General features: G+C 74.7%; 97 protein-coding genes, 2 tRNA genes, 1 pseudogene and 1 riboswitch (2 of these 101 cut by a window edge). Of the genes and pseudogenes, 56 read left to right on the top strand and 44 right to left on the bottom strand.

Annotated features, from left to right (window positions below):
* A protein-coding gene (locus J1G43_RS14720; RefSeq protein WP_207340551.1) for a TraR/DksA C4-type zinc finger protein crosses the window boundary here: on the bottom strand, positions 1–237 show its 5' portion. The gene continues 102 nt to the left of window position 1, outside the view; the window shows 237 of its 339 coding nt (coding positions 1–237); its start codon is at positions 235–237; the stop codon falls past the left edge of the window.
* Positions 238–271: 34 nt separating this feature from the next.
* Positions 272–2,014 (bottom strand): hypothetical protein, encoded by a 1,743-nt coding sequence (locus tag J1G43_RS14715; RefSeq protein WP_207378731.1) that lies wholly within the window; start codon positions 2,012–2,014, stop codon positions 272–274.
* Positions 2,015–2,203: 189 nt separating this feature from the next.
* Between J1G43_RS14715 and J1G43_RS14710 the strand changes: the two genes are divergently transcribed.
* The 4 genes from J1G43_RS14710 to J1G43_RS14695 all read left to right on the top strand — a co-directional run bounded on the left by J1G43_RS14710 (position 2,204) and on the right by J1G43_RS14695 (position 7,598).
* Positions 2,204–2,587 carry a cold-shock protein gene (locus J1G43_RS14710; protein WP_207340553.1) on the top strand — a complete coding sequence of 128 codons (384 nt, stop codon included), beginning with the start codon at positions 2,204–2,206 and terminating at the stop codon, positions 2,585–2,587.
* 2 nt (positions 2,588–2,589) lie between these two features.
* Positions 2,590–3,723, top strand: a complete 1,134-nt coding sequence (locus J1G43_RS14705) for a DUF3027 domain-containing protein (protein ID WP_207378730.1) — start codon at positions 2,590–2,592, stop codon at positions 3,721–3,723.
* Positions 3,720–6,767: a sacsin N-terminal ATP-binding-like domain-containing protein gene (locus J1G43_RS14700; RefSeq protein WP_207378729.1), complete on the top strand. Its 3,048-nt coding sequence runs from the start codon at positions 3,720–3,722 to the stop codon at positions 6,765–6,767. The genes J1G43_RS14705 and J1G43_RS14700 overlap by 4 nt, the downstream gene beginning before the upstream one ends.
* 66 nt (positions 6,768–6,833) lie before the next feature.
* The gene (locus tag J1G43_RS14695; RefSeq protein WP_207378728.1) at positions 6,834–7,598 is read left to right on the top strand and encodes a CAP domain-containing protein; all 765 of its coding nucleotides are present in this window, start codon (positions 6,834–6,836) and stop codon (positions 7,596–7,598) included.
* Positions 7,599–7,660: 62 nt separating this feature from the next.
* Here J1G43_RS14695 and J1G43_RS14690 read toward each other — a convergent pair whose 3' ends face one another.
* The 3 genes from J1G43_RS14690 to J1G43_RS19150 all read right to left on the bottom strand — a co-directional run bounded on the left by J1G43_RS14690 (position 7,661) and on the right by J1G43_RS19150 (position 9,589).
* Positions 7,661–7,978 carry a DUF2530 domain-containing protein gene (locus tag J1G43_RS14690; protein ID WP_207378727.1) on the bottom strand — a complete coding sequence of 106 codons (318 nt, stop codon included), beginning with the start codon at positions 7,976–7,978 and terminating at the stop codon, positions 7,661–7,663.
* Positions 7,979–8,036: 58 nt separating this feature from the next.
* The gene (locus J1G43_RS14685) at positions 8,037–8,528 is read right to left on the bottom strand and encodes a hypothetical protein (protein WP_207340827.1); all 492 of its coding nucleotides are present in this window, start codon (positions 8,526–8,528) and stop codon (positions 8,037–8,039) included.
* A 107-nt stretch (positions 8,529–8,635) separates the two neighbouring features.
* The gene (locus tag J1G43_RS19150) at positions 8,636–9,589 is read right to left on the bottom strand and encodes a hypothetical protein (protein WP_242635797.1); all 954 of its coding nucleotides are present in this window, start codon (positions 9,587–9,589) and stop codon (positions 8,636–8,638) included.
* Between the two features lie 141 nt (positions 9,590–9,730).
* On the opposite strand from J1G43_RS19150, the gene J1G43_RS19145 reads away from it, so the two are divergent.
* From J1G43_RS19145 to J1G43_RS14650, 7 genes are all read left to right on the top strand, one after another.
* Entirely contained in the window at positions 9,731–10,801 is a 1,071-nt protein-coding gene (locus J1G43_RS19145) for an LCP family protein (protein WP_307859619.1), read from the top strand.
* Complete coding sequence (locus J1G43_RS14675; protein ID WP_207378725.1) at positions 10,798–11,778, top strand: LCP family protein; 981 nt, start codon at positions 10,798–10,800, stop codon at positions 11,776–11,778. The genes J1G43_RS19145 and J1G43_RS14675 overlap by 4 nt, the downstream gene beginning before the upstream one ends.
* A 153-nt stretch (positions 11,779–11,931) precedes the next feature.
* Positions 11,932–13,818, top strand: a complete 1,887-nt coding sequence (locus tag J1G43_RS14670; RefSeq protein ID WP_307859618.1) for a glycosyltransferase — start codon at positions 11,932–11,934, stop codon at positions 13,816–13,818.
* An 11-nt stretch (positions 13,819–13,829) separates the two neighbouring features.
* Positions 13,830–15,101 carry a UDP-N-acetyl-D-mannosamine dehydrogenase gene (gene wecC / locus J1G43_RS14665; RefSeq protein ID WP_207378724.1) on the top strand — a complete coding sequence of 424 codons (1,272 nt, stop codon included), beginning with the start codon at positions 13,830–13,832 and terminating at the stop codon, positions 15,099–15,101.
* A gap of 70 nt (positions 15,102–15,171) precedes the next feature.
* A complete protein-coding gene (locus J1G43_RS14660) occupies positions 15,172–17,934 on the top strand; it encodes a heparinase II/III family protein (protein ID WP_207378723.1) in 2,763 nt (920 codons plus the stop codon).
* 1 nt (position 17,935) lies between these two features.
* On the top strand, positions 17,936–19,078 hold the full coding sequence (locus J1G43_RS19685; RefSeq protein WP_207378722.1) for a glycosyltransferase family 4 protein: 1,143 nt from the start codon (positions 17,936–17,938) through the stop codon (positions 19,076–19,078).
* Positions 19,079–19,088: 10 nt separating this feature from the next.
* Positions 19,089–20,774 (top strand): glycosyltransferase 61 family protein, encoded by a 1,686-nt coding sequence (locus tag J1G43_RS14650; protein WP_207378721.1) that lies wholly within the window; start codon positions 19,089–19,091, stop codon positions 20,772–20,774.
* Between the two features lie 24 nt (positions 20,775–20,798).
* On the opposite strand, the gene J1G43_RS14645 is transcribed toward J1G43_RS14650, so the two are convergent.
* The 7 genes from J1G43_RS14645 to J1G43_RS14615 are packed head-to-tail and all read right to left on the bottom strand — an operon-like array spanning position 20,799 to position 29,593.
* Complete coding sequence (locus J1G43_RS14645) at positions 20,799–22,802, bottom strand: glycosyltransferase (protein WP_207378720.1); 2,004 nt, start codon at positions 22,800–22,802, stop codon at positions 20,799–20,801.
* Positions 22,799–23,581: a DUF6270 domain-containing protein gene (locus J1G43_RS14640; RefSeq protein ID WP_307859617.1), complete on the bottom strand. Its 783-nt coding sequence runs from the start codon at positions 23,579–23,581 to the stop codon at positions 22,799–22,801. The genes J1G43_RS14645 and J1G43_RS14640 overlap by 4 nt, the downstream gene beginning before the upstream one ends.
* Positions 23,578–24,723: a non-hydrolyzing UDP-N-acetylglucosamine 2-epimerase gene (gene wecB, locus J1G43_RS14635; RefSeq protein ID WP_207378718.1), complete on the bottom strand. Its 1,146-nt coding sequence runs from the start codon at positions 24,721–24,723 to the stop codon at positions 23,578–23,580. The genes J1G43_RS14640 and wecB overlap by 4 nt, the downstream gene beginning before the upstream one ends.
* 26 nt (positions 24,724–24,749) lie before the next feature.
* The gene (locus tag J1G43_RS14630) at positions 24,750–25,685 is read right to left on the bottom strand and encodes an ABC transporter ATP-binding protein (RefSeq protein ID WP_207378717.1); all 936 of its coding nucleotides are present in this window, start codon (positions 25,683–25,685) and stop codon (positions 24,750–24,752) included.
* Complete coding sequence (locus J1G43_RS14625; protein WP_207378716.1) at positions 25,672–26,661, bottom strand: ABC transporter permease; 990 nt, start codon at positions 26,659–26,661, stop codon at positions 25,672–25,674. The genes J1G43_RS14630 and J1G43_RS14625 overlap by 14 nt, the downstream gene beginning before the upstream one ends.
* On the bottom strand, positions 26,658–28,367 hold the full coding sequence (locus J1G43_RS14620; RefSeq protein ID WP_207378715.1) for a glycosyltransferase family 4 protein: 1,710 nt from the start codon (positions 28,365–28,367) through the stop codon (positions 26,658–26,660). Before J1G43_RS14620 ends, J1G43_RS14625 begins: the two co-directional genes overlap by 4 nt.
* Entirely contained in the window at positions 28,364–29,593 is a 1,230-nt protein-coding gene (locus J1G43_RS14615; protein ID WP_207340570.1) for a glycosyltransferase family 4 protein, read from the bottom strand. Before J1G43_RS14615 ends, J1G43_RS14620 begins: the two co-directional genes overlap by 4 nt.
* Before the next feature lie 237 nt (positions 29,594–29,830).
* Here J1G43_RS14615 and J1G43_RS14610 point away from each other — a divergent pair, with 237 nt between their 5' ends.
* A complete protein-coding gene (locus tag J1G43_RS14610; RefSeq protein WP_207340571.1) occupies positions 29,831–31,321 on the top strand; it encodes an NCS2 family permease in 1,491 nt (496 codons plus the stop codon).
* A gap of 5 nt (positions 31,322–31,326) precedes the next feature.
* Here the strand turns inward: J1G43_RS14610 and J1G43_RS14605 are convergent, their stop codons facing one another.
* Both J1G43_RS14605 and J1G43_RS14600 read right to left on the bottom strand, forming a co-directional pair.
* Positions 31,327–31,830, bottom strand: coding sequence for a VanZ family protein (locus J1G43_RS14605; protein ID WP_307859616.1), 504 nt, complete (start codon positions 31,828–31,830; stop codon positions 31,327–31,329).
* Positions 31,827–33,125, bottom strand: a complete 1,299-nt coding sequence (locus J1G43_RS14600) for a hypothetical protein (RefSeq protein ID WP_207340572.1) — start codon at positions 33,123–33,125, stop codon at positions 31,827–31,829. The genes J1G43_RS14605 and J1G43_RS14600 overlap by 4 nt, the downstream gene beginning before the upstream one ends.
* Before the next feature lie 102 nt (positions 33,126–33,227).
* On the opposite strand from J1G43_RS14600, the gene J1G43_RS14595 reads away from it, so the two are divergent.
* From J1G43_RS14595 to J1G43_RS14570, 6 genes are all read left to right on the top strand, one after another.
* Positions 33,228–33,704: a MarR family winged helix-turn-helix transcriptional regulator gene (locus J1G43_RS14595; protein WP_249670794.1), complete on the top strand. Its 477-nt coding sequence runs from the start codon at positions 33,228–33,230 to the stop codon at positions 33,702–33,704.
* Positions 33,701–35,101 (top strand): MFS transporter, encoded by a 1,401-nt coding sequence (locus J1G43_RS14590; RefSeq protein WP_207371353.1) that lies wholly within the window; start codon positions 33,701–33,703, stop codon positions 35,099–35,101. The genes J1G43_RS14595 and J1G43_RS14590 overlap by 4 nt, the downstream gene beginning before the upstream one ends.
* Before the next feature lie 94 nt (positions 35,102–35,195).
* Complete coding sequence (locus J1G43_RS19680; RefSeq protein WP_207378714.1) at positions 35,196–37,076, top strand: DUF4012 domain-containing protein; 1,881 nt, start codon at positions 35,196–35,198, stop codon at positions 37,074–37,076.
* A gap of 161 nt (positions 37,077–37,237) precedes the next feature.
* On the top strand, positions 37,238–37,708 hold the full coding sequence (locus tag J1G43_RS14580; RefSeq protein WP_207340575.1) for an SRPBCC domain-containing protein: 471 nt from the start codon (positions 37,238–37,240) through the stop codon (positions 37,706–37,708).
* Positions 37,705–38,040: a helix-turn-helix transcriptional regulator gene (locus tag J1G43_RS14575; RefSeq protein ID WP_207340576.1), complete on the top strand. Its 336-nt coding sequence runs from the start codon at positions 37,705–37,707 to the stop codon at positions 38,038–38,040. The genes J1G43_RS14580 and J1G43_RS14575 overlap by 4 nt, the downstream gene beginning before the upstream one ends.
* Positions 38,041–38,191: 151 nt before the next feature.
* Positions 38,192–38,896, top strand: coding sequence for an LPXTG cell wall anchor domain-containing protein (locus tag J1G43_RS14570; protein WP_207378713.1), 705 nt, complete (start codon positions 38,192–38,194; stop codon positions 38,894–38,896).
* Between the two features lie 96 nt (positions 38,897–38,992).
* Here J1G43_RS14570 and serC read toward each other — a convergent pair whose 3' ends face one another.
* Positions 38,993–40,129 (bottom strand): phosphoserine transaminase, encoded by a 1,137-nt coding sequence (gene serC, locus J1G43_RS14565; RefSeq protein ID WP_307859615.1) that lies wholly within the window; start codon positions 40,127–40,129, stop codon positions 38,993–38,995.
* A gap of 126 nt (positions 40,130–40,255) precedes the next feature.
* Between serC and J1G43_RS14560 the strand changes: the two genes are divergently transcribed.
* From J1G43_RS14560 to J1G43_RS14540, 5 genes are all read left to right on the top strand, one after another.
* Positions 40,256–40,945: a metal-dependent transcriptional regulator gene (locus J1G43_RS14560; RefSeq protein ID WP_207340578.1), complete on the top strand. Its 690-nt coding sequence runs from the start codon at positions 40,256–40,258 to the stop codon at positions 40,943–40,945.
* Between the two features lie 298 nt (positions 40,946–41,243).
* Positions 41,244–41,468: riboswitch (cyclic di-AMP (ydaO/yuaA leader) on the top strand.
* 3 nt (positions 41,469–41,471) lie between these two features.
* The gene (locus tag J1G43_RS14555; RefSeq protein WP_207340579.1) at positions 41,472–42,254 is read left to right on the top strand and encodes a C40 family peptidase; all 783 of its coding nucleotides are present in this window, start codon (positions 41,472–41,474) and stop codon (positions 42,252–42,254) included.
* Positions 42,255–42,459: 205 nt separating this feature from the next.
* On the top strand, positions 42,460–42,999 hold the full coding sequence (locus tag J1G43_RS14550; protein ID WP_207800810.1) for an HNH endonuclease: 540 nt from the start codon (positions 42,460–42,462) through the stop codon (positions 42,997–42,999).
* A gap of 189 nt (positions 43,000–43,188) precedes the next feature.
* Positions 43,189–44,121 carry a universal stress protein gene (locus J1G43_RS14545; protein ID WP_207340581.1) on the top strand — a complete coding sequence of 311 codons (933 nt, stop codon included), beginning with the start codon at positions 43,189–43,191 and terminating at the stop codon, positions 44,119–44,121.
* 162 nt (positions 44,122–44,283) lie between these two features.
* Positions 44,284–45,744: a hypothetical protein gene (locus tag J1G43_RS14540; RefSeq protein ID WP_207340582.1), complete on the top strand. Its 1,461-nt coding sequence runs from the start codon at positions 44,284–44,286 to the stop codon at positions 45,742–45,744.
* A 22-nt stretch (positions 45,745–45,766) separates the two neighbouring features.
* Here the strand turns inward: J1G43_RS14540 and rocD are convergent, their stop codons facing one another.
* The 3 genes from rocD to J1G43_RS14525 all read right to left on the bottom strand — a co-directional run bounded on the left by rocD (position 45,767) and on the right by J1G43_RS14525 (position 48,437).
* Positions 45,767–46,993 carry an ornithine--oxo-acid transaminase gene (rocD, locus tag J1G43_RS14535; RefSeq protein ID WP_207378712.1) on the bottom strand — a complete coding sequence of 409 codons (1,227 nt, stop codon included), beginning with the start codon at positions 46,991–46,993 and terminating at the stop codon, positions 45,767–45,769.
* Positions 46,990–47,817 carry a dimethylargininase gene (ddaH, locus tag J1G43_RS14530; RefSeq protein WP_207340584.1) on the bottom strand — a complete coding sequence of 276 codons (828 nt, stop codon included), beginning with the start codon at positions 47,815–47,817 and terminating at the stop codon, positions 46,990–46,992. The genes rocD and ddaH overlap by 4 nt, the downstream gene beginning before the upstream one ends.
* 131 nt (positions 47,818–47,948) lie before the next feature.
* Positions 47,949–48,437 carry an SRPBCC family protein gene (locus tag J1G43_RS14525; RefSeq protein ID WP_207340585.1) on the bottom strand — a complete coding sequence of 163 codons (489 nt, stop codon included), beginning with the start codon at positions 48,435–48,437 and terminating at the stop codon, positions 47,949–47,951.
* A 33-nt stretch (positions 48,438–48,470) separates the two neighbouring features.
* Here J1G43_RS14525 and J1G43_RS14520 point away from each other — a divergent pair, with 33 nt between their 5' ends.
* Positions 48,471–49,463, top strand: coding sequence for an aldo/keto reductase (locus tag J1G43_RS14520; RefSeq protein ID WP_207378711.1), 993 nt, complete (start codon positions 48,471–48,473; stop codon positions 49,461–49,463).
* A gap of 106 nt (positions 49,464–49,569) precedes the next feature.
* On the opposite strand, the gene J1G43_RS14515 is transcribed toward J1G43_RS14520, so the two are convergent.
* Positions 49,570–50,388: a hypothetical protein gene (locus J1G43_RS14515; protein ID WP_207340587.1), complete on the bottom strand. Its 819-nt coding sequence runs from the start codon at positions 50,386–50,388 to the stop codon at positions 49,570–49,572.
* A gap of 3 nt (positions 50,389–50,391) precedes the next feature.
* Positions 50,392–50,931, bottom strand: coding sequence for an OsmC family protein (locus J1G43_RS14510; RefSeq protein WP_242635796.1), 540 nt, complete (start codon positions 50,929–50,931; stop codon positions 50,392–50,394).
* A 213-nt stretch (positions 50,932–51,144) separates the two neighbouring features.
* Between J1G43_RS14510 and J1G43_RS14505 the strand changes: the two genes are divergently transcribed.
* Positions 51,145–51,552: a transferase gene (locus tag J1G43_RS14505; protein ID WP_242635795.1), complete on the top strand. Its 408-nt coding sequence runs from the start codon at positions 51,145–51,147 to the stop codon at positions 51,550–51,552.
* A 134-nt stretch (positions 51,553–51,686) separates the two neighbouring features.
* Positions 51,687–52,358, top strand: a complete 672-nt coding sequence (locus J1G43_RS14500; protein ID WP_207340589.1) for an AIM24 family protein — start codon at positions 51,687–51,689, stop codon at positions 52,356–52,358.
* 85 nt (positions 52,359–52,443) lie between these two features.
* Here J1G43_RS14500 and J1G43_RS19130 read toward each other — a convergent pair whose 3' ends face one another.
* Together J1G43_RS19130 and J1G43_RS14485 are read right to left on the bottom strand one after the other, a co-directional pair.
* The gene (locus tag J1G43_RS19130) at positions 52,444–52,827 is read right to left on the bottom strand and encodes a DivIVA domain-containing protein (RefSeq protein WP_242635794.1); all 384 of its coding nucleotides are present in this window, start codon (positions 52,825–52,827) and stop codon (positions 52,444–52,446) included.
* A 124-nt stretch (positions 52,828–52,951) separates the two neighbouring features.
* Positions 52,952–54,778, bottom strand: coding sequence for a BCCT family transporter (locus tag J1G43_RS14485; protein WP_307859614.1), 1,827 nt, complete (start codon positions 54,776–54,778; stop codon positions 52,952–52,954).
* 301 nt (positions 54,779–55,079) lie between these two features.
* Here J1G43_RS14485 and J1G43_RS14480 point away from each other — a divergent pair, with 301 nt between their 5' ends.
* From J1G43_RS14480 to J1G43_RS14455, 6 genes are all read left to right on the top strand, one after another.
* On the top strand, positions 55,080–56,321 hold the full coding sequence (locus J1G43_RS14480) for an alpha-amylase family protein (protein WP_307859613.1): 1,242 nt from the start codon (positions 55,080–55,082) through the stop codon (positions 56,319–56,321).
* 86 nt (positions 56,322–56,407) lie between these two features.
* Positions 56,408–56,671, top strand: a complete 264-nt coding sequence (locus J1G43_RS14475) for a hypothetical protein (RefSeq protein WP_207342376.1) — start codon at positions 56,408–56,410, stop codon at positions 56,669–56,671.
* Positions 56,672–56,925: 254 nt separating this feature from the next.
* The gene (locus J1G43_RS14470) at positions 56,926–59,808 is read left to right on the top strand and encodes a hypothetical protein (RefSeq protein ID WP_207378709.1); all 2,883 of its coding nucleotides are present in this window, start codon (positions 56,926–56,928) and stop codon (positions 59,806–59,808) included.
* Between the two features lie 27 nt (positions 59,809–59,835).
* The gene (locus J1G43_RS14465; RefSeq protein ID WP_207378708.1) at positions 59,836–60,921 is read left to right on the top strand and encodes a hypothetical protein; all 1,086 of its coding nucleotides are present in this window, start codon (positions 59,836–59,838) and stop codon (positions 60,919–60,921) included.
* Between the two features lie 186 nt (positions 60,922–61,107).
* Positions 61,108–61,180, top strand: a tRNA-Arg gene (locus J1G43_RS14460).
* 170 nt (positions 61,181–61,350) lie between these two features.
* The gene (locus tag J1G43_RS14455; protein WP_207378707.1) at positions 61,351–61,623 is read left to right on the top strand and encodes a hypothetical protein; all 273 of its coding nucleotides are present in this window, start codon (positions 61,351–61,353) and stop codon (positions 61,621–61,623) included.
* Positions 61,624–61,862: 239 nt separating this feature from the next.
* Here J1G43_RS14455 and J1G43_RS14450 read toward each other — a convergent pair whose 3' ends face one another.
* Positions 61,863–62,393, bottom strand: coding sequence for a barstar family protein (locus tag J1G43_RS14450; protein ID WP_207342372.1), 531 nt, complete (start codon positions 62,391–62,393; stop codon positions 61,863–61,865).
* 160 nt (positions 62,394–62,553) lie between these two features.
* Here J1G43_RS14450 and J1G43_RS14445 point away from each other — a divergent pair, with 160 nt between their 5' ends.
* From J1G43_RS14445 to J1G43_RS14410, 8 genes are all read left to right on the top strand, one after another.
* Positions 62,554–63,873, top strand: a complete 1,320-nt coding sequence (locus tag J1G43_RS14445; RefSeq protein ID WP_307859612.1) for a DUF1524 domain-containing protein — start codon at positions 62,554–62,556, stop codon at positions 63,871–63,873.
* 308 nt (positions 63,874–64,181) lie between these two features.
* Complete coding sequence (locus J1G43_RS14440) at positions 64,182–66,119, top strand: endo-1,4-beta-xylanase (RefSeq protein ID WP_207378706.1); 1,938 nt, start codon at positions 64,182–64,184, stop codon at positions 66,117–66,119.
* 507 nt (positions 66,120–66,626) lie between these two features.
* On the top strand, positions 66,627–68,795 hold the full coding sequence (locus tag J1G43_RS14435) for a DEAD/DEAH box helicase (protein ID WP_207378705.1): 2,169 nt from the start codon (positions 66,627–66,629) through the stop codon (positions 68,793–68,795).
* Between the two features lie 202 nt (positions 68,796–68,997).
* Positions 68,998–69,540, top strand: a complete 543-nt coding sequence (locus J1G43_RS14430; RefSeq protein WP_207378704.1) for a MarR family winged helix-turn-helix transcriptional regulator — start codon at positions 68,998–69,000, stop codon at positions 69,538–69,540.
* Between the two features lie 21 nt (positions 69,541–69,561).
* Positions 69,562–70,119: a DUF4334 domain-containing protein gene (locus J1G43_RS14425; protein ID WP_207378703.1), complete on the top strand. Its 558-nt coding sequence runs from the start codon at positions 69,562–69,564 to the stop codon at positions 70,117–70,119.
* 194 nt (positions 70,120–70,313) lie between these two features.
* A complete protein-coding gene (locus tag J1G43_RS14420) occupies positions 70,314–71,429 on the top strand; it encodes an acyl-CoA desaturase (protein ID WP_242635793.1) in 1,116 nt (371 codons plus the stop codon).
* Between the two features lie 439 nt (positions 71,430–71,868).
* Positions 71,869–72,459, top strand: coding sequence for a GNAT family N-acetyltransferase (locus J1G43_RS14415; RefSeq protein ID WP_307859611.1), 591 nt, complete (start codon positions 71,869–71,871; stop codon positions 72,457–72,459).
* A 245-nt stretch (positions 72,460–72,704) separates the two neighbouring features.
* The gene (locus J1G43_RS14410) at positions 72,705–73,121 is read left to right on the top strand and encodes a PIN domain-containing protein (RefSeq protein ID WP_207371369.1); all 417 of its coding nucleotides are present in this window, start codon (positions 72,705–72,707) and stop codon (positions 73,119–73,121) included.
* A 72-nt stretch (positions 73,122–73,193) separates the two neighbouring features.
* Here the strand turns inward: J1G43_RS14410 and J1G43_RS14405 are convergent, their stop codons facing one another.
* On the bottom strand, positions 73,194–74,996 hold the full coding sequence (locus J1G43_RS14405) for a thiamine pyrophosphate-requiring protein (protein ID WP_207342364.1): 1,803 nt from the start codon (positions 74,994–74,996) through the stop codon (positions 73,194–73,196).
* Positions 74,997–75,127: 131 nt separating this feature from the next.
* Here J1G43_RS14405 and J1G43_RS14400 point away from each other — a divergent pair, with 131 nt between their 5' ends.
* Positions 75,128–76,003 carry a L,D-transpeptidase gene (locus J1G43_RS14400; protein ID WP_207342363.1) on the top strand — a complete coding sequence of 292 codons (876 nt, stop codon included), beginning with the start codon at positions 75,128–75,130 and terminating at the stop codon, positions 76,001–76,003.
* A 42-nt stretch (positions 76,004–76,045) separates the two neighbouring features.
* Here the strand turns inward: J1G43_RS14400 and J1G43_RS14395 are convergent, their stop codons facing one another.
* The 5 genes from J1G43_RS14395 to J1G43_RS14375 form a co-directional block, all read right to left on the bottom strand.
* Positions 76,046–76,603 carry a DUF427 domain-containing protein gene (locus J1G43_RS14395; protein ID WP_207342362.1) on the bottom strand — a complete coding sequence of 186 codons (558 nt, stop codon included), beginning with the start codon at positions 76,601–76,603 and terminating at the stop codon, positions 76,046–76,048.
* A gap of 62 nt (positions 76,604–76,665) precedes the next feature.
* Entirely contained in the window at positions 76,666–77,880 is a 1,215-nt protein-coding gene (locus tag J1G43_RS14390) for an RNA polymerase sigma factor (protein WP_207342361.1), read from the bottom strand.
* Entirely contained in the window at positions 77,877–78,254 is a 378-nt protein-coding gene (locus J1G43_RS14385) for a YciI family protein (protein WP_207342389.1), read from the bottom strand. Before J1G43_RS14385 ends, J1G43_RS14390 begins: the two co-directional genes overlap by 4 nt.
* 118 nt (positions 78,255–78,372) lie before the next feature.
* A complete protein-coding gene (locus tag J1G43_RS14380; protein ID WP_207342388.1) occupies positions 78,373–79,803 on the bottom strand; it encodes an FAD-dependent monooxygenase in 1,431 nt (476 codons plus the stop codon).
* Positions 79,804–80,167: 364 nt separating this feature from the next.
* Positions 80,168–80,836, bottom strand: coding sequence for a nuclease-related domain-containing protein (locus J1G43_RS14375; RefSeq protein ID WP_242635792.1), 669 nt, complete (start codon positions 80,834–80,836; stop codon positions 80,168–80,170).
* A 385-nt stretch (positions 80,837–81,221) separates the two neighbouring features.
* Here J1G43_RS14375 and J1G43_RS14370 point away from each other — a divergent pair, with 385 nt between their 5' ends.
* Positions 81,222–82,922 (top strand): CocE/NonD family hydrolase, encoded by a 1,701-nt coding sequence (locus J1G43_RS14370; RefSeq protein WP_207371370.1) that lies wholly within the window; start codon positions 81,222–81,224, stop codon positions 82,920–82,922.
* Here J1G43_RS14370 and J1G43_RS14365 read toward each other — a convergent pair.
* The 3 genes from J1G43_RS14365 to J1G43_RS14355 all read right to left on the bottom strand — a co-directional run bounded on the left by J1G43_RS14365 (position 82,919) and on the right by J1G43_RS14355 (position 87,053).
* Positions 82,919–84,769, bottom strand: a complete 1,851-nt coding sequence (locus J1G43_RS14365) for a glycoside hydrolase family 15 protein (protein WP_207371371.1) — start codon at positions 84,767–84,769, stop codon at positions 82,919–82,921. The two genes, J1G43_RS14370 and J1G43_RS14365, sit on opposite strands and share 4 nt — an antisense overlap.
* 130 nt (positions 84,770–84,899) lie before the next feature.
* On the bottom strand, positions 84,900–86,768 hold the full coding sequence (locus J1G43_RS14360; RefSeq protein WP_207371372.1) for a glycoside hydrolase family 15 protein: 1,869 nt from the start codon (positions 86,766–86,768) through the stop codon (positions 84,900–84,902).
* A gap of 120 nt (positions 86,769–86,888) precedes the next feature.
* Positions 86,889–87,053, bottom strand: coding sequence for a hypothetical protein (locus tag J1G43_RS14355; RefSeq protein ID WP_207342357.1), 165 nt, complete (start codon positions 87,051–87,053; stop codon positions 86,889–86,891).
* Between the two features lie 211 nt (positions 87,054–87,264).
* Between J1G43_RS14355 and J1G43_RS19430 the strand changes: the two genes are divergently transcribed.
* Positions 87,265–87,396 (top strand): hypothetical protein, encoded by a 132-nt coding sequence (locus tag J1G43_RS19430; RefSeq protein WP_256439602.1) that lies wholly within the window; start codon positions 87,265–87,267, stop codon positions 87,394–87,396.
* 34 nt (positions 87,397–87,430) lie between these two features.
* Complete coding sequence (locus J1G43_RS14350; protein WP_278186659.1) at positions 87,431–89,020, top strand: DNA polymerase ligase N-terminal domain-containing protein; 1,590 nt, start codon at positions 87,431–87,433, stop codon at positions 89,018–89,020.
* Positions 89,021–89,095: 75 nt separating this feature from the next.
* On the opposite strand, the gene J1G43_RS14345 is transcribed toward J1G43_RS14350, so the two are convergent.
* Positions 89,096–90,253 (bottom strand): YihY/virulence factor BrkB family protein, encoded by a 1,158-nt coding sequence (locus tag J1G43_RS14345; protein WP_207342355.1) that lies wholly within the window; start codon positions 90,251–90,253, stop codon positions 89,096–89,098.
* A gap of 218 nt (positions 90,254–90,471) precedes the next feature.
* Between J1G43_RS14345 and J1G43_RS14340 the strand changes: the two genes are divergently transcribed.
* Positions 90,472–92,136, top strand: coding sequence for a beta-xylosidase (locus tag J1G43_RS14340; RefSeq protein ID WP_207371374.1), 1,665 nt, complete (start codon positions 90,472–90,474; stop codon positions 92,134–92,136).
* 75 nt (positions 92,137–92,211) lie between these two features.
* Here J1G43_RS14340 and J1G43_RS14335 read toward each other — a convergent pair whose 3' ends face one another.
* The 4 genes from J1G43_RS14335 to J1G43_RS14320 all read right to left on the bottom strand — a co-directional run bounded on the left by J1G43_RS14335 (position 92,212) and on the right by J1G43_RS14320 (position 96,037).
* Positions 92,212–93,495 carry a histidine kinase gene (locus J1G43_RS14335; protein ID WP_307859610.1) on the bottom strand — a complete coding sequence of 428 codons (1,284 nt, stop codon included), beginning with the start codon at positions 93,493–93,495 and terminating at the stop codon, positions 92,212–92,214.
* Between the two features lie 2 nt (positions 93,496–93,497).
* A complete protein-coding gene (locus tag J1G43_RS14330; protein ID WP_207342353.1) occupies positions 93,498–94,193 on the bottom strand; it encodes a response regulator transcription factor in 696 nt (231 codons plus the stop codon).
* Positions 94,194–94,299: 106 nt separating this feature from the next.
* On the bottom strand, positions 94,300–95,574 hold the full coding sequence (locus J1G43_RS19675; RefSeq protein ID WP_249670801.1) for a sensor histidine kinase: 1,275 nt from the start codon (positions 95,572–95,574) through the stop codon (positions 94,300–94,302).
* Between the two features lie 73 nt (positions 95,575–95,647).
* Positions 95,648–96,037 carry a hypothetical protein gene (locus J1G43_RS14320; protein WP_207342352.1) on the bottom strand — a complete coding sequence of 130 codons (390 nt, stop codon included), beginning with the start codon at positions 96,035–96,037 and terminating at the stop codon, positions 95,648–95,650.
* Positions 96,038–96,185: 148 nt separating this feature from the next.
* Between J1G43_RS14320 and J1G43_RS19670 the strand changes: the two genes are divergently transcribed.
* From J1G43_RS19670 to J1G43_RS19420, 3 genes are all read left to right on the top strand, one after another.
* Positions 96,186–97,127, top strand: coding sequence for a CPBP family intramembrane glutamic endopeptidase (locus J1G43_RS19670; protein ID WP_207342351.1), 942 nt, complete (start codon positions 96,186–96,188; stop codon positions 97,125–97,127).
* A gap of 53 nt (positions 97,128–97,180) precedes the next feature.
* Positions 97,181–98,476 carry a helix-turn-helix transcriptional regulator gene (locus tag J1G43_RS14310; RefSeq protein WP_207378701.1) on the top strand — a complete coding sequence of 432 codons (1,296 nt, stop codon included), beginning with the start codon at positions 97,181–97,183 and terminating at the stop codon, positions 98,474–98,476.
* Between the two features lie 165 nt (positions 98,477–98,641).
* Positions 98,642–98,764 (top strand): hypothetical protein, encoded by a 123-nt coding sequence (locus J1G43_RS19420; protein WP_256439603.1) that lies wholly within the window; start codon positions 98,642–98,644, stop codon positions 98,762–98,764.
* Between the two features lie 85 nt (positions 98,765–98,849).
* On the opposite strand, the gene J1G43_RS14305 is transcribed toward J1G43_RS19420, so the two are convergent.
* Positions 98,850–99,074, bottom strand: coding sequence for a hypothetical protein (locus tag J1G43_RS14305; RefSeq protein ID WP_089800740.1), 225 nt, complete (start codon positions 99,072–99,074; stop codon positions 98,850–98,852).
* 116 nt (positions 99,075–99,190) lie between these two features.
* The gene (locus tag J1G43_RS14300; RefSeq protein ID WP_207378700.1) at positions 99,191–100,492 is read right to left on the bottom strand and encodes an MFS transporter; all 1,302 of its coding nucleotides are present in this window, start codon (positions 100,490–100,492) and stop codon (positions 99,191–99,193) included.
* 411 nt (positions 100,493–100,903) lie between these two features.
* On the opposite strand from J1G43_RS14300, the gene J1G43_RS19665 reads away from it, so the two are divergent.
* Entirely contained in the window at positions 100,904–105,355 is a 4,452-nt protein-coding gene (locus J1G43_RS19665) for a hypothetical protein (protein WP_207371376.1), read from the top strand.
* An 83-nt stretch (positions 105,356–105,438) separates the two neighbouring features.
* Positions 105,439–105,777, top strand: a complete 339-nt coding sequence (locus tag J1G43_RS14290; RefSeq protein ID WP_207378699.1) for a hypothetical protein — start codon at positions 105,439–105,441, stop codon at positions 105,775–105,777.
* Positions 105,778–105,954: 177 nt separating this feature from the next.
* Here the strand turns inward: J1G43_RS14290 and mscL are convergent, their stop codons facing one another.
* Positions 105,955–106,512, bottom strand: a complete 558-nt coding sequence (gene mscL / locus J1G43_RS14285; protein ID WP_307859609.1) for a large conductance mechanosensitive channel protein MscL — start codon at positions 106,510–106,512, stop codon at positions 105,955–105,957.
* Between the two features lie 99 nt (positions 106,513–106,611).
* A complete protein-coding gene (locus tag J1G43_RS14280; protein WP_207378698.1) occupies positions 106,612–107,298 on the bottom strand; it encodes an SAF domain-containing protein in 687 nt (228 codons plus the stop codon).
* 117 nt (positions 107,299–107,415) lie between these two features.
* Here J1G43_RS14280 and J1G43_RS19660 point away from each other — a divergent pair, with 117 nt between their 5' ends.
* On the top strand, positions 107,416–107,715 hold the full coding sequence (locus J1G43_RS19660; protein WP_307859622.1) for a hypothetical protein: 300 nt from the start codon (positions 107,416–107,418) through the stop codon (positions 107,713–107,715).
* A gap of 62 nt (positions 107,716–107,777) precedes the next feature.
* Here J1G43_RS19660 and J1G43_RS19655 read toward each other — a convergent pair.
* Positions 107,778–108,002: pseudogene (locus J1G43_RS19655) on the bottom strand (FmdB family zinc ribbon protein); the annotation flags it as partial.
* Between the two features lie 111 nt (positions 108,003–108,113).
* Between J1G43_RS19655 and J1G43_RS14270 the strand changes: the two are divergent.
* Positions 108,114–110,699, top strand: coding sequence for a penicillin acylase family protein (locus J1G43_RS14270; RefSeq protein ID WP_207378696.1), 2,586 nt, complete (start codon positions 108,114–108,116; stop codon positions 110,697–110,699).
* Positions 110,700–110,730: 31 nt separating this feature from the next.
* Here the strand turns inward: J1G43_RS14270 and J1G43_RS14265 are convergent, their stop codons facing one another.
* A complete protein-coding gene (locus tag J1G43_RS14265) occupies positions 110,731–111,423 on the bottom strand; it encodes a 5-formyltetrahydrofolate cyclo-ligase (RefSeq protein WP_207378695.1) in 693 nt (230 codons plus the stop codon).
* A 122-nt stretch (positions 111,424–111,545) separates the two neighbouring features.
* Between J1G43_RS14265 and glp the strand changes: the two genes are divergently transcribed.
* From glp to J1G43_RS14245, 4 genes are all read left to right on the top strand, one after another.
* Positions 111,546–112,790, top strand: coding sequence for a gephyrin-like molybdotransferase Glp (gene glp, locus J1G43_RS14260; protein ID WP_207342341.1), 1,245 nt, complete (start codon positions 111,546–111,548; stop codon positions 112,788–112,790).
* A gap of 4 nt (positions 112,791–112,794) precedes the next feature.
* On the top strand, positions 112,795–113,406 hold the full coding sequence (locus J1G43_RS14255) for a GNAT family N-acetyltransferase (RefSeq protein ID WP_207342340.1): 612 nt from the start codon (positions 112,795–112,797) through the stop codon (positions 113,404–113,406).
* Between the two features lie 80 nt (positions 113,407–113,486).
* A complete protein-coding gene (locus tag J1G43_RS14250; RefSeq protein ID WP_207378694.1) occupies positions 113,487–114,656 on the top strand; it encodes a hypothetical protein in 1,170 nt (389 codons plus the stop codon).
* Positions 114,657–114,777: 121 nt separating this feature from the next.
* Positions 114,778–114,850, top strand: a tRNA-Ala gene (locus J1G43_RS14245).
* 57 nt (positions 114,851–114,907) lie between these two features.
* Here the strand turns inward: J1G43_RS14245 and J1G43_RS14240 are convergent.
* On the bottom strand, positions 114,908–115,343 hold the 3' end of the coding sequence (locus J1G43_RS14240; RefSeq protein WP_207378693.1) for a glycoside hydrolase family 6 protein. 650 nt of this gene lie beyond the right edge of the window; the window shows 436 of its 1,086 coding nt (coding positions 651–1,086); its start codon lies beyond the right edge, outside the window; its stop codon occupies positions 114,908–114,910.

Raw genomic sequence — 115,343 nt, 5'->3', positions numbered from 1 at the left:
CAGCCGGCCCAGGGCTGCGTCGACCTCCGCGAGGCGGCGGTGCGCACCGTCGGCGAGCGCCTCCAGCTGGGCGCGCTCGAACGCGATCGTCGCGCCCTCCGGGTCGTGCTCGTCGTCCACGTTGGCGCCGCGGGCGGCGTCGACGACGTCCTGGTGGGCGTCACCCAGCCCCGACAGTCGTGCGACGGCGTCGCGCCGCAGCTCCAGCAGCAGCGCGCGCGCCCGGTCGTGGTCCACGCCCCCGGTCTACCAGCCGGTCCTGACACGCACGTCAGGCGCCGTCCACGACGTCCGACGCCTCACCGACGCGCACACCGACGGCGGTGGCCGGCGGCAGGGCGTCCCCGGGGCCGGCGACGGGTGCGCCGTCCGGGTCGCCGTAGGGCGCCGGACCGGGCGTCGTCGCCGTGCCGCCCGGGGTGGTGGTGAGCCCGGCACGCACCTGGGCGTGCGACTCCTGGGCGCTGTGCCGGTGGCGCGCGATCTCGGCCGTGACGCTCTCGACGCGGGCCAGCAGGCGGTCGGCCTCCCGCCGGACGGCGGCGACGGCGCGCGCGGCACGCTCCGCCTCGTTCCGCCGGCCGACGGCGTGAAGCATGCCGCGCGCACCGACGGTGATCGTGAGCGCGAACGCGCTCACGACCAGCAGCCACTGCGCGTCGCCGCGGGTCATCGCGGTCATGACCCACAGCAGCGCCGTACCGGCCGCCAGGCCGGCCGTCAGCCGGAGGCTGCGGGGCGTGACCGGCTGCGGCGGGGTGGACGCGCGGGCCAGGGCCTGCGCGGTGCCCTCGACCTCGGCCCGGCCCGCGCGGGCGCGCAGCGTCAGGCCGGCGGCCGTCGCCTCGAGCACCTCCGGCGCGGGGACCTCGGCGGTGGCGAGCAGCCGGTCGGCGGCCCGCAGGACCCACGGCGCGCACGCGGCCCGGGCCACGTCGCCCACCGGGTCCCGACGCTCGAGCGCGTCGGCGCGCAGCAGCGCGAGCAGGTCGTCGGTGGCGGCGTCCCACGGCGGGCCGGGGGCCTCCTGCCCGGTCACGACGGCCTCCAGCTCGGCCACCCGGGCCATGAGGTGCGACTCCTGCTCCGCGCCCTCGTCGATCAGCGCGCGCAGCACGTCGACCAGCTCGGTCACGAGGGGGTCGGGTCCCGGGTCGTCCGCGGGGGCGTCCCCGGCGGCGTCCGTGCCGGCGGCGGCGGGCGGCGGGGTCATGAGCTCCTGCAGCCGGCCCAGCCCGTCGGCCCCCCGCCGCACCTCCGCGACCTCGGGGGCGCTGGCGACGCTCGACCCGCGGTAGGGCACGCCCTTGAGCTGCTCGGTCCACGCCGCGACCGCCTCCTCGGCCGTCGCGTCCGGGACGTCCGCGACGGCAGCCGTCAGCCGCTCGACCAGCGCGGTCCGGGCGGCGGGCCCCAGCCGGCCCTCGGCGGCGGCCAGCCACAGCACGCGCTGGGCCCGGGTCACCGGGCGGGTGGCGTCGAGGGTGCCCAGGGCGTCGGGTGCCCACCGGGCCACCAGATCGGCGCGCCCGCAGGCGGCGCCGGCCACCGTGAGGAACGTGGCGGTGCGGCGCAGGTCGATCGCGGCGGCGCGCTGAGCGGCGCCCTCGTCGTCGGGGCCGAGGGCGGCCACCGCGTCCGCGAGCCAGTAGCCCGGCGCGGCGGGCGCGCCGCTGACGTCCAGGACGGGTCCGTCGCCGCCGGCCGGGGTGCCGAGCGCGACGAGCCGGGCGCGCGCCGCCTGCCGCACCAGTGCCGGGCCGGCCACCAACGAGAGCTGGTCGCGCAGCGAGCTCAGCTCGACGAACGCGTCGAAGGCCTCGGACAGCCTGGTCAGCCGCGTCTCGATCGACCCGCGCAGCGACGCCAGGTCGCTGCGCAGGGCCGACGCCGTGCGGTTCTGCACCTGCAGCGAGCGGTGGAGACTCTCGAGCTCGCCCGTGAGCTCGCTGATCCGGCGGGACTGGGCGTGGTCGGACTCCTGGGTCCAGAGGCCGAAGGGGCTGTCCGTCATGTCGTGCTCCTCCCGTTCGGCGGTGACCCTAGCGACCGCGGGCGTGCCCGTGCTGCGGGTTCACCCGCACGAGCGCACGTCACGGGGGGTCCGGGGCGGTCCGCGGAGCGTGAACCCGGGCCCGGCCCGGTAGCCTGGTGACGGTCTGCGGGAGTGCTCGCGGATGTGTCCGGCGCTGAAGGAGCGGAAGTGCCCACCGGCAAGGTCAAGTGGTTCGACACCGAGCGTGGATTCGGCTTCATCGCAGGCGACGACGGCGGTGAGGTCTTCCTGCACGCCTCCGCGCTGCCCGTGGGGGTCACGGCCCCCAAGCCGGGCACCAAGGTCGAGTTCGGCGTGGCCGACGGCCGTCGCGGACCGCAGGCCCTGTCCGTGACCGTCCTGGACCCGGTGCCCTCGGTGGTCAAGGCGAAGCGCCCCCCGGCGGACGAGATGGCCGTGGTGGTCGAGGACCTCATCAAGGTGCTCGACAAGGTCGGCAACGACCTGCGCCGCGGCCGCTACCCCGAGGGTCAGCGTGCCGCGCAGTTCGCCACGCTGCTGCGTGGCGTGGCCGACAAGCTCGAGGCCTGAGCGTGGCAGCCGTCAAGGACGCCGTGCTGGAGCGCGCCGTCGACCTCGCGCGCCAGGTCGCGGTCGAGATCGCGGAGGAGCCCCAGGACGTCGGCGAGTACCTCGGTGCCGTGCGGGAGGCGGAGCGGCTGGTGTCCCACCGGTTCGCCTGCACCGCGCGCGGGTACCGCGGCTGGGCCTGGACCGTCACGGTCGCGCGGGTGCCGCGCGGGCGGACGGCCACGGTCTGCGAGGCGGAGCTGCTGCCCGGCGACGACGCGGTCCTGGCGCGCCCGTGGCTGCCGTGGTCCGAGCGGCTGCGCCCGGGTGACATCGGCCCGGGCGACGTGCTGCCCTTCCGTCCCGACGACCCGCGTCTGGAGCCCGGCTTCACGCCCACGGGCGACCCCGAGGTCGACGAGGTCGCGATCGACGAGCTGGCGCTGGCCCGCGTGCGGGTGCTGTCGCCGCTGGGCATCTCCGAGGCCGCCGAGCGCTGGTACCGCGGGTCGCGCGGCCCGGCGACGCCCGGGTCGGTCGCGTCGGCCGGCGCGTGCGGGTCGTGCGGGTTCCTCGTCCCGCTGCAGGGGTCGCTGGGCACGCTGTTCGCGGTGTGCGCCAACGAGTGGTCGCCGGACGACGGCAAGGTCGTCAGCCTGGACCACGGCTGCGGCGCCCACTCGCAGACCGACGTGGACCCCGCGCCCACCGAGTGGCCCGCGGCGGACCCGCTGCTCGACGAGAACGCGGTCGACGTGCTCGAGCTGCCCGCCCGCCGGCGGCCGTCCGCGGCCGTCGACACCGCCGCGGACGCGCCCGAGCCCGTCGCCGAGGCCGAGCCCGTCGCCGAGGCCGAGCCGGTCGCGGAGGCCGAGCCGGTGATCGAGGCCGAGCCGGCAGCGGAGAGCGAGCCGGTCGCCGGGAACGACGGTGCTGCCGAGGCCGAGCCTGTCGCCGTCCTCGACGAGGTCGTCGTCACCGAGGTCCTCCCCGACGCCGAGGTCGCCCCCGACACCGAGGTCGCCCCCGACACCGAGGTCGCCCCCGACACCGAGGTCCTCCCCGACACCGAGGTCGCCCCGGACACCGAGGTCGCCCCCGACACCGAGGTCGCCCCGGACATCGACGCCGACGCGCGACCCGCCGACGGGTCGTGACCGTCGACGTCTTCGGTACCGACGCCCTGCGCGGCGCGGTGCTGGAGGCGTGGCGGGCGTCCCCGACGCGGTTGCGGGAGGACGCGAACACCGAGGAGGACCACGCCCGCGGGTACTACCGCGACCGGGTGCTGGTCGAGCTCGCGCAGAACGCCGCGGACGCAGCGACGCGGGCGGGCGTCGCGGGGCGGTTGCTGCTGCGCGTGGCGACGACGGACGAGGGCACGGCCGTGCTGGTGGCCGCGAACACCGGCGCACCCCTGGACGCGGCGGGGGTCGCGTCGATGGCGTCGTTGCGGGCGTCGGCCAAGCGGGACGCCGGCGCGGGCACGGTCGGGCGCTTCGGTGTCGGCTTCGCGGCTGTGCGGGCCGTCGCGGACGAGGTGACGGTCTGCTCGACGTCCGGTGCGGTGCGGTTCTCGCTCGCGGACACGCGGGAGGCCGTCGGGCGGACGGCCGCGCAGGAGGCCGCGCAGGGCCGGGCCGCGCTGGCGGACGAGGTGCGTCGCCGTGACGGGTCCCTGCCGGCGCTGCGCCTGCCGTGGCCGACCGAGGGCCGCCCGCCGTCGGGGTACGACACCGCGGTGGTCCTCGAGCTGCGGGACGCGCCCGCCCTGGACGAGGTGCGGTCCCTGCTGGCCGACGTGGACGACCTGCTGCTGCTGGCGCTGCCGGGGCTCGTGGAGGTCCTGGTCGACGTCGAGGGGGAGCGGCCGCGCCGCCTGGCCGACGTGCACGACCGCTGGGACGTCCTGACGGCGGGGGGCGAGGTGCCGCTGGGCGTCGTCGCGGACCGTCCGGTCGAGCAGCGCACGGCACGCGCGTGGCGGGTGACGTGGGCGCTGCCCCGCGTCCCCGAGGACGCGCCGGGCGGCACGGTGCCGCGGGTGGTGCACGCGCCCACGCCCACCGACGAGCCGTGCTCCCTGCCGGCGGTGCTGGTGGCGACGCTGCCGCTGGACCCGTCGCGCCGCCACGTGGTGCCCGGGCCGCTGACGGACGAGGTGCTGGCCCGCGCGGGCGAGGCGTACGCCGAGCTGGTGGGCCGGCTGGCGGCCGCCGGGCAGGACGCGGCGGCGCTGGTGCCCACGGGCTTGGCCGCGGGTGCGATCGACGCGGCGCTGCGCGAGCACGCGCTGGCGGCACTGGTCCGCACGCCGCTGCTGGTGCCCGCGTCGCCGGACGACGACCTGGTGCCGCCGCTGCGGGCGACGGTGGTGCGGGACCTGTCGGACGGCCCTGCCGTCACGGCGCTCGGTGCCGTGGTCGCAGGGCTGGTGCGGGTGCCGCCGTCCGGGACGGCGGCGCTGCGCGCGCTGGGCGTCGAGGAGCGCACGCTGGCCGAGGTGGTCGACGAGCTGCCGACCGGCGGTGACGTCGACTGGACCGCCCTGTACGACGCGCTCGACGCGGCGGCGCAGGACGCGACCGCGCGCGAGGGTCTGGCGGCGCTGCCGGTGCCGCTGGTCGACGGGCGCGTGGTGCGCGGGCCGCGGGGCGTCGTGCTGCTGGACGACGACGTGGCGGGGCTGGCGCCGGCGACGCTCGACGCGCTGCGGTCGTGGGGCCTGCGCGTCGCGGACCCGGCGGTGGTGCGTCCGCTGCTGGCGCGGCTGGGTGCGCAGCGCCTCGACGCGGCCGGGCTGCTGGCGCACCCGGCGCTGAGAGCGGCGGTGCTGGGGCAGGCGGACGACGACGACCTGGAGCACGCGGACGAGGTGACCGCCGCGGTGCTGGACGTGGTCGCGGCGGCCGGCGCGGTGCCGCCGGACGCGGCGGTGTGGCTGGGGCTGCTGACGCTCGACGCGGCGGACGGCGAGCCGGCGCCCGCGCACGGCCTGGTGCTGCCGGGCGGCGCGGCGGCGCGGCTGCTGGACGACCGGGTGCTCGCGCCCGTGGCCGCGGACGCGGTGGAGCGGTGGGGCCGGGACGTCCTGGCGGCCGTGGGCGTGCGGGACGACCTGGTGGTGACGACCGTGCCGGACGTCGTCGCGGGCGTGGCGGACGACGACGGCGACGACCCGGCGGCGCTGGCTGCGGCCTCGCTGGACGGCTGGGAGCAGTACGTGGCCGACCTGGCCGACGTGCTGGGGCCGGGCACGTACTGCGGCGACGTGGCGGCCGTCGCCGACCTGGACGCCGTGGACGACGCGTGCTGGCCGGCGCTGCTGGCCCACGTGGCCGGCACCCCGGCGCTGCGGGCGGCGCTGGTGACGCCGGTGCGCGGCGAGGGTGCGGCGGCCACCGGCCCGTCGTACACGGCGTGGTGGTTGCGCACGCGGGCCGACCTGCCGGTGCCGGAGGTGTTCGCCCTGCCGGGTGCGCGCGGCCTGCCCGCGGCGCTGGTGCCGCCGGCGCCTGACCTGCTGCACGGGCTGGACGCGACGGTGCTGCGGGCCCTGGGCGGGATCGGGTCGCTGGCCGAGGTGCCGCCGGACCGGTGGGCGGTGCTGCTGGAGCGGCTGGGGCCGGTGGGCACGCGGGTGCCGCTGGACGTCGCGGGGCACGTGTGGCGGGCGTGGGCCCGCGGTGCGGGGCCGCAGGAGCCCCCGGCGACGGTCGTCGCGCTGGTGGGGCCGGGCGTCGCGCAGGTGGTGGACGACGCCGCGGTGGCCGACGATCCCCGGTGGTGGCAGCGCGCGACGTCCGACGTCCCCGTGGTGCCCGTGCCGGGAGCCGACGGGAGTGACGCCGGTGCCGCCCGGACGGTCGCGGACCTGCTGGACCTGCCGCTCGCGTCGGACGGCACGGACGCCGACGTCGGCGGCGGCGACCCGGAGGAGGTGCCGGACGCGCTGCTCGCGCTGCTGCCCGACGCCCCCACGGTGTGGTGGCGGCACGACGACCTGCGCGTCGGCGGCGAGCCCGTGGACTGGTGGGTGCAGGGTGCGGGCGCCGACGCCCGGATGCACGCCGTGCACGTGGCGGGCCTGGCGGCCGCGCTGGCGTGGGCGACGGGCCGGTGGGCGTCCCGTGGTGCCGTGGCGGCGCTGCTGGGGGACCCGGACGACGGCGACGCGGCCCTCGACCTCGTGATCGGGTGAAACGCCCGAAGCAGGAGCAACTACCAGCAACTACCGATTCAGGTCACTAGCGGGTAACGTCCGGGTGTGCCCGCCGTCCACCGCCGCGACATCCGCCGCTGGCAGGACCGCCGGGCGCGCCGACGTCGCCGGGTGCGTCTGGTCGGGAGTGCGGGGACCCTCGTCGTCGCGATGGCCGTGCTCCTGTCCGCCGCACCCGGCGCGAACGCCCCCACCCGCGAGGTCGTCACGGCGCAGCCGGGCGACGGGCTCGCCTCCCGGGTGCAGGACGTCGCGTCGCGCGGCGGTGAGCGGACGGCCGACCCCGCCCCCGCCGAGCCGTCGCCCCTGACCAGCTCCGCCGTGCCGCAGACGGCGCCCGCACCCGCGGACGGGGCCGCGGACGTGCCACCGGCGCCGCCCGCACCGCCCGCCTCACCCTCCCCGCAGCCGCAGGCCGCCGCACAGCCACCCGCGGCACCCGCCGACGCCGCGGGTGCCCTCGCGGCGGAGATCGTCACGCTCACCTCGGCCGAGCGGACCGCCGCCGGGCTGCCGGCACTGGCCACCTCGGCGTGCGCCACCGAGCAGGCCGCCGCCCGTGCCGCGCTGCTGGTGGCGCAGGGGCGGTTCGAGCACGACCCGCTGGGCCCGGTGCTCGAGGCGTGCGCGGCGGGCACGGTGGGGGAGAACCTGTCGCTCGGCTACCCGACGGCCCAGGGCGCGGTCGCGGGGTGGATGGCGTCGCCGGGGCACCGCGAGAACATCCTGCGCCCCGCGTACACGCAGATCGGCGTGGGGTGCGCGGCGGGGGCGCGCGGGTGGCTGTGCGCCCAGGTGTTCCTGGGCTGAGGTCACGTCAGGGTGCTGCGTCAGGGCGGTTGCGTCAGGAGCGCTGCGTCGGCGTTCCTGCGTCAGCGGTCGGTGGGTGCGCCGTCCGTGGGCGGCGCGGTCGCCTCGGCGCTCGGGCGGATCATCGCGCCGGTGCCGTCGGCGGACAGCCGCCCGTTGCGCCGTGCCCACTGCACCCCGACGATCCCCAGCAGCACTCCGGCGGCGCACACGAACACCCACGAGGTGGGCACCACGTCCAGCAGCGACAGCACACCGGTGATGACCAGGGCGCCGGCCCACACGACCGTGCCCGCCCCCATCACCCGGGCCAGATCGACGTCGATCGGCGGCGGGGGTGTGCGCTGCGGGCGCAGCAGCGTCTTGACGATCGGGGGCACCGTTCGATGGTAGACCGCGGCAGGTCCGTGGCCGGCGACCCGGCGGTCGGCGCGCTGGTCAGCACCCCCGCTGCAGTGCGGCCTTGACGAACCCGCCCGCCTGCCAGGCGTAGCGCATGACCCACCGGTCCAGCCCGATGTCCTCCCGTCGGCCGACCACCTGCACGCCGTCCTCGACGCACCGTCCCACCACCCACCGGGCGCGCAGGACGTTCGGTGCGGCGGTGATGACGGTGGCGGTCCGCCAGCCGCGCGCGGACATCTCGGCGCGCAGCGTCCTGGCCTCGCCGCGCGTCGTGTACGGGTCGGGGCGGTGGCACACGACGGCGACCGGTGCCGTCTGCGAGCAGAGGGGAACGGCCGCCGGGTCGTCGGCGAAGAGCAGGATCGCGCCCGCCCGGCCGTCGGCCACGAGCTCGCGCGCCCAGTCCACCCGCCATGCCTGCGGCGGCCCGAGGACGACCACGACGTCCGCGGTGCCCGGGGGGTCCTGGGGCGGGGCGACGAGCACCGGCACGCCGGCCAGGGCGACACCGAGCGCGGCCGTCACGACCGTCGTCGCGGCCCGGCGGAGCCGTCGCAGAGCGGTCGCCCGCCGGGGCCCGTCGGTGCTCGGCGCGTCGGGCGTCCGCGGTGGTGCCGCGCTGGGGTGGGTGGTCACTCGCCGGCGGACGGGACGCCCGGATCGCCGGTGCCGGGGTCCTGGCCGCCGGTCCCCGGGTCCTGGCCGCCGGTCCCCGGGTCGGTCCCCGGGGTGGGCTCGGACGGAGTCTCGGGGCCCGGGGTCTGCGGGGGCGGCTCGACCGGAGCGCTCGGCTCCGGGCTGTGTGTCGCCGGGGGCTGCGGAGCACCCGGCGTGCCCGCAGCGGGGTCCGAACCGCCCTCGACGGTCGGCGCGCCCTCGGGGCCGGACGCCGGCCGCCCGCCGCCGGTGGCGACGTCGGGTGCCGGGGGCTCCTGCGCCGGTTCGGTGGGTGTCGCGGTCTGGGCGCTACGGACGGTGGCCGTGACGGCGACCAGCGCGAGACGTGCAGTGCGCAACGACCGGGTCATCGAGCCCGCGCGCTCGCGTGGCGTGCCCGCCGCCTCGCCCGTCGCGCGGGTGGCGGCGTCGATCGCGGTCCGCAGGCGCCCGCGCTGCGCCTCGTCCACCAGGCCCTCGGACGACGCCCACACCTGCTCGGCCTCCGCGACCGCGGCGGACGTCGCCTCCCGCTCCTGCGCGAGGCTCTCGACGGCGGCCAGGACCGCGGCGGAGGTGCCCGGTGCGTCCGCGGTCGTCGAGGCCGGCGTGGGCGCCGCGGGGGACTGCTGGGTGCGGTTCGCGGACCAGGCGGCGGTGACCCCGGCGATGGCGAGGCTGCAGGCCAGCGCGCCGACCACGGCGGCGGAGCGGCGTCCCGGCAGGCGTCGCACGGAGCGGCCCGGACCCCCGGTGGAGGCACGGCCGGTCTGCGTCTGCGCGGCGTCCGCGTCACGCGTGGACCGTTGGGTGACCCCGGGCCAGGCGAACCGGTAGTCGCCGACGGGGACGCCGACCGACGGAGTGGTCCGCGGGGTCCCGTCCGTCGTGCCCGGCGGTCGGGCGCCGGCGTCGGGGGGCGTCTCCATAGCCGCTCACGCTACAAGCGGACCCTCGGGCGGCCACGCGACGAGCGGGTGAACCGGCGGGCCCGGAGGCGGGTGATTCCCGGTCCGTGCGCCCCTGACCGGCCGAGACGTCCCCGGACGACCGACCTATCCTCGGTCACCGTGTCCCCCTCCTCGCACGCGCGTGCTGCCGACCGTCCTCGCAACCGCCGGGCGCTCGTGCTCGTGCTCGTCCTCGTGCTCGCGCTCGGTGGGGGTGCCTTCGCGGCCACCTGGGGGGTGCAGAAGTGGCTCGCCGGGCAGGTCGAGCGCGTGGGCGACCCGTTCGCGGAGCTCCCCGCGCGCCCCGCGCCCCCGGCGGCCGCGCCCGACGAGGGGGAGGCCGAGACGCTCGACGGTGCGATGAACATCCTGGTGCTCGGCTCGGACTCGCGGATCTCGGCCGGGGACCCCGGCCAGTGGCAGGCGGGGGCCCAGCGCACGGACACGATCATGCTCGTCCACCTGCCGGCGTCCCGTGACGCGGCGTACCTGATGTCGTTCCCGCGCGACTCGTGGGTCGACGTCCCCGGCCGTGGGCAGGCGAAGATCAACGCCGCCTTCTCGTACGGCGGGCCCGCTCTCCTCATCCAGACGATCGAGCAGCTGACGAACGTGCGCATCGACCACTTCGTCGTGACGGACTTCGAGTCGTTCGTGCGGATCACCGACGCGCTCGGCGGGGTGCGGATGACGCTCACGAACGACCTGAAGGTCGGCGGCACGGTGGTGCCGGCCGGCAAGCAGCAGCTGCTCACCGGTGAGCAGGCGCTGCGGTTCGTCCGGGAGCGCAAGACCCTGGCCCGCGGCGACTTCGACCGCGTGCAGCGGCAGCAGGCGTGGATGCGGGCCATCGTGGCGAAGATGCGCAACGACGGGACGCTGCACAACCCGGTCACGTCGGCCCGGTTCCTGGACGTGGTCAGCCGGTCCGTGGCGACGGACGACGGCCTGGACGAGCGGGTCATGCGGGACCTGCAGGACCGCGCCAAGAACCTCGGCTCGACCGACATGACGTTCTTCACGGTGCCGTTCGAGGGGACGGGGCGCAGCCCCGACGGTGCGCAGAGCATCGTCGTGCTCGACCGCGAGGCGCTCGACCCGCTGATGGCCGCGGTGGCCTCCGACACCCTGGGCGCCTACCTCGAGGGCAACGCGGGGTCCCTCGACGTGCTGCCGCCGGTCGTCGAGTGAGGCGCCTGCGCGCGCTGATGGCGGTGGTGGTGTCGCTGGGCCTGGTGGCGTGCACCGGCCCGGCACCGGAGCCGACGACGCCCGCGCCGACGGTGGCGGCGCGCAGCACCCCCGCGCCGACGCCGACGCCGACGCCGACGCCGAGCCCGACGCCAGCGGACCCGCTGCCGGCCGGTCCGCTGAACGTGCTGCTCATCGGGACGGACTCCCGGGACCCGGCGTCCCTGGGTGGCAACGCCGACACGGTGCTGCTCGTGCACCTGCCGGCGGACCGTGCGCAGGTGTACCTCATCTCGTTCACGCGGGACATGTGGGTCCCCATCCCGGGTGTCGGCGAGGGCAAGCTCAACGCCGCCTTCGCGCGGGGCGGCACCCCGACGCTCGTGGAGACGGTGTCGGGTCTGCTGGGCGGGGCGCCGATCGACGCCACGGTCCAGACCAACTTCGCGGGCTTCATCGCGCTGACGCGTGCGCTGGGCGGGTTCGAGGTCGACAACCGCCACCACTCCACGGTGACCGTGCAGAGCACGGGTCGCGTCGTCGACTTCCCCGAGGGGCGGATCACCCTGAGCGGCACCGACGGGCTGATCTACGTGCGCGAGCGCAAGCGGCTGCCGCTGGGCGACCTCGACCGCACCGAACGCCAGCGGGCGGCGCTGGTGGGCATGCTCGCCAGGGTCGGCGAGCTGGCCGACGACCCGGTCGCCCTGGCCACCCTCCTGCCGCACGTCGTGGGCAACGTGAAGGTCACCGGGGTGCTGGAGGCGCAGGACGTGGCAGGGCTGGTCCCGTTGGCGCGCACGTTCGGCCGCGACGACGTGGTCGGGCTCATGGCCCCCATCACGGGGTTCGGCAGCCGGGGTGGGGCGTCGGTCAACGTGGTCGACGACGCGCGGATGGCCGAGCTCGGGGCGGCGGTGCGCGCCGACGACGTGGGTGGCTACGTTGCGCGGCACGGGACGGACTACGCGCCCTGAGCAAAATCCCCCGGGCGGTATCGCCGGATGTGCCCGGATACGCCCGGACGGCGCCGCTGCCAGCGGTCGTGACCTCCGCGGATCTGTGATTACAGTCGGCCGGTCTGGCGGAGTGAAACGACTCACACGCGAGGACCTCAGCAGGGAGACCAGGTGGACGTCGATGCGTGGCGCCGTGCCGTGTGGCACCTGCGGCACGGTGGGCCCACCGCCCTGCGCACGCACCGCCGACGTGTCCGCGCCGGGGGAGCCCGGCCCGGTGTGCGGGCGGTCGCGCGGCCCGACGGCCGCCTGACGTTCCCCGCGTGGCACCTGCCGCCGGCGCCCGTGCGCCGCGACGCCCTGCGGGTGGCGGTCGTCCTCGACGACTTCTCGCGGCTGGCCCTGCGCTACGAGTGGCAGCAGGTCGAGGTGACGCCGGACGACTGGCGTCGGCGCCTGGAGGCCGAGCCGGTCGACCTGCTGTTCGTCGAGTCGGCGTGGGCGGGCAACGGCGGGGCGTGGCGCTACCACCTCACCGGCCCCCACGGCCCGCGGCGGGCGTTCGTCGAGCTGGTGGCCTGGTGCCGTGAGCAGGGCATCGCGACGGTCTTCTGGAACAAGGAGGACCCGGTCCACCACGAGGACTTCCTCGAGGCCGCGCGGCTGTTCGACCACGTCTGGACGACCGACGTCGCGACCGTCGACCGGTACCGCGCGGCGCTGGGCCACGACCGCGTCGGCGTGCTGCCGTTCGCCGCGCAGAGCGCGATCCACAACCCGGTGCGGCCGGGCCCCGGCCGCCACGAGCGGGACGTCGCGTTCGCCGGCATGTGGTTCGCCCACCGGCACGCCGAGCGTCGCGAGCAGCTGCAGATGCTGCTGGGTGCCGCGCTGCGCGCGTCCGACCGCATGGACACCGGGCTGGAGATCTTCTCCCGCCAGCTGGGCGGCGACGAGCGCTACCAGTTCCCCGCGCCGTTCGACGCGCGCGTCGTCGGCTCCCTGGACTACCCGGCGATGCTCAGCGCGTACCGGGCGCACAAGGTCTTCCTCAACGTCAACACCGTCGTCACGTCGCCGAGCATGTGCGCGCGCCGGATCTTCGAGATCACGGCCTCGGGCACCCCGGTGGTGTCGACGCCGAGCCCGGCCATCGACGCGCTCTTCCCGCGCGACGAGGTGGTGCAGGTCGCCGACGGGGACGAGGCCGAGGTGATGCTGCGCGCGCTGGTGCGCAACGCCGAGGTGCGCGACCGCATGGTGCACCGCGGGCAGCGGCGCATCTGGGCCGGGCACACGTACGCGCACCGCGTCGACGACGTGCTGCGCGCCGCAGGGCTGGGGGAGCACACGGTGACGGGCGCGCGGCCGACGGTGACCGCGCTCGTCTCGTCCAACCGCCCCGGGCAGCTCGCGCACGTCCTGGCGACGCTCGGTGCGCAGGTGGACGTCGACGTGCAGCTCGCGTTCCTGGCGCACGGGTGGGACGTGGACGCCGACGGGCTGGCCCGCGCGGCGGCGGAGGCAGGGATCGCCTCGAGCGTGGTGCTGCGGGCGGACGACGACGTGCCGCTGGGGGAGTGCCTCAACCGGCTCGTCGCCGTGGCGGACGCCCCCGTGGTCGCCAAGGTCGACGACGACGACGTCTACGGTCCGCACTACCTGGCCGACCAGGTGCACGCGCTGGAGTACAGCGGTGCCGGCGTCGTCGGCAAGCAGGCGCACTACGTGCAGCTGCGCGGCGCCGGGCTGCTCGCCCTGCGGTTCCCCGAGCGCGAGCACACGTTCACCGACTTCGTCATGGGGCCGACGATCGTCGCCCGCCGTGACGTGGCACGCGCCGTGCCCTTCCCCGCCGTGCCGCGGGGCGAGGACACCGGGTTCCTGGCCGGCGTCGTCGACGCCGGCACGTCCGTGTACGCCACGGACCGCTTCAACTTCGTCCAGGTGCGCAGCGGCGACCCCGCCGCGCACACGTGGGCGGTCAGCGACGCCGAGCTCCTGGCCGGCGCCGACGTTCAGGTGGTCGGGCAGGCGCTCGACCACGCGATGGTGTGAGGGGTGGGGGCATGTCTCCGATCGGGAGCAGCACGAGTCCGGTGGTCGCGGTCATCGGCCTGGGGTACATCGGGCTGCCGACGGCGGCGATCCTGGCGACGCACGGTGCCGAGGTCATCGGTGTCGACGTGAACCAGGCGACCGTCGACGCGGTGAACCGCGGTGAGGTGCCGTTCGTCGAGCCCGACCTGGAGATCTCCGTCGCCGGTGCCGTCTCCCAGGGCCGGCTCCGCGCGGACGTGAAGACGCCGCCGGCCGACGTCTTCGTCGTCGCCGTGCCCACGCCGTTCGCGGACGACCACGCCGCCGACCTGTCCTACATCGAGGCCGCCGCCGACGCGCTGGCCCCGCAGCTGCAGGGCGGCGAGCTCGTGATCCTCGAGTCCACGTCGCCCCCGGGCGCCACGCAGCACATGGCGGACCGCATCCTCGCCGCCCGCCCCGACCTCAGCCTGCACGGCCGCGCCGGCCGGCCGGTCGTGCACTTCGCACACTGCCCCGAGCGTGTGCTCCCCGGGCGCGTCATGGTCGAGCTGGTGACCAATGACCGCATCGTCGGCGGCCTGACGCGCGTCGCGGCGGAGAAGGCGCGAGACCTCTACGCGACCTTCTGCAAGGGCGAGATCATGCTGACCGACGCCAAGACGGCGGAGATGGCCAAGCTGGTCGAGAACTCGTTCCGCGACGTCAACATCGCCTTCGCCAACGAGCTGTCGATGATCTCCGACAAGCTCGCGATCGACGTGTGGGAGCTCATCGAGCTGGCCAACCACCACCCTCGCGTCAACATCCTGCAGCCCGGCCCCGGCGTCGGCGGCCACTGCATCGCCGTCGACCCGTGGTTCATCGTGTCCTCCGCGCCCGACGAGGCCCGCCTCATCCGCACCGCACGCGAGGTCAACGACGACAAGCCGGAGCGCGTGATCAGCAAGGTGGTCCAGAAGGCCGAGCGGTTCCGTGCACCGCGCATCGCCGCCCTCGGGCTGGCGTTCAAGCCGGACATCGACGACCTGCGCGAGTCGCCCGCCCGCCGGATCGTGGCCGAGCTGGCCAAGCGGCTGCCCGAGGCGCAGATCGACGTGGTCGAGCCGCACATCGACGCGCTGCCGAACGAGTTGTCCCTGCTGGACCACGTCGACCTCGTCACCCTCGAGAAGGCCGTCGACGCGGCGGACATCGTGCTGATGCTGGTGGACCACACGACGTTCCGAACGGCGGATCCACGGGGACTCGGACTGAGCGAGAAGGTCGTCATCGACACGCGTGGTGTCTGGCACGCGTGACGCACCTCGTGCCGAAAACCGTCAGTAGCGCCGAGCAGTCGCTCTCAGCCCGTCGTGGGAAGGACCCCTGGTGCCCGGTTGGCTGACCGACGTGGCGCGTCAGCTTCTTGACGCGCGTCTCGCCGTGCCGCTGGACGAACTAGTCAGAGTGGCCGGCGTCCACGAGGAGCTGGGCACCGCCGATGGGCGGCAGCTCGTGAGCATGCTGCGAGATCAGGGATACCTCGAGCGCGCCCTCGAGCTCGCCGTCGTGCTCGCGCGACGCACCGGCGACGAGGAACGCGACCCCGCAGCGGCGCGCGTTCGCGGCCAGCTGCGCTTCCTCCGTGGTGAGGTTAGTCAGGGAGTGATCCCGCCGGACAGCACGTTCGAGCCTGAGGCCGGGCGGGTGCTCCACGTGGCGGGGGCAAGCCTCCCCTTCGTCGACTCGAGCTATACCCAGCGCACTCACGCACTCGCCCTCCGCGGTGCCGAGCTGGGACTCCAGGCACGTGTCGTCAGCCAGATGGGCGTCGGCGGTGCCTCTGGCTACAGAGTCGACGTCCTGGACGGTGTCGAATACCACCGCATCCCTGGTCCTGCTCGCGGATCTTCTGCCGCCGACGACTGGTTCGCGCTCTATGTGAAGCGGCTGGCCGCAGTCGTGCGCAAGGTGAGGCCGGTCGCGCTGGTCCCTTCCTCCGACTTCGTCAACGGGCTCGCCGCGCTCGCCGTTGCGCGTGCCTACGGGCTGACACTCGTGTACGACGTGCGCGGCGCATGGGAGGACTCGTGGCTGCGCCGGCAGCGCGAGGTGTACGGGTGGACGGAGGACCTGGTTCCAGGTACGTGGGGAATGCCCGACCTGTGGAGCCTGCGCCGCAGCCGCGAGGCGGAGGTCCTGTGCGCCGCGGATACCGTCATCGCGAACTCGGACGAGACGGCACAGCACGCCATTGAGCTAGGGGCACGCGTGGACGCGGTGTTCGTCGTCGCCGATGGGGTGGATGCCGGGTACAGGTACGTTGACGCCCTCGAGTGGGCTGGCGCGCTCGAGCGCGGCACCGCGCAGCTCGCACGGCTCGGCGAGCGTCGACCTGCAGCTGACGAACTCCGAAGGTTGCTGTGCGCCGCGCCACCGCGACCGCTCGATCGGACGAGCACCACCGGTGTCGCAGGCTCCGCCCAGGCGATTCGGGACCGCGGCTGGGTGCTCGGCGCGTTGCCGCCCGTCCTTCTCGATCTGCCCTTTGACTGGCGGACCGCGTGCCAAGAGAACCGGTCGCAGGCCTTCCACCTGCACGCGTGGGACTTTGCCGTCCCGTTCCTCAGGGCGTGGGCCGAGAAGCGTGACGAAGGCGCCCTGCGCTGGTGCCTCGACCGTGCACTGTCTTGGTGCGAGACCTTTGTCGACGGGGACGCTCAGGGGACGATGGCGTGGTACGACATGGCGATCGGCCTACGCTCCCCACGGTTGGCCTACCTCGTTCGCGAAGCGCTCGAGATCGGTGTGGACGACGGGCAACTGGAGCTTCTCGGGGCGGCGGTGGTCCGCCACCAGCAGGAGATCTTCGCTGCTCGTGCCTACAACCCCCGAACCAATCACGGCTTCTACACGGCCGTCGGCGAGGTCAGTTTCGCGCGCCGACTGGTCACCCTTCCTGGAATGGACGTCGTCCTCGCGCAGGGGCAAGCGCGCCTTACCGAGATCGCCACACGTCAGTTCGCGGAGGATGGCGGGCATCGAGAGCACTCTCCCGACTATCACCGAATGGTGCTCGAGTCGTTCCTCGATGCGGTGGACGACGGGCTCATCGATGACCCGCAACTGCTCGAGCGCCTGGACCGAGCGGAACAGGTCATGGGTTGGTTCATCCGACCCGACCGAACGATCGTGCAGATCGGGGACTCTCCGGCCACGGCGGTGTCGGCGGGTTCGCGCACCATGCGCTCACCCCGGACGTTGTTCCTCGCGACGGGTGGGGCACATGGGGAGCCGAACCCCCGCGAACTCATGGTGCTCCCGGACAGCGGTTACGCGATCGTCCGATCCCCGCAGCCAAGGGGGGTGAACGACCATCTCTCGGCGGGTTACGTGACGTTGATGGGTGCGTTCCACTCGCGCGCACACAAGCACTGCGACGATCTCTCGCTGACGTGGTTCGACGCAGGTACGGAGGTCCTCATCGATTCCGGACGGTTCGGGTACCTGGATCAGCTGCCTGCTGATTCCCCGGCTCGTGATGAGGGCTTCTTCTACGGTCGACCGGAGCGACAGTACGTGGAGACGACTCGGGCACACAACACCGTCGAGGTCGACGGCGGAAACCATCGCCGACGTGGGCGCGCGCCGTATGGTTCGGCAATCCGGGAGTGCGAGGAGCGAGACGGATTCTTCCGTCTTGTTGGTGCGGTGGACCACGAGAGCTGGCAGCACGTTCGGGCCGTGACGTACAGGCCCGGTAAGTGGCTCCTCGTCGAGGACGGCGTGACATTCCCGGACTCTGATGAGCATCTGGTGCGAGCGTGGTGGAACTTGCCCGACAGTCTCCTGGATCCTCGAGAGGAGGCCGATGGCGTCTCCTTCGCGCTCCCGGAGGGGGGCGGACGGCTCTCGCTCAGAAGCATGGACGGCGCCTCGGTCATCGCTCCCGTCAAGGGTCAGGAAGAGCCGTTACGGGGTTGGCGCTCGGCCGCCGACTACTCGTTCACGCCGGCATGGTCTGTTGCGCTGGAGGCTCGTGTGACCCGAGCGCACCGTCTGACCACGCTGCTCACGCTTGACGGGACGCGGCCCGACGCCGCCCCTGTGTCTCCGTTCGACCTCTTCGCTACGACCCCGGAAGGTGACTGATGTGAGGGTCCTCCTCGCCCCGAGCAATGTCGCGAACCAGTCCACCTCGATCGCGGCGGGGCTCCGGGCCCGTGGCCACGAGGTCGAGATCTGGAACTACGGGCCCAGCCCGAACGGCTTCGACGTGGACAGGGTGATCCCGGACGACCGCGCACCCGGGACATACCAGCGGACCCTGACGGAGGCCCTGGACCGTGGCTTCGACGTCTTCCATTTTCATACCGCGCGCTCCCTCGTCCCAGGGCACGGTGGCGTCCCGCCGATGTGGGACCTGCCCGTGCTGCGGGCCGCTCGTGCCCGCATAGTTTTCACCTTTCACGGCTCGGATGTCCGGCTGCGCTCGCACCACGAGGCCGACGACCAGTGGAGCTTCTACCGCTTCGCTGACATCCCGTGCGACGAGGAGAAGATCGCTCAGCGGCTGGCGGTCATCCGGACGTTCGCTCACCAGCTCTCGGTCGGCAGCGTCCTCGACCAGGTGTACGCACCGGATGCGACCTACGTGCCGAAGTCATTGGTCCTCAGCAGGTACGAGGAAGTCGGTGCCGTTAGGCGCAAACGACCTGTGGTCCTGCACGCGACACGGAGGCGGGCCACGAAGGGCACCGACCTCATTGTCGAACAGGTCACTGCGCTGCAGGCGGAGCTCGACTTCGAGTTCCGCCTCGTCGAGGGCGCGACTCATGCGGAACTTCTGGACGTCATGGGTGACGCCGACGTGGTCATCGAGAAACTGCTTGGTGGTGACGCCGGCGTCCTCTCGCTTGAGGCAATGGCGATGGGCAAGGTCGCCGTGGCGCGGATCCGCCCCGAAGTGCTCGCACGCCATCCCTCCATGCCTGTTGTGAGCGCCGATCCCGAGACCTTCGCCCAGGCGCTGCGGCCCGTGCTCTCGGACCCCGGCCTGCGCGACCAGCTGGGCCGTCGCGGCCGGTGCTACGTCGAAGAGCACCACGACGCCGCGTTAGTCGCGGCACAGTGGGAGGCGCTGTATACCGCCGCCCGTCCGTCAGGCGCGCCGCCGCACCCTGACTGGGCGGTCGACCCCTCGCCGCGGCGCCTCGAAGCCGCCTACGAGAAGATCGCGCGACTCGAGGAGAAGCTCCGAGAGCGCGAGAGCCGGTCGCGTCGGGATAATCGCTAGAGGAATGTCGATGAGCCTGAGAACGAATGCCACGCCCTTCTTCCTAATCGACCGGCGCGACGCCACGCTGATCGTCTCGCCCGCACTCGCGGGGATTGAGGGCAGGTCGCGGGTCGCCATCTACGATCACGACGCGAGGCGTTACAGCCACGTCACGGCCGTCGCTGCCGGGGGGGTGTTGCGGCTCGCATTACGGGACCTGCTTCCACTCGACCGCTTGTCTATCAAGCTCCAGACTCCGTCCATGTCCGACGGGTCCTGGAAGGATCACGCCAAGCCCGATCGGCTCAGTGCCCTGGGCCCGATCTCGGTCGAGACCATCGCTCCAGCCACCTGGGGAGTGGCCGAAGACTGCTGGGTCACCCTTCGCGACACGTACACCGGCACCGAGATCCTCCGGTGCGCCGTGTCGCGAGGTGGCGAGATCGAGTTCGTGCTCGACGGCGACGACAGCGTCCGGCGGATCCAGCTCGACTTCTTCGCGCAGCGCGCGGACGGGGGTGTCGGCCCCCGCCTTCTACCGCCGATCCGTCTCGCGCCTGCTTCACGCCGGGGCCAGCCTCCGGAGGCGTGCGGATCAGTGCACGGGGATCTGCGCTACAGCTGCCGGCGTAACGTGACGCTGGCTCCCACGGTCCTCAAGTCGTCACCGCGGGGCGGGCTTGCCACGTTCGGATTCCTCGGCGCATGGGAGGGCGATGAGCCGATTGTGGAGGCCATGGAGTTCGTCCTGGGCCGTCAGCGCTACCATTACCAGCCGACCCGACCAGAACCTGCGAGTACCCACGGGCGCGCCATCTACCTCGGGCTACCACACGGTTCCTGGGGCCACTTCCTGACGCAAGGGCTGGCGCGGATCTGGTACGCGCTCCTCCACCCCGAGGTGCCCGTAATCTGGGACGCGGCGGGGTTGGAGCCGTTCCAGCAGCACGTGCTCCAGCTCATCGGGATGCGCAATCCCCAGCACTTCCTGACAAAACCCATGGCGTTCGACGAGGTTGTCTTTCCGTTTCCCGGAATATCGCTCGGCGATTATGTCCTTACGAGTTTCACAGACATGATCGGATGCGTCCCGGCCAGCACGACGGTGCCAGGGAAGAAATTGTTCATCTCCCGCTCGGGGTTGTCGCATGGTCGCGGGGGCCTCGAGGGTGCGCAGGACGAGGCGCTCGACCTTCTGGCGGAGAGACACGGTTTCGAGGTGTTCCACCCTGAGCAGCACTCGGTGGAGCTCCAGCTGAAGGAGATGTCCTCTGCCGAAGTGGTGCTCGGAGTGGAAGGCTCGGCACTTCACTCGCTCCTGCTGATGGAGGACCCGATTGCCACTCGGTTCTGGGCGTTGTCCCGGCACCGCGGCGGGAGCGGTGTGTTCGAGCACATCCGCGCAGCAAAGGCACTTCAGTACGAGACGATCAACTTTCTGCGGCACCGCATCGGCGGGGCGCGCGGCAGCATCGACATGGACATCGATGCACTCGACCTCGCTCTCACGGCGACGGCAGGGCTGACGCGGGACCTGCACGTGCTGGATGACCGAGTGGAGCACCCTGCGACGACCCAGACGTCGTACGGTGCCCACATCGCCAATACCCAGGTAGGTCTGAGCAGGCTCGAGGGAGACCTAGCGGAGGCGCTCCTCGCGCTGCGCGGACGGGATCACGGGACGGCCGCGGCGGCTATCTCCTGGTACCTCTGACGGCGCATGGTGCCACGGTCGCTGTCACGGGACGGCGATGGTGGTGAGGGCCTCGTAGATGCGTGCGTAGTCCGCTGCGTTCCCGGTCCACGAGCGTTCGGCCTGCACCCATGCAGCGCCGCGCTGGGCCATCTCCGCTCGGTGCAGGTCATCCTCGACCAGCTCGCGAAGCACGTCCGCGAGCGCGTGGGGGTCACCGGCGGAGAAAAGGGTAGCAGCTCCGCTGTCTTCGGCGATTTCCTTGAGGGCTTCCACGTCCGACATGACGACCGCTCGCCCCGCTGCGAATGCCTCGAACGGCTTGAGGGGCGTGACGAGGTGGCAAACGTCGGCCGGTCGGCGTGGCACGGCGAAGATGTCGATCAAGCTGTAGTAGCCCAGCACGTCGGCGTGGGGAACCCGCCCTGTGAAAACCACTCCGTCCGCACCCAGCTCGTTCGCCCTGGCGCGTAGGGCGGGGAGCGCCGGACCGTCTCCCACGACGAGGAGACGCAGCGGACGCAGGCTCTCGGAGGACACCTGATGGAACGCTTCGATGAGCACCTCGATCCCCTCATACTCGACGATCGACGTGATGCAGCCCACGACGAGAGCGTCGGTCGGGACATCGAGCGCGGACGCGAGCGTCTCGTCTCTGCCCTCGACGGTGAAGCGGCGACTGTCGACCGCGTTCGGGACGATCGAAAGCCGGTCGGCAGGTAGCCCCTCGTCGAGGATGCGCTCGCGCATGACGCGGGCGAGCGTCACGACGTGGTCCGCTGCGGCACGTGCCTCGGCCTCGCGCTCGCGGCGCCACCCGTATGCCTCCGGCTGGCCGAAACGCGCGAAGAGGCTGGTGGTGTCCGTCCACTCGAACCGGCTGGCGGTCCGCGATAGCCACGACTCCTCCCAGAACCCCCGAGCTTCGTACACCACGGGAATCTGGGTCGCCTTGCCGACCACGTTGGCGATGAGGAGGTTGAGGAAGTCGGAGTGGGCGTGCAAGAGGGCAGGGCGCACCTCATTCACGACAGCGAGCAGGGCCTCGGCATTTGCCTGTAGCCACGCGGAGTGACCGACCTCGAAGATCGAGGGGCCCGTGGGTCGGTGATAGGTGACCCCATCGAGCTCATCGGGGGTGACGCCTCCACCGTTCGTGATACCGAGCTGGACGTACACGTGCGCGTCGAGACCCACCGCGAGCTGGGCGCGCGCGGTGCTGTGGGTCCGCAGCGTGTAACCGGACTGGGTGGTTGGAACCGCGCGCCCCACCACGTGAAGCACTCGTCCGGGAGTTGCAGTGGCGGTCATGTCCGTCTGGGGCGCGATGGTCGGGCGGAACCGACCTGACATCACCTCGAGCTCGCTCGCTCGCAGCTCCCGGGTTCGGACGTCGCGCGGGTCGCCCTGCCGCGCGGCCGTCTCGAAGTAGTCCTGTGCCCTGGCGAGGTAGCCGCGGTCGCGTAGAGCACGCGCCAGCAGCCGCAGGAGGCGGAGTGGGAGCTTGTCGAGCACCGCGTGAGCTCGCACGATTCGGTCTGCTTCCAGCGCCTCGCCCGTCATGAGGAGATGTTCTACAGCGACGAGGACGTGCTCCGTGCCCAGGTGGAGCTCTCGCCGCCGTTCACTCACCGAGGTCCTCGGCTCGTCCTGGCCGTCGAACGGCTCCGTCGCCAAAGCCACGAGCGCCGTCAAGGTGCGGCGTTCGAACTCGACCTGACGCTGCTCGACACCCGCGAGGCCGGACATCTGCTGTTGGCTGTTCGCCGCGCCATACGGCGTGCGGGCGAACGCCTCGTCGAGCGCCGTCAGCGTGGCATCGGTCCGATCGAGACGGCTCTGCAGATCGCGGATGCGCCGCTCGGAGACCACGACTCGCTTGCGGACCGCGCGGAGCGCCCCGAGCATGGCCATGGACGCGAGGAGCCCTGCGATCACGGCGATCGCCACCAGGGCCGGTGACCCGTCGACAATGACCGCTGCGACGGAAGCGATACCGCCCGCGGCTACGAGCGCGGTGGCAGCGATCTGCAGCTTCCTGAAGTTCATGCGTCCCTCGTCCCCTCGTTGTCGCCTGTCCACGGGCGGCTGCGCTCGATGACGTTGACGACGGCTGCGTACGTGATGTCCGTGTAGTGAAAAGGTGCGTGACCCCACCGGTGGTTCGCTGCGGCGATGACCTGCTCGGGTGCCACCCTGCCGACGCCGAGACCCGCTGCTCCCGCCTCCTCGTAGTAGGGGGCGAGGCGTTCGTTCGCCTCGTACGAGGACATCCCGAAACTGCTTGGCACGGGCGACCCGTCGTCGGAGTCCACGGCCCACGGCACATCTAGGAGCAGAGTGCGGTCAAGCAGGCCGAGTCGGCCAAGGAGCTTCCGGAAGTGGCCGAGCGCAGCGGTCCAGCGCTCGTGGTGCTCCTGCGAGCCCAGCTCGACGTGGCGCCAGCCATCGAGCACCTCGTCGACGCCGACCCTCATGCGCTCGACGGATCGGGTGACGACGTGGTCCTCTGGTGAGACGAGCACCCCGAGCCGCTCGTCGGTGAGGTCCCAGAGGAGCAGGTCGACCAGGGGGGCTTCGGTGAGAAGCTGAGGGAGATTGCCCGCCGCGTCACCTTCGAGCATCCGTCGCTGAAATGAGGACGTGATCGACGAGGGCGCGGTCACCGGCGCGGGTCCAGCGAATGCGCTGATGAGCGACTGCCGTGCGACGTAGCGTCGAAGCGTGTAGAGCTCGGGAGGGGCGTGCTCGAAGGTGTCGCGCGTCACGCAACTGCCGTAGATGAAGACGTGGGCGGGCGTCGCCTCGCCCGGTCGGACGCGACTCACGCCGAGGACCCCTGCGCGCGTGAGACGGTGTCCAGCCGAGCACGCACGGCCTCCACCGTCCGGGCTGCGGCAGCGCCGTCCCCGTACGGGTTCACGGCGGTCGACATCGTGGCGTAGTGCTCAGGGTCCTCCAACAAGCGAGCGACCTCCCCAGCCACCCGTCCCTCGTCGGTCCCGATGAGCGACACCGTCCCTGCCTCGACGGCCTCTGGCCGCTCCGTGTTGTCCCGCATCACCAGCACGGGCTTCCCCAGCGACGGTGCCTCCTCCTGCACGCCGCCGGAGTCGGTCAGCAGCAGCGTGGACGCGGCCATGAGCCGGGCGAACTCCCCGTAGGCCAGCGGCTCGGTGACGATCACGTTCTCGATGCCCTCGACGGCGGGCAGCACGGCCTCCCGGACGACCGGGTTCCGATGGATCGGAAGCACCACCGTGACGTCGGGGAAGCGGCGCGCGATCGTGGCGAGCGCGCGGCCGACGCCCACCATCGCCTCGCCCCAGTTCTCGCGGCGGTGGGTCGTGACCAGGACGATGCGACGGCCCGATGCGGCGAGGTCCTCCAGCGCGGGGTCGACGAACGCGACCTCCTTCGCCACGGTCATGTGCAGCGCGTCGATCACCGTGTTGCCCGTGACGACGATGTCGGCGTCCGTCACGCCCTCGCGCAGCAGGTTCTGTCGGCTCGTCTCGGTGGGCGCCAGGTGCAGCGCGGCGATCTGCGAGGTGATCTTCCGGTTCGCCTCCTCCGGGAACGGGGAGTACAGATCACCGGACCGCAACCCTGCCTCCACGTGCACCACGGGGATCTGCCGGTAGAACGCCGCCAGCGCGGCGGCGGTGGACGTCGTGGTGTCGCCCTGGACCACCACGGCGGCCGGCTGCTCCTTCTCGAGGATCGGGTCGAGCCCGTCGAGCACGCGGCTGAAGATCTGCGCGAGCGTCTGCCCGTGGCTCATGATGTCGAGGTCGTGGTCGGGCACGATCCCGAACAGCTCGTTGACCTGGTCGAGCATCTCCCGGTGCTGGCCGGTGACCACCACGACGCTGTCGAGGTCGTCGCTCGCCTCGATCGCCTTGACGACGGGCGCGCACTTGATCGCCTCGGGGCGGGTGCCGTACACGGTCATGATCCGGGGGCGCATCGTCGGTCTCCTGGGTCGTTCGGTTCTCAACCGCCCCGGACGTGCCGGGGCGGGGCGGACGGGTCGTACAGCTCGGTCACGCGCACGGCGGTGTCGTGCCCCTCGCCGAAGGCGTCATCGAGCAGGCCGGCGGCCTTCTCGGTCTCGCCCTTGGCCAGGTTCCACGCCCACCAGCGGTACTTCTGGGCCACGTCGTAGGCGCTGCCGTCCATGACGAGGCGGCCCTTGTGCAGCCAGATGGCGCGGGTGCACGTCTCCTCGATCGTCTTGGCGGCGTGGGAGACGAGGAACGTGCAGCCCGCGTTGCCGCGCAGCTGGTTCATCCGGTCCTCCGACCGCTCCCGGAACGCGGCGTCGCCGGTGGCCAGCGCCTCGTCGATCAGCAGGATCTGCGGGTTCGCGGCGGCCGCGATCGCGAACTTCAGGCGCGCCCCCATGCCGGACGAGTACGTCTTCATGGGGTGGTGGATCGCCGGCCCCAGCCCGGACAGCTCGACGATGTCCTTGTAGGCGGCGCTCACCTCCTCCGGCGTCATGCCCATGGCGAGGCAGCCGAGGCGCACGTTCTGCTGACCGGTGAGCTCCGGCAGCATCGCGGCGTTCACGCCCAGCAGCACCGGCGTCGTGCGGGCCAGCACCATGCCCCGCGCCGGACGCTCGAGGCCCGCGATGACCCGCAGGAGCGTGCTCTTGCCCGACCCGTTGAGCCCGACGACGCCGACGGCCTCGCCGGAGCGCGCGACGAACGACACCCCGGCGAGTGCCCGGTTGAGCACCGTGGGCTGGCGCCCGATGAGGCGGTTGACCGCGCGCATGGCGCGGGGCACCTCGGCCCGCGCGGCCGCGTCCGTGGAAGGCGTGCGGTAGCGCACGTGCACGTCGTCCACGGCCACCTGCACCGACCGCACGGCCGCGACACCGGTGACCGCCATGACCGCCTGCGTGGGGCTAGACGGAGCCATAGCTCTCCTCCCCGCGCCAGAAAAAGACGGCGCCAGCGGCAAGGAGACCGAACGACCATGCGCTGAGTACGGCCCACGACTTCCACGCGGGGGTCTGGCCGTACAGCAGGCAGTCCCGAACGATGTCCAGCACGAGGAACATCGGGTTCAGCTCCACAACCTGCAACAGCGTGGGGTGGTCGATGAACCGGTCGAAGGAGAAGAAGACGGCGGACCCGTACAGCCAGAACCGCATGAGCACGCCGATGACCTGGCCAAGGTCGGGCACGCGCGCCGTGGCACGGGCGGCGATGAGCGTGAGACCCAAGTTCATGGTGAGCTGCAGCGCAAGGACGAGCGGGACCAGGAGCCAGCGCCAGCCGATCAGCTGGGCCGGTGCTGTCCATGTGTCGGCGGCTGCCGGTCGCGTGAACAGGATGAGCACGACCAGCAGCACGAGGGTCGGCACGAACGCGAGGGCCTCGCGTGCCACGGACGCCAGCGGCAGCGCCGCGCGAGGGAATGCGAAGGACCGGACGAGCGACCGGCCCGCGACCAACGAGCGTGCGCCGGTGCTCACCGTCCGCGAGGTCAGCCGGAACAGGAAGACACCGATCAGCAGGTACCCGATGAAGTTGTCGATCCCTCTGCTCGAGCGCAGCAGCAGCCCGAAGATCACGAGGTACACCGCGGCGTCGAGCAAGGGCGACAGCACCAGCCACGCACGCCCCAGCAGCATGCCGTTCTTGCTCGTCGACACCTTCGCCCGCGCGTCGGCCACGATGAAGTGCCGCCGCAGCCACAGCAGCCGCAGGTACTCCCCGAAGGCCGGCCGGCTCGCGACGGGCCGCAGCACGGTCCCGTCCACGGGTTCCACGTGCAGGGGCCGTCGGCCGTCGCGCAGCAGCAGCGGACGTGTGAAGACGTTCGGCGTCGCGCCGGTGGCCGGCGCGCTCGTCGCCGTGTCGGTCGCGGCGCCGGTGGACTCGCCGCTCACGCCGCCACCTCCTCGTACAGCCGCCGGTACGCCGCCCCGGCGGCCGCCCACGTGCGCGTCGCGGCGAAGGCCCGTCCGGCCTCCCCGAGTGAGCCGGCGAGCGCGCGGTCGTCGGCCAGCCGCTCGATGGCGTCGGCCAGCGCCCGCGCGTCGTCGGGCGCCGCCAGCAGGCCCGTGCCCGGCTCCCCGACGATCTCCGCCAGGGCGGGCAGGTCGCTGGCCACCACGGGCCGCCCGAGCGCCATCGCCTGCATCGGCTTGAGCGGCACGACGGCCCGGGTCACGGCCGTGTCCCGGCGGGGGACGGCGAAGGCGTCGAGCGCGAGGTGCCAGCCGACCGCCTCGTCGGGCGCCACCCGGCCGGGCAGCACCACGTGGTCCGCGATGCCGAGGGTCTGCGCGCGCCGGGCGATGGACGCGCGCGCGGTGCCGTCCCCGACCACGGCGCAGCGCACGTCCGCACCGCGCCGGCGCAGCACGGCCACCGCCTCGACCAACGTCTCGATCCCCTCGTAGTCGACCAGGCTGCTCACCGTGCCGACCCAGAAGCCCTCCCCGGACAGGCCCAGCCGTGCACGGGCCGCCGTCGAGGATACGTGCAGGTCAAGCAGCTCGCCCGGCACCGCGTTGGGCACGACGGTGATCCGTGCGGGGTCGACGCCGCGCGTGACGAGGTCGCGCCGCACGGTCTCGCCGAGGGTCACCACGTGGTCCGCTGCCCGGGCCAGCTCGGTCTCCCGCGCCCGCAGCAGGGCGTGCCGCTCACTCGCGCGCGCCGCGTGCTGCGCCTCGACGGTGGGGAACGACGCCGCCCACGTGTCCTCCAGGACGCCGCGCACCTCGTACACCCACGGCAGGCCGTGCTCGTCGGCGAGGGCGCGGGTCACCACGGCGTTGCTCCACGCGGTGGTGGTGTGCAGCACGGTGGGGCGCAGGGCACGCACCAGGGGTCGCGCGAGCGCCACGTTCTGCCGCAGGCGCGCGCCGGGGGTGCGCGCGGCGGACCACGGCAGCAGGCGGTGGTACGCGATGCCGTCCACCACGTCGACGTCGCGGCCCGTCACGCGCCCGACGACGACGGGGTAGCCGAGCCGGGTGGCCGCGGCCACCTCGATGCCCGCGGCGGCCTGGGCGCGCAGCACCTCGTGGCTGCGCAGCGTGTACCCGCTGGAGGTGTGCGGCAGGGAGTTGGTCAGCAGGTGCAGCGCGACGGGCGGGCCGGCCGGAGTGGAGCGCGCACGCCGATCGCCGGCCAGCACCGTCCCGGGCGTCATGGCGCGCTGCTCGGACGCGAGGCGACGGCCCAGCGGGGTGCCCTGGGCGAGCGCGACGGCCCCGGAGACGTCGCCCGCCCGCCATGCGGCGCGGGCGCGCGTGACGCGCGGGGCGTCCGGCGGCAGGGGGACGTCGAGCTCGACGGCGACCTCCCCGAGCACCCGGCGCACCGGGGACGCCGGGCGTCCGGCGAGCGCGGCGGCCACGCCGGCCCGCGCGTCGTCCCGGTGCCCGCGCAGCCACGCGGCCAGGCCACGGCGGGCGTCGGCGTGCCGCCCTCCCGTGCCGTTGTCGAGCAGCCCGGCCACCGCGAGCGTCACGCGCCGTGGCGCGCGCCTGCTCGCCTGCACGGCCAGCAGCGCCGGGTCCTCGGCCGCCATGCCGGTGGCCGTGGTGACCCCGAGCGCCACCTGGCGGGCGAAGCCCTTCACGAGCGCACCTGCTCGAGCAGGTCGAGGTACGAGGCGGCCAGCTGGTCGTGGTCGGCGTTCTGCCGGACCCAGGCCCGTCCCGACGTCCGCACGTCGAGGCGCGTGCGGTCGTCCGCGAGGGCGCCCCACAGGTCCGCCAGCGCGGCCGGCGACTGCGGCGGCACCACGGACCCCGCGGCGGACTCCGCGACCACCCGGGCCGCCTCGCCGGCCACGGCGGCCGTCACGTGGCGGCCGACCGACAGGATCTCGTAGAGCTTGGAGGGCACGGTCCACTCGAACGGCCCCCAGTCGCGCAGCGAGACGACGACCGTGTCGGCCCAGGCGTAGTGGGCCATGACCTCGTCCGCGGGCACCCGACCGACGAACTCCACCCGGTCGCCGAGCATCCGCGCCAGGTCCCGCAGGTACGGTTCGTCGGCGCCCGACCCGACGAACCGCAGCCGCAGGGCGACGCCGCGCCGGTGGGCGACGTCGGCGGCCCGGACGACGGCGCCCAGGCCCTGGCTGCGCCCCATGGTGCCCAGGTAGAGCACGTGCAGCGCGTCGGACGTCCGGGCCGGGGTCGGCAGCAGCGGAAGGTCTGGCAGGTGCGCGCCGTTGCGGATGACGCTCACGCGGGGGACGCCGCGCGCGGACAGGACGTCGGCGAACGACACGGTGGTCGTCACCACGGAGTCGGCGTGCCGCTGCAGCGACGTCAGCGACCGGTGCGCGACCGTCGTCGCGCGCGCCCGCACACCGCCGCCCTCACCCGGCCCCCACATGCCGCTGGACGCGATCAGGTCGGGCCACGCGTCCCGCATCTCGACGACGGCGGGCCGGCGCAGCAGGCGGCCCAGCAGCATGCCGGCGGGGATGGTGGGCAGCCCGGGGGCGGTCGCCACGACCACGTCGGGCCGCTGCCGGGAGCCGATGAGGGGCAGCGTCCGGCGCAGGGAGTCACCGGCGGCGACGAGCTGGTCGGCCGTGCGGCTCACCAGGGACGGCCCGTGCTCGCGGAAGTGCACGCGCACCACGGTCTCGCCGTGGGCGCCCCGGGCGACGGTGCCGGGCCGCAGGTGCGCACCCTGCGGGTCCAGCAGCCCGGACGGGTAGTGCGGAGGCGGGGTCAGGACGGTCACGCGGTGCCCTGCGGCCACGAAGCGCTCCACGAACGCCGACCACCGGCGCTGCGGAGCGCCGGTCTCGGGTGCGTAGTGGTGGGTCAGCAGAGCGACGTGCACAGGTCTTTATCGACCCTTTCGCGCACGTGTGGTGGTATTTGCCCGTTCGACGTTCCATCTCACCGCGCGACCATATCTTGCGACCTCGGGGAAGGGCATTCCCGGCACACGCGCGCGCCCTCCATTTATCGCCCGCACGGCGGGTGAACCCGCGCCCGCGCTCACCGCGCGGACGCCACCTGCTGGCCATGCGGACGGTGCGCGTCCGGGCCGCGCACTTCTGCCACACTGCCGCCCATGTCGACAACTTCCCCGGAGGAGAAGCTCGACGACGCGTCCGCGCCCCCCCGCAGCGCCGTCGACCGCTTCTTCAAGATCACCGAGCGTGGCTCCACCATCGGGGCCGAGATCCGCGGCGGTCTCGTCACCTTCTTCACGATGAGCTACATCATCGTGCTCAACCCCCTCATCCTGGGCTTCGTGCCGGACGGCACGGGCGAGTTCCTGGGTGGCGGCACCGGTGACGGCAGCAACCTGCCGCTCATCGCCGCGGCGACCGCACTGGTCGCCGGCGTCCTGTCGATCCTCATGGGCCTCGTCGCCAACTTCCCGATGGCGCTGGCCGCGGGCCTCGGCCTCAACGCGGTCGTGGCCTTCACCATCGCGGCGATCCCCGGCGTGTCCTGGGCGGACGCGATGGGCATCGTCGTCCTCGAGGGTCTGATCATCACCGTCCTGGTGCTCACCGGGTTCCGCACGGCCGTGTTCCGGGCCGTCCCGCGTGAGCTCAAGGTCGCGATCGGCGTCGGCATCGGCCTGTTCATCACGCTCATCGGCTTCGTCAACGGCGGGTTCGTCCGCCAGGGCGGCGGCACGCCGCTCGAGCTGGGCATCGGCGGGTCCCTCGTGGGCTGGCCGTCGCTCGTGTTCGTCTTCGGGCTGATCCTGGCGATCGTCCTCATGGTCAAGCGCGTGCGCGGCGGCCTCCTCATCGCCGTCATCGGCACCACCGTGATCGCGGTGATCGTCGAGGCCGTCGCGAAGATCGGCGACCAGGCCGGTGGTGAGAACCCTGCCGGCTGGCACCAGAACGTGCCGGCCGTGCCGGACGCGATCGCGTCCGTGCCGGACCTGTCGCTGCTCGGTCAGTTCTCGCTGTTCGGGGCCGTCGGCCAGGTCGGCGTCCTCGCGGTCGCGCTGCTCGTCTTCTCGATCCTGCTCGCCGACTTCTTCGACACGATGGGCACCATGGTCGCCGTCGGGTCCGAGGCCAAGCTGCTCGACGAGGGTGGCAACCCCCCGCGCAGCAAGCAGATCCTGCTCGTCGACTCCCTCGGGGCCGTCGCCGGTGGTGTCGGGTCCGTCTCGTCCAACACCGCGTACGTCGAGTCGACGTCCGGTGTCGCCGAGGGCGCCCGCACGGGCCTCGCCTCCGTCGTCACCGGTATCGCGTTCCTGCTCGCGACGTTCCTGTCGCCGCTGGTCGCGATGGTCCCGTCCGAGGCGGCCGCGCCCGTCCTCGTCGTCGTCGGCTTCCTCATGGTCACGCAGATCACCGGCCTGGACTGGAAGTCCCCCGAGATCGCGATCCCCGCGTTCCTCACGCTCGTGCTCATGCCGTTCACGTACTCGATCACCACGGGCATCGGCGCGGGGTTCATCGCGTTCGTGCTCATCAAGGTCGCGGTCGGCAAGGCCCGGCAGGTGCACCCGCTCATGTGGTTCGCGGCCGTCGCGTTCGTCGTGTACTTCGCCCTCGGCCCCATCCAGGAGCTCATCGGCCTGTAACGGCCTCAGCCCTCTGACATCACCCGGCCCGGGTCCGCACTCGCGGACCCGGGCCGCGTGCGTCCGGCGCGGGGCGCGACCCACGCGATCACTGCCACACCCACCGCCGCACCCAGCGTGTTCATCACGACGTCCTGCACGGTCGAGAACCGGCCCGGCAGCACCCGCTGCACCGTCTCGATCGTCGCCGACGTCGCCAGCCCCAGCAGCACCACCGCCCACCACCGGCGCAGCCCCAGCAGCAGCCCCACCAGCACCCCGAACGGCACGAACATCACCACGTTCGCCGCGGGCTCCACCACCTCGAACCGCAGCGGGATCCCGCGCTCGTCCAGCCACCGCAGCACCGTGCGGACCACGCCCAGCGACCCCGCGTGGCTGCGTCCCGGCGTCAGCGTGACGGCTGCCACGGCTGCCAGGTAGGCCACCAGGAGCAGGACCAGGACGGGCCGGCGCAGCGACGCGCCGGTGCCGCCCGGTGCCGCGGCGCCCGGGTGGGGGTCGCTCACGTCGCGTCCGCCGCCCAGTGCATGGCCACGTCGTACCGGTCCCAGCGCGGTGCCAGCGGGTCCTGCCCGTGGGTCGCGTTGACCAGCAGCGCGGTCTGCCGCAGCGTCAGGCCCACCAGCCGGGCGCGCTCCAGCAGCTGCCCGCCGGGGTGCGGGGTGCGCGGCCGGGGGGACGGCACGGGCCGGCGGTTCAGCTGCAGGGCCGTGCGGGTGCCCGTCAGGGCGGGGATCCCGTTGCGCGTCGCGTGCTCGAGGATCGCGGCGTGCACCGTGCGGTCCTCGATCCCCAGCGCGGCGCCGCGCTCCAGGTACGGGTCGATCAGCACGGCGTTGACCGGCAGCTCGTCGAACGCGGCCAGCGGCTCCCGCCCCGAGCCGTAGGACGTCAGGACGATCCGTCGCCCCTGCGCCCGCAGGGTGCGCAGCGCCTCCATCACCTCGTCGACGTCCGCGAGCCACGCCGAGACCCCGATCCACACCCCCGGCGGGCACTGCTCGGTCAGCAGCTGCGCGAGGCTGCCGCGCGCGGGTCCCGTGCCGGACAGCGCGGCGGAGGCGTCCCACAGCACCGGCCCCTCCGTGGGCGACGCCGCCACGATGCGGGGGATCGCGCTGTGCGCGGCCCGGGCGACGTCGACGTACCGGGTGGAGCGCGTCAGGGACAGCAGGCCCTCGGCGCGCTCGGCGTGGACGCCGTCGAGGCCCGCGGCGTGCAGCCGCACCTGCGTGCCGAACCGCTCGCCGGTCACCGCGTCCCACAGGGGGCGTCGCGAGACCTGGCCGGCGACCCAGTGGTCCTGGGCGGGCACGGTCCCGGCCGGCAGCACCAGCCGCTCGATGGCCCGCGCGGCCACGTCGGCGGACGTCGTGGCGGGGCCCTGCGCGGCGGCGACCAGCGGCCGTGGGCCCACCGCGCGGCGGGTGCGGGCGCGCAGCTCGTCGAGCCGGGACCGCAGCTCGCGCGACTCGTCGGGGGAGTGCAGGGCGACGTACGCCGCGGCGGCCTCGCCGATGGCCACCACGCTGCCCGGGGCGTCGGCCCACAGGTCGAGGTCCCGGCACAGCGCGCGCTCGGCCACGTCGACGCCCCGGGCGCGGCCCGGCAGGCTGCGCGTGCTGGGGGTGTCGTAGGCCAGCGCGACCACGCTGACGACGGCGTCGTCGGGTGCGGGATGCGTGCACCCGGTGTTCAGCGCGGTGGCGGCGGGACGGTTCGTCACCGGGTCGATCGTCGACGCCAGGACGTGCTCGGCGACCAGCGCATCGTTCGACACGTCCCAGTTGGAACCTTTCATGACAGCATCCCTCCCCGGGTCTGACTGTTCACCACCGCGGTGACCTGCGCAAGAGCATGTCCACATGTCCTTACCCGAGGTCATGATGTAAGGTAACCATCCGTGACCGTCGCCCCCGCCCCGCCCGCCCCCGCGCCGTCCGTGCCGCCCGCGGCGGGCACCGCGGACCTCGCGCTCGCCGCCGAGCTCCGCGTCACGCTCGGCCGCGCCACCCGGCGCCTCAAGGCCGAGCGCGGTGACGCGGGCCTGTCCGACCCCCAGTTCAACGTGCTCGCGATCCTGCTGCGCGAGGGCCCCACCAGCCCTGGCCGGCTCGCCGAGCACGAGCGCATCGCCGCCCCCGCCATGACCCGCACGGTCGGCTGCCTCGCCGACCGCGGGCTCGTGCGCAAGCAGGAGCACCCCACCGACGGCCGCCAGGTCGTCGTCAGCCTCACCCCCGAGGGTGAGGCCGAGGTGGCGGAGACCCGCCGTCGCCGCGACGCCTGGCTGTCCGCCCGGCTCGCGGGCCTCGAGGCGGACGAGCGCGCCGTCCTCGTCCAGGCTGCCGAGATCCTCCGGAGGATCACCTCGTCGTGAGTGCCACCTTCTCCTCGCTCTCGTTCCGCAACTACCGCCTGTGGTTCGCCGGTGCCCTCGTCGCCAACGTCGGCACCTGGATGCAGCGCGTCGCGCAGGACTGGCTCGTCCTCACCGAGCTCTCGGACGAGTCGGGGGTGGCCGTCGGCATCACGACCGCCCTGCAGTTCGCCCCCACCCTGGTGCTCTCCGCCTGGGCCGGGCTGCTCGCCGACCGGTTCGACCGGCGCAAGCTGCTGGTCCTCACGCAGGTCGCCCAGGGCGTCCTCGCCGCCGGGCTCGGTGCCCTCGTGCTGTCCGGCCACGCCCAGCTGTGGCAGGTCTACGCGTTCGCCGGCATGCTCGGCGTCGTCACCGCCATCGACGGCCCCGTGCGCCAGACGTTCGTCGCCGAGCTGGTGCCGGCCAAGCGCCTGTCCAACGCGGTGGGCCTCAACAGCGCGTCGTTCAACGCCGCCCGCCTGATCGGTCCCGGCCTGGCCGGCCTGCTCATCGCCGCCGTCGGCAGCGGCTGGGTGTTCGTCATCAACGCCGCCACGTTCGCCGCCACCATCGTGTCGCTGACGCTCATGCGCCGCAGCGAGCTCTACCCCATGCCGCAGGCCCCGCGCGCCAAGGGGCAGATCCGCGAGGGCATCGCCTACGTCCGCAACCGCTCCGACATCCTCGTCATCATGGTGGTCGTCGGCGTCGTGTCGACGTTCGGCCTGAACTTCCAGCTCACCAGCGCCCTGATGGCCCGCACCGAGTTCGGCCGCGGCGCGCAGGAGTACGGCATCCTCGGGTCCGTCCTGGCCATCGGGTCGCTCACCGGTGCGCTGCTGGCCGCCCGCCGGGACCGCCCTCGCGTGCGCCTGGTCATCGGCTCCGCGTTCGCGTTCGGTGTCACGACGGGCGTCATGGCGCTGATGCCCACCTACACGTCCTACGCGATCGCCTGCATCCCCGTCGGGTTCGCGTCGCTGACGATGATGACCGCCGCCAACACCAGCATCCAGATGTCCACCGACCCGCGGATGCGCGGGCGCGTCATGTCCCTCTACATGGTCGTGTTCCTCGGTGCCACGCCCGTGGGGTCGCCCATCGTCGGGTGGATCGGCGAGACGTTCGGGGCCCGGTGGTCCATCGGCGTCGGGTCCGTCTCCGCGATCCTCGTGTCCGTCGGCGCGGCCCTGTGGGCCCGCAACCGGTGGGGCGTGCAGGTGCGGTACCACGTCGCCTCCCGCCCCCACCTCGAGGTGCTGTACCCGGACGACCGGACCGGGCGGGGCCCCGACCCCGACGGCACCGGCCCCACCCCGCCGACGTCCCCGACCACCCCCGGCGGGCGCCGGGCCACGGACGCGCCCGCACGGGTCGCCGTCCAGGACGCCGCGGACGCGCAGCACGCCGCCTGAGGTCCCACGCGGCCGCAACCCGCACGGGTGGATCCTCGGGTGAAAGGCACCCCGCGGGCGATGCCCGGTACGCCCCCTATGTGACGATCGGCGCGTGAGCACGACCAGGGCGGAGCCGGGTGGCGCGGCGGACGCCGCCGCACCGGGGCCGGGCGCGGGCGCAGCCGACGCTGCCGCGGACCGGACGGCCGACGCGGCGGTGAGCGAGCCCGCGACCGCCGGGCCGGGTGCAGGCCCGCGCCGCCACCGCCGCACCGTCGCGCGGGTCCTCGCCCTGCTCGCCGTCGTCCTGCTGCTGCTCGGGGCGTGGCTCGCGTCCCGCGTGTGGCAGGCGGTCACGGCGCTGCAGGACGCCCGCGACCTGCTCGGCGACGTCGCGCTCGGGACGGCCGTCGACGCCGCGCTGGACCCCGCGCTCACCGACGACCTCGCCGCCGTGCGCGCCGCCACCTCGCGCGCCGCCGCCGCGAGCACCGACCCCGTGTGGCGCACCGCCGAGCACCTGCCGTGGGCGGGGGAGCAGCTCGCGGCCGTCCGCGTGGTCGCCGGCTCCCTCGACGCCGTCGCCGGCCAGGTCCTGCCCGCGGTCGAGGACCTGCGTGCCCTGCTGGGCGGTGGCGTGCGCGGCCCGGACGGGCGCGTCGACGTCGAGGCCCTGGTGCCGCTGGTCGCCCGCGTCGAGGAGGCCGCCGCGACCGCGTCCGCCGCGCGCGCCGTCGTCGCCGCGCTGGACCCCGACCGCCTGGTCGGCCCGCTCGCCGAGCCGGTGCGCACCACCCAGGACGCCCTCGCCCGCGTCGACGAGGAGCTGGGCCCGGCCGGACGCACCGCCGGTGTGCTGCCGGCCATGCTCGGGGTCGACGGTCCGCGCACCTACCTGGTGCTCGCGCTCAACACCGCCGAGCTGCGCGCCGCCGGCGGCATCGTCGGCACGCTCGTCGCGGTGCGGGTCGAGGACGGGCGGGTCACCCTGGCCGACCGCCGTGGCGCGCGCGACCTCGCCGGCGCCGGGCGGCTCGTGCTGCCGCTGACCGCCGAGGAGTCGGCCCTGTGGGGCGACGACCTGGGGCGGTGGGCGCAGAACGCCGTGTCCACCCCCGACTTCCCGCGCACCGCCGAGCTGGTGGTGGCGCACTGGGCGCGCGCCGGCGGAGGACCCGTGGACGGCGTGCTCGCCACCGACCCCGTCGCCGTCGCGGGGCTGGTCGGGGCGACCGGGCCCGTGCCCGACCCCGACGGCGGTGACCTCGGGGCCGACCGCCTCGCCGCGGCTCTGCTGCGCGACGCCTACGTGGCCCACCCGGAGCCCGCGGACTCCGACGACTACTTCGGTGCCGTCGTCGCCAGCATCCTCGACGCCGTCGGCGCCGGTGCCGGGGACCCGCGCGACCTGCTGGCAGCGGGCCGCGACGCGGTCGACGAGCGCCGCCTGCGGGTGTGGTCCGCGCACCCCGACGAGCAGGAGCGGCTGGTCGCGACCGTCGCCGGCGGCGCGTTCACCTCCGGCCCGTTCGCCGACCAGCCGGGGATCTTCCTCGACGACGCCACGCAGGCCAAGCTCGGCGCCTACCTCGCCACCGGCGTGACGTTCCGCGACGCGCGGTGCACCGGGCCCGACCCCGCCGTGACCGCCGTGCTGCGCCTGGAGTACCGCCCGCCCGCCGGCATCGAGGGCTTCCCGCGCTACGTCACCGGGTCACCGGGGCCCGATGTGCCCGTCGGGACGCTGCTCACGGCCGTGTCCGTGTGGTCCGCGCAGGGCGGCCCGCCGCTGGTCGTCACGCGCGACGGCGCACCGGCCACCGGCAGCACCGCCACCGCCGACGGGCGTCACGTGCAGCGCCTCGCCTCGCGGCTGGCGCCCGGGCAGGTCCAGGAGGTCGCCGTCGACGTCCCGCTGCGCGACGGCGCCGTGACGCTCTGGACGACCCCGACCCTCACCCAGCCCGGCGTCGCCGCCTACCGCTGCCGCTGAGCCGGCCGTCCGCACCCGAGCCCGACGACGGCCACCGCCGTCCCGGCGCGGGGAGGGCGGCTGGCCCGCCGTCGCCCAGCAGATGCAACCACGGGGTTGCTTCATGGTCGAGCAGGGTGCAGGCTGTCGTGCAACAGGAGAGTTGCACCAAGGAGGCTGCCATGACCGCTCACCAGACCACCGCGCTCGTCGACGACACCACGTCGACCGTCTCCCGCACGGTCCGCGTCGAGGCCACGCCCGCCCGCGTGTTCGAGGTCCTCACACGCGAGGACCTCGTCGCCCGCTGGTTCGGGCAGCGCGCCTCGCTGCCGGACCTGCGCGTCGGCGGCACCGGCACCCTCGGGTGGGACGGTGAGGGCGACAGCCCGGTGCGGATCGAGGCCTACGACCCGCCGCGCCGCTTCGCCTTCGCGTGGCCCGGCTGCGGGGGCGATCTCGACCCCGCCACCGAGCTGACCGTGACCTTCACGCTCGCACCCGACGGCGACGGCACGTTGCTCACGGTCGTGGAGACGGGCTTCGACAGGCTCGGCGACGAGCGGCTGCGCCAGCTCGCGGACCACCGGGACGGCTGGACCGAGGAGCTCGACGAGCTCGTGGCGCTCGTCGCCGGCGGGGTGGCGGTGTGACGTCCGCGAGCGGCACGACGGACGTCGTCGCGGTCTGCGCCGCGCTGGGCGACGAGACCCGGTGGCGGGTCCTCACCGAGGTCGGGCGTGGCGAGGCGTCGGCGTCCGCACTGGCCGAGCGGCTCCCGGTGAGCCGCCAGGCCATCGCCAAGCACCTCGCCGTGCTGGCCGAGGTGGGGCTGGTCGAGCCCGTGCGGGCGGGGCGCGAGGTGCGGTACCGGGCGGTCGGCGCCCGCCTCGGGCTGCTCGCGCGCACGCTCGACGCCGTCGGCGCCCGCTGGGACGAGCGCCTGGCCGCGATCGCACGCCTCGCGGAGGCGCCGCCGGGGTGAGCGGGTCAGCGGGCCGACCTCGGCCCACCTCCCTGGACGATCGTCCGGGTGAATAATGCCCGTTCTGTCCGTTTCACCCGAACGAGGATGGGAATCCGCGGCGCGCGGGGCGAGGATGAGACGAAATGTCCGTTTCGACACAGGAGCCACCATGCGCGCGTTCATCCGGGTCTGTGCCGCCGCAGGCCTCGTCCTGGCCCTGACGGCGCTGGCCCCGTCGGCCACTGCCGCGACGCCCGCGCCGCCCGCCTCCGCCCAGGACGACTGCACGCGCGGCACCGACGGCTACGGCGCCGAGCTGCCGTGCGAGGTCGAGGTCGCCGTCCTGTCGCCCGTGTGCGACGGCGGCGTGCCGCGGCTGCAGTACGTCGTGCAGCCCGTGGGCACGGACCACACCACCGTCACCGTCACCTTCGTCAACCCCACCGGTCCCGACGTCGTCCTGGCCGACCAGCCGCTGTCCGGCAGCGTGCTGTGGCCCGGCGCCGTCGTCGGCGCCGACGGCACCGGCCTCGACTGGCCCGGCTGGCGCCTCGAGAACGGCACGTGGGTCGTCGGCGACGAGTACGACTGGGTCCGCCCGTCGGTCGAGGTCCAGTTCTCGGTCAACCCGACCGCGTCCGCCGTCGTGGCCTACCCGCCGTCCAGCCCCGTCTGCCTCACGCAGCCCGAGCGTGCCGACGTGCTGTCCGCCGGGGTCGAGCCCGCGGCCGGCGGCACGCAGGCCGCACCCGCCGAGCGCGCCGAGGTGCTGTCCGCGACCGGCTCGTCCGCCGGGCCCATCGCGCTGATCGGCGCCGGGCTCGTGCTGGCCGGGGCCGCCGGGGTGCTCGCCGCACGTCGCCGCCGCGCCTGACGCCGTACCGCAGGCCGCGCGACGTCCGACGGCCCGACGCACGCAGGGCCCGGCACCGCGAGGTGCCGGGCCCTGCGTGCGTGCGTGCGGGCGTCGTCAGACCAGCTGCTCGACCACGTGGTCGATGCACGCGGTGAGCGCCAGGACGTCGTCGGGCTCGACCGCCGGGTACATGCCCACCCGCAGCTGGTTGCGGCCCAGCTTGCGGTAGGGCTCGATGTCGACCACCCCGTGGCGGCGCAGCACCGCCGTCACGGTCGACGCCTCGACCTCCGGGGCCAGGTCGACCGTGCCGACCACGGGGGAGCGCAGCGCCGGGTCCGCGACGAACGGCGCGGCCCAGTCGCGGCTCTCGGCCCAGGAGTACAGGTGGCCGGCCGACGTCGCGGTGCGCTGCGCGGCCCACGCCAGGCCGCCCTGCTCGAGCATCCAGTCGATCTGCTCGGCCAGCAGCACCAGGGTCGCCACGGCCGGGGTGTTGAGGGTCTGGTCGGCGCGCGAGTTCGTGACCGCCGTCGTGAACGACAGGGACTCCGGCACCCAGCGGTCGCCGCCCTCGACGCGGGCGGCCCGCTCGACCGCGGCCGGGGACGCCAGCGCGAGCCACAGCCCGCCGTCCGAGGCGAACGACTTCTGCGGGGCGAAGTAGTAGACGTCGGTCTGGGACACGTCGAGGGTCGTGCCACCCGCTGCCGACGTGCCGTCGACGAGCATCAGCGCGTCGCGCGAGCCCGCGACGCGGCGCACCGGCGCGATCACGCCCGTCGAGGTCTCGTTGTGGGGCCACGCGTACGCGTCGACGCCGTCGACGTGCTCCGGCACCGCGACCTGCCCCGCGGGCGCGCTCACCACGTGCGACGGCGCCAGGAACGGCGCACGCGTGGTGGACGCGGCGAACTTGGCACCGAACTCCCCGAACCGCGCGTGCGCGGCGCGCTCCTGCACCAGGCACAGCGTCGCGACGTCCCAGAAGGTGGTCGACCCGCCGTTGCCCAGCACGACCTCGTAGCCGTCGGGCGCGTCGAACAGGGCGGCCAGGCCGGCGCGCACCCGACCCACCAGGCTGCGCACCGGCGCCTGCCGGTGCGACGTCCCCAGCAGCGTGGTGCCCACGGCGGCCAGCGCGTCGACCTGCTCGCGTCGCACCTTGGACGGGCCGGAGCCGAACCGCCCGTCCCGGGGCAGCAGGTCGGCGGGGATCGTCAGGTGGCTCAGGGCGTCGGCGTCGGGCACCCGTCGAGGATATCGACGCGCGCTGCGCACGGGCAGGCCCGTCCGTGCGCGAGGCGCCGACTACCCTGGACCGCAGCACGCGGCACGGGGTCCCGGGCCGCCGGACGCGACGTGGGAGGCCGAGCGGTGAGCGACCTGATCGACACGACCGAGATGTATCTCAAGACGATCTACGAGCTCACCGAGGAAGGCATCACCCCCCTGCGCGCCCGGATCGCCGAGCGCCTCGGGCACTCGGGTCCCACCGTGTCGCAGACCGTCGCCCGCATGGAGCGCGACGGCCTGGTCGTCGTCACCGGCGACCGGCACCTGGAGCTGACCCCCGACGGGCTGGCCAAGGCCGTGCGGGTCATGCGCAAGCACCGCCTGGCCGAGCGTCTGCTCACCGACGTCATCGGCCTGGACTGGCCGCACGTCCACGAGGAGGCGTGCCGCTGGGAGCACGTCATGAGCGAGCGGGTCGAGAAGCGCCTGGCCGCCCTGCTGGACCACCCGCACTTCGACCCGTACGGCAACCCCATCCCCGGCCTGGACGAGATCGGCGAGGAGCGCACGCCCGTGCGGTTCCTCGACGGCGTGGTGCCGCTGACCGCCCTCGGCGCGGCCGCCGACGGCACCGCGGTGATCGCGCGCATCGCCGAGCCCTTGCAGGTCGACGTCGAGCTGCTGGTCCGGCTGGCCGAGGCCGGCGTCGTGCCGGGGGCCGAGGTGAGCGTCGAGCGGACCACCGGGGTGGTCACCGTCGGCGTGGCGGGATCCGGGACCGTGCTCGACCTGCCGTACGACGTGGCGCGGCACATCTTCGTCGGGGCCTGAGCGGACCCGCCCGGACCGCCGGGACGGGCGGCGCCCGGGACCGAGGTCCCGGTCGTGGCGCCCGGTCGACGGGCGTCCGTGACCGCGGCCGCGGTTGTCCGAACGTGTCCGGTCTCCGGTCGGCGGCCCGGTTCGTCCGGTCGCCAACGGCGTGTCGACGGCGTGTCGCGATGTCCGCCGGACATCCCCGGACGCCCGTCCAAGATCTCTTCGAGATCTTCGTGACCAGAGCGTGACAATCCCGCAGAGCGTCATGTACGTTCGTCCTGCTTCTCGGAACCCTCCTCCGTGGGAGCCCTCGAGCGGAACGCCGAACCCTGCCGCCGCTCGCAGGTCCGTACGACTCGCCGGCAGGGGCGGGGGAACCACTTCTGGGCACCGGTCACGGTGTCCTTGGGGTGAAGCCGGGACGACGGCACGACAGCAGGGCACCACGGTGCGCAGCAGGTCGTGACGGAAGACCGGCCGGGTGATCTCCCACCCGAACCCGACAGCTCACCTCGTAGGCGCCAGGAGAGGCACGACCTTGTCCGATTGCATCAACCAGGCGCGTCACCGCGCCGCACGGCGCCCCTCGACGCCGCTGACCGAGCTGGCGAACGCCGCGTCCGAGCAGATGGGCACCGTCGGTCGACGGACGGCCGTCGTCGCCGCGTCGTCCGGGCTCATGGTCTCCATGATCGCTGTGCCGTCCTACGCGACGGACCGTGCCGACACCCCGGCGCTGGCCGCGGTCGACACCGCCGCCCTCACGGCGTCGGCGCGCGCCGTCCTCAACACCTCGCCCGTGGTCGCCTCGCCCGCCGAGGCCGTCTTCACGGTCGACGCCCCGGTGATCGTGGCCGAGAAGCCCGCGCCGCCGCCGGAGCCCGAGCCGGAGCCCGTGCGGACCCGCTCCACCGCTCGCACCGCCGAGCGCGCCGCGACGACGGAGACCACGCAGGCGCCCGCCAGCAACCCGGTCCCGCAGTCGGTGTCCGGCAACGCGGTCCTCGAGATCGCCGCCCGCTACGTGGGCGTCCCCTACGTCTCCGGCGGGTCGACGCCCGACGGGTTCGACTGCTCCGGGTTCACGTCGTACGTCTACGCCCAGCTCGGCATCTCGCTGCCGCGCACGTCGTCGGCCCAGCGCAACGCGGGCACCGTCGTGTCCCGTGCGGACGCCCAGCCGGGTGACCTGATCTGGAGCCCCGGGCACATCGGCATCTACGCCGGCGGCAACCAGATGATCGACGCGCCGCGCCCCGGCAAGACGGTCCAGTTCCGCAACATCTGGCAGAGCAACCCCACCTTCATCCGGGTCGGCTGAGCCGCTCCGATGCCGCGAGGCCCCGACGACGTCCACGTCGTCGGGGCCTCGTCGTCTCTGCGTGACACCCCGGTCGCCTGCACGACCGCCCGCACCGCTGCGGGAATTGGACGTGCGCGTACCCTGGTCGCGCATCCACGCTGTTCCCTCTCGTCCCGGGCCGGCAGCCAGCCGGTCCGACCCTCGAGGTCAGGAGTGCACCGTGCTGACGAGCGACCAGGCCACCCACCCCGATGCCGGACGCGCCCCGGTGCCGGCGCGCGCGCTCCTGCTCAACGCCAGCGGTGAACCGCTGTGCATCGTCAGCCTCCACCGCGCGGTCCTGCTGGTCATGAGCGGCAAGGCGACGGTGCTGGAGTCCGACGGCCGTGTGCTGCACTCCAGCCATCTGCAGATGCCGGTGCCCGTGGTGCTGGTCCTCACGCGGTACGTCCACGTCCCCGTCCGCCGGCCCGTGCCGCCGACCCGGCGCACCGTGCTGCAGCGTGACGACCACCGGTGCGCGTACTGCGGCGGCGGCGCCGACACGGTCGACCACGTCCACCCGCGCTCGCGCGGCGGGCGGCACGAGTGGACCAACGTCGTGGCGGCGTGCGTGCGCTGCAACCACCGCAAGGCGGACCGCACGCTCCACGAGCTCGGCTGGGAGCTGCCGTTCCGGCCCCGTGCGCCGCGCTGGTCGGTCACGGTCGGCGGTGCCGCCGGCCGGGCCGACCCGGCGTGGTCCCCGTACCTCGTGGCCTGACGCCCGGGCGCCGACGCGGGAGGGGCGCCGAGGGCGCCCGCGGTGCGCACGGCGTGTCGTCGCGTACCGCCAGGTGGTTGCGGGCCGCCCACCAGGCGGTTCTCTGCGGTCCCCGCGCGCTGCTGTGCCACGATGGCTGACAACCGGACTGCGGCGCGACGGTGCGCGGCACGCGATGCGGAGGTCGGCATGGCACGCGAGCACGAGATCCTCGTGGGGGTGGACGGGTCCAGCGCCAGCCTGCACGCCCTGGACTGGGCCGCGGCGGAGGCCCGGACCCGCGGGGCCGGGCTCCAGGTGGTCGTGGCCTACTCGCTGCCGACGTTCACGGCCGCCTCCCTCGACGGCGGGTACGCCGCGCTCGACGACGAGACGATCCGCGCCGGCGCGCAGGCGGTGCTCGACGAGGCGGTCGGACGGCTGCACGACCCGGGCGTGCTGGTGCAGGGCCGCGTCCTGACGGGGGACGCCGCCGGGGTGCTGGTCGAGGAGTCGCGCGACGTCGAGCTCGCCGTCGTCGGCACGCGCGGCCGCGGCGGGTTCGCCGACCGGCTGCTCGGCACGGTCTCCTCGGCCCTGCCGGCGCACGGCTGGTGCCCCACGGTCGTCGTGCCCCTGCGCGGCGAGGACGGCCACCCGCTGGCGGAGGGCGAGACCGCGCCCCTGCGGCCCGTGCGCCGCATCGTGGTGGGGGTCGACGGATCACCCCCGGCCGAGCGCGCGCTGCGCGCCGCGCTGCGTGAGGCGGTGGTCTGGGACGCGGACGTCTTCGCGGTCTCCGGCGTCCCGATCGCCTCCATGACCGGCGCGCTGGCGTGGCTGCCCTCCGCGGTGGACCACGAGCAGGTCCTCAAGGACGTGGCCGAGGGGCTCGACGTCGTCGTCGACCGTGCGGTGGCCGAGATCCCCGGCGCGCGCGTGCACCGGCGGGTGCTCGACGGCACCGGCGCCGAGCTGCTCACCGAGTTCTCGGCGGCCACGGACCTGGTGGTCGTCGGGTCCCGCGGCCGCGGCGGCTTCGCCGGCCTTCTCCTCGGCTCCACGAGCCAGGCGGTCCTGCACCACGCCCGCTGCCCCGTCATGGTCGTCACCACCCGCGGCGACGACGTCACCCGCCCCTGACCCCTCCGCACCGCGCACGGCGGGCACCTCGCGAGGGGGGCGTGCACGGATGTGCACGAGGCGGGGCATTTGGTGCCACCATTTGCGACGGAAACCCTCAGGTCGGACGCTGCACATGCCGATGGAGTCGTGTTGGAGCGACCACGCCTACGGGGGGGACCGATGAGCGGACGGCAGGAGAACGGCGCGCGCCCGGACGACGCCGGAGCGCGGACGTCCGCGTCCGCGCGTGCCGCGGCGGCGAAGGACACGTCCGCCGCCGCCCGGACGGACGTCGCGGACGCGCCCGCCGGTGGGCTCCCCACCCAGGGCGGGCACGCGGTCTCCGGGCCCGTCCCGGTCGTGCCGGCGCCGGGTGGTCCGACGTCGGCAGGGGGGCGCGGCGAGACGCCCACGCCCGGGCCTGCGGCGGTGCCGACGAGCCCGGACCGCCTCACCGTCGTCCCGACGCAGCCGGGCGTGCCGACGCACTCCGCGAGCGTGCCGGTCGTGCCTACGTCCGTCGACGCCGCGTCCGTCGTCGCCGCGCCGACCGTCCCCGACCACGCCGTCCCCGACCACGCCGCCCCGGAGCCCGTCGCCGCCGAGCCCGCGCCGCAGCCGCGGGCCGCGGCGCGTCCGCACGGGCGTCGGATCGTCGCGCTGCTGACCGCCGCCGGGGTCCTCGTCTCCGCCGGCGGGGTGTGGGCCGTGCAGCAGGACCGCGCGGCGCGCGCGGACGCGCACCGCGCCGCACAGAGCCGCGTCGAGGCCGTCCGTGTCGCGCTCGCGCCGGAGCTCACAGCGCCGCGCCCGGAGGGTCTCGTCGCCGGGACCGCGGTCGCCGGGGCGCTGCGCGCCGACGCGGGCGCCGTCGGCCGTGCCGCGGTCGAGCGCGCGAACGCCACCCTGGCGGTGTCGGCGCAGGCCGGTGACGGCCCGCGGGGCGCCCTGCAGACCGCCGTCGGCGGGGCCGCCGCCGCCCTCGACGCCCCCGCCGTCTCCCTCACGACGCTGCGGACCACCACCGCCGCGCTCGCCGCGCCGCAGCAGGCCGTCGTCGACGCGCAGGCCGCGTGGCAGGCCGCCGAGGACGCCCGCATCGCCGCCGAGCGGGCCGCGGCCGAGGCCGCCGCCGCGCAGGCGGCCGCCGCCCGCGCCGGCAGCCGGACCACCACCGCCAAGGGGAGCAGCGCCGGCAGCACCCGGCGCTCGACCGGCACGGCGCCGAGCGGCGGGACGTCCGGTGGCGCCCCCGCCGCCGCGGCGGAGGCACCCGCCGCGGTCGGCCTGCCCACCGCCGGCTCGGAGGCCTCGGCCGGGGCGGTCGGCGAGGCCCTCAACGCCCACCGCGCCGCCAACGGCCTGGGTGCGCTGTCGATCGTGCGCTCCGGCGCCCGCGTCGAGCACGCGATGCAGATGGCCGCCTCGAACAGCATCTGGCACTCCGGCACCCGCGCGGGCTCGCCCAAGGCGCGCCCGGAGATCGTCGGGCGCGTCAGCCCGGGCAACGCCACGCGCATGATCGCGGCGTACGCCGGGTCCAGCGGGCACAACCAGCAGATGCTGGGCGGCTACTCAACCGCGTACATCGGCGCGGTGTCGTACGACGGCTGGCTCTACACCTCGATCACGTTCGGCTGACCGGCCACGGCACCACCGGCCGTCACGGCGTGGTGAGCGCCGTCTCCAGGTGGTCGAGCGCCGCGTCGAGGTCCGCCGGGTCGACCGTCAGCGGCGGGGCGAGCCGGATGGTGCCGCCGTGCGTGTCCTTGGCCAGCACGCCGCGAGCCAGCAGGCGTTCGCACAGCTCGCGTCCGCTGGCAGGGGCGCCCGGCACGGACGGGGCGATGTCGATGCCCGCCCACAGCCCGATCGTCCGGACTCCGGTGAGCAGCCCGTCGTCCATGAGGCCGGCGAGCCGGTCGCCCACGTGCTCACCGAGGGTGCGGGCGCGCGCCTGCAGCGTGCCGGGCGTCAGCAGGTCCACGACGGCCAGCGCCACCGCGCAGGCCAGCGGGTTGCCGCCGAACGTCGACCCGTGCGTCCCGGCGGTCAGCACCTCGAGCACGTCGGACCGGCCCACGACCGCGGAGACGGGCACGATCCCGCCGCCGAGCGCCTTGCCGAGCGTCACCAGGTCGGGCCGCACGTCGAACCGCTCGCACGCGAGCGTCGCACCCGCCCGCCCCAGCCCGGACTGGATCTCGTCGGCGACGAGCAGGACACCGGCCTCGTCGCACACCCGGCGCACCGCCGGCAGGTAGTCCACCGGCGGCACGACGACGCCCTGCTCGCCCTGCACCGGCTCGAGCAGCACCGCGACCGTCGTCTCGTCGACCGCCGCGGCCAGCGCCCGCGCGTCGCCGTACGGCACGCTGACGAACCCGGGCGTGAACGGCCCGAACCCGCGACGCGCGTCCGGGTCGGAGGAGAACGACACGATCGTGGTCGTCCGCCCGTGGAAGTTGCCGTCGGCGACGACGACCGTCGCGCGGTCCGCGGGCACGCCGCGCACCTCGTACCCCCACTTGCGGGCCGCCTTGATCGCGGTCTCGACCGCCTCGGCGCCGGTGTTCATGGGCAGCACCAGGTGCGAGCGGCCGGTCAGCAGCGGCCCGACCAGCCCGACGAGCGCCTGGGCGAACGGCTCGAGCAGCTCGTGGTCGAAAGCCCGTGACGTGAGCGTCAGCCGGTCGAGCTGCGCGTGCGCCGCGGCCACCAGCGCCGGGTGCCGGTGCCCGAAGCTGAGGGCCGAGTACCCCGCCAGCAGGTCGAGGTACCGCCGCCCGCCGGTGTCCGTGACCCACGCCCCCTCGCCCGTCGTCAGCGTGACCGGCAGCGGGTGGTAGTTCGGCGCGAGCGCGGACGTCCCGACGGGCCGCGCGGTCACCGCCGGATCTCCAGGGTGCAGCACTTGGCCCCGCCGCCGCCCTTGAGCAGCTCGGAGGTGTCGACGGGCACGGGCGTGTACCCGCGCTCGCGCAGCGCGTCGGCCAGGTGCGTGGCGCGCGGCGCCACCACCACGTGCAGGCCGTCGGACACCGCGTTGAGGCCCAGCGCGGCGGCGTCCTCGTCCGTGGCGACGACGGCGTCGGGGAACAGCGAGCGCAGCACCTCGCGGGAGCCGGGGGAGAACGCCGGCGGGTAGTACGCGATCTGCGGGTCCGCCGGGTCCGACGACAGCACGGCCAGCGCGGTGTCCAGGTGGTAGTAGCGCGCGTCGACCAGCTCCAGGGAGATCACCGGGCGACCGAACAGCTCCTGCGCCTCGGCGTGCGCGGCGCGCTCGGTGCGGAACCCGGTGCCGGCCAGCACCATGTCACCGGCGACGAGCATGTCGCCCTCGCCCTCGTTGACCTGCGCCGCGGTGTGGGTGAGGTAGCCGCGGTCGGCGAACCACTTCTCGTACGCGGGGCCCTCGGCCTGCCGCTCGGGGTACCGGAACCGCGCGGAGTACACGACGCCGCCGACGACGGTCGCCCCGTTGGCCGCGTACACCATGTCCGGGAGCCCAGGGAGCGGCTCGATGGTGTCGACCGTGTGGCCGAGGTCCAGGTACGTGTCACGCAGCGTGCGCCACTGCCGCACCGCCAGGTCCGTGTCGGTGGCCCGCGTGCGGTCCATCCACGGGTTGATCTCGTACGCCACCGTGTAGTGCGTGGGCTCGCACATCAGGTAGTGGCGGGGGGTGGCGCCGGGCGCGTGCGCGGTCATGGGTCTCCTCGCGGGACGGGGACCGCAGGGGGTGGGCGGCCCGTGACGAAGCGTACGAGTCCCGGGGCCGGTGGGGCCGCTGCGCGCTCCGGCGCGGCACCGCGCCGGAGCCGTCCCGCCCCGGCCGCGGCTCAGGCCGTCGTCAGGTCCGCCGCGGCCCGCCGCAGCACCAGCCGCAGCATCGCCCGCAGCGGGGGAGCGGTCAGCCGTGCCGTCCACGCCGCGGGCAGCGGGCCGGCGAGCGGGACGTGCTCCGACCACGTCACCCGGCACGTCGTGGGCGACGTGGGGAGCACGACGATCGACGCCGTCCCGCGCAGCAGCGGACCGTGCTTGGTGAACACGGCCTCGCCCGCGGCATCCCCCGCCGCGTCGCCCGGCGGGACGTACCGCGTGATGACCATCCGGTCGACCAGGCCGGGCGCGCCGCGTGCCGCTCCGGGTCCGGAGATGCCGACCACGTGCGACCCGAGGCGCGGCGGTCCGTCGGTGAGCACGCGCGTCATCGGGATCCACCGGCCGTGCCGGCGGGCGTCCGTCAGCGCCCGCCACGCGACGTCCGCCGGGACCGGCAGCGCACGGGTCACGACGGCCGTTGCGGCGTGCATGCGGGACGTCATCCGCCGATCCTCCCGCGGGGTAGCGTCTGGCGCATGCAGACGCGAGTGCTCGGACGGACGGGTCGTGAGGTCGGGGTCGTGGGGCTGGGCTGCTGGCAGCTCGGCGGGGACTGGGGCGTCGTCGCCGACGACACGGCCCTGAGCGTCCTGGAGGCGGCCGTGGACGCGGGCGTGACGTTCCTCGACACCGCCGACGTGTACGGCGACGGCCGCTCGGAGCGGGCCATCGGCCAGTTCCTCGCGTCGCGGCCGGACGTGGCCGAGCGCGTCACCGTCGCGACCAAGATGGGCCGGCGCGCCGACCCGCACGAGCCTGCCGCGTACACGTACGAGAACTTCTGCCGCTGGACGGACCGCAGCCGCCAGAACCTGCGCACCGACACCCTCGACCTGGTGCAGCTGCACTGCCCGCCCACGCCGGTGTTCCGCACCGAGGCCGTGTACGACGCGCTCGACCGGATCGTCGAGGACGGCCGCGCCGCCGCCTACGGCGTCTCGGTGGAGACGGTCGACGAGGCGCTCGCGGCCATCGAGCGGCCCCACGTCGCGAGCGTGCAGATCATCCTCAACGTCTTCCGTCGCAAGCCGCTGGAGCAGGTGCTGCCCGCGGCCGTCGAGGCGGGCATCGGCATCATCGCCCGCGTCCCGCTGGCGTCCGGCCTGCTGACGGGCCGGTACGACGAGAGCACGCAGTTCGCGGCCGACGACCACCGCACGTACAACCGCAACGGCGAGGCGTTCGACGTCGGCGAGACGTTCGCGGGCGTCCCCTACGAGGTGGGTGTCGCCGCCGCGCGCGAGGTCGCCGCGATCACGCCGTCCGGCATGACGACGGCCCAGCTGGCGCTCAAGTGGATCACGCAGCAGCCCGGCGTCTCCGTCGTCATCCCCGGCGCGCGCACGCCCGGGCAGGCGCAGGCCAACGCCGCCACCGACGCGTTCCCGGACCTGGACGACAGCACGATGGCAGCCCTGGAGCGGGTCTACGACGACAGCGTCCGCCCCCACGTCCACGGCCGCTGGTAGGCGGCAGGGCGTGACCGTCGCGCCCCGTGCGTGACGGTCACGGTCGGACGGGCGGCAGCGACTCCACCAGGTGCGCGGCGTGGCGACGCATCGTCCGACGGTGCCCTCAGCTGGAGCGCGGCAGTCCTCGCCGCCGCCCCCGGCGGGTGGTCGCAGCCGGTGCGTCCGCAGGCCCGGTCGGGTCGACCGGGTGCGCGGCGCTGGTCGGGGCCGGCCACAGCTCCGGCGGGGTGCCCGGCGGCAGTCCCCAGCCCGGTGCGGACACGGCCGCCGCGACGATGACCTGCGGGAACGTCTGGGGCGGCGGCCCGAAGGCCGTGCGGGCGCCCTTGACGACCGTCTGACCCAGGGCGCGGCCGCCGGCCACGCCGATCGCGGCGCCGATGCCGTAGGGGGCCAGCCGGCCCAGGGCGAGGCCGCCGAACCGCGCGGCCTGCGTGCGCACCAGGCGGCGGGTGAGCTGGTTGTTGACCTTCTTGACGGTGCTCATCGGCATGCGGGTCAGCAGCACCCGCCCGACGCGCAGCGTCGCGATCTCCGTGGCGTCGCTGACGGCCTTCGCGCCGGACTCGCCCAGCAGCGTGGCCAGCAGCAGGGCCTTGCGGCGCTCGGTGTCCGCCACCTCGATGCCGTGCACCGACGCGACGGCCAGGGAGAACGCGGCCGACGCCCCGAAGAACGTCGCGACGTCGCTGACGGTCAGCGCGGTGGCCAGGCCGGTGCCGACGATCGGTGCGGCCGCGGCGGCCCCCACGGCGCCGCCGGTGCCGGCGACCACCATCAGGTACTCCTTCTCCAGGAGCCTGACGACCTGGTCCGGCCCGGCGCCGGGGTTACGACGTCGCAGGTTCTCGACGTGCGCGTGGATCGTCGCCGACGGGATCGTCACCGCCTTCTCGAGGGCGGACTGCAGCAGGTGCGGCATGCCTCAGCGCTCCCCGGTGACGGTGAGGGTGGTGGTGGCGCCGTGCTCGAGCGTGCGCCCGACCGTGCAGTGCTGCTCGACCGCGCGGTGCACCACGGTCAGCAACCGGTCACGGGCGGCGTCGTCGAGCCCGGACAGGTCGACCTCGAGCACCTCCGCCAGCGCGGGGTAGCGGTCCTCGGTGGGGTGGGACATGCCGCCGACGCGGATGGTCACCTGCACGTCGTCGCCCAGACGCCGCGCCAGCGCCGCGTCCGAGGACAGGCCCGTGCACGCACCCAGCGCGATCTTCAGCAGCTCGCCGGGCGTGAAGGCGTCGGGGTCGCCCAGCGACCCGATGCGCACCTCCCCGCCGCGGGAGCTGCGCCCCACGTACTGCCGCGTGCCGGTGCGCTCCAGCCACAGCGCCGTGTCGTCCGCGTTGGCCAGCGGGTCCTGCGCGTCGCTCACCGCGGGCACGTCGGACGGGTCGCCCGGTGCCGTGCCGGACCCGGCCGGTGCCGGGTCCCCGGCGAGGTCTCGTGCGTCCTGGTCGGTCGTCATGGGGCCGATCCTCGCACGCAGGTGCGACGTGCGCCGGGCGGACGCGGCACCCCGCACCGGCTGGCTGCGGGCCCCGCACCGGCACCGTGCGGCGACGTCCGGCGGGGCCGAGGACGAGGAACGCGGTGGCGACGCGGGTGGCTCGCGTGAAGGTCCTGTGCACGGGGTTCCGTCGGGAACACCCCGTCGTGTCGGATCGTTCTGATGGCCAGGATGAAGAGATACGAGGAACTCGAGACCGAGGACGGCAAGGTCGTCCGCTACCAGCGACACGAGAACGGCGGCGGCCTCGTCGCCAGGGGCGCGAAGGTCGACCCGACCGCCTACGTGGCCGACTCCGCGTGGATCGACCCCGGTGCCGTGGTCGAGGCCGGTGCGTCCGTGGGCAGGTACGTCTGGGTCGAGCCCGGAGCCGTCGTGCAGGAGCGCGCGCGGCTCGGGTCGCACGTGCACGTCGGCCGTGAGGCGCTCGTCGGGCGCGGCTGTCGGCTCGGGGTGCGCGTCGACGTCGGGGCACGGGCCCGGCTGGACGCCGGCCTCGTCGTCGAGCCCGAGGCGAAGGTCGCCGAGGGGGCGCACGTCGAGCGCAGCGGCTTCCCGCCGCACGTCCTGGCCGCCTGAGACCCACCGCACGGCCCACGACCGCGCAGGTCAGCCCGGTCGCGCGTGGCCCTGCCCGCGTGCCGGCGCGGACCGCCGGACGTCACCCGTTGGGCTGGCGTGCGGCGCCGGTGGCGCGAGGCAGGATGTGCGCCATGCGCAGCGACATCTTCGACCAGTCCAACCTCGAGGTGGAGAACGGGCAGCGGTTCGTCCTGCAGAGCCCCAAGATGCTCAAGGTCACGCTCGGTGAGCCCGTGCTGGCCGCCAAGGGCGTCATGGTGGCCTACCAGGGTGCCGTGCAGTTCCACCACAAGGGCTCGGACTCCCTCGCCAAGTTCGTCAAGCGGGCCATCAGCAGCGACGACCAGTCGCTCATGACCGTGTCCGGGCAGGGTGACGTGTTCTTCGCGCGCTACGCCGAGGACGTCTTCATCATCCAGCTCGAGGGTGACGCCATCAGCGTCGGCGGCACGTCGCTGCTCGCGTTCGACGCGTCCCTGCAGTGGGACCTGCACCGCACCCGCGGCGCCGGGGTGATGACCGGCGGGTTCTTCAACACGGTCGTGCACGGGCACGGCTCCGTCGCGCTGACGTCCGACGGCAAGCCCGTCATCCTCGACTGCTCGCAGCAGCCGACGTACGTCGACCCCAACGCCGCGGTGTGCTGGTCGGCCAACCTCGCGCCCGAGGTCGTGTCCAGCCTGAACATGACCTCGATGCTGCGCGGCGGGTCCGGCGAGGCGTTCCAGTACAAGTTCCACGGTCCGGGGTTCGTGGTCGTGCAGCCGTCCGAGGGCTTCGCGGGCGTCGTCCAGACGAGCTGACGGGCGCCGGGGTCCCCGACCTGGCTGTGTGAGGCGTTGCTGCGGGAGACCGGCAGCAACGCCTCGCACCAGGGGCCCCCGCGGCTCAGCCGCCGAGGACGCGCTGCCACCAGGAGCGCCGCGGTGCCAGCAGGCCGGGCACGGCGCCGTCGGGTGCGCCGGTCGCCTGCGCGGCGGGCGCCGGCGGGGGGACGGGGACGGCGGGGCGCTCCCGGAGCGTCGTCATGACCCGGTCGAGCAGGTCGTCGACCGCGTCCTGCGCGTAGCCCTCGCGGAACTTCGTGGCCTGGAACCTCGCCTGCAGCACCCCGTCCGCGGTGACGGGGTCGTCGATCGCGGTCCCGCTCTCCACCGCGCGCAGCGTCGCGACGACCTTGGCGAGCAGGTCGTCGACCTCGTCCTTGTCGTACCCCTCGGTGAGCTTGGTGAGGGGCAGGCGGGCCTGCTGGACGTCGTCGGCGGTGAGCATGCGCAGATCGTGCCACCGGGACCGCCAGGCGTCGCCCGGACGTGCCGAGGCGTGTCCGCGACGTCACCCGCCGTGGGACGGCCGGTGCCGCGACCGGGCGGTCGGCCGCGGCACCGTGCCGAGCTCAGGCGAGCACGGGGTCCTTGCGGTCGTCGGAGCCCTCGTCGTCGGAGTCCCGGTCGTCCGTGCCCTGGCCGTCCTCCCCCTCCGGCTGGTACCAGTCGGTCAGCACCGGGTCGTCGGTGTCCAGCCACGCGCCCGCGCCCTCGTCGGGCTCGGTGGCCACGACGCCCACGACGAAGTCGTCGCCGTGCTCCTCGATCCCGGCGCGGACGCCCTGCTCGAGGGCCTCGCGGGCGTACCGGCGCCGCAGGGTCAGCGGGTCGCGCGCCAGGTCCTTGGCCCACGCGACCATCACGAAGATGATGACGACGGCGAACGGCAGCGCCGCGACGATCATGAGGCTCTGCAGGCCCGTCAGCGCGACCTGCCCGCCGCCGACCAGCAGGACGGCGGCGATCGTCGCGAGCGCGACACCCCACAGGACGGTGGTCCAGCGGCGCGGCTCGGGGTTGCCCCGCTCCGAGAGGCTGGCCATGACGATGGAGGCCGAGTCGGCGCTGGTGACGAAGAAGATGACGATCGAGATCACCGCGGCCACCGACGTCAGGGCGCCGAACGGCAGCTCGTCGAGCAGCAGGAACAGCATGTCCTGGCCGGACTCCGCCTGGCTGATGCCGGCCCCCGTCTGCTCGAACCACATGGTGGTGCCGCCGACCACCGTGAACCACACCAGGCACACGGCACTGGGCACCACGATGACGGCGGTGACGAACTCGCGCAGCGTGCGGCCGCGGCTGATCTTGGCGATGAACAGCCCGACGAAGGGCGTCCACGACACCCACCACGCCCAGTAGTAGGTGGTCCACGCGCTCATGAACTCCTGCGCGTCGGGGGCCGTCGCGGCCGACTGGGCCATCAGCGTCGGCAGCTCACCGACGAACGTCATGAGGGCGCCGGGGATCAGGTTGAGGAGCAGGACGGTCGGCCCCGTCACCAGGACGAAGAGGCCGAGCGCACCGGCGAGCGCCATGTTGATGTTGGACAGCGCGCGGATGCCGCGCTTGAGGCCCGACACGGCCGAGAGGATGAACGCCACGGCGAGCACCGCGATGATGCCGACCAGCGCCGCGTTGCCCAGGGTGCCGATGCCACCGACGACCTCCACGCCGCGGCCGATCTGCAGCGCGCCGATGCCCAGGGACACCGCGGTGCCGAACAGCGTGACGACGATCGCGAAGACGTCGACGACCTTGCCGAGCAGGCCGTGGGAGCGGGCACCGAAGATCGGCTCGAGCAGCGCCGACATCAGCGGGACGCGGCCCTTGCGGTACGCCGCGTACGCGACGGCACCGCCGATCAGCGCGTAGTAGGCCCACGCGATGGGGCCCCAGTGGAACGTCGTCTGCGCGAGCGCCACGTGCATGGCGGCGTTGCTGCCCGCCTCGGTCGACGCGGCGAACGCCGGCGGCAGGTCCGTGAAGAACGTCATCGGCTCCAGCGGGCCGTAGAACAGCAGACCGATGCCCATGCCGGCGGAGAACAGCATGGTGATCCACGAGACGGTCGAGAACTCCGGGCCCTCGTCGTCCTGTCCCAGCCGCACCGCGCGGTGCCGCCCGAACCCGACCCACATCATGAAGCCGAACACGACCACGGTCAGCACGCTGAAGAACCAGCCGAAGTCCTGCGTGACGACGTCGAAGCCGGCGCCCGCGAAGGCCGCGAGCCCCGACGGGTTGGCGACGCCCCACACGATGACGCCGGCGACGAGCGCGGCGGCGACCGCGAACACGACCGTGTCGACGCTGAACCGACGGTGCGTCTGCTCGACGCCGATCCCCGGCAGGAGCGCGGGGTGCGGGGTCCCGACGGTGCTCGGTGAGGTCACCTCCTGCAGGATGCGCGTGGCGCGTGCCCGCTGCGCGGCGGTGCGCTGACCGTCCTCGGTAGGCGGGGGTTCCGTGCGATGGTCGTTCACAGCTGCCTCTCGTCGGTGGCCGGGCCACGGAAGAGGGTCACGGCTCGGCGGTGGGAGCGCGAGCGATCGGACCGAAAGTTGCGGACCCTGCACGGGGGAGCGCGCGGGTTTGGCCCGTCGCGCCGCGGTGGGTAGAACGCGCGCGTCGGGCGCGGGAGGTGGCGGGCGTAGCCTCGTGCGGTCGTGAAGCCGTCTGGGTGAGGAGTCCCGTGTGACCTGGGTCGAGCATGCCGTCCTGTGGCAGGTGTACCCGCTGGGCATGACCGGCGCCCCGATCCGGGACCGCGTCGCCGACGACGCCGGCCACCGCCTGCGGCGTCTGGAGCCCTGGCTGGACTACGCCGTCGAGCTCGGGGCGTCCGGCCTGTCGCTGGGGCCGGTCTTCGAGTCACAGACCCACGGGTACGACAGCACCGACCAGCTCGCGATCGACCGTCGGCTCGGCGACGACCAGGACTTCGACGCGCTGGTGGCCGCGTGCCGCGAGCGCGGCCTGCGGATCGTGCTCGACGGTGTGTTCAACCACGTCGGCGCAGGTCACCCGTACTTCCAGCAGGCGCTGCGGGAGGGGCCCGGCAGCCGCTACGCGTCCTGGTTCCGCATCGACTGGGACGCACCGGGGGGACCCCGGGCCGCGGACTTCGAGGGGCACAGCTCCCTGGTCGCCCTGGACCACACCCAGCCCGAGGTCGCCGAGTACGTCGCGGGCGTCATGCGGCACTGGCTCGCCCGGGGCGCCGACGGCTGGCGGCTCGACGCCGCCTACGCGGTGCCGCCGGAGTTCTGGGCGCGCGTGCTGCCCGCCGTCCGCGCCGACCACCCCGACGCGTGGTTCGTCGGCGAGGTGATCCACGGCGACTACGCGGCGATCGTCGCGGAGTCCGGCATGGACTCGGTCACCCAGTACGAGCTGTGGAAGGCGCTGTGGAGCTCGCTGCTCGACCGCAACCTCTTCGAGCTCGACTGGTGCCTGACCCGGCACGACGGGTTCCTCGAGCACTTCACCCCGCAGACCAGCGTCGGCAACCACGACGTCACCCGCATCGCCAGCAGGGTCGGCCCCGAGCGGGCCGTCCTCGCCGTCGTCGTCCTCATGACCACCGGCGGTGTGCCGTCGGTGTACTACGGCGACGAGCAGGCGTTCACCGGCGTCAAGGAGGAACGGCTCGGCGGCGACGACGCGGTCCGCCCCGCGCTGCCCGACGACCCGAGCGGCCTGGACCCCGAGGGCTGGTGGATGTACCGGGTGCACCAGCAGCTCATCGGCCTGCGGCGCCGGCACCCGTGGCTCGTGCACGCCCGCACCGAGAAGGTCGAGCTCACCAACACCCGCTACGTGTACACGGCGCGGTCGGCGGACGGCGAGCAGTCCCTCACCGTCGAGCTCGACCTCGACGCGACCCGGGCCGTCGTCTGCGACCCCGCCGGGACGGTGCTCTTCCAGCACGGCTGACCCGAGGCGTTCACAGGTTCACGCACGACACTCGTGCGACCCACCGATGGGGCGTCGACGCCGACGGAACGGAGGAGGTCGTCACCATGCCGACGCTGCTGCAGCCCGTCCGCCGGGTGCTGGGCGGGCTCGTCGAGGCGCACCTGGACGCGTTCGGGAAGACGTACGCCAAAGCACGCAGGCGGGCGGTCCCGCCGCAGCGGGCGTACGCCCTGGCGACCGTGGTCGCGCTGGTCCTCGCCCCGGCCCCGACGCTGCGGGGCCCGCGCCGCGAGTGGGCCTGCGCGTGCGAGGAGGAGATCGCGGTGCGCCGGGCGCACCGGGTGCTGAACCGGCCGTCGGCCGCGTGACCTGCGGGCTCGTCGCTCCGGTTCACCCTCCCGGGGTCCCGGGGGCGTCGGTAGTGGCGGCGGATCCGGCCACGAGGGCTGACCCGAGGGGGCCGCGAACCGGGCGGCGACGAGCTCACTGAGACGCGCGAGCGGCCGGGGTCCGAGCCTGCAGCGCTCACCCGGGTCGGCAGGGCAGTGCTCGGCGACCGCCGTATCAGCGCGGCTGCGAGCAGGCTCCTCCCAGCACACGACCACTGACCCAGGAGCCCGTCATGGACGACCTCGCCCGCTTCATCGTCATGCGCCCTCCGGACCTGCCGACCCGCGGTGAGGTGAAGGTGCTCGAACCCCCGTCGATCGACACCACCGCGGGCCGCCGACCGGCGGCGGAGCAGGCGCGCGACGTGCTGCGCTCCGAGCACGCGGTCCGCCGCGTGGAGGACCTGCGTGCGGGGTCCGTCGCCGTCCGCGTGCAGCACGTGCTGTCCGCCGGCCACGTGCCCCTCGCCGTGCTCGCGGACGCCGTGGAGGCGGTCGGCGGACGGGACGTCGCCACGGTGGTGGCCGACGAGACGTTCGGCACGGAGGAGGGTGCCCTCGCCGACACCCTGGTCGCCACGAAGATCCTGTCCGGGTGGCCGGACGTCGACGCCGCCGGGCTCGCCGCCGCCGCGCAGGGCTACGACGCGCTGCGGCGCGCGTCGCAGGGCGAGGACCCCGTGGGTCTGCGCCCGCTGCAGATGCCCGGGCCCGTGAGCCCGCGGGGGGAGGAGCCGCACGGTGGGGACCCTCGACCGGGCGGGGGCGACGAGCCCCGGCCAGGCGGCGGTGACGGCCCTCGACCGGATGGCGGCACGGACTCCCGTGGCGACGACCGGCCCGGCCGCGAGGACCCGCACCTGCGTGAGGCGCGGGTGCAGGAGGCGCGGCTCGGCACGGCGCTGCGTGCGCTGCGCGGGCTGCGCGCCGACGCCTTCGCCGCAGGGGCGGGCGCGGACGATCACCGGACCGGACAGCCTGCGGCCGTCCCAGCCGGCAGCACGTCGCGGGCGGCGGCGGGTCCCGCGGTGCCGCATGACACCGACCTCTCCGTCCGGTCCCCGTGGCTGCTGCGCCGCGAGGCCGTCGACGACCTGCCGACGGACGTGCGCGGCACGCTCGCCGACGCCGGGATCGACCCCGCTGCCGTGCCGCTGCCGCAGCTCGTCGAGCAGGTCGAGGCGCTGCGGCTCGCCGAGGCGGCCGTCGTCCGCGACCTGTCGGCCGGGCCGCGCGTGCGCGGGCGCGTCCACGTCGGCGCAGGGTGGCTGACCGAGCCGCAGGACGACGACTGGGTCGGCACCCCGACGACGGGGATGCCGACGGGGCACGGCGACGTGAAGTCCGTCGGCATCGGCGAGCTGCTCCTCATCAAGCAGCACGTGCTGCGGTACGAGGGCGGTGAGCTGGCGCACGTCGAGAACGTGCTGCGCTCCGAGCACCTCTCGCGCGAGACCCGGCGGCTGGACCGCACGGAGACGACGATCCTCACCGAGTCCGAGCACACCCAGGAGGACGAGCGGGACACCCAGACCACCGACCGGTTCTCCCTCAAGCGGGAGACGACCGCCACCCTCGCCGAGGAGTCGACGTTCACCGCCGGCGTCCAGGTCACCGCCAAGTACGGGCCGTTCGTCGAGGTCGAGGCCAGTGCCGAGCTGGGGACCGCGAGCTCGAGCGAGGAGACGGCGAAGCAGTCGACCGAGTTCGGCAAGGACGTCGTGACCCGCGCGGCGAGCAAGGTCGTCGACCGGGTGCTGGAGCGGCGCTCGACCACCACGGTCACCGAGTTCGAGGAGAAGTACGGCCACGGGTTCGACAACACGGCGGGGTCCGGCAACATCAGCGGCGTCTACCAGTGGGTCGACAAGGTCGTGCAGGCGCAGGTGTACTCCTACGGCAAGCGCATGCTGTTCGACATCACCGTCCCCGAGCCGGCCACCGCGTTCCTCCTCACGCAGAGCGCCCCGGACGACGGCACCGCGCCGCAGCCGCCGGTGCCGTTCACGATCACGTCCGACCAGGTGACGGAGGCCGAGTACCCGGTCTGGGCGCGCCGGTACGACGTCGGCGGGCTGGAGGCCCCGCCGCCACCCGTCAAGACCCTCAGCAAGGCGTTCGCCGGGGTCTTCGCCGAGGGCGACCACGAGAGCTCGGCGTCCGGCGAGCTGGTCGTCGACGAGGGGTACGAGGCGCGGTACGCGCTCTTCCAGCGTTCCATGTCGTTCTACGACGACCACGTGTGGCGCGTCATGGTCGGCAGCAACTGGATCGACGCCTTCTCCGCCACCGGCTACGTCGACATGGCCTCCGAGGTGGGCTCCGTGGCGTACGCGTACCACGCCCGGCAGGTCCGCTCGATGGCGGCGACGGTCGAGATCTTCTGCCAGCGCACCGCACGCGCCACGAAGGCGTGGCAGCTCAAGACGCACGCGGCCCTCACCCAGGGGTACCTGGCCAAGCTGCAGCAGTACGAGAGCCGGCTCGCCGAGGCGGAGGCCCAGGCCGGCGTGGTCATCGCCGGGCGCAACCCGCTGTGGAACCAGCGCCTGGTCGCCACGGAGCTGCGCAAGCAGGCGCTGACGGTGCTCACGGCGCAGCACTTCGACGCCTTCGGGGCGCTCGAGCTGTCGTCGCAGGGGTACGCGCAGCCGGACCTCGTGCGGACCGCGCAGCAGATGCCGTACGTCCGCTTCCTCGAGCAGGCCTTCGAGTGGGAGCACCTCGTCCACTTCTGCTACCCGTACTTCTGGGGCTGGAAGCCCGCCTGGAAGCAGCGGATGCTGCTCGACGACGTCGACCCGCAGTTCGCCGACTTCCTGCGCGCCGGGGCCGCGCGCGTCGTCGTCCCCGTGCGCCCGGGCTTCGAGGCCGCGGTGTCGCACTACCTGGAGCGCGGGAAGATCTGGAACGGGGGCCCGGCACCGACCGTCAACGACTCCACGTACCTGCCGATCGTCAAGGAGATCCAGGCCGCGCAGGGCGCACCGGGCGACGAACGGCCCGTGGGCGAACCGTGGCTCGTCCGCCTGCCGACGACCCTGGTCAAGCTGCGGCCCGACGACGAGCTGCCCTCGTGGCACAAGGTCGACGAGGACTGGCAGCCGGTCGAGTAGCACCGGCGGGGCGGGCAGGAGCGGGCCATGAAGCAGTACGTCCTCGTCGCCGGGGTCGACTACGAGTTCAAGGGCGTCGACTTCCGTGTCATCGCCGACCGCCGTCGCGCGTGGCTGGAGCGGCGGAACACGAAGAAGGAGGACCTGCGGTTCGTCACGATGGACGTGCGCAGCGGGGAGGTCCAGGTGCGGACGGTGACGTTCGCGGGGGGCAGGCGCACGGAGGCCGTCACCGCGACGAAGGCCTTCACGCCGGTGACGCGCGCGAGCTACGCCACCTCCGGCGGGCACACGCGCTTCAAGCCGAACCAGCCCGGGGTCATGGGGATCACCGACGTGTTCCACCGGGTCGTCACCATCGGCGCGATCTCGCCGGGGACGGTCATGGAGCTGTCGATCTTCAGCCACGGGTGGATGGGCGGCCCGATCCTCGTCAACAGCACCGACGACCGGACGCACGAGGTCGCCGTCCCCATGCCGATCGGACCGCCGGTCGTGACCCTGGTGCCCGTCGCGGGGACCAGCCGCGACCCCGACGACAAGGACGGCCGGTCCGGGCTCGACTTCCGGGCGCCCACGATGGACACGGCCGACCTGGACAGCTTCCGCAAGGCGTTCCACACCGACGGCATCTCCTGGCTGTGGGGGTGCGCGTTCCCCAAGGTCGTCAACCACTCGCTGTGGGCGATGCAGCACGCGCCGACGTACAGGTCGTCCGGGCTCGCGGAGGACACGGTGCTGCGCCTCGACGACGTGACGCCGGACGACGTCGCCTCGCTCGAGGACGTGCTGCACCCGCTGCTCGGCACCTTCCCCTCCCGGCAGACGATCACGCTGAAGTTCGGCTTCCTGCGGTGGGCGTTCTGCGCCAAGAACCAGTCGTCGTACGCCGTTGCGCTCGCGGCGGCGACCCAGCGCCCGGTGCGCGCCGCGCTGCTCGGCACGTACGCCGAGTACGACACGACCGGCGACATGCTCATGAACGTGCCGGCGAAGTTCGGTGCGCACTTCGCGTTCTACAAGAACTACCTGGGGCTGCCGCTGGACCCCGAGGGGCGGCGGTACGGGGTGTACCCGCCGGCGCTGGTGTGCGCGCCGGCGCCGGCGCCGTGAGGGCCGCTTCGTGTGCGGCGGTGGCGCGCGGTGGTGCTGCTGGCGCACCGCGCCCGCTACCCTGGACCGGCGTCGACGTCGTGCTTCCGCGCGCGCCGACGCCGCACGGGGTCTTCCGCGACTCGTGGGCGGGTGCAGGGACGCAGGTTCGTCCGGGTTCTCGGTCACGGGGCGGTCGGGTCCCATGCGCCTGTAGCTCAGGGGATAGAGCACCGCTCTCCTAAAGCGGGTGTCGGCAGTTCGAATCTGCCCAGGCGCACAGAGTGTTGTTGCAGGTTAGGGGCGGTTTCGGCGAAGTGGGCGCGGGGGCTGCGGCGGCCGGGCGAGTGCGGTCACGCGAGACCCCATTCTGCAGTCGTTGCTCGATGAGGCGCTGACGATCAGCGGGGACCCGGTCTGGCTGCGTCGTGCGGTGGCAGGTGCGCGGCGATGACCCCGCGCACCGTCAAGGCCGATGAGGTGATGCGTCGAGGACGGCTGGTGAAGGCGGAGCAGTTCGCGGACGCGGCGGTTGCGGTCGAGATGCTCGCCGACCAGGCTTCGGACGTCGCCGACGCCTACGTCACGCTGGGCGTCCACGCAGGCATTGCCGCCGCGGACGTGGTCTGCGCCGCCCGACTCGGCGAGTACTCCCGTGGCGAGCGTTCGCGGCCGACTACCTCGCCAGGTTGTTCCTTTCCGAACGCCGCCGGAAGTTCGTGAAGCGCAAACCCGTTCGATCTCGCTGTCATCGTCGCCCTGGCGCTTCTGCGTCCGCTACGCCTGCTGCCGCTCGTCGCACTCGCCAGCGTGCTCAACCGCGTCGGTTCCAGCCAGCCTGCGCGACGTTGAACCGGCGCTCGACCATGCCGACGTCTGGCAGGTCACCGGTGCCGCCGTCCCGGCCGGCGGGCTGCTCTGCCGGGCCGCTCGGGCCTGACCAGGGTCTGGGGTGACCGTGGCTACCTGCGGTCGCGGTCGAGCCACTCGGCGTCGTGCCACGGGACCCCCACGCCACCGACGGGTCCGATCCGGAAGCCGGGGTCGTCGACGCGGAGCAGCGAGAGAATGCGGTGCCCGTAGAGAAGTGCTGTTCGGCTTGTCGCCGCCAGGACGTCCGCGAGGGCCAGCGCCTCCTCGGGAAGCCGCTGCCGGTAGACGTCGAACCCGGCGACCACCAGTGCGAGACCCGTCGACCCGACGCGCCAGCCGTAGTCGCCGTGGGCCACGTCGTCGAGGCAGTCGCGCAACGCATCGAGGTTGCGGCCGAAGTGCTCGGGGAACTGCAGCGCGCTCGCGAGGTCGCCGTACATGGTGGGGGCCGCTCGCCAGTCCGCGGCGTTCAGGTACACGACGTCATAGCCGAGGTCGACGAGGCTCCGCACCGCGTCCTCGAGCACCTGCGGCCGGCGGCACAGCACGACGCCACCGGCGCGGGCGATCCGGAAGTCGACCGCGTGCGTGATGTCCGCATCACGATCGAAGGCCGCCACGACGCGCACGCTAGTGCTTGGCCGACCCGGACGGCGGACACCCGGCCGGGCGTCGTCACAGTTCGCCGCAGCTGCGCACGCACTGCCGTGCGGGTCGGTGGTCGGCCGGGGAGGCCCGACTCACGTCAAGGGGCGGTCGGCGGTTGCCGATGTCAGTACCGTGCCCTCGTCCGCATCGCCCCGACCCTCGACCCCGATCCCGCTGACGACGAAGGTCGGCCTGGCCGGTCTGGTCCTCGTGGCCAGCCTGGGCGCCACCAGCGGGATCAGTGGGGTCGTCGTCCTCGCGGGCCTCTACCTCGCGGCCACCGGCGCGTGGGCGGTGCGGCGGCGTCGTTCCTGGCTCGGGCGCCACAGCCGCGGGGCGGCCAGTGTGGTCCTCGCCGGCGGGCTCGTGCTCGTCGTGGTCGGAGGGGCGATCGCGGCACCTTCGGCCACGGAGGACCCCGGCGCGAGGGCCCTCGTCGCCGCCACGGCCACGCCGGACCCCGTGCGGACGCCCACCCCGGCGCCGACGCCCACGCCGCCGACCCTCGAGCAGCAGGCCGCCGCGCTGCCCGCCCCCGAGCTCGCTGCCGAGGTCGACGTCGTCGCGGCCCAGCAGTCGGCGGCACCGCAGACGGCCCTCGCCGTCGTCGCCCTGCTCGAGGTCAAGGGGCGGGCGCCGAAGACCGGGTACGACCGCGACCTGTTCGGCAACGGGTGGGTCGACACCGACCGCAACGGCTGCGACACCCGCAACGACATGCTCGCCCGGGACCTGGAGAACGAGACCTTCAAGCCCGGCACGCGCGACTGCGTGGTGCTCACCGGCACCCTCGCGGACCCGTACAGCGGCACGTCGATCGCGTTCACCCGCGGCCAGGAGACGAGCAACGCCGTGCAGATCGACCACGTGGTCGCGCTGTCGGACGCGTGGCAGAAGGGTGCCCAGGGGTGGGACGAGCCCACGCGCGTGGCCTTCGCCAACGACCCGCTCAACCTCCTCGCCGTCGACGGGCCGCTCAACATGCAGAAGCGCGACGGGGACACGGCGACCTGGCTGCCGCCGCACAAGCCGTACCGCTGCGCGTACGTGGCCCGGCAGGTCGGCGTGAAGCACACCTACGGGCTGTGGGTCACCGAGGCCGAGCGCAACGCCATGGTGAGCGTCCTGTCCACCTGCGCCGAGGAGCCTCTGCCCGCCGGTGCGAAGGAGGTGCCTGCGCCCGCTCCGGCGCCTGCCCCGGCCGCCGCGCCTGCTCCGGCACCTGCCCCCGCCGCCGTGCCCGCCCCGGCCCCCGCGCCGGCAGAGCCTGCCGCACCGGCCCCGGCGCCCGCCCCCGCGGACCCGCCGGCACCGGCACCGGCTCCGGCCGCGGTCCACTACAAGAACTGTGCGGCGGCCCGTGCAGCAGGCGCCGCACCGGTGCACGTCGGGGAGCCCGGCTACGGCACCCACCTCGACCGCGACGGCGACGGGATCGGCTGCGAGAGCTGACGTGGTGCGGGCCTGCCGGTCCGCCCGGGTCGCCCGCCCGACGCACCCACGCGCCGTCGCCGCAGCGCGATCCGCACGCCGACGGCGCCCCCGTCACGACCACCCTTGACGTCACCCGAACGGCTCCTTACGTTGTCACCCATCTGCCGCGTCTAACGTTAAAAACGACGGGGCAGGAGGAAGTGGGCCGCCTCGGCCCGCGCGCCGGTCAGCGAGGACCGGTGGGGCGCCGGGTGGCGCACGGTCATGTCGACCGGATCAGGGGCCCGCGGCAACGGAGCGGCGGGGTCCCGGGGGAGGAAGCGACCATGAGGACGACCACACGACGACCCGGCGGGGCGCCCGGGACGAGGACGGGCGCTGCGCGCCGCCTGGCTGCGCGCTGGGTGGGGACGGCGGCGGCGGTGACGCTGGTGGCGGTGGGTGTCGCCGCACCGGTGCAGGCCGCCGGCACGGACGGCACGTACGACGTCGAGATCCGCGTGGAGGGCCGCGGGGGCACCGTCACGGGCGCCGGCAGCTACGAGGCCGGTGAGACCGTCGACCTGACCGCCACGCCCGGCAGGGGCCACGTGTGGGGCGGCTGGACGTCGCCCGAGCTCGGGTGGATCGGCGCCCGCGTCGGCTCCTTCACCATGCCGGAGCAGGACGTCGTCCTGGAGACGTCGTTCCGCAAGGCGATCAAGCCGCTGAAGGACGTGTACCGCGACTACTTCGACGTCGGGAACATCTGGTCCCACCCCGGCACGTACGAGCAGGGGTCGCCGGCGTCGGAGACGATCGCCAAGCACTACAGCGTCATGACGGCCGAGAACGCCATGAAGCCCGACCAGCTGCTGCCCAACGACAACATCGACCCGGAGACCGGCGCCTTCACGTTCACCTTCGCCCAGGCGGACGCGTTCGTCGACGAGACGCTCGCCCGCGGCATGAAGGTGCACGGGCACGTGCTGGTCTGGCACGGGCAGTCCCCGGCGCGGCTCAACAGCGGCACCACCGGCGGCACCCGCGCGCAGGCCCGCGCCAACATGGAGCGGTACATCACCGAGGTGCTCACGCACTTCGACGGTCGCGCCGTCTCCTGGGACGTCGTCAACGAGGCCTTCGTCGACGGGCTCGCGGAGTTCGACCCGGCCACGCAGGACTGGCGCGACTTCCTGCGCGGCGGGCCCAACGGCGGGTTCTCCCGCTGGTACACCGCGTACGCCAACGGCGCGGACACGGCGGCGGGGGAGCACCCGGCGGACTTCCTGTACGACGCGTTCGTGTTCGCCCGCACCGCCGACCCGGACATGCGGCTGGAGTACAACGACTTCAACGTCTTCCAGTCCGAGGGCAAGGCGCAGGCGATCATCGCGATGGCGACCGACCTCAACGCCCGCTACGCGGCCGAGCACCCCGAGGACCCGCGTCCGCTCGTCGAGGCGATCGGCATGCAGTCGCACAACTACATCAACCAGACCCCGGCGTTCGCGTGCTCGTCGAACACCCGCCTGCCGCAGCTCGTGGACGACGCCGCCGCGGAATGGCAGCCCGGCGCGTGCTCGGACGAGGCGTCCGTCGAGCGGTCGATCCAGCTCATCACCGAGGCCGGGTTCGAGGTGAGCATCAGCGAGCTCGACCTGCAGGTGTGGGAGGCGTGGAACGGCCAGCCCGAGGGTGACGACCGTGCCGCGTACCGCGACCTGACCGACCCGTCCGTCGCCGACCGCATCTCGCGCGAGGGCTTCACGTACTGGGTCGGCAAGATCGAGAACCGGGCCGAGCTGGAGCGGATCCAGGCGCAGCGGTTCGCCGAGTACTTCGCGGTCTACAAGACCTACGCCACGGACATCGACCGCGTGACGTTCTGGGGGCTGAACGACCAGCTGAGCTGGCGCTCCACCCACAACCCGCTGATCCTCAACAGCGACTTCTCGGAGAAGCTCGCCGCGGTCGCGGTGGCCGACCCGGAGCGGTGGCTCGGGATCCGCGGGCACCTCGGCGACACCTCGAAGCTGCAGGAGGCGGTCGACCAGGCCGAGGTGCTCGACCTGCGCGGCCACACGTACACCGGCAAGAGCGTCGGTGCCGTGCGCAAGGCGCTGGGCAAGGCCACGTCCGTCCTCGCCAAGGGCGCCCCGCAGGCCAAGGTCGACGAGGCGACCGCCGCGCTGCTCGACGCGATCGCGGCGCTCGAGCCGAAGGGGCCGAAGGGACCGAAGCCGCCGAAGGCGCCGAAGCCGCCGCACGGCCCGCACCGCTGAGCCGACGAGGCCCCCGCAGGTCACCGGCGGCAGCCGGTGCGCCTGCGGGGGCCTCGCCGTGTCCGCCGCCGCCGCGACCGGCTCCCGCCGTGCGTCCTACCCGTCCCGCCGCCCGGTGTCGGACCGCCCCGCCGCCCGGATCGTGACCCAACCGTGCTCTGCGTCACCGGCCGGTGGTCCCGTCCCGGCGGTCGCCGTGCGCGTACCCTGAGGAGGAGGCGCGGCTCCGGTCCCCGTGAGCCGCCGCCCCGACCGGACACCGCCAGGTGCACGGCGAGCCCCTCGGTCACCGCACGGCGACGTCGGCGAGCGATCCTCGGAACGGCGATGACGCGGGGCCCCACCCCGCCCCGGTGCTCCACGCAGGTGTCCGGCGACCCGGCGCCCGAGGTGGGTGCCCCGGCCCGGGCTGCCGCGTGCCGGACCGGTCACCGGCGCACGACCCGTCGCGGCGTGGTCGCCGGTGCTGTGCCGTGGTCGCGGGTGCGGACGTGCGAAGGAGGAGATGTGGCAGGAGCAGGCCGACGTCGGTCCGGAGGCTCGCGCGCGGGCACCGCAGGCTCGCGAGCGGGCACCGGGGTCCAGCGCCGCAAGGCGCCGCGCGCCGTCGAGCGCGGGCTCGTCCCGGTGCTCGCCGAGGTCGCCCGCGAGGTCGACCGCGCCGTGCAGCGCACACCCATCCGCCCGTCCGTCCGGACCAAGTTCCAGGTCGTCGCGCTGCTGGTCCGCGAGGAGCGCGCACGCCTCATGGCGGACGACCAGCTCGGCCAGTCCCGCCGCACCCAGCAGCTCAAGCGGCTCGACGACATCGCGACGATGCTCGCCCGCACCGCCGCCCGCGACACGTCCCTGCTCGCGCTGCTCGCCGACGACGCCCGGCTGTCCGACGCCGCGCACGCCTACAAGGCGACCGTGATGCGCGAGGCCGGCATGGAGCCGCCCGCCGAGGAGCCCACCCCCGCCGCCCCGACGGCGCCCGTCGTCGTCCCCGAGAACCGCGTGGTGCCGCAGTCGGTGCGCTCGCGTCAGCTCGCCAACCCGTTCCTCGCACCGGACTTCGAGGCCGCCGCCGAGCGCCGGGCCGCGCAGCCCCGGCGGCTGGCCGGCTGGGAGCTGCTCGAGCCGCTGTTCCGGTCCTTCGAGTACGCCGCCACGGGGGCGCCCGCCTGCATGCCGCTGCCGACGCCCCGGGTGGTGCCCGTGCCCGCCGGTCGCGAGCTCATGCCGCACCAGGCGCAGGTCGTCGCGGCGACGGCCGCCGGCCACCGCACGTTCCTGCTCGCCGACGAGCCCGGCCTGGGCAAGACCGCCCAGGCGCTGCTGGCCGCGCAGGCCGCGGACGCCTACCCGCTGCTCGTCGTGGCGCCCAACGTCGTCAAGACCAACTGGGCGCGCGAGGTCGGGCTGTGGACGCCGTTCCGGCAGGCCACGGTCGTGCACGGCGACGGTGAGCAGGTCGACGCGTTCGCGGACGTCGTGATCGTCAACTACGACATCCTCGACCGGCACGTCGGCTGGCTCGGCGACTTCGGCTTCCGCGGGATGGTCGTCGACGAGGCGCACTTCATCAAGAACAAGACGTCGCAGCGCTCGCAGCACGTGCTCGCGCTCTCCGAGCGCATCCGCACCCGCGCGGGGCGCCCGCTGCTCATGGCGCTGACCGGCACGCCGCTGATCAACGACATCGAGGACTTCCGCGCGATCTGGCAGTTCCTCGGCTGGATCGACGACACCAAGCCGCTCGGCCGGCTCATGACCGCGCTGGAGGAGACGGGCCTGACGCCCGCCGACCCCGGCTTCTACACCGCCGCGCGCAACGCCGTCATCGACATGGGCATCGTGCGCCGCCGCAAGGTCGACGTCGCCGCCGACATCCCCGCCCGCCGCGTGGCCGACCTGCCGGTCGAGCTCGACGGCGCCACGGGGCGCTCGATCCGCGCGGCCGAGGCGGCGCTGGCGCAGCGGCTCCTCAGCCGGTACCGGGCCGCGCTGGAGGCTCGCACCGGCGACCCGTCCGTCGACGGGCTGGACCTGGACCTGGCGCGCCGCGTCGCCGCGGCCGAGCTCAAGGACTCCAGCTCGAAGGCCAAGGGCGAGAACGTCTTCACGATGGTGCGGCGCATCGGCCAGGCCAAGGCCGGACCCGCCGCGGACTACGCCGCGCAGCTGGCCCGCAACGTCGGCAAGGTCGTCTTCTTCGCCAAGCACGTCGACGTCATGGACGCCGCCGAGCAGACGTTCGCCGAGCGCGGCATCCGGTTCGCCTCGATCCGGGGCGACCAGACCCCGCGGGTGCGCGAGAAGAACGTCACCGCGTTCGTCGAGGACCCCGACGTGCAGATCGCCGTGTGCTCCCTCATGGCCGCGGGCGTGGGCCTGAATCTGCAGGTCGCGTCGAACCTGGTGCTGGCCGAGCTGTCCTGGACGGACGCCGAGCAGACGCAGGCGATCGACCGGGTCCACCGCATCGGCCAGGGCGACCCGGTGACGGCCTGGCGGATCATCGCCGCCCAGACCATCGACGCCAAGATCGCCGAGCTCATCGACTCCAAGTCCGGTCTGGCCGCCCGGGCGCTGGACGGTGCGGGCGAGGACACGGAGTCGTCGACCGACGTGCAGCTCGACGCGCTGGTCTCGCTGCTCACCGACGCGTGGGCGGCCGACGGCACCGTGTGACGGTGCCGGCGTGCCGTCCCCGCGCCGTACGGGCGCACCGCCCGGTCGAGGGCGTTCTTGAGGACGCCGGGGTGTCGGGGATGTGGGTCGGCGCGGATCGGCCGTTCCACCTGTCTACCCAGCAGATTGCTCAACATATGAGATGTTCGACCATCTGTATGAGGGTCCGCGGGATCGCCCCGCGGACGCGTACGATCGACGCATGGACGACCGGCGGCGCGACGAGGGTCCGGACGCCCTCGCGGCGGCGGCGCCCGGCGCGGACCTCGGGTGGTGCCTCGGCGTGATCCTGCGCCGGTGGACCGAGCTGGTCGAGGAGGCGGTCGCCGGTGTGCCCCACGGCACGCGCGGCTACCAGATCCTCTCCGTGGTCGGGCACCACGAGCCGCCGACCCAGAGCGGGCTGGCCAAGCACCTGCGCATCGACAAGACCGTGATGCCGTACGTCATCGACGCGCTCGAGCAGGCCGGCCTGGTCGAGCGGCGCATGGACCCCACCGACCGCCGGGTCCGGCGCATCGCGCTGACCCCGCACGGCCGGGCCACGCTCGCCGACCTCGAGGGCAAGGTCCGCGCGGCCGAGGACGCGGTGTTCGACGGTGTGCCCGACGACGCGCGACGCGAGTTCACGCAGCGCGCCGGCGAGCTCGCCGCGACCGTCCACGGCGCGCAGCCGGCGCTCGACCCCTGCCTGGCCGTGCGCGACGCCCTGACGGACCCCTCGCTCGCCGCGGGCTCCCGGTAGCCCGCCGGCACTGGAGGTTCGATGACGAGCAGCGACGGCGGGACGTCCGCGGCCCGGCTCGCCGCGCTCGAGCCCGGCACGACCACCGTCGCCGCCCTCGCGCTCTTCGACGCCCTGCCCCCGCTCGACGTCGACGAGATGCTGGGCCGCTGGGCCGGGCGCGGCATCCCCACGGCGCACCCGTTCGACGGGCTGCTGGAGGCGCTCGGCTGGTACGGCAAGCGCATGGACGCGCCCGACGACGTCCACCCGCTGGTGTTCCGCGGCGCGCGCGGCCGACTCGTCGCGATCACGCCCACGCTCCTTCCGCTGGGCCCCGCCCTGCGTCTGGCGCCCGTCGTGCCGCCCGCTGTCGCCGCGCGGGCGTTCGCCGTCCTGCGCCCGCTGCTGACGACCACCCGCCCGCAGGCGCGCCTGCGCACCGTCGCCTACCGCGGGGTGCCGTCGGCGGCGATGGTCTACGACCGGCTGCCGATCATCGACGCGTTCCGGCGCGTCGACGACCGCACCGTGCTGGGGGTCATGGACCTGCGCGGATCGGCGCTCCCGTACGTCTTCGTGCTGCGGCGCGACCGGTAGCGCGGACAGGCGCAGGATGGCCCGCGGCATCGCCGCCGACGCCCCTTCGACGTCACCCAAATGTGGTGCCGCTTCCGCAACACGCGCCCGAACTTTTCCGGTTCGACTGGAAACGGGCAGCAGGTTGTGCTGGGCTACCGCACGCGTCCCCTGCGCGTCTTTTGTGTCACGCCCCCCGAAGCCGAGGTGCCCCGTTGACCACCGCCACCCACAGCTCTCCGTCCGACGACCGACCGGCGGAGGTGACGGGGCCCGCGTCACCTCGTGAGCGGCACGTCAGCGACTTCACCGAGCTCGCGCGCGTGATCCGGGAGATGGGCCTGATGCGGCGGCGGCACGCGTACTACTGGACCCGGTTCGCCGTTCTCACCCTCGCGCTGGTCGGCATCGGCGTGGCGTTCGTGCTGATCGGCCCGTCGTGGTGGCAGATGGTGACCGCCGCGGTCCTGGCGGTGGTGCTGGGCCAGGTGATGTTCCTGGGGCACGACGCCGCCCACAAGCAGATCTTCGCCTCGAGCCGCTGGAACGACTGGGCCAGCCTCGTCCTGGCGAACCTCTACGCGGGCATGAGCTACGGCTGGTGGAACCACAAGCACGGCCGGCACCACGCCAAGCCCAACACCGTCGGCGCGGACGGCGACATCCAGCCCGGCGTCCTCGTCTTCACCACCGAGAACCTCGAGCAGACCCGCACCGGGTTCAAGGGGTGGTTCGCGCAGCGCCAGGGGTGGTTCTTCTTCCCGCTGCTGCTGCTGGAGGGCATCAACCTGCACGCGTCGGGGATCAAGACGATCTTCGGGCGCGGCCCCGTCAAGCGCCGGGCCGTGGAGATCGCGTTCGTCACGATCCGCCTGGGTGGCTACCTCGCCCTGGTGTTCTGGGTCCTGCCGGTCGGCATGGCGCTGGCCTTCCTCGGCGTGCAGCTCGGCCTGTTCGGCGTCTACATGGGGGCGTCGTTCGCGCCCAACCACAAGGGCATGCCCGTGGTGCCGGCGTCGGCCAAGATGGACTTCCTGCGCCGCCAGGTGCTGCTCAGCCGCAACATCACCGGCGGGCGGCTGGTCGACTGGTTCATGGGCGGCCTGAACCACCAGGTCGAGCACCACCTCTTCCCCAGCATGCCCAGCCCGGCGCTGCGCGAGGCGCGCCCGATCGTGCAGGAGTTCTGCGAGTCGCGCGGCATCACCTACACGCAGACCACCCTGGGCGAGTCCTACCGGATCGTCGTGCGGTACCTCAACGAGGTGGGCCTGGCCGCGCGCGACCCGTTCCAGTGCCCGCTGGTGGCGGAGTACCGCATGGCCCGCTGACGGCGCCCGTCGCGTTCAGCGACACCGCGACCGGCGGGGCCTCAGCGTGCTGCGCGCCGTCGGCCCGCGCGTTTCCGCGAACGCGTCCACCGCCGCCAGCACCTCGGTCGCCTGCCACACGCGGCCGCGCCGCCCGGGCGACGGAGCCTGCAGGACGCCCGCGGCCTCCAGGACCTCGATCGCGTTGCGGGCTCCGCGGCCGGAGATCTCCAGGAACCGTGCGACGTGTCCGCCGTGACCAGGGGTTGCGCGAAGAGGTGGTCGGACAGCGCGGCGCCCTCCGTCATCCTTCACCTCGCCGGTCCGCTCGTGAAGGCTGGTGAACGATCCTTCGACAAGGGCGTCCTCCGGAGAAGGCTGTGCGGACGATCGCTCGTGTCGGCCCCGCCCCGCCGTGCCGTCCTCGGGCCGGGGTGGCGCCGGTCTGGGACCATGCCGGGTGCCCACCGAGCAGACCCCGCCCGAGGCCGCGCCCGGCGGCCCGGGCCCGCGCATCCGCATCGTCCAGCTGAACGGCCCGACGTTCGACGCACTCGCCGCCGGTGACCTCGCCCGGGCCAACGCCTGCAGCCCTGTCCCTCTCACCGCGTGCTTCGCCGGGCCCGAGTGGCGCAGCGTCTGGAGGATGCGCAGCGAGCAGGCTCACCGGGACCCCACCAGCCCGGCCTGGGTCACCGGCGTCATCTGGGACGAGGCCCGGCGTCGGGCGGTCGGCCGTGCGGGCTACCACGGGCCGCCCGATGCCGACGGCATGGTGGAGATCGGCTACGCGGTCGACCCCGACCACCGGCGCCGTGGCTACGCCCGCGCGGCCCTGGAGTCCCTGCTGCGCCGCGCCCGCGACGAACCCGCCGTCCGCACGGTGCGGGTCACCATCACCCCCGACAACACGGCGTCCCACGACCTGGTCGTCCAGTACGGGTTCACCGAGGTGGGCGAGCAGTGGGACGAGGAGGACGGCCGCGAGATCGTCTACGAGGTCGACGCCGGGGCCGCCGCGCGGACCCTGCCGGCGTGCTGGCGACAGTAGCCGCGTCGCAGGGTTCGCTCGACGGGCCCAGCGCTCGTGTCCACCGCGCTCTCATCTCAGGACGGGGCGACGCCAGCAGCGTCGGGGTGAGCGGCAGTCGGCTGCGGAGGACGCGGCGCCCGGTCCTCGCGCGCCGCGCCGCGGGCGCTGCGCGACGCGCTCGACGGGGTGCCGCGCCTGGACGACGACTTCGAGAGCGACGTCACCGCGGCGACCACGCCGCTCGTGCCGGACGAGAGCGACCCGTGGCGCGCCGACTGATCCTCGACACGAGCACCCTCATCGCCTACGAGCGCGGGACGGTCGACCGGGCGTCCCTCGACGACGACGACCTCGCGATCGCCGCGGTCACGGTGGCCGCGTTCCGGACCGGCATCGAGCTCGCCGACACGGCCGCACGCGCCGCCGATCGCGCCCGCGTCCTGGCCGCGATCACGTCGGCGGTCACGGTCCTCGACTACACCGAGCGCACGGCGGTCGAGCACGCCCGCCTCATCGCGCACGTGCGGCGGACAGGGGAGCCGCGCGGTGCGCACGACCTGATCATCGCCGCGCACGCCGCCGAGGACGGGCGGGCGGTCGCCTCGTACGACCTCCGGGCGCGCTTCGGTGACCTGCCGGGGGTCGGGACGGTCGGCGTCCCGGGCGCCCGACGGCGGTAGCGCGCTCCTTCCGCACGGCCCGTCGGTCGCGGGTCCCGTGGCCCGGCCCGCCCGGCCCGCCCGGCCCTGTCGTCAGCCCTCGTGCTCCGCGGACAGGCCCGCCGGGTCGTCGGCGCGCTCGCCGGACCGCTGCGCCTGCAGCTGCCGCAGCGCGTTGTCCGGCACCGGCTCCTGGCTCAGGCCGCGCCGCATCCGCTCGACCTGCGCGGCGGGCGCGCGTGGCGGCAGCAGCGGGGTGTCCCGGTCGACCACGGCCTGCACGACGCACGGCCGGTCCGCCGCCAGCGCCGTGCGCCACGCGTCGGCGACGTCCGCCGGGTCGTCCACCCGGACGGCGGCCAGCCCGAGCAGCTCGGCGTAGTCCGCGTACGGGAACGACGGCACGTCCTGCGAGACGTCGAAGCGCGGGTCGCCCTCCATCTCGCGCTGCTCCCACGTGACCTCCGCCAGGTCCCCGTTGTCCAGCACGAGCACGACGAACCGCGGGTCGGCCCAGTCGCGCCAGCGGGCGGCGACGGTGACCAGCTCGTTGATGCCGTTCATCAGCATGGCGCCGTCCCCGGCCAGCGCGACGACGGGCCGCTCGGGGTGCAGCAGCTTGGCGGCGATCCCGTACGGCAGGGCCGAGCCCATCGAGGCCAGGGTGCTCGACAGGTGCGCCGGCACGCCGGGCGGCAGCCGCAGGTGACGGGCGTACCAGTAGGTGATCGACCCGACGTCGACGGACACCTGGGCGTCGGCGGGGAGGTGCGCGGACAGCTCGTGCAGCAGCAGCTGGGGGTTGAGCGGCTCGGCGGGTGCGGCGACGCGCTCGGCGGCGATGCGCCGCCACGACGCGACGGCCGCGGTGACCTCGTCGCGCCACGGACCCGAGCGCTGCGGCAGCCGGGGGAGGAGCGCGTCGAGCGTCGCGGCGGCATCCCCCGCCAGCGGTGCCTCGACCGGGTACTTGGCGCCGAGGTTGCGCGCGGCCACGTCGACCTGGACCGTCCGCGCCTGCCCGAGCGGCGGGTAGAACTCCGTCCACGGGTCGCTGCTGCCGACGATCAGCAGGGTGTCGCAGCGGGCGAGCAGGTCGGCGGACGCGGTGGTCCCGAGGTGCCCCATGACCCCGGCGTGCATCGGCAGGCCCTCGTCGAACAGGGGCTTGCCGAGCAGCGACGTGACCAGGCCGGCACCCAGGCGCTCGACGACCTCCAGCACCTGGTCGGTCGCGCCGCGGGCGCCACGGCCCGCGAGGACCACGACCCGCTCGCCGGCGCCGAGCACCTGCGCGGCGCGGTCCAGGTCGTCGCCGGGGGGCACACCGACGGTCCGCGAGACCGCGCGCGACGTCTGCACCACCCCGTGCGACTGCTCCGGCTCGGCGGCCACGGCCTGCTGCACGTCGTGCGGGACGATCACGCACGTCGGGCTCGACGTCGCGATCGCGGTGCGCAGGGCGGCGTCCAGCACGGCGGGCAGCTGCTCGGGCGTCGTCACGGTCTGCAGGTACTGCGCGCACACGTCCTTGAGCAGCACCGGCAGGTCGACCTCCTGCAGGTACCCCGTGCCCAGCGCGGTGGTCGCCACCTGCCCCACGACCGCCACCACGGGCGTGCGGTCCAGCTTGGCGTCGTAGAGCCCGGTGAGCAGGTGGATCGCGCCGGGTCCCTGCGTCGCCAGGCACACGCCCACGCCGCCCGAGTACTTGGCGTGGCCGGTCGCCATGAACGCGGCCATCTCCTCGTGCCGCGCCGTGACGAGCTCGATGTCACCACCGGCCCGCGCCAGCGCGGCGAGCAACGGGTCGATGCCGTCGCCGGCGTACCCGAAGATCCGTTCCACGCCCCACTCGCCGAGCCGCCGCACGATCGCGTCCGCCACCGTCGTCATCCGACCGTCCCCCGTCTCGTCGCCCTCCACCGATGCTGGGCGCCCGGGGGAGATGCCGCATCCGGGAGCCCGGTCCGCCGCGCGGTGCGGCGGGGTCGTCCGGACCGCCCGACGTCCCGCACCATGGGGGCATGCGAGCGAGCGGATGGGCACGACCGGTGGCGGTCGCGCTGCTGGGAGCGGCTGTGGCGGCGGGCTGCGCGAGCGAGCCGCCCGCACCCGAGCCCGTGGTCGTCCGCGCGCCCGTCGACGTCGTGAAGGCCGCGGTCCCCCCGCCCCCGGTCGTCCCGGCAGCCGACCTGTCCACGCTGCCCGTCGCCGAGCCCCGCAACCTCGTGCCCGGCCTGCCCGGGACGGACGGCCTCGAGCAGCGGCGGAACGACGACCCCGCGCTCGGCGCCTGGCAGACCGCGACGGTCGTGCGGGACACCGCCGGGTACGACGCGATCAACGGCAGCCCCGTGGCGACGGTGCCCGCGGTGACGCTCGACGTGCCCACGGTGCTGCCCGTGGTCGAGCAGCGCGGCGGGTGGCTGCGCGTCATGCTCGCCACGCGCAGCGCCCTGCCCAGCCAGGACGTCGCGCAGGTCAACGGGCGCACCGCCTGGATCCGCGCGCAGGACACGACGCCGTCCGGCACCGACTGGCGCCTGCACCTCGACCTCGCGGCGCTGACCCTGACGATCGACGACGGCGCGACGACCCGCACCGTGCCCGTGACGGCGGTGGGTGCACCGGCGACGCCGACGCCTGCGATCCCGCAGTTCGTCGTCGGGTCGCAGTGGGAGCAGCCCGGCACCTCCACGCCGCGCGTGCTGCTGCTGTCCAGCCAGAGCGAGACCATCGACGTCTACGACACGGCGACCGGGACCTCGGCGACCGCCATCCACACCACCCCGTTCGACCGCACGGGGGCCATCTCCAACGGCTGCGTCCGGGTGAGCGAGGAGGTCCTCGACATGCTGTGGGACCAGGTCCCGGCGGGCACCGTCCTCACCGTGTCCTGAGCCGGGGCCTCGTCCGGGGCCCGATGCGCCGTCCGCCGACGCTCACCACCCGTGCGTGCCCGCACCGCCCTTGAAAGGACCCACCACCCGGCTCGTCCGCCACCCGCCGTAGAAGTCCCCCTCCTGGGCCTGCACGGTCTCCCCGTCGACGGTGCAGACCAGCCCCGCGGGGTACAGCGCGACGTGGTCGGCCAGCGCCTCGTAGCCGCGCGCCGGGTGCGGGTAGCCCCAGGCGCCGCGCGGCCGGACCAGGCGCCGCCCGTCGGCGTCCGTGCCGACGACGTCGTCGTACCCGGCGCGGCCCTTGAACTCGCAGAACGACTGCGCGCCCGGCACGGGCTCCAGCGCGCCGGCCGTCACGTCGGCCAGCGGCAGGTAGTACGTCGGCGGGTGGGAGGTCTCCAGCACGCGCAGCGCGCGGCGGGTGTCCGCGACGACCGTCGTCCCGAGCCTCACCACGACGTGCTCCGTGCTCGGCACGACCGCGGGCGGGCGCGGGTAGTCCCAGACGGACTCCTGCCCCGGGCCGGGCACCTCGGCGGTGCGACCGCCGGGCGGGGACGTGCGCGGGTGCCAGGTGCGGGCGGTGTCGGGTGCCATGCCCTCACGATCCTCGACGCGCGCGTTCCCGGCGCGCCGGGACGGCCCTCGACGCCCGAGGCTCAGCCGTCGCCCGACCCTGCGCCGGCGCGCGCCAGGAGGTACGCACGCACCGCCGCGTCGTCGGTGAGCTCGGCGGCCCGGCGGAACGCCTCCGCGGCCTGCGCCTCGCGCCCGGCACGGGCCAGCAGGTCCGCGCGCGCCGCCCACCACGGCTGGAACGCCGGCGACGGCTCGGGCGGCAGCGCCGTGAGCCCGGCGTCCGGGCCGTCGACGCGCCCGACGACCGCCGCGAGCGCGACCCGCCCGCCCAGGCTCGGCGCGACCGCGTCCAGGGCCGTGTAGAGGGTGCGCAGCGCGGCCCAGTCGGTGCGGCCCGTGCGACGGCGGTCGGCGTGCACCGCCTGGATCGCCGCCTCCAGGCGGAACCGCCCGGGCACACCGGGCCGCTGCGCCCGCCGCAGCAGCGCCTCGCCCTCGGTGAGCAGGTCCGCGTCCCACGTCGTGGGGTCCTGCTCGTCGAGCGGGACGAAGACGCCCGGCGGCTGCCGCCGGGCGAGCGACAGCGTGACCAGCGCCGCGAGCGCCCACGCCTCGGGCTCGTCGTCGAGCAGCGCGGCCAGGACCACGGCCAGGTGCTGGGCCTCGCCGGCGAGGTCGCGGGCGTCCTGCCGCCAGGTGACCGCAGCGCACGCGTAGACGGCCTCCAGCACCGGCGGCAGGCGCTCGGCCATGGCCGACCGGTCGGGGACGACGAAGGGGATGCGCGCCCGGGTGATGCGGCGCTTGGCGCGCACCAGGCGCTGCTGCATGGCGGCCGGTGTCACGGCGAACGCCCTGGCGACCTGCGCCGAGTCGAGCCCGAGCACGGTCTGCAGCATCAACGGTGTGCGGACGTCGGCGGCGATGGCGGGGTGCGCGCAGACGAACAGCAGCGCGAGGCGGCGGTCGGGGATCGCGGCCGGGTCGACGTCGGCGAGCGGGTCGTCCGCCGGCAGGTCGGCGAGGGCGTCGTCGGGCAGCGGCGCGGTGCGACGGTGCGCCGCGGAGCGCCACACGTCACGGATGCGGTTGCGGGCCACGGTCAGCAGCCAGGCGTCGGGGGTGCGCGGTACGCCGTCGTCCGGCCAGCGCGTGAGCGCCTGCTCGAAGGCGTCGGCCAGGGCGTCCTGCGCCAGGGCGACGTCCCCGGACTGCGCCGCGAGCAGCGCGACCAGCCGGCCGTACGAGTCGCGGGCGGCACGCTCGGCGGCCGCCCGCGCCCGTGCGGCGCTCACGCGTTCGGCGTCCAGACGCCGTCCACCGTGTACAGCGCGCCGGGGCGCACCTCGACCGCGCCCCACGAGACGCCCGGCGCACGCCGGGCCAGCTCGATCGCCGCGTCGAGGTCGGGGACGTCGACGACGAACGTGCCGCCGAGCTGGTCCTTGGTGTCCGCGAACGGTCCGTCCTGCACCTGCAGGACGCCGTCGACGGTGCGCAGCGTGGTCGTGCTCGACGACGGCTGCAGCACCTCCGCGCCGATCAGGGCCCCGGCGGCCTGCAGCGTGGCCGCGTACGCGCTGAACTCGCGCTCACCCTCCGCCCACGCGTCCTCGCCCATCTGCTCGGCCGTCATCTCGGGGTAGTGCAGCAGGATCGTGTAGCGCATGGCGTCCTCCTCGGACGGTCTGGTCGTCATCCTCGTCGTGGGCCGGGGTGGCCGCACACCCTCATGACGATCTCGGGGACGGCCGGCAGACACCCGGGGCGTGTCCGTCGGTGCGCAGTCAGGGCGTCGGCGTGCCGAACCACCGCGCCAGGTGCTCGACGAGCCCCACCTGGTCCTCCCCGAGCCAGGCCACGTAGCCGTCGGGGCGCAGCAGGACGGCGGGCAGGTCGAGCTCGTCCGTCGCGTCGACGACGTGGTCGACCCGGTCCGCCCACCCGCCCACCGACAGCGTCCCGCCGGGGTCCAGGACCAGGCCGCGCCCCGCGTGCAGGAGGGAGTACAGCCGTCCGCGGCCCAGGGCGACGTCCCGCAGCCGACGGCCCAGCAGCGGTGGCCCGTCGCCCAGGTCGTACCGGATGCCGGTCCCGCTGACCCGCCCGGCCAGCAGGCGGCCCACGTCCGGCAGTGCCATGAGCTCGGTGAGCAGGCGGCGCACCGCCTGCGGCCCGGGCTCGGTGCGCAGCAGCTCGCTCTGGGCGCGCGTCAGCGTCAGGACGTCCTGGGCCACCGGGCGCCGCTCGTCGCCGTACGTGTCCAGGAGCCGGTCCGGTGCCCAGCCGGCGACCTGCCCCGCGAGCTTCCAGCCCAGGTTGACCGCGTCCTGGATGCCGAGGTTGAGGCCCTGCCCGCCCAGCGGCGGGTGCACGTGCGCCGCGTCCCCGGCGATCAGGACCCGGCCCACCCGGTACCGGTCGGCCAGGCGGGTCGCGTCACCGAACCGCGTGAGCGACCGGGGGGAGTGCACCCCGAAGTCGGTGCCCGCGTACGCCCGCAGCCGCGTGCGCAGCTCGTCGAGCGTGGGCGGGACGGTGCGGTCCTCGGCGACCGCCGCCGCGGGGACGACCGCGCGGTGCAGCCCGTCACCCGCGGGCCCGACCCCGAACCCCTGGTGGCGCTCGCGGACGGCGGCGACGACGCGGGCGAGCTCGTCGGGCGGCGCGGTCACCTGCACCTCGGCGAGGATCCACTCGGTGGTCGCCGCCTCGCCCGGGAACCCGATGCCGACGGCCCGGCGCACCAGGCTGTGCCCGCCGTCGCACCCGACCAGCCACGCCGCGCGCTCCCGTGTCCCGTCGGCGAGCGCGACCGTCACGCCCTCGTCGTCCTGCTCGACGCCCGTGACCTCGCACCCGCGACGCACCCGGGCGCCGAGCTCGAGGGCCCGCTCCGTCAGCAGCCGGTCGGTCACCGGCTGGGGGATGCCGAGCACGTAGCGGTGCGCGGTGTCGAGGTCCGCCGGCGCCGGCCGGTCGATCCCCGCCAGGTGCCCCACCGCCTGCGGGTACGGCTGCCCGTGCGCCAGGAACCGGTCCAGCAGGCCGCGCTGGTCCAGCACCTCGATGCTCCGTGGGTGCAGGCCCAGCGACCGCACCGCCGGGCTCGGCTCGGCGTCCCGCTCGAGCACCAGCACGTCCGCACCGTGCAGGCGCAGCTCGGCGGCCAGCATCATGCCGGTCGGCCCACCGCCGCTGATGACGACGTCCGTCATACGTCCCCCTCGGATGTCCGCGACCCGCCCGTCCGTGCGGTCGCCGGCTGCCACCGTCCCTCCGCCACTGGTCACATGGGAGGACGTCGCCCCTCTGCCACCGTCCCCGACCGACCAGTGGTCACGTGGGAGCACCTCAACCCTCTGCCACTGCCCCCAACTGACCAGTGGTCACCCGGCTCGGCCCACCGGCTGCTCACGGTCGCACCGGGCTGCGGTCGACCATCCTGGGCGACGACGGGGGTCTTGCGGCAAGCCCATGCCCGCGCCATAGTCTGAGTACGGCAGGGGAGACTCAGGTCCCCTGCCTTTCGTGTGCCTGGGGGAGGCCGGGTGGGGTTGCCCGGGCGGGAGGATCGGGTCGTCAGGCCGGTGGGAACTCCTTCGCCAGCGCCTCGTGCACCGCGACGACCTCGGTCTCGCCCAGCGAACCGGGCGCCGTCAGTCGCTCGGCGAGCTTCTTCGGCCACACCACCGCGACGTCCCTGATGACGAAGCTTCCGCCGACGAGCGGCCAGTCCGCCTCGATGAAGCAGAGGGTCCCGGTCACCGGGACCTCGGTGAGGCCGCGGTCACGGAGAGCTGACACCACGAGGTCGACCTGGCGGAGAACGCCGTCGACGAGGCGGGTGCAGTCGCGGCGACCGACGACCAGCTTCTCGACCCGTGGCCGGAACAGGCCACCCTCCACCTCCCGCGAGGGCCGCCCGGTGTAGCGCTTGGCATCGATCACGTGCACACCGGTCGGCCCCACCGCGACGTGGTCGATGTTGGCGCGCGTCCGGGGGATGCGGCGGTCGTGAAGCACCCTGACCTGCTGAGCAGCCAACGTGTCGAGCCGTGCCCCCAGCAGCTCCTCCCCTCGAGCGCCTCGGGCCCACGCCGTCGTGCTCTGCGGCTCCTCGCTGAGCGCCAGGATGAGCCCGCCGAGACGAGGGTGCGCCTCGCGGATGCGTGCTTCGCGCCCGGCCGCTCGGCGCTCGTACTCGCGACGGGCGGACGAACCCGCTGTGCCCGGGTCCACAGGCGCCATCCCGGCAGCCTGCACGGGTCCGTGTCCGGGTGTCTTCGGGCTGCCCGCTGCCGGAGACGCGCGAACCGCAGCCGCCACCGCAGCCTGTCCCAGGCAGTCGAGGCAGCGCACCGTACGGCTCGCTGCGACGTAGGCGGCCCGTGTTCGACCGGGGAGGTTTACCGCACACGTGTCGCACGTTCCCGCGTAGCGCAGCGACATGACCTTGTGAGCCACCGACTGGGAACCGCTCGAACCGTCCGTCATGTGGATGACATCGGCACCGCGGGACCCGCACGCGAGGCGCACGGCGTACCCGTCGTGAACGGCGCACCCGGCGTGCCGTCCCACGTCACCGGGCTCCGGCCGCGGGAGGATGGCGTCCCCGCCACCGAAGGAGCCCGGCATGAGCACGCCCTCGCGCCCGTCCACCCGGACCGACCACGACGTCCCGGTGCCGATGCGGGACGGGACGGTGCTGCGGGCCGTGGTGGTGCGGCCGCTGGTCGACGAGCCCGTCCCCGTGGTGCTGCTGCGCAGCCCGTACCCGCTGGCGGACGCGCGCTTCGAGACGGACCTCATGGGGCTCGCGGAGCGGGGGCTTGCCCTGGTGATGGTCGCCCTGCGCGGCACCGGTGCGTCCGACGGTGTGTTCTACCCCTGGGTGGACGACGAGCGCGACGGTGTCGACACGATCGCGTGGTGCGCGGACCAGGAGTGGTCGAACGGGCGCGTCGCGACGACGGGCCGCAGCTACGTCGCGCAGACGCAGCTGTACGCCGCGGGCGGGGCGCCGCCGGCGCTGCGCGCGATGGTCACCGGTGTCGTGCCGAGCGACCCGTGGTCGCTGACCTACACCGGCGGTGCGCTCAACCTGGGGTCGGCCCTCGGCTGGGCGGCGGCCATGGCGGGCGTCCCGCTGGCACGGCGTGCGGCGGCGGGCGAGGACGTGACCGCGCTGCAGGAGGCGTGGGGTGCGCTGCTGGGCAGCTTCCCCGCCGGGTTCGCGACGACGCCGCTGACACGGATCCCGGTGCTGGACGAGCTGTTCCCCGCCTGGCGGGACTGGGTCGAGCACGCGCACGTCGACGACTACTGGCAGCAGCACGCGCTGCCGGACCGCCCCGCCCTGCCGACGTTCGTGGTCGCCGGCTGGCACGACGTGTTCCGCGACCTCTCGCTGCGGGAGTTCGCCCGCGAGCCGCGGCACCCCGGGTCGCGGCTGGTGATCGGGCCGTGGAGCCACGGCGCCGCGGGACGCTCGCTGGGCGACGTCGACCACGGGCCGTCGGCGGCCGGTGGTGCGATCGGCCTCGACGCCATGCTCCTGGACTTCCTCGCCGCGCACCTCGCCTCCGACGACGTCCCCGTCCCCGACGCCCTCGTGCAGGTCTTCGTGACCGGGGCGAACGTGTGGACGCACCACACGACGTGGCCCCCGCCGGCCCGCGACGTCGACCTGCACCTGCACCCGGGTGCGTTGGCCGCCGAGGCCGCTCCCGCCGGGACGCCGCCCAGCCGCTACGTGTTCGACCCGCGCGACCCCGTCCCCACCCTCGGCGGCAACACCCTGCTGCCGCAGGGCGACGCGGCCGGCATGTGCGGGTCGGTGGACCAGCGTCCGCTCGACGGGCGCACCGACGTGCTGCGGTTCGTGGGCGACCCGTTGCCGGCGCCGCTGCGCGTGATCGGGACGGTGCGGCTCACCCTGCACGCGGCGACCAGCGCCGCGGACACCGACTGGACGGCCAAGCTGGTCGACGTCCACCCCGACGGCACGGCGCTCAACCTCGTCGACGGCATCCTGCGCGCCAGCCGGCAGGACCCCACGAACCCCACGCTGCTGACCCCCGACGAGCCGCACGAGCTGGTCGTCGAGCTGGGTGCCGTGGGCCACGAGTTCGCCGCCGGGCACCGGGTCCGCCTGGACGTGTCGAGCTCGAGCTTCCCGCGGTTCGACCGCAACCCCGGCACGGGCGCACCGGCCGCGAGCGTCGCCGAGGCGGACTTCGTGACGGCGCACCAGCGGGTGCTGCACGACGCCGCGCACCCGTCCCGGCTGACGCTCCCGGTGGTCGCCGCCGACGACCAGCCCGCCGACAACTAGCCCGCCGACGGACCGCGCGACGCGGCGGCGATCGCGTCCGCCGCGCGGATCAGCCCGATGTGGCTGAACGCCTGCGGGAAGTTGCCGATGAGCCGCCCCTCGACCGGGTCGTACTCCTCGCTGAGCAGGCCGACGTCGTTCGCGAAGCCGACGAGCCGGTCCATGAGCGCCCGCGCCTCGCCGAGCCGCCCGGAGAGCGCGTACTGCTCGACGAGCCAGAAGTTGCAGATGAGGAACGGGTGCTCGTCCCCGGCGAGCCCGTCCATGCCGTTGTCGGTGCGGTAGCGGTGCACCAGCCCGTGCGCGTCGACCAGCTGGGACTCGATGCGGGCGACGGTGCCGAGCATGCGCGGGTCGTCGTGCGCGACGAACCCGGTGTGCGGCAGCTGCAGCAGTGCCGCGTCCACGCGGGTGCCGCCGTAGACCTGCGTGAAGCTGTCGAGCCCGGCGTCGAACCCGCGCTCCTCGATCTCGACGCGCAGCCGGTCACGCAGCTCGCGCCAGCGCTCCACGGGGCCGTCCAGACCGTGCGGGTGCTCGACGGCCCGGATGCCCCGGTCGAACGCGGCCCACATCATCACGCGCCCGTGCGTGAAGTGGTGCAGCTCGCCGCGCATCTCCCAGATGCCGTTGTCCTTGCGGTCGAGGTTGCGCTCGCAGAACCGCAGCAGGCCCTTCTGCAGCCCCCAGGACCACTCGTCCTCCTCGGCGCCCGCGTCACGCAGCCGCGCCAGCGCGATCATCACCTCGCCCACCACGTCGGCCTGGTACTGGTCCGCGGCGCCGTTGCCGATCCGCACCGGGCGCGACCCCTCGTACCCGGTGAGGTGGCCGAGCACCTTCTCGGTGAGCTCCCGCTCACCCCCCACGCCGTACATGATCTGGATGTGGTCGGCGTCGCCGGCGACGGCGCGCAGCAGCCAGTCGCGCCACGGCACCGCGGCGTGCGCGCGACCGTGCGCGACGGCGACCTCGATGGTGAGCGCCGCGTCCCGCAGCCACACGTACCGGTAGTCCCAGTTGCGGCTGCCGCCCAGGCTCTCGGGCAGCGACGCGGTGGGCGCCGCGACGACGCCACCGGTCCGCGCGTGGGTCAGGGCCCGCAGCACGAGCATCGAGCGCAGCACCTGGGGGTTGTAGGCGGTGTCCACGTGGCGTGCCGCCGACCACTGGGTCCAGTACTCGATGGTCGCGGCGAGCGCGTTGTCGACGGCCACGGGCGGGGGCTCGTCCTCGTACGAGGAGAACATCGTGAGGTCCCAGTCGAGGCTCTGCCTGGCCTCCAGGCGGAACCGGCCCGTCAGCCGCGGGGCGGGTGCGCCGGCACCGCCCTCGGCGTGCGCGTCGAACGCGCCCGTCGCGTGGTCGTCCGCCCAGGTCAGCAGCGGCCCGTTGAGCACCAGACCGTCCGGGCCGGCGAGCGACAGCAGCGCACGTGAGCCCTCGCGGTCGACCACGCGCACCCACGGCGTGGCCCGCGCGTAGTCGAACCGCAGACGCAGGTCGTGCTCCACCTCGACGGTCCCCTCCAGGCACTGCACGCGCCGCACCAGGTCGGCGCGCTCGGTGACCAGCGGCAGGAAGTCCGTGACGCGCGCGCGGCCCGTGGGGGTCCGCCACGTCGTCTCCAGGACGAAGGTGTGCGGGATGTAGCGACGCTCGACCACCTCGCCGTCGACCACGGAGAGCTGCCAGCGGCCGTCGTCGGGGCCACCCAGCAGGGCCGAGAAGACGGCCGGGGAGTCGTAGCGCGGCAGGCACAGCCAGTCGATGCTGCCCTGGCGGGACACCAGCGGACCGGTGCACAGGTCGGACAGCAGCGCGTAGTCCTCCAGGGGCGTGCTCATCGCGGCTCCTGCGCACCGGCGACGGCACGTCCGTCGCTCCCGTCGAGCATCCCGACCCGGCGGGCCTCACGCACGTCGGGGCGGGGCCGACCTGCGACGGCGTCGGTCGTCAGCCGTCGGTCGTCAGCCGTCAGTCGTCGGTCACGTCCGCGAGCGCGTCGGCCGCGCGGATCAGCCCGATGTGGCTGAAGGCCTGCGGGAAGTTGCCGACGAGCCGCCCCGCCCCCGGGTCGTACTCCTCGCTGAGCAGGCCCAGGTCGTTCGCGTACCCGACGAGCTGCTTCATCAGCACCCGGGCGTCCTCGACCCGCCCGCTGCGGGCGTACTGCTCCACCAGCCAGAAGCAGCAGATGAGGAACGGGTGCTCGTCGCCCTCGAGGCCGTCCATCCCGGTGTCCGTGCGGTACCGACGCACCAGGCCGTGCCCGTCGACCAGGTCCCGCTCGATCCGGGCGACGGTCCCGAGCATGCGCGGGTCGTCGTACGCGAGGAACCCGGTGTGGGGCAGCTGCAGCAGCGAGGCGTCCACCTCGCTGTTCTCGTACGTCTGCGTGAAGCTGTCGAGCGCCGCGTCGAAGCCCCGGGTCTCGATCTCCCCGCGCAGGTGCTCGCGCAGCTCGCGCCACCGCTCGACCGGCCCGTCGAGGCCGTGCTGCTCCACCGCCCGCACGCCCTGGTCGAACGCGGCCCACATCATCGCCCGGCCGTGGGTGAAGTGGTGCAGCTCGCCGCGCATCTCCCAGATGCCGTGGTCCTTGCGGTCGAGGTGCTCCTCGGCGAACCGCAGGAGGCTCTTCTGCAGGCCCCACGTGTACTCGTCGTCCGCGACGCCGGCGTCGCGCAGCATCCCGAGCGCGATCATCACCTCGCCCACCACGTCCGCCTGGTACTGGTCGGCGGCGCCGTTGCCGATGCGCACGGGGCGCGACCCCTCGTAGCCGTCGAGGTGGTCGAGCACCTTCTCGTCGAGCTCACGCTCCCCGCCGACGCCGTACATGATCCGCACGTCGTGCGCGTCGCCCGCCACCGCGCGCAGGAGCCAGTCGCGCCACAGGCACGCGCCCTCCGTGAGGCCGTGCGCGACGGCGACCTCGATGGTCAGCGCCGCGTCGCGCAGCCACACGTAGCGGTAGTCCCAGTTGCGCTCACCCCCGATCTCCTCCGGCAGCGAGGCGGTGGGCGCGGCGACCATCCCGCCGGTGTCCCCGTGGGTGAGGGCGCGCAGCACGAGCATCGAGCGCAGCACCAGGGGGTCCCGGCTGGTGCGGATCGTCACCTTGGAGGACCAGTCCGTCCAGAACCTCAGCGTCTCGGCGAGGGCCCGGTCCACGTCGATCGGCTCCGGGGGCTCGTGGTACGACGGGAACCAGGCCAGGTCCCAGTCGCGCACGTCGCCCGCGTCGAGGCGGAACCGGCCGGTGAGGCGGGGAGCCCGGAGCCCGCCGGGCCGGTCGCCGGCGGTGAAGGCCCCCGGCTGGTCGACCGCGGCCTCGGGGTCCGCGACCCCGTCCCCGTGGTCGTCGCTCCACCCCAGCAGCGGGCCGGTCACCAGCACGCCGTCGGGTCCCGCCAGGGAGGTCAGCGCCGGCTGCCCGTGGTGGTCCACGACCCGCACCCAGGGGGTGGCCCGCGCGTAGTCGAAGCGCAGCCGCAGGTCGTGCTCGACCTCCACCGTGCCGTCGAGGCACTCGACGCGTCGCACCAGGTCGTCCCGCTGCGTCGACACGGGCAGGAAGTCGGTGACGCGGGCCGTGCCCGTGGGGCTGCGCCACGTCGTCTCGAGCACGAACGTCTGCGGCAGGTAGCGGCGCCCCACGACCTCCCCGTCGACCACCGACATCTTCCAGCGCCCGTCGTCGGGACCGCCGAGGACGGCGGAGAACACCGCGGGGGAGTCGAACCGCGGCAGGCACAGCCAGTCGATGCTGCCGTCACGTGACACGAGGGGACCCGTGCGCAGGTCGGACAGCAGGGCGTAGTCCTCGAGGGGGGTGCTCACCTCGTCCTTTGTACGTGCTGGACGCGCGTCCCGCTCGCCGAGCGGGGTGGACGACGCGCGCGCCGACCCACCCCCCCGCCGGGCCGTGCCGGGTCACTCGCCCGCACGCAGGTGCGGGAGTCAGCCCTCGTCCGGTGCGTCCTCCGCCTCGTCGGCACCGGCGGGGCGCGACGGTCCGTCGACGTCCGCCGGGTCCGGGCCGGGACCGGTGTCGGCGGGCGTCCGGCGGTGCTCGTCGCCGTGCGCCGGCGCGCCGGGGGAGGCGGGTCCGGGGTTCTCGCTCATGCGTCGCTCCTTCGCGTCACGTGGCGCGGCACCGGCGCCGCGCCTACCGAGCATCGCCGTCGGGAGCGCGTCGCGCACGTCGGCGAGCGGTGCCGGGCGGGCCGTCACCCGGCCGGTCGGCCGGGCCCGGGGCGCGGGCCGCTCTGGTTGCGGGTGGGCGGGCACCGACGCACGCTGGGCGGACGCAGGCCCGACGACGCAGGAGGCTCCCATGAGCGAGACAGACGACGGCCGACCCGTCACGGACGCCGACGAGCTGTCCGACGACGGCGTCGGCGGCACCGCGACCGACGAGCCCAGCACGTTCGAGCCGGAGGAGGACCCCGACGCCACGGAAGGCTGACGCCACCACGGAGCCGCCGGATCCGCCCGACGCGCTGGGCACCTACCGGTCGATGCGCGACTTCACGCGCACGGCCGAGCCCGCGGGCGCGCCCCCGGCGGGAGTGGAGGGCACCGGGCGCCGCTTCGTCGTGCAACGGCACCGCGCGCGCCGGCTGCACTACGACGTGCGGTTCGAGATCGACGGCGTCCTCGTCAGCTGGGCCGTGCCCAAGGGGCCGACGCTCGACCCGTCGGCGCGTCGCATGGCCGTGCACGTCGAGGACCATCCCCTGGAGTACGAGGACTTCGAGGGCGTGATCCCGCACGGGCAGTACGGCGGCGGCGACGTCATCGTGTGGGACCGCGGCACGTGGGAGCCGTACAAGAGCGACGACCCGGCCGCGGAGGTGGCCGGGGGTCAGCTGCACGCCGAGCTGTACGGCGAGCGGCTGCGCGGCAAGTTCCTGCTGGTCCGGCGCGACGGCGGCGCCCGCGACGGCAAGGAGCAGTGGCTCATGCTCCACAAGAAGGACGAGCACGCCGTCGACGGCTGGGACGCGGAGGACCACCCGACGTCCGTGGTGTCGGGACGCACCAACGACGAGGTCGCCGCCGCCCCGGACCGGCTGTGGCGCTCGGGCGTCCCGGCGTCCGAGGCGGAGGTCGAGACGCATCCCGCGGCGCCGCAGGTCGACGGGCCGTCCGACGACGAGCTCGCCGCGCTGGACGACCTCGGGGCGTCGGGCACGTGGGAGGTCTTCGGGCGGCGGCTGCGCGTCACGAACCTCGACAAGGAGCTGTTCCCCGGCCGGGACGACGAGCCGCCGGTGACCAAGCGCGAGCTGCTGCGCTACGCGGCGCGGATCGCGCCCGTCGCCCTGCCGTACCTGGCGGGCCGCGCGCTCAACATGCACCGCTTCCCGCAGGGCGCCGCCACCGCCGGGTTCTGGCACAAGCAGCTGCCGGACCACGCACCGGACTGGGTGCCGCGCTGGGACCGGCCCGACGTCGACCCGGGGGAGTCCACCACCTACCTCGTGGTGGACGAGGCCGCGGCGCTCGTGTGGGCCGCCAACTTCGGGGCGCTGGAGTGGCACGCGTGGACGTCGCGCACGTCGGCCCCCGACCTGCCGACGTACGCGCTGGTGGACCTGGATCCCGGCCCGTCGACCGCCTGGGACGACCTGGTGCTGCTCGCCCGGCTGCACCGCGACGCGTTCGAGCACGTCGGCGTGCGGGCGTTCCCCAAGCTCACCGGGCGCCGCGGCATCCAGGTGTGGGTGCCGGTCACCGTCGGCCCGTCGTTCGACGAGACGCGTGCCTGGGTCGAGCGGCTCTCGCGCACCGTCGGCAAGGTCGTGCCCGACCTGGTGAGCTGGCGCTGGGAGGTGCGTGAGCGCGGTGGTCAGGCGCGCCTCGACTACACGCAGAACGCGGTGAACAAGACGCTCGTCGCGCCGTACAGCCCGCGGGCTGCGGCGGGTGCGCCGGTGTCCGCGCCGATCACGTGGGACGAGCTCGACGCCGAGTGGCTGCGCCCCGACGCGTTCACCGTCCGCACCGTCCTGGAGCGCGTCGCGGAGCGCGGCGACCCGTTCCGGGGTGCGCTCGCGGGTGACCAGGTGCTGCCGCCGCTGCGCTGACGGCGTGCGCTGCCGGTCCGCGCTGACGGCGTGCGCCGCCGGTCCGCGCTGCCGGTCCGCGCGCCCGGCGGCTCGTCAGGACCCGTGCTCCGTCCGCCGGTCGCCGTCGCGCCCGCGCCTCTCGGTGCCCGCGTCGTCCGCAGGCGAGGTCCCCGTGCGCCGTGCCGCGGCCTCCCGGAGGGCCCGCCCGCGCTCGACGTCCTTCTCGAGGCGCGCCTGACGCTTCTCGCTGGCGCGGGTGTCGCGCGGGGGCAGCTGGAGGGTGCGCTCGGCCGCGATGCCGGCCTGCAGCTCGCGGCCGCGCTCGAGCTCGGCGTCCAGCTCGGCACCGAACAGCAGGGCCAGGTTGGTCAGCCAGAGCCACAGCAGCAGCACGATCACGCCGGCGAGCGAGCCGTACGTCTGGTCGTAGCTCGAGAAGTTCGCGACGTACAGGCCCAGACCGGCGGTCGCGAGCACCCACACGACGATCGCGATGAACGCCCCGACGGTGATCCAGCGGAAGCGCGGCTGCCGCACGTTGGGCGTCCGGTGGTACAGCAGCCCGACGGCCAGGACCACGAGGAGCAGCACGATCGGCCACTTGACGACCTGCCACACCGTGACGACCGTCGAGCTGAGGCCCACGGCCTCGCCGACGGCCTCCGCGACCGGACCGGACAGCACGAGCAGCGCGACCACCAGCACCGCGATGACGACGAGGACGGCGGTGAGCAGCAGCAGGGCCGGGCGCAGCTTCCAGACCGGTCGACCCTCGTCGACCTCGTAGATGCGGTTCATGCCGCGGCTGAACGCGGCGACGTACCCGGACGCGGACCACAGCGCGACGACGAGGCCCAGGAGCAGAGCGAGCCCGGCCGCGGGCACGTCGGTCAGGCGCTCGAGCACCGGGCGCAGCCCTTCGACCTGCTCGCCCGCCCCGGCGTCGGTCGCCAGGTCGACGATGCCCTGGACCGCCTGGTCGGGGTCGTCCACCAGCGACAGCACGGACACGACGGCCAGCAGGGCCGGGGCGATCGCCAGCACGGCGTAGTAGGTCAGCGCCGCGGCCAGGTCCGTGCACTGGTCACCAAGGAACTCCCGCACCGTGGTCCGCAGCACGTACAGCCACGACGGCTTGTGCAGGTCGGTGGGGGAGTCGGGCTTGCGGGGGTCGTCGGGGCTCGGTGCGTCAGCCTTGTGGGCGGCGGCACCGGTGGCGTCGTCGGCCGGCGCGGGGGTCGCGGAGGTCATGGGCACTCCCGGTGCGGGTCATGGCAGGAACATCCGTCAGCATGGGTGACGCGGGTCGTCGGCGCACCTGGGCGAAAATGTTTCGGCGGTCCGCCCGCTCCGTCGGGCGCCGCGATTCCCCAGGCCACGCGATATTGACCTGCTCGGACTGCGCCCGTACAGTCGCAGCCGCGACCAGACCGGTGGCGAAACTGTTTCGATCTCGACGAGGAGCCGGCATGGCCGCGCCGACGCAGTCCGACACCACCCGCCCGCTCACCGTGGACGGCGCCCCGCCCAGCGGCCGCCCGCTGCACCACGTCTGGAACCAGTGCATCGGCGCGGGTCGCGCCAACGAGGCGCTGCGGGCCGACTGGCAGGCGCACTTCCGTGAGGCGGTCGACGTGCTCGGCGCCCGCTACGTGCGCTTCCACGGGCTCTTCCACGACGACATGTTCGTGTACCGCGGCAACGACGGCGGGGGTGGCGGCTTCGGCCCGCCGACGCCGCTCGCGGAGCCGGTCCACACGTTCAGCTACGTCGACAAGGTCTTCGACTTCATCCTGGAGACCGGCGCCAGGCCCTTCGTCGAGCTCGGCTTCATGCCGCGCGACCTGGCCACGCAGACCGAGACCCTGTTCTGGTGGAAGGCGCACTGCAGCCCGCCGACCGACATGGGGCGCTGGGCCGACCTGGTCGCCGCCACGGTGCGGCACTGGATCGAGCGCTACGGCATCGACGAGGTGCTGCAGTGGCGGTTCGAGGTGTGGAACGAGCCCAACCTCGTCCCGAAGTTCTGGACCGGGACCCGCACGCAGTACTTCGAGCTCTACGAGGCGAGCGTGCGCGCCATCAAGGCGATCGACGAGCGGCTGCTCGTCGGCGGGCCGTCCACCAGCGTCTTCGTCCCCGACGACCGGTACGCCGGCGAGTACGAGGACGGCAGCAAGTCGATCGCCACCGGCCTGGCGGAGGACCCCGACGCCCTCGACTGGCGCCCCGTGTGGGTCGAGGAGTTCATCGCCTGGTGCCACGAGCGCGACCTGCCCGTGGACTTCTTCACCGCGCACCTGTACCCGACCGACTACGCGGCCACGCCCAGCGGCGGTGCCAAGGAGATCAGCCGGTACGTCGACGCCACCTACGACGACCTGACGCTGCTGCAGCGCATCGTCGCCGACAGCCCCTACGCGGGTGCCGAGATCCACATCACCGAGTGGTCGACCTCGCCCTCGAGCCGTGACCGCAGCCACGACGCCCTGTTCGCCGCCACGTACATCACGCGCGCCTACCTGCGCTGCGCGGCGCTCGCCGACTCCATCTCGTACTGGACGTTCACGGACGTCTTCGAGGAGGGCGGGGCCGGTCTGGGCCCGTTCCACGGCGGGTTCGGCCTCGTCAACGAGCAGGGTCTGCACAAGCCGACGTTCCACGCGTTCCGGATGCTCGCGCAGCTGGGCGACGAGGTCGTGGCCGAGCTGCCGCACGGCGTCGTGACGCGGGACGGCGCGACCGGGCGCGTCTCCGGCGTCCTGTTCCACTACCCCGACGAGATGGGCGGCCGGTCCGTCCGTGCGCAGAACAGCTACGCGGCTGCGCGCGGCCTGGCGGAGGTGGGCACGAGCCGCCGGGTGACGCACACCGTCGCAGGGCTGCCCGCGGGCGCGACGTTCGACGTCGTCCAGCTCGACTGGGAGCACGGCAACGTCGCCGAGGCGTGGCACGCGATGGGCGAGCCGATCAACCTCACCCTGCCGCAGACCGCGCAGCTGCGGGCGGCGGCCGACGACCTGCTGCGCAGCACGCTCACCGCGTCGGACGACGGCGTCCTGGAGATCGACCTCGAGCTGCCGGCGTGGGCCGTCGTGGGCATCGTCCAGACGGTGCCGCCCGCCACGTCCTGACACGCGGTCGCGCCCGTCGTCCGCGACGGGCGCGACCGTCCGTGCGCCGGTGCCGGCCCGCCCGCTCGCCCGCGGTCAGGCGCGTGACGCCACCACGTCGAGGGTGCCGTCCACGCCGTCGCCCGCGGCGCCCGACGGCTCGCGCTCGTCCGTCGGCCCCGACCAGGGCAGCCAGGCGTGCACGCGGACGGTGCCGTCGGGCCGCACCCCGGCGTCGAGCTCCCCGCCGGCGAGGCGCAGCCGCTCGGCCAGCCCGGTCAGCCCCCAGCCGGAGCCTGGCAGCGTCGTCGGCACCGGCCCGGGCACGGGGTGGGTGACCTCCAGGACGACGCGTCCGCCCGGTGCGCCGTGCACCCGCACGTGCACGGGTGCGCCCGGCGCGTGCGCGCGGGCGTTCGCCAGGGCCTGCTGCGCGACGCGGTAGAGGTGACGGCTGGTCGCCACCGGCAGCTCCGCCAGCGTGTCCGCGTCGAGGCGGTCCAGCGTGGACGTCACGGGGGACCCCGCCGCGCGGACACCCTCGATCAGCTCGCCGACCTGCGCGAACGTCGGTTGGGGCCGGGACTGCTCGTCGGTGGCCGAGGTGTCGCGCAGCAGCCCCAGGACCTCGCGCAGCTCCCCGAGCGCCTCGTGCGCGCTCTGGCGGACGACGGCAGCGGTCTCGCGCACCTGCTCGGGGTCGAGCTCCGCGCGGTACTCCAGCGCGCCGGCGTGCAGCGCCACGAGGGACAGCCGGTGGGCGAGCACGTCGTGCATCTCGTGGGCGATGCGGTTGCGCTCGGCGGCGCGGGCCCCGTCGCCGCGCGCGTCCGCCTCGCGCCGGGCGATCGCGGCCTGCTCGCGCAGCGACGCGAGCAGGGCGCGGCGGCCACCGATGAACATGCCGGTCACGACGGCGAGGGCCGTGTTCAGCACCTGCCCGGCCGCCAGGATGCGCAGGTCGTCGGGCAGGACGCCGGCCGGCAGCACCCACGCGAGGAAGACCCGCTGGCCGACGAGCGACGCGACGAACCACAGCGCGCAGACCGCCGCGGTCTCCAGGCGTCGGCGTCGCGCGGCGAGGGACACCACGGCGAACAGCACCAGGAACGACGAGAACAGCGAGAACGACCCGGCGACCACGATGATGCTCGTGACCAGGCGCGGGGCACGGTGCCGGGCCACGTACGCCACGGCGCACAGCAGCAGGCACGCCAGGTCGACGAGCATCCACATCTCCCCGAGCGGCCCGCCGGGGTACGGCCCGGTCGTCAGGACGAGGCCGTAGACGACCAGCCCGTTGAGGCTGCTCACGGCGATCGCGACGAGCAGCCGCCACGCGTGGGCCCAGACGCGTCGGGCCGTGCTCGGCGAGTCCACGGTCAGACGTCGCCCGCCTCGTGCACGCAGATCGCGATGTGCGTGCGGTTGTCCGCCGGCATCTTCTCCAGGATGCGGCTGATGTGGGTCTTGACGGTCGCGACCGTGATGAACAGCTCGGAGGCGATCTCGGCGTTCGACAGCCCTCGCCCGATCGCGCGCGCGACGTCCCGCTCGCGCTCGGTCAGCGCGTCGAGCCGCGCGCGAGCGGCGGTGCGGCGCTCGTCGCGCGGCCGCTGCGTCACCGACGCGATGAGCCGGTCGGTGACCGACGGCGACAGGGTCGTGCGCCCCGCACCAGCGTCGAGCACGTGCCGCACGATCTCGGCCGGCGGGGTGTCCTTCAGCAGGAACCCGGCGGCTCCCAGCCGCAGCGCGCCGAGCACCATCTCGTCCGTGTCGAACGTGGTGAGGATGACGACCCGGGAGTCCGGCTGCTCCGTGAGCAGCCGCTCGGTCGCGCCGAGCCCGTCGAGCCGCGGCATCCGGATGTCCATGAGCACGACGTCGGGCGCCGTGCGTCGCACCACGTCGATCGCCTCGAGGCCGTCACCGGCCTCGCCGACCACGTCGATCGCGGGGTCCGCCCCGAGGATGAGGCGCAGGCCCACCCGCACGAGCGTCTCGTCGTCGACGAGCACGACCCGCACCGTCTGCCGCTCCGACCGGGTCCCCGCCTGCTCCGCCGTCGCCGTCACGTCCGTCCTTCCGTCGAGCCCGTCGCGAGGTGCCGCGGGCGTGCGTCTCGTGGTGCCGCGTGGAGCGGCGCCACCTCGGGTGGTGCCACGTCCGGTGGCGCCGCGGTCACGCGGCCTCCTCCGGTGCCGCGGCCCAGGGCAGCCACGCCCGGACCGTGAACGTGCCGTCGGCGCGTGCCCCCGCGTCGAGCTCGCCCCCGGTGAGTCGCAGCCGCTCGGCCAGCCCCGTCAGCCCCCAGCCGGACGACGGCAGCCGCGTGGCGGGCGCCGTGGGCGGCACGGGGTTGCTCACCTCGAGCGCCACGCGCTCGCCCGGCGCCCCGTGGACGCGGACGTGGACCGGCGCGCCCGGCGCGTGCTTGCGGGCGTTGGTCAGCGTCTCCTGCACGACGCGGTACAGGTGACGGCTGGTGGACGCCGGCAGCCGCGCCAGGTCGTCGTGCGCGACGCGGTCCAGCTCGACGGTCACGGGCGAGCCGGCCGCGCGTGCGTCGTCGACGAGCTCCTGGACCTGCGCGAACGTCGGCTGCGGCCGTGACTGCTCGTCCGCGGGCGACGGCTCGCGCAGGAGGCCGAGCACCTCGCGCAGCTCACCGAGGGCCTCGTGCGCGTTCTCCCGGACGACGGCAGCGGTCTGCCGGACCTGCTCCGGGTCCAGGCCGGTGCGGTACTCCAGGGCGCCCGAGTGCAGCGCGACCAGGGACAGGCGGTGCGCCAGCACGTCGTGCATCTCGCGGGCGATGCGGTTGCGCTCGCTCGCCCGGGCGGAGTCGTCGAGGGCGTCCGCCTCACGGCGCGCGATCGCCGCCTGCTCGCGCAGGGACGTCACCAGCGCGCGCCGCCCCCCGATGAACATGCCCGTCACGACGACGAGCGCGGCGAACGCCGCGGTCATGATGACGGTCCACAGCTCGTCGGTTCCCGCGGTGCCATCGTCGACGACCACCCACGCGCTGAACGCGCGCTCGCCGACGAGCATCGCCCCGAGCCACAGGGCGTACACCGGCAGGATCTCCGACCAGCGCCGCCGCGTGGCGAGCGACACCACCGCCAGGAGCACGAGGCCCGAGGCGAGGACCGAGAACGAGCCGACGATCACGAGCAGGCCGGTGACCAGCAGCGGGGACCGGTACCGGCGCAGGTACAAGGGGACGCAGGCGAGCAGGCAGACCGCGTCCAGCACCATCCAGAAGACGGTGCCCGGCCGGTACTCGACGGGCCCGAACGCACCGTCCAGGGAGGTGATGTAGGCCGCGGCGTAGGTGAGGAGGCCCGCGCCCACGCCCATGCCGACCCCGAGCACGAGGCGCCACGTGCGCGCCCACACCCGGCCCCGCCGCCCCGCGTCGGGCGCGGGGTCGGGTGTGGCGGTCCTGGTCACGCAGCGATGCTAGGCGGACCGGGTCGTCGTCCGGATCGGTCGCGCGGACGACCCGCGCCCCTGACCCCGCGTCTCACGGCAGGTCGCCGGGGTCGAGGGTGTGCCGGTCGCCCACGAAGGGTGCCAGCGACGACGGCGCCGGGAACGGCAGCTCGTAGGTCGTGACGACGCCCTCGCCGACGGCGTTCATGTCGTCGTCCTTGACGACGACGCGGTGCGCCCCGACCTCGACCAGGCGCACGCGCCGGACGCTGCCGTCCGCGCGGGTGAGCTGCCACAGGTCGCCAAGCCAGTGCAGGCCGCGCTCCTCGAGCGCGGCCTCGGCCTCCAGCCAGTCGACCGGTCCCGTGACGTCGCGGCCCAGGCGGTCGACGGCCACGTACCCGTCGCCCTGCGGGCGCACCCAGCCCAGCACCTCACGGTCACCGCTGCGGCGGTGCTCGACCCACGTCTCGTCCAGCATCCCCGGAGCGTAGGCCGCGCGGCCCGGGACGGGGCAGGGCATTTCCGGCACGGCCGTGCCCGCCGTCGGCCGCGGGACGGAGCCGCGCGCCGCCGGCGTCGACCGCGTGGCGGACGCGGACGCGGCCCGCGAGCCGGACGATGGACCGGTGAGCAGCCACACCGTCCACGACGTCCACGAGGTCCCCGGCACCTACCCGTACCACCGGCTGCAGCGGACGAGCCCGGACTCCCGCTGGTGGCGGCCCCTGCTCGTCGGGCTGCTCGGCCTCGGCCTGTACGTCGGGATCCTCGTGGCCGGCGGTGTCCTGACGATGGTGACCGCGGTGACGTCCGGCCCCGGCGGCCTCGAGGCGCTCGAGCAGCTGGACGTGGCCGACCTGGCCCAGCCGCTGCCGTTCACGCTCGCGATGCTCTCCATCATCGCGATGCTCCCCGCGGTGCTCGTGGCCACGCGCCTGCTCGGGGCGCGTCCCGTCGGGCTCCTCGTCTCGGTCGCAGGTCGTGTGCGCTGGGGGTGGGCGGGACGGTGCCTGGCCGCGTCGGCCGTGCTGACGGTGGTCGTGCAGGGCGGTGCCGCGCTCCTGGACGCGGCGCAGGGCGTGACCTGGCAGCCCCGCGTCGACGCGTCGTCCTGGCTGATGACCGGGCTGGTGCTGCTGCTGGTGCCGGCGCAGTGCGTCGCGGAGGAGGTCGTGTTCCGCGGGTACCTCGCGCAGACGATCGGCACGTGGCTGCGGCACCCCGCGTTCGCGGTGGTGCTGCCGGTCCCGCTGTTCGTCCTCGGTCACACGTACGTCGGGCTCGCCATGGTGGACACCGCGGTGTGGGCGCTGACGATGGGCTGGCTGGTCTGGCGGACCGGCGGCCTGGAGGCCGCGGCCGCGGCGCACGTGGTCAACAACGTCGTGGTGTTCACCCTCGGGGCCTTCGGGCTGGCGGACCTGGACGTCGTCGACATCGGACCGCTCGCGCTGGCCGTGTCGACCGCCTCGACCCTGGCCTACGCGGGCGCGGTCGAGGTGCTGCTGCGCCGCACCGGTCCCGCCCGCGTCCGCGTCGTCGCGCCGGGGGTGTCACCGGTGTCGTGACGGGAGTCCACCCGCCCCTTCCGTGCGGCGGGGCAGGTCCCTATCGTGAGGGCGTGCACCCAGTCAGCGAACGCATCCGCGACGCCCGTGAGCGCTCCGGCCTGTCCCAGGCCGACCTCGCCCGCGCGGCCAGGATGCACCCCAGCTACGTCTCGCACCTGGAGCGCGGCGTCCGGGGGCCCGGTGACGGCGCCCTCGAGCGGCTGGCCCGCGCCCTGGGGGTCACCACCACGTACCTCGAGCAGGGTGAGCGCTCACCCGCGTACCGCGCGTCCGAGGCGGCCGTCGTCCGCGCCCGTCAGCTGCTGCGCGCCGGCCGCGCGGCGGAGGCCGTCACCGAGCTGCAGGACGTGGACCTCGACTCCCTCGACGTCGACCAGGGCGCCCGCGTGCTGCTGGCCCGTGCCGAGGCCCTCGACCTGTTCGGTGACCTGGAGGGGGCCTCGCGGGTCCTGGTGGACACCGCGCGGCTGCTCGTGGACGGGCACCGCCCCCGCCGTGCCGCGTACGCGACGACGCGGCTGGTGATGACCCTCGTCGAGGCGGGTGACGTGCACGGGGCCGTGCGGGCGGGCGAGGAGCGGCTGGCCGTGCTCGCCGGGACGGCGGCCGGCACCGACGAGCTGTTCCGGCTCGAGACGACGCTGGTGTGGGCGTACGTCGCCCGGGGGGACGCGACCTACGCGCGGGTGCGGGGCAACGAGCTGCTCGCGCGCGCCCTGGTGCACGGGTCCGCGCGCGCCGTCTGGTCGGTGCACTGGAACCTCGCGTTCGTCGACGACGCTCTCGGTGACGCGCAGGACGCGCTCGGGCACCTGGGCGCGGCGCTGGCACTGGCCGGCGGTGCGGAGGCCGACCGGGACGTGCCGCGGCTGCGGCTCGACCTGGCGGACCTGCTCCTGACCGTGACCCCCGCCCGGCCGCACGAGGCGCTGGCGGAGCTGGACGCGGCGGGGACGGCGCTCGAGGTCGCGGAGTCGGCCGTGGAGCTGGCGCGTGCGGCCACCACCCGCTGCCGGGCCCTGCTCCTGCTGGGTCGGTACGGTGCGGCGCTCGAGCAGGCCCAGCGGGCGGTCGACCTGCTCGGTTCCGGGCAGCGGCGCGACGCCGCGCCCGCGCTGGAGGCGTTGGGGGACGCGCTGCTGGCGTCGGGCGACCGCAGCGCGGCCGTCAAGACGTACCGCCAGGTGGAGGACCGGCTGGACCTCGTGCCCGCGGGCCGCTCGTCGGCGGTCGCGTGGCGGCGCCTGGGGGACCGGCTGCGCGCGGCCGGCGACGACCGCGTCCGCGTCGCGGAGGCCTACCGGCGGGCGCTCGACGCCGCCGGTGTGGGGACGCCCCGCCCCTGACGCACGTCCGCCGCAGCGGGCCACGCACGGCTGCGACACGCCCGGGTGACGGGCGACTTGGGCGTGTCTACCACGGTATGCCCGGAGTCATTGCACCGGCGACACCTCCTCGGGACGATGCCTGGGTGCCGGACGGTCCGGCGCACCAGCCCGAAGGAGTTCCACATGAAGAAGCTCACCGTCGCCACCCTGACCGCCGTCGTCGCCCTCGCCGGGCTGGTCGGCGTGCCGGCCGCGGCGACCGCCTCGTCGCAGGTGCAGGCGCCCTGCTGCAAGATCGCGTTCTGACGGGAGCGATCCCACCCGATGCGCTCGCGCCGCCGGCTCCGGGGCCTCCCGTGCCCCGGGCCGGCGGCGCGGGTGCCCCGCTGCGTCACCGACCCGGCTGCCCGCGCAGCAGGAGCACGGACTCGACCGCGTCGATGCGGATGCACGGTGCGGCGCCGGACGGTCCGACGAACACCACGTTCCCCGACAGCAGGCAGGACAGCGGACCGGTGTACTCGCGGCCGGAGAGCGTCCGGACGACGACCTCGCACCCGTCGAGGTGGCTGAGGTAGGCGCGCACGCCGGCGAGCGCGGGATCCACCGGGTCCATCGGCCGAACCTATCCCTCGCGACGGCTCCCGCGCGTCGCCCGTCCCGGTGGTGCGTCACCGTCACGCCCGCAGCGGCGTCGGGGTGAGGAGTGCCGGGCGTGAGGAGCGCTGCGTGTCAGCGGGTGCGGCGCCGGCGCAGCGCCTCGCGCAGCGGCGGGACGACCGTGCCAGCCCGAGCGAGCGCGACGCGGGTGCGGCGCCGGCTGCGCACCACCCCGAGCACGCCCGCGACCCACGGCACGACGAGCACGGCGAACGCCACCCGGTACGCGTCGAGCGTGTACGTGCTCACCCCGGGGGGTGACACCAGCTCGAGGACGACCCCGACAGCCAGGACCCCGATGATCGTGGAGGCGAAGCCGCCGGTGTTGACGAACCCCGTGGCCGTGCCCAGCCGGTCGGGCGGGGTGAACGTGCGGGCGTAGTCGATGCCGACGAGGGACACCGGGCCCCCGGCCCCGAGGACGATCGCGAAGACCACCAGCTGGGCGAGCGGCCGGGGGGTGTCGGGGACGAGCACGGTGACCCAGGCGACGAGCGTGGCCCCCGCCGACATCAGCACCACCCACGACCGCCGCAGCGGGTGCCGCCCGGTGAACAGGCCGACGACCGGGCCCGTCACCATCGCGGACAGCGTCATCGCGGTGAGCAGCAGGCTCGCCTCGGCCGGGGTGCGGCCCTGGGCGGTGACGAAGAACGGCACGCCCCACAGCATCGCCACGACGTTGAACGAGAACGGCGTGAGGAAGTGGGACCAGAAACCCAACCGGGTACCGGCGGGCTGGGCGGCGAGCCGCACGGCGGGGACGAAGCGCTCCCGGGCGGCGGGTGCCGGCGGCCGCAGGGGCGGCGCGCCGATCCCCACGGCCGCGGCCACGGTGACGGCGGCGCCGGCGACCGCGAGCACGCCGAAGGTCGTCGTCCAGCCGGACGTGTGCAGGACCCACGCCACGGCGAGGGCGGACACGATCTGCCCCGACTGGCCGACCAGGCCGGTGACCTGCACCATCACCGGGACACGGCGGGGCTCGAAGCGTTCGGCGATGAGCCGGCACGCACTGATGAAGATGGCCGCGTCGCCCCCGCCGATCAGGGCACGGGCGAGCAGCGCCGTGGGCACGTCGTCGGCCACCGCCAGCACGCCCTGGCCGACGGCCATGACGGCGGACCCCACCGTGATGAGGGTGCGGGCGCCGAGCCGGTCGACCAGCCGCCCGGCGGGGATCTGCAGGCCGGCGTACACGGCGAGCTGGAGCACCGAGAACAGGGCCAGCCCGGTGGCCCCGAGGTCGAACCGGGCGATGGCCTCGACCCCTGCCACGCCCAGCGCCGTGCGGTGCACAACGGCGACGAGGTAGGCCACCGCGGCGACCGCCCACACGGCCGTGGCCCCGGCAGGCCCCCGCTGCCTCGTCATGCATCCCCCGATCGTGGTCACCGACCGGGGGAGGAGTGATGTCGCCCCTGGTCGGGTGTGCTGCCGGCGTTGACTCGGTCGTGCCGGGCCCGCCCGTGCCGTCCTGCCCCTCGATGATCCCACCCGCGCGGGCACCGGCCTGGACAGTTGACCAAGAGGTCGCCAGGGCGCATCATTGAACCCGACGGTGCGTATCGCCTGCCCCCTGCGCGGTGCGCACCGTCTTCAGCTTCGATGTGACGGGACGGGCCCAGCGGCCCGTCCCGTCGCTCGTTCCGGGCTGTCGCGCGCAGGGCCGGCGCGTGGGGCCCGGCGGGGTCGCGCCACCCGTGCGGGTGCAACCCCGCGCAACCCTGACGGTTCCGGCGTGGCCGCCGGAGGATCGGGCCGCCCCGCGGTTACCGTGCCAGGGTGACCGCTCCCGCCCGTACCCCCGGCACCCCCGCCGGCACCTCGGTGCCCGCCGAGGGTGACGCCGCCACGGCCGAGCGCACCGACGCGGTCGAGGCCCCGCCGGTGGCGCTCGTGGAGCCGCCGTCGCCCGCCGAGGTGCTCGAGGGCGCCGTCGCGACGTGGCGTGCCGCGCTCGTCGAGGCCGCCGGCGCCTCGACGCTGGCCGACGTCGACCAGCTCGGCGACGCCGCCCTCGACCTGTCGTCCGCCCACCCCTCCGGCATGGCCCAGCTCTTCGCCGGACGCCCCACACGCCTGTCCAACCTCGTGCGCGAGCCCGGTGCCCTGTCCAGCGCCCGCCGGCGGGCGCGTGCCGTCAGCGCGCGCGCCGCCGGGTACACGCAGCGCTACGGGATCGCCTCGACGTCCCTGGCCATCGGCGTCGCCACCTGGACCGACCGTTCCAGCGCCGACCTCGGGTCCGACGACGTCGGCGCGCTCGCGCACGTCACCCGCCACCCCCGGCCGGAGGGCGCGCGGGGCGGCGGCGAGACCCGCGACCCGGCCGTCCGTACGGTGCGCGCACCGGTGCTGCTGCGTCCCGTCGGGCTGCGTGCCCGCGGCAGCGGTGAGGGCGACTACGAGCTCGAGCTCGAGCCGTCCATCGAGGTGAACCCCGTCCTGGCCCGCGCGCTGCGCGGCCACGGCGCCCTGCTCGACCCCGCCGCCGTCGCCCGGGGCACGTTCAGCAGCTCCGGGTTCGACCCGCGCGGCGCGCTGCAGCGGCTCGCCTCCCTCGGTGAGGCGGTGCTGGAGGACTTCTCGCTGGTCGAGCGGGTCGTGGTCGGCACCTTCGTCCACCCGGGCCAGGTCATCGTCGACGACCTGGACCAGCTGGCAGGGACCCTCGAGCGGCACGACGTCGTGCGGGCGATGGCGGGGATCGCCGAGGCGCGCGAGGCGCTGGACGTGCCGCTGCCGGCGCCCGTCGTGGGGGACCGGGACCCCGCGCTCGAGCGCGGCGTCGGGGACCTGGACCCCGCGCAGCAGCACGTGCTGGACGTCGTCGCCACCGGCGCGCACGTCTTCGTCGACGCACCCACGGGCTCCGACGTGACCGGCACGCTGGCCGCCGTCGTCGCCGACGCCGCCGCCGAGGGGCGCACCGTCCTGTACGTGCCGGGCCACCGTCGCGCCGCCGTCGCCCTGGTGGACCGGCTGCGTCGCCTCGGGCTGGGGGAGATCGCCCTCGACGTCGAGCCGCACGCCGGGTGGCGCACCGCCGCCGCACGCCGCCTGCTGGGTGCCATGACCCTCGAGCCGCCCGTCGTCGACACCGACGCCGTGCAGGCCGTCCGGGTCCCGCTGGTCGAGCACCGCGAGCGCCTGCGCGGGTACGTCGACGCGCTGCACGCGCCGCGCGACCCGTGGGGGGCGTCCGCGTACGACGCCCTGCAGGAGCTGGCACGGCTCACGGCGACCCGGCCCACGCCCGCCACGACCGTCCGCCTGCACCCCGACGTCGCGCGCGCCCTGGACCCCGAGCGACGCACCCGGCTCGCGCAGGACCTGGTGCGCGCCGGTGAGCTCGGCGCGTTCACGCTGCGCCCGCAGGACACCCCCTGGTTCGGTGCGGACGTGCGCACGGCGGCCGACGCGCAGGTGGTGCGACGCCGCCTCGACAGGCTGCTCGACGTCACGCTCCCGCTGCTGGTCGGGCGCGTCGCGCAGGTGGCCGCCGAGACCGGTCTGACCCGTGCGACCACGCTGGAGCAGTGGGCCGAGCAGCTGCGCATGCTCGACGGCGTGCGGGCCTCGCTCGACGTCTTCCAGCCGATGGTCTTCGAGCGCACCGCCGCCGACCTCGTCGCGGCGACCGCCACCAAGGAGTGGCGCGAGGAGCACGGCGTGCCGATGGGCTTCTGGCTGCGCCGACGCCTGCGCAAGCAGGCCAAGGACATGGTGCGCCCCGGTCGGCCGGTCGCCGACCTGCACGGTGCCCTCATCGAGGTCCAGGAGCGCCGCGAGGTGTGGCAGGCGCACTGCCCGGCCGGCGGCTGGCCGCGCCTGCCGGAGAGCCTGGAGGTCATCGAGGACGAGCACGGTGCGGTGCGGCAGGACGTCGAGGGACTCGCGGAGGTCCTCGCCACGACCCCGCTGGGCGGCGACCTGGCCGGCACACCGTTCGACGCGCTGCGCGAGCGCCTCAACCGGCTGCGGTCCGGTGTCGCCGCGCTGGAGACCCTGCCCGAGCGCACCCACCTGCTGCACGGGCTGCGGGCCGCCGGCCTGGGGGACCTGGTCGATGACCTCGCCGCCCGCCGCGTCGAGCCCACCCAGGCCCCCGCCGAGCTCGACCTGGCGTGGTGGAGCACCGTCTTCGAGCACGTGCTGGCCGCCGACCCCGCCCTGGCCGGGTACGACGGTGCGGCGCTCGGCGCGCTGTCCGCGCGCTACGCGCAGCTGGACCGCCGGCACGTCGTCAGCCGCACGGCGCCCGTGCTGGCCGCCGCGCTCGGCCGCATCGCGTCGGCGGTACGGGTGCACCGCGACCAGGCCGAGGGGCTGTTCGCCGAGCTCGTCGAGGAGCGCATGACGTCGCTGCGCGACACCGTCACGCGGTACCCCGACCTGGCGCGACGCCTGCGGCCGGTGCTGGTCGCCGGGCCGATGCTCGTCTCGCAGGTGCTGCCCGCGTCCCGCACGGTCGACCTCGTCGTCGTGGACGCGGCGGCGCACCTGCCGGTCGAGGCGGCGCTGCCCGCGATCGCGCGGGGCCGTCAGGTCGTCGTCGTGGGTGACGCCCGCTGCGCGTCCGGCAGCGCCGTGCGCGAGCTGGCCGGGGTCCTGCCGACGGTCGCGCTGCACGCCGACGCGTCGCGCCGGGACCCGTACCTCACGCGGTTCCTCGTGGAGCACGGCTACGAGGGGGTCCTGGTGCCCACGCCGCTGCCCGACGCACGTCCGCTGGTCGGGCTGGAGGTCGTCGACGGCACCGGCATGCCGGACCCGGCCACCAGCATGGTGGACTCGACCTCGGCCGAGGTCGAGCGCGTCCTCGAGCTCGTCGTCGAGCACGTCCTGCAGCACCCCGACGAGTCGCTGGCCGTCGTCACGCTCACGCCCCGTCACGCCGACGCCGTGCGGGAGACCGTCATGGGCGAGGTCCGCGACAACCCCGCGCTCGCGGCGTTCTTCGACGCCGGCCGCGCGGACCCGTTCGTCGTCGTCGACGTCGCCAACGTCGGTGGCCTGCGCCGGGACGCGGTGATCCTCTCCCTCGGGCTGGGGCGCACGCCGCACCGCCGCGTGCTGCACACGTTCGGGCCGGTCAGCCGGCCGGGCGGCGAGGGTCTGCTGCTCGACGCCCTGGGGTCCACCCGTCACCGGCTGACCGTGGTGGCGTGCTTCCGCGGCGACGACCTCGACCCGGACCGGCTGCGCGGCGCAGGGCCGCAGCTGCTGGCCGACCTCCTGCGGTTCGCCGCCGAGCGGGGCGCGCAGGGCGCCGCGCACGGTGCGGGGGAGCGGCCCGTCGGTGGTGCCGACCCCGACCGTCTGGTGCTCGACCTCGCCGAGCGGCTGTGGCGCCACGGGCTGCTCGTGGACGTGGACCACGGCGTGCCCGGAGGGTCCCGGATCCCGCTCGTCGTCGGCCACCCCGACCTGCCCGACGAGATGCTCGTCGCGGTGCTGACGGACGACGACGCGTACGTCGGCGAGCCGAGCGTGCGGGTGCGCGACCGCCTGGTCGCGGACCGGCTGGAGCGCCTCGGGTGGTCGGTGGTCCGTGTGTGGTCGGCCGCCGCGTTCCTCGACCCCCAGGGCGAGGTCGACCGGATCCGCCGCGCCGTGCACGCCGCGCTCGTCGCCCGCCGCCCGGAGTCCGCCGCCCCGGCGTCCACGCCGACGGCCCGGGTGCCCGAGCGCGTCGGGGACGACGACGGCGCAGGTGAGGGCGAGGAGAGCCGCCCCGTGCGCCCGTACGTGACCCACCCGGCCACCGGTGCCGTGCCGATGGTGCGGACCCCCACGGGTGCGGTGCCCGTGGTGCGCGAGCCGACCGGTGCGCTGCCGGTGGTGCCGCCGGCGACCGGTGCGGTGCCCGTGGTGCGCACGCCGACCGGTGTGATGCCGGTCGTCGGGTCCGCGCCCGTCGCCGCGGTCCCCGTCCCCGTCCCCGCCGCGCCCGCGCCCGTCGCGCGGGACGGCGGCGCGCCGGCGGGTGGTGAGCAGCTCGCGCTGCCGGTGCGGACCGCACCGCGCCCGGACGTGCGCGCGGGCCTGCCGATCAACGCGTACAGCGACGACCAGCTCGACGACCTGGTGCGCTGGCTGCGGTCGGACGGCGTCGAGCGCACCCGCGAGCAGCTCGCGGACGCCTTGCGCGCCGAGCTCGGCATCACGCGCCGGAGCCATCGCGTGGACTCGGCCGTGCGGTCCGCGGTCACCCGCGCGTTCACCGGCTGAGGGACCCCGCACCCCTCCCGCGAGAGGCCGGTCCGGCGCGCCCGGGCGGGTGGGGTGCCGACCGGCGGTGGGAGGATCGGGGGATGAGCACCGCCCGTCGCCGTCCCCGACGCGCCGTGCGGCCGTCCGGGACCGTCGGCTCCGACGAGTCCGTGCTGCGTTCCACGCTGCCGGCCGCACCGCCCGACCCGCCGCTCCCCGCAGGACGACCCGCCGCGCCTCCGGGGGCGGCGGCGCCCGACGGGCCCGGGGCAGGGGCGGGCGCGCGTCGGACGTCGACGTCCGCCGGTATCCCGGCGGACGGTGCCGACGACCTGTGGCGCGCGACGCGCTCCGCCGACGACAGCGACCGCGGCTGGGGTCGCGAGGAGCCGTCGTCGAACGACGACCGGCTGCAGCGCGACAAGCCGCCGCACTGGTGACCCGCTGCCGGCGTCGGCGGCCGACCTGCCGGCGCCGGCGACCGACCTGCCTGCGCTGGTGACCCACCTGCCCGCGAAGGGGTCGACCTACCCGCGCTGGTGACCCACCTGCCGATGGTGACCGCCCCGCCGGCGCTGGTGCCCGACCGGCCGGACCACGTCAGCCGGCGGCGCGGCTCACGGTGCGGGCGGGACGCCCGGGGGCGCGGCGCCCGGCGGGGGCGGGGTCGTCGACCCGGGGTCGCCCGGTGAGGGCGAGAGGTCGTTGGCGATCGCGGGGGTGAGTCGCTGCGAGAGCAGGTCCCGGATCTCCTGGAGCAGCAGGATGTCCTCCGCCGGGGCGGCAGGCTCGTCCTCCTGACCCTTCTTGCGGCGTGCGGCGAGCGCGTTGAGCGGCAGGACGATGAGGAAGTAGATCGCTGCCGCGGTGATGAGGAACTGGATCAGGGCGTTGAGGATGACGCCGACCTGGACCGCCGCGATCGGGTCCTCGCCGGGGTCCGGGGTGCGCCAGGTGTACGGCCCGATGTTCCAGAGGTTCTCGAGGTTCGGCTTGCCGAAGATCCACCCGATGAGCGGGCTGATGAGGGCGTCCTGCACGGCAGCCACCACGGCGGTGAAGGCCGCGCCGACCACGACGCCGACGGCCAGCTCGACCGCGTTGCCGCGGGCGATGAAGTCCTTGAAACCCTCGAGCACCTTCGCCACGCCCTTGACCTGCGGTCTGTCGCCCACGGCCTTGATGCGGTCACCGGCTCCGCGCACGCGGTCACGCCTGTTGTTCGACATCCGAGCCCCCCGCCCGACGACAGCCGACCTGACGTCCTCGATCGATCATGGCACGACCACCGCCACGAGCCGCGCCGAGAGGGACGTCTCCGCGATGCGGACCGCCTCGTCCGGGGTGACGGCGACCAGGACGGGCGGCCCGGTGTCCGCCGACCCGCCCCCCAGCAGCCCGTCGGGCAGGTCCGCGCCCGGGGGCGCGGGGCGCACCAGTGCGCGCCGCGCGACCGTCTCGCCCGGGCCGCCCTCGTGCCGGGCGGCGACGAGGTCGAGGCGCAGGCCGGGCTCGAGCAGGGCGGCCACGGCGGGGTCGTCCAGCCGCACCGCGACCACGACGGTGCCCGTCGGCCCCGTGAGGGTGGCGTCCACGAGCATCGTGGCCACCAGCGGGGTGCGGGCCGGCAGGTCCACGGCCGTGGACCTGCCCTCCGCCGCGGAGGTGCTGCTCAGGGCGCTCACGGGTGCGGCGGCGGGCGGGAGCGCGCTGACGACGAGGTCACCCGGCGCGAGCACCGTGCCGGCCGGGACGTCGTGCGCGAGCGTGACCACCGGCACCGTCGCCGGGGGCGGTGGACGTAGCGCGTGGACCACCACACCCGCGGCCGCACCGAGCAGGACCGCCGCGCACAGGAGGCGCAGCCGCCAGAGCACCGCACGGACCCGCAGCCGGGCAGGTGCCCGCGCGCTCGGCAGGGGCCGTGGTGTCGCGCCGGTCGTCGTGGGGAGGGTGGTCATGCCGCGACGCTAGGAGCGGGCGCCGTCGCTCTCGGGCTGCCGGCGCCGCGGCGGTGGACGCCGTCGACGGTCGCCGGGCTGGGGTCGGCTGCGCGGTCCGGCTGGGGGCACAGCCCGGTGCAGCGGGCTGGGGAGCGCGCCCCCGGCGGTGCAGCCGGCGCGGCCCGGCGGTGCGACGAGGCGTACCGCCCCGACGCGCCCCGGAACCGGGTCCGTCAGGCCGACGCGGCCGGTGCGGCCGCAGGCTTCGGGGACGAGGACCCCGACGACGAGGCCGAGGTCGACGTGCTCGACGCGCCGCCGGACGCGGCGGGGGTGCTGCCCGCCGTGGACGACGTGTCCGACGTGGTCGTCGACGAGGACGAGGACCGCCCCGAGGAGGACGAGGACGACGACGAGCGGGCGTCGTTGCGGTAGAAGCCCGACCCCTTGAACACGACGCCGACGGCGGAGAAGACCTTGCGCAGGCGCCCCTCGCACGCGGGGCAGACCGTCAGGGCGTCGTCGGTGAACGACTGCTGGACCTCGAACGCGTGGTCGCAGGCCGTGCAGCGGTAGGCATAGGTGGGCAACGTGGCTCCCGATGGTCGTCGGCCGGGCGTCCCCGGCGGTGCTCGGACACGGGTCCTGCGGTGGCCGGGTGGGCACGGGCGCGCCGGTGCACGGGCGGGGACGTCACGGCGCCGTGTGGGCGCGCGGGTCACGACGCGGGTGTCGCCGGATGCCGCCGCGTGCCGCCGGGGCGGCTGGCACTCTCAGGATCCGAGTGCCAACTGTAACCCACCGTCAAGCGCCGCCGCGGGTACCCTGCCAGCGTGCCCCGCCCTCGCCGCCCCCGACGTACCGCGCTGGTCGTCGTCGCCGTCCTCGTCGTGCTCGCGCTGCTCGTCTCGCTGCTCGTGACCGCGCTCGTCCTGCGGCGTCCGCTGCCGGACGCGCAGGGCTCGCAGACGCTGCCCGGGCTGGGTGCGGAGGTCGAGGTGACGCGCGACGCCCGCGGCGTCCCCACGATCGTCGCCGAGACACCGGCCGACCTGTTCATGGCGCAGGGCTACGTGTCCGCGCAGGACCGGTTCTTCGAGATGGACTACCGGCGGCACGTCACGGCCGGGCGCCTGTCGGAGCTGGTGGGTCAGGACGAGGACGCGCTGGCGGCCGACCGGATGGTGCGCACGCTCGGGTGGCGCCGCGTGGCCGAGCAGGAGTGGGGGCTGCTCTCGCAGGAGGCGCGGGACCACCTGCAGGCCTACGCGGACGGCGTCAACGCCTACCTGCAGGACCGGGACCCGGGCTCGATCGCGATGGAGTACACGGTGCTGGGCCTGCGCGTGCCGCAGCAGGCCCCCGAGCCGTGGGAGCCGGTCGACTCGCTGGCGTGGCTCAAGGCGTTGGCCTGGGACCTGCGCTCCAACTACGACCGTGAGCTGTCGCGGGCGAGCACCTACCAGTTCGTGCCGGACGTGGCCCGCGTCGAGGAGCTGTTCCCCCCGTACCCGCAGGACCGCAACCTGCCGATCGTCAGTGCCGCCGACGCGGCAGCGCCGGCCGACGCGGCGACGGTCTCGGCCGGGGTCGACCTGGGCCCGGACCTGACCGGTACGGACCTGCAGGCCGCCCTGGCGTCCGCCGACCGTGCGCTGGCTGCGGTGCCGCGCCTGGTCGGCGAGGGCGAGGGTGTCGGCTCCAACTCGTGGGTCGTGGGCGGGGCGCACACCACGTCCGGCAAGCCGATCCTGGCCAACGACCCCCACCTCGGGCTCTCGGCACCGGGCACCCTGTCGCAGGTGGGCCTGCGCTGCGCGGAGGTCGACGACGTCTGCCCGTTCGACGTCACGGGCTTCGCCTTCGCCGGGCTGCCGGGCGTCGTGATCGGGCACAACGGCGAGCTCGCCTGGGGCCTGACCAACATGGGTGCCGACGTCACCGACTTCTTCCTGGAGCGGATCGACCGCAACGACGTCCGCGTCGACGGCACGCACGAGCCGCTCGAGGTGCGGATGGAGACGATCGAGGTCGCCGGTGGCGACGACGTCGAGCACGCGGTCCGCAGCACCCGGCACGGCCCGATCATCTCCGACGTGCTGCCGGTGGACGACGCCACGCGCGGACCGCTGCCGCAGGACGCGCCGGGCAACCGGTTCGCCGTGTCCCTGGCGTGGACGGCGCTGGAGCCAGGCCGCACCGTCGAGGCGTTCTTCGAGCTCATGACGGCGCGGGACGCCGACGACGTCTCGGCGGCCGCCGCCAAGTTCGACGTCCCGGCGCAGAACATCGTCTTCGCCACCACCGACGGGCACATCGGCTACCAGGCGCCGGGGCGCATCCCCGTGCGCGCGACCGTGGAGGGACCGTTCCCGTCCGACGGCACGTGGCCGCGCCCGGGCTGGGACTCCCGTTACGACTGGCAGGGGTGGGTCGACCCCGCCGAGCTGCCGCGCGTCCTGGACCCGGCGGAGGGTTTCGTCGTGGCCGCCAACCAGGCGGTGGCCCCGGCGGGCGTGGGGCCGTTCCTCATGGACGACGCGGACTACGGCTACCGCAGCCAGCGGATCCGCGACGTGCTGGCCGCGCGCATCGCGGCGGGGCAGCCCGTGGACGTGGCGAGCACGGCGGACCTGCAGACCGACCGGTACAGCCCGTACGCCGAGGCGCTCCTGCCCGCGCTCCTGGAGGTCGAGGTGCCGGACGCGTTCGACCGCGCGGGCCAGGACCTGCTGCGCGAGTGGGACCTGACGATGGAGGCCGACTCGTCCGCCGCGATGTACTTCGCCGCGGTGTGGGCGGAGGTCCTCGAGCTGACGTTCGCGGACGACCTGCCCGAGGGCCACGCGCCGACGGGCGACTCCCGGTGGCTCGAGGTCGTCCGCACGATGCTGCAGAACCCGACGTCGCCGTGGTGGGACGACCGGACGACCCCCGGGGTGATCGAGGGCCGCGACGACGTCCTGGCCCGGGCCATGGTCTCCGCACGCCACGCGCTGACGGCCCAGATCGGCGGCCGCACCGACGACTGGGCGTGGGGCCTGCTGCACGTGGCCGCGCCGGAGCACCCTCTGCTCGGCGGTGCCGGGTCGCCCGCGGCGGTGCGCCGGCTGGTCAACCCGGCCCCGCAGGGGGTGGGCGGTGGGGCGTCGCTCGTGGACGCCACGGGCTGGGACGCCTCGAGCGGCTCGTACGCGGTGACGTCCGCACCGGCCATGCGCATGGTCGTCGACCTGGGCGACCTCGACTCCTCGACCTGGGTGAACCTCACGGGCACGTCGGGCCACCCGGCGAGCGTGCACTACGACGACCAGCTGGAGGCGTGGGCGCAGGGGCGGCAGTTCCCGTGGCCGTTCTCGGCGGCCGCGGTGCAGGCCGACGCGGTCGACCGCCAGACGCTCGTCCCGCCCGAGGGCTGACGGGCCGGGCGCCGCGGCGACTGCCCGGCGCTCAGCCGGGCGCGTCGGCGGCGGGCCCGGCGGTCTCGGACGTCGCCGGGCCGACGCGGCGCCAGCCGTCGGGCGTCGCGACCGTGCCGACGGTCCGGTCGTGGGGCTCACGGGGGACCCGGTCGAGGATCTCGTCCTCGTGCACCAGGGCCACGACGGGGGCGTCGGGGCGCACGTGCGCCAGGACGCGGTCGTACCAGCCGCCGCCCTGGCCGAGCCGGCCGCCCGCGGTGTCGACCGCGAGCGCCGGCACCAGCACGACGTCCGCGTCACCCAGCGCGGCCGCGCCGAGCGCGGGCCCGCTCGGCTCCGGCGGCCGGCCCGGGGCGCGCTCGTGCAGGTCGTCCGGGCCCGCGTACTCCGCCCAGTCGCGCTGCAGGCCCGTCCCGAGCACGGGCAGCAGCAGCCGCACGCCGCGCGCCGCCAGGGCGTCGATGAGCGGACCGGTCCCGGGTTCGGTGGGGCGCGACGCGTAGATGCTGACGCAGCGGGCCGCCGCCACCTCGGGGATGGTGAGGACCACCTGCGCGAGCCGCTGTGCGGACTCGGTGCGGCGCCGGGCCGAGCGCTGCGCGCGGTGGGCACGCACCCGGCGGCGCAGGAGGTCCTTCTCCTCGGACGCGTCACGGGGCCGCGAGCGGCGGCCGGTCGCCTCCTCCTCGGCGTGCCAGGGGGGCTGGGCGACGGCGCTCATGGGACCAGTGTGGCAAATCCGGACGTGCAGCGGGAGCCTCGTCCGCCCCGACGGCCTGCTGACGTGGGCCGTCGGGGCGCGGCGCGCCCGCCGCTGCGCACTCGTGCGGGCACAATGCGCGCATGAGATCGGTCCAGGACCACCTCGCCACCGTGCTCGCCGCCGCGGGTCCGGTGCCGCCGCTCGACGTCGTCCTGCACGACGCCGCGGGGTGCATCCTCGCCGCCGACGTCCTCGCGCCGGTCGACGTGCCGGCCGTCCCGGTGGCGACCCGCGACGGCTACGCCGTCGCGGCGGACGACACGTACTCGGCCGGGGCGCGCGGGCCGGAGCTGCCGGTGGCGCACGACCTGCACGCGGGCAGCGCGGCCGGTCTGCGTCACGTGCCGGGCACCGCCGTGCGGGTCGCGTCGGGTGCGCCGCTGCCCCGGGGCGCGGACGCCGTGGTGCCGGTCGAGGAGACGGACCGCGGGCAGGCGCGCGTGGCGTTCCAGCGCGCCGCCCGGCCCGGTCAGCACGTCCGGTACGCGGGGGCCGACGTGCGCGCGGGGGAGGTCGTGCTCACCGCCGGCACCCGCCTGGGGGCGCGCCAGATCGCGCTGGCCGCCGCGATCGGCCGCGGTCGGCTCCCCGTGCACCCGACGCCGCGCGTCGTGCTGATGTCGGTGGGCGACGAGCTCGTGGAGCCGACGACGGCGGCCCGGCCCGGCACGGTGTTCGAGGTGGACGGCCACGCGCTCGAGACGGCCGTGCGGGACGCGGGCGCCACGCCCGTGCGCGTCGGGGCCGTCCCCGACGAGCACGCCGCCCTGCGCGAGGCCCTCGAGGACCAGCTGGTCCGAGCCGACCTCGTGGTCCTCACCGGCGGGCTGTCCGAGCTGGCCCACGACACGGTCAAGGACGTCCTGGCGCCGCTGGGCACGGTGCGGCTCGACCAGGTGGCGATGACCCCGGGCACGCGGCACGGCTTCGGCACCGTCGGGGCCCTGGGGCTGGACGTCGCGGAGCCGGGCGGACGGACGGTCCCCCTGTTCGCGCTGCAGGGGCACCCGGTGGCCGCGCAGGTGTCGTTCGAGGTGTTCGTGCGTCCGGCGCTGCGGGCCATGGCGGGGCACACCGAGCTGTTCCGCCCGTCCGTCGCGGCGGCTGCCACGCACGGATGGGCCTCCCCGCCGGGACTGCGCCAGTTCGTGCCCGCCATGGTGCTCGGCTCCCCGGACGAGGGGTACCGCGTCACCCCCGTCGGTGACCCCGCGGCCCCGTCGGTCACCGCGCTGGCGCACGCCAACGCGCTGGCGGTGGTGGGCGAGGGCGACCTCGGGGTGGAGGCCGGGACGGTCGTGCACTGCCTGGTGCTGGAGGGCTGACGGCGTGGCGACGGGGTGGCCCGTCCAGCTGGTCGACGGTGACGTGCGCCTGCGTCCGCTGCGCCGTCGCGACGCGGACGCGTGGATGACGATGCGGGCGCGCAACGTCGGCTGGCTGGAGCCGTGGGACGCGACGAGCCCGGAGCCGGTGCGCGGGCCGCGGCCCACGTTCGGGCAGTTCGTGCGTGCGCTGTCGGCCCAGGCGAGGGAGGGGTCCGCGCTGCCGTTCGCCGTGGACCGCGGCGGTGAGCTCGTCGGGCAGCTGACGGTGTCGTCGATCCAGTGGGGCTCGTTGCGCTCCGCGGCGATCGGGTACTGGGTGTCGCAGCACGTCGCGGGGCAGGGGATCACGCCGACGGCGGTGGCGCTCGCGACCGACCACTGCTTCGGTCCGGTCGGGCTGCACCGGGTCGAGGTGAACATCCGGCCGGAGAACGTACCGTCGCTGCGCGTCGTCGAGAAGCTGGGGTTCCGCGACGAGGGGCTGCGGGAGCGGTACCTGCACATCCAGGGCCGGTGGTGCGACCACCGGACGTTCGCGCTGACGGTCGAGGACGTGCCCGACGGTCTGCTCGCACGCTGGCACCGCCGGCAGCGCGGCATCGGCAGCCCCTAGCACCGCTGCGTGGCGGGACGTCGGCGCGACACGCCGCACCGGTGCGGCGCGAGGGGCGCCGTGACCCCTACCGTCGTGACGTGAACGATCTCGCAGGCCCCGTGGCGCTCGCGCTCGTGGGTCTGTGGGCGGCGTATCTGGTGCCGCACCACCTGCGGCACCGTCAACGGTTGCTGGAGGCCCGGGCCGACGACCGGTTCTCCGCGGGGCTGCGCGTGGTCGCGGTGGCGAGCAGCACGCGCCGCCGGCTGGGACGCGGGGCCGCGGCGGCCGGGATGTGGGGACCGAGCACGTCGGCACTGCTGACCCCGGGGACGGGGGTGCCGGCGGCGTACGTCGGCACGCTGACAGGAGGCACCACCGTGGACCGACCGCACGCCACACCCGAGCGCATCTCCGCCGAGGCCGCGCGCCGGCTCGCCCAGGCGCGCGCCGCACGGGCCGCCGCTGCCGCGCGCCGTGGCGCCGCCGCGCGCCGTCGCGGGCTGCTCGCGGGCGTCCTCGCGCTGACCGTCGTCGTCGGCTGGGTCCTGGCCGCCGCCGCGCCCGCCGTCACGTGGGTGGCCGGGGCGGTGCCGTCGGCACTGCTCGCGTCGGTGGTCGTGCTGGGTCGCCGCGCGGTCCTCGCGGGGCAGGCGTCGGACGCGCAGTGGGCCGAGACGATCGAGCGCGAGGAGCGGCTCGCCGCGCGGCCGCGCACGGGCGCCACGCCCGCGGTCCGTCCGCGCACGGGCGCCACGCCCGCGGTCCGTCCGCGCAGCGGGGCCACGCCGGTCGTGCGGCGCGACGCGGAGCCCGGCGTGCCGGTACCGCTGGTCACCGGTCACGCCGTGCGCCCCTCCGACGCGCGCACCGAGGTGTTCGAGGCCATCGTCGCCGACCGCGGCGAGTCCGCGGGTCCGGCGCGGCACGCGACCGGCCAGACCCCGGTGGTCCGGCGGGCGTCGACGGCGCCGGCCGAGGTCGCCGCCGACGCGCCGGCCGAGGAGGAGCAGGACGCGGAGTGGTCGCCCGTCCGGGTGCCGCGTCCGACGTACGCCATGAAGGCCCCGGCCCCGCGCCGGACGCCCGCCCCGCTCGAGGAGTCCGACGCCGAGGCGTCGACGGTGCGACGCCCGGCGGACGCGCCGGCGGCGGCCGAGGAGGCGGCGCCGGGCGCGGTCGTGGCGGCCGACGAGCCGGCAGCCCTGACGACGGGCAGCATCGACCTGAACGCGGTGCTCGCGCGCCGCCGCGCCGCCGGCCAGTAGCCGGTGCCCGCACCCGGCGCACCGGGTGACGTGCGCGGGGACCTCCCGGGCGGTGCGCGGGGACGCGTACCGCGGGTTTCGTCCCGGGGCCGCGGTGATGCTACTGTGGTCCCCGCTCCAAGGGGCTGTGGCGCAGTTGGTAGCGCGTCTCGTTCGCAATGAGAAGGTCAGGGGTTCGAATCCCCTCAGCTCCACCCGACAGCGTCGAAGAAGGCCGGACCCGGTGGGTCCGGCCTTCTTCGTGTCCGGGGCTACCAGGCGGCGCGGGCGGCCAGCCCCAGCAGGTACGCCTCCCAGAACCGTCCGGCGGCGGGGCCGCCGTTGCAGGTGCCGTCGGACCGGCCCGGGGTCTTCAGCCACAGGTCGGCGACGTGCGGGCCGGTGCCCGTGGCGCGCGGCGGGTTGCCCAGGGCCCGGCCCTCGGGGTTGCACCACACCGTGCCGTTCGGCCCCGCCAGCGGGCCGTTGCCGTTGCGGGACGTGTCCACGACGAAGGCGGCGCCGCCGACCAGCGCGGACAGCCGCTCGCCGTACGCCACCTCCTGCGCGCCGGTCTGGAAGTTCGACGTGTTGACGGCGAACCCGGCCGCCCGGTCGACCCCGGCGTCGCGCAGCCGCTGGGCGATGTCCGCCAGGTGGCGGGCGCTCCAGCCGAAGCTGTTGCTCGACGCGCCGTCGAGGTAGACC

The organism is Cellulomonas sp. zg-ZUI22, assembly GCF_017353535.1.
In the GTDB taxonomy this organism is placed as follows: domain Bacteria; phylum Actinomycetota; class Actinomycetes; order Actinomycetales; family Cellulomonadaceae; genus Cellulomonas; species Cellulomonas wangleii.
This window is presented reverse-complemented; position numbering and strand designations above follow the sequence as displayed.

Coding starts and splice junctions, on each gene's coding strand:
- J1G43_RS14715 (WP_207378731.1), bottom strand. CDS start 2,014: ATGACGGACAGCCCCTTCGGCCTCTGGACCCAGGAGTCCGACCACGCC.
- J1G43_RS19150 (WP_242635797.1), bottom strand. CDS start 9,589: ATGGAGACGCCCCCCGACGCCGGCGCCCGACCGCCGGGCACGACGGAC.
- wecC (WP_207378724.1), top strand. CDS start 13,830: ATGTCTCCGATCGGGAGCAGCACGAGTCCGGTGGTCGCGGTCATCGGC.
- J1G43_RS14650 (WP_207378721.1), top strand. CDS start 19,089: ATGAGCCTGAGAACGAATGCCACGCCCTTCTTCCTAATCGACCGGCGC.
- J1G43_RS14645 (WP_207378720.1), bottom strand. CDS start 22,802: ATGAACTTCAGGAAGCTGCAGATCGCTGCCACCGCGCTCGTAGCCGCG.
- wecB (WP_207378718.1), bottom strand. CDS start 24,723: ATGCGCCCCCGGATCATGACCGTGTACGGCACCCGCCCCGAGGCGATC.
- J1G43_RS14630 (WP_207378717.1), bottom strand. CDS start 25,685: ATGGCTCCGTCTAGCCCCACGCAGGCGGTCATGGCGGTCACCGGTGTC.
- J1G43_RS14610 (WP_207340571.1), top strand. CDS start 29,831: ATGTCGACAACTTCCCCGGAGGAGAAGCTCGACGACGCGTCCGCGCCC.
- J1G43_RS14600 (WP_207340572.1), bottom strand. CDS start 33,125: ATGAAAGGTTCCAACTGGGACGTGTCGAACGATGCGCTGGTCGCCGAG.
- J1G43_RS14580 (WP_207340575.1), top strand. CDS start 37,238: ATGACCGCTCACCAGACCACCGCGCTCGTCGACGACACCACGTCGACC.
- J1G43_RS14570 (WP_207378713.1), top strand. CDS start 38,192: ATGCGCGCGTTCATCCGGGTCTGTGCCGCCGCAGGCCTCGTCCTGGCC.
- J1G43_RS14545 (WP_207340581.1), top strand. CDS start 43,189: ATGGCACGCGAGCACGAGATCCTCGTGGGGGTGGACGGGTCCAGCGCC.
- J1G43_RS14540 (WP_207340582.1), top strand. CDS start 44,284: ATGAGCGGACGGCAGGAGAACGGCGCGCGCCCGGACGACGCCGGAGCG.
- ddaH (WP_207340584.1), bottom strand. CDS start 47,817: ATGACCGCGCACGCGCCCGGCGCCACCCCCCGCCACTACCTGATGTGC.
- J1G43_RS14525 (WP_207340585.1), bottom strand. CDS start 48,437: ATGACGTCCCGCATGCACGCCGCAACGGCCGTCGTGACCCGTGCGCTG.
- J1G43_RS14520 (WP_207378711.1), top strand. CDS start 48,471: ATGCAGACGCGAGTGCTCGGACGGACGGGTCGTGAGGTCGGGGTCGTG.
- J1G43_RS14515 (WP_207340587.1), bottom strand. CDS start 50,388: ATGCCGCACCTGCTGCAGTCCGCCCTCGAGAAGGCGGTGACGATCCCG.
- J1G43_RS14510 (WP_242635796.1), bottom strand. CDS start 50,931: ATGACGACCGACCAGGACGCACGAGACCTCGCCGGGGACCCGGCACCG.
- J1G43_RS14505 (WP_242635795.1), top strand. CDS start 51,145: ATGAAGAGATACGAGGAACTCGAGACCGAGGACGGCAAGGTCGTCCGC.
- J1G43_RS14500 (WP_207340589.1), top strand. CDS start 51,687: ATGCGCAGCGACATCTTCGACCAGTCCAACCTCGAGGTGGAGAACGGG.
- J1G43_RS19130 (WP_242635794.1), bottom strand. CDS start 52,827: ATGCTCACCGCCGACGACGTCCAGCAGGCCCGCCTGCCCCTCACCAAG.
- J1G43_RS14475 (WP_207342376.1), top strand. CDS start 56,408: ATGCCGACGCTGCTGCAGCCCGTCCGCCGGGTGCTGGGCGGGCTCGTC.
- J1G43_RS14470 (WP_207378709.1), top strand. CDS start 56,926: ATGGACGACCTCGCCCGCTTCATCGTCATGCGCCCTCCGGACCTGCCG.
- J1G43_RS14465 (WP_207378708.1), top strand. CDS start 59,836: ATGAAGCAGTACGTCCTCGTCGCCGGGGTCGACTACGAGTTCAAGGGC.
- J1G43_RS14455 (WP_207378707.1), top strand. CDS start 61,351: ATGACCCCGCGCACCGTCAAGGCCGATGAGGTGATGCGTCGAGGACGG.
- J1G43_RS14440 (WP_207378706.1), top strand. CDS start 64,182: ATGAGGACGACCACACGACGACCCGGCGGGGCGCCCGGGACGAGGACG.
- J1G43_RS14430 (WP_207378704.1), top strand. CDS start 68,998: ATGGACGACCGGCGGCGCGACGAGGGTCCGGACGCCCTCGCGGCGGCG.
- J1G43_RS14425 (WP_207378703.1), top strand. CDS start 69,562: ATGACGAGCAGCGACGGCGGGACGTCCGCGGCCCGGCTCGCCGCGCTC.
- J1G43_RS14405 (WP_207342364.1), bottom strand. CDS start 74,996: ATGACGACGGTGGCGGACGCGATCGTGCGGCGGCTCGGCGAGTGGGGC.
- J1G43_RS14400 (WP_207342363.1), top strand. CDS start 75,128: ATGCGAGCGAGCGGATGGGCACGACCGGTGGCGGTCGCGCTGCTGGGA.
- J1G43_RS14395 (WP_207342362.1), bottom strand. CDS start 76,603: ATGGCACCCGACACCGCCCGCACCTGGCACCCGCGCACGTCCCCGCCC.
- J1G43_RS14385 (WP_207342389.1), bottom strand. CDS start 78,254: ATGCGCTACACGATCCTGCTGCACTACCCCGAGATGACGGCCGAGCAG.
- J1G43_RS14380 (WP_207342388.1), bottom strand. CDS start 79,803: ATGACGGACGTCGTCATCAGCGGCGGTGGGCCGACCGGCATGATGCTG.
- J1G43_RS14375 (WP_242635792.1), bottom strand. CDS start 80,836: ATGGCGCCTGTGGACCCGGGCACAGCGGGTTCGTCCGCCCGTCGCGAG.
- J1G43_RS14370 (WP_207371370.1), top strand. CDS start 81,222: ATGAGCACGCCCTCGCGCCCGTCCACCCGGACCGACCACGACGTCCCG.
- J1G43_RS14365 (WP_207371371.1), bottom strand. CDS start 84,769: ATGAGCACGCCCCTGGAGGACTACGCGCTGCTGTCCGACCTGTGCACC.
- J1G43_RS14355 (WP_207342357.1), bottom strand. CDS start 87,053: ATGAGCGAGAACCCCGGACCCGCCTCCCCCGGCGCGCCGGCGCACGGC.
- J1G43_RS19430 (WP_256439602.1), top strand. CDS start 87,265: ATGAGCGAGACAGACGACGGCCGACCCGTCACGGACGCCGACGAGCTG.
- J1G43_RS14345 (WP_207342355.1), bottom strand. CDS start 90,253: ATGACCTCCGCGACCCCCGCGCCGGCCGACGACGCCACCGGTGCCGCC.
- J1G43_RS14340 (WP_207371374.1), top strand. CDS start 90,472: ATGGCCGCGCCGACGCAGTCCGACACCACCCGCCCGCTCACCGTGGAC.
- J1G43_RS14320 (WP_207342352.1), bottom strand. CDS start 96,037: ATGCTGGACGAGACGTGGGTCGAGCACCGCCGCAGCGGTGACCGTGAG.
- J1G43_RS19420 (WP_256439603.1), top strand. CDS start 98,642: ATGAAGAAGCTCACCGTCGCCACCCTGACCGCCGTCGTCGCCCTCGCC.
- J1G43_RS14305 (WP_089800740.1), bottom strand. CDS start 99,074: ATGGACCCGGTGGATCCCGCGCTCGCCGGCGTGCGCGCCTACCTCAGC.
- J1G43_RS14300 (WP_207378700.1), bottom strand. CDS start 100,492: ATGACGAGGCAGCGGGGGCCTGCCGGGGCCACGGCCGTGTGGGCGGTC.
- J1G43_RS14290 (WP_207378699.1), top strand. CDS start 105,439: ATGAGCACCGCCCGTCGCCGTCCCCGACGCGCCGTGCGGCCGTCCGGG.
- J1G43_RS14280 (WP_207378698.1), bottom strand. CDS start 107,298: ATGACCACCCTCCCCACGACGACCGGCGCGACACCACGGCCCCTGCCG.
- J1G43_RS14265 (WP_207378695.1), bottom strand. CDS start 111,423: ATGAGCGCCGTCGCCCAGCCCCCCTGGCACGCCGAGGAGGAGGCGACC.
- glp (WP_207342341.1), top strand. CDS start 111,546: ATGAGATCGGTCCAGGACCACCTCGCCACCGTGCTCGCCGCCGCGGGT.